We start from the raw sequence: 111821 nt of genomic DNA on the forward strand, positions 1-111821 counted from the left end.
GCAAAGAATTCCAGGCCGAGCTTCAGCCCGCCGACATGATGGCGGACGCGGGTGGCGAGCGCCTTGGCCCGCGCCAGGTCGGGCGTGTCGAGCGCGACGAAGATGCGGTTGCTCATGCCGGCAGCGTCTCCGACGCGACGGGCGGCAGCGTCACCGCGCGCGTCTCGGCCAGCTGGCGCTCGCACGTCATCAGCCGCTGGCGCAGCCGCCAGCGCCGCGCCGCCTGCCAACCCAGCGTCGGCACGAGGCCGAGCAGGAAGGTGACGAGCAGCAGGAACGGCAGGTTGACGTCGGCGATCAACCCGCCCGGCAGGCGGATCGGCACCGCCGTCCAGTTGCCGATGGTGAAGGCGGCGGCGAGAAAGGCGAGCAGGCACCAGAACAGGATCTTGAGGAACTGCATGCGCGTCTCCGGTCGGGAACGCCGAGGCTAGCGCCGACCGCGCGTTTTGGCCAGCGTTCAGCCGATCTCGGCACGAAGCGCCGCGATCAGCGCGGCGACATGGGTCAGCCGCGGCTCCTCCTCGTCGAGGATCGCGTGAAAGGCGGCGCGCTTGATTGCGCGCACGCGGCCGGCACGCAACCGATGGCCCGCGGGCAGCGTCGACACGGTGATGTCGATCAGCCGGTCGGCGCCGTGCAGGCGGCCCCACAGATAGTCGTTCTCGCGATAGGCGCGGCTGAAGAAGGCGCCGAAGCTGTTGAACTGGATGCCCTTCAGCGTCGCCTCCGCGCCGCCGCTGCGGATCGCGGTGGCGTCGTCGGGGGCGATGCGATCGACCTTGATCGCGTCGAACTCGTCCAGCCCCTCGCCTTGGAGCAGCGGCAGCGTCGCCGCGTCGAAGAAGGGAAAGCCGAGATAGGCGAGGAGCAGCGCCCGCCGCGCCGCCGCCGGCAGCGCGGCGAGTGCGGGCGCGATCCGCGCGTCGGCGTCCGCGTCGAGACGGTGGAGGTCGAGCGAGGCGGCGAGCCCGTCGAGCAGTGGGCCCGCATCGTCCCGTGCCGCGCGGGCGGTGGCGCGCAGCGCCTCGTGCGGGCGCGCGCCTTGCACGGCGAGGTAGGCGGCGAGAGCGGCGAAGATCGCCTCGCGCGCGGGGGCCAGCGCGGCGCTGCCGAACGTTGCCTCCTCCTCGCCTAGGCGCCGGGCGAGGAGGCGGAGGCGGCGGATGCGGAAACCCAGGTCGAAGCGGCGGAAGAAGGCGATGTCCTCCGTCGCCCCGGCGCCCGCCGCGATCGCGGCGGTGCGGCGCCGGCGGCGCTCGCCTCCGTCGCCGGCGATCCCCGCCGCCAGCGTGCCGAGCGCCTCCACCACGCCCGCACGCTTGAAATGGACGTAGGCGAGATAGCCGAAACCGGCCTGCGCCGCGGCCGCTGCCTGCGCCTTGGCGCGCCAGTTCGCCAGCCGCGCGGGCGTGGGCCGGTGGAGGAACAGCGTCCGCCCGACGCGCAGCTCCACCTCCGCCTCCACCGCCGGGCGGATCGCGGCGACGATGCCGCGCAGCCGCTCGATCCGGGCGGACCGCTCGGCGATCGCGTCGAGATTGTCGCGGATCGGCTGCTGGCGCGGCAGCTCGCTGATCGCGCCCAGGATGGTCTGGAAGAAACCGGGCGTTTCGCCGCCGCCGCCGAGCCGGAACTTCACGCCGGGAAACGGATCGATGTAGACGAACCGGCGGTCGATCTCGCGCCGCGCGGGCCGGTCGTGCAGCGCCTCGATCGCGGGGCGGAAGGGCGCGTTGGCGAGCACCGATCCGTCGATCAGCGCCGCCTTGTCGGCGCCGCCCGCGGCACTGTGGCGCGGCAGCACCCGGCGGAGGAACCGGCGGCGGGTGGGCCAGTCGTCGCCGCGCGCGGCGAGCACGCGGTCGAGCTCGCCCACGGTGAAGGGCGGAAAGGCGCCGGGAAAGCTGGACGTGGCGCGCGCGGCAAAGGCGAGCTCGGGCAGGGGGGCGAGGGTGTCGACCGCCTCGCCCCGGTCGGAGAAGTCGACGACGATGCGATGCTCGGTCTCCACCACCTCGGCGGGCGAGTGGAGCGACAGCCGCTCGGGATGGCCGGTGAAGTCGGTCACGGTGATGAACAGGTCGAGCGGCTGGCCGGGCGGCAGCAGCCGCGGACCGCGATCGGACGCGGCCATGGCGGCGAGCGCGTCGAGCAGCAGGCGCGAGAAGGTCTCGCCCCCGAACGGCGGCTCGAACCAGCGCGAGCGGACGAAATGGGACAGTTTGGCGCGCACCTCCTCGCGTGTCGCCGCGTCGGCCAGCTCGTCGACGCTGTCGGCGCTGCGCCCCGCCGCCATCCAGGCGAGCGGCATCGCCCACAGTTTGGAGAAGCGGCCATGCGGCGCCGCGGCGGGGTCGATCAGCGCCTCGACGTCGGCAGAGGACAGCCAGAGGTCGGTCAACGGATCGAGCGACTGGCCGGTGGCGATCGCCTGGGCCAGGAAGATGCCGTTGATCCCGCCCGCCGACGCACCCGCGACGATGTCGGCCAGCACGCGCAGCCGCGTGTGACCCGTCTCCTCCAGCTCGGCGAGGAGCGCGTGGTAGACGGTGTCGGTGCCGGTCACCGGCGCGCCGCCGTCGTGGAACGAGCAGCTGGCGCGCGCCAGGCGCCAGATCTCCTTGGTGATGCCGTGCATGTACACCGCCAGGCTGATCCCGCCGTAGCAGACGAGTGCGAGGCGGAGTTCCTTGTCGCGCATCAGCCGGTCGCCAGTCGCGCCCAGATCGGCAGATGGTCCGACGCGCGCCGGGCCGCGGCGCTGGCGTGGACGCCGCAATCGACCACGCGCAAGCCCGCGGACACCATGATCCGGTCGAGCCGCGCGACCGGATGGCGCGCGTGAAAAGAGGGGCCGGTCTCCGCAACCGCGAAGTCGCGGCCGAAATCGCGCAGGCAGCCGAGGGCGCCGTTCCATTCGTTCAGGTCGCCCATCATCACCGTCGGGCACTCGTCGGCCCGCTGCGCGACATGGTGCAGGATCGCGGCGGCCTGTCGCCGGCGCCACAGGCCCGACAGGTCGAGGTGCATGCCGACCACGCACAGGCGCGTGTCCGCCACCGCCAGCTCCGCCGACACCGCGCCGCGCGGCTCCAGCGCGGGCAGGTGGATCGCCTCGCAGGACAGGATCTCGGCTGATTTGCGCACGAGGAGTGCGTTGCCGTGCCAGCCCATCGACGCCGCGCGGCGGGCGACGCCGACCGGTTTCCAATCACTGTGCTCGTCCAGCAGGTGGCGCGGGATGACGCCGGCGCGCGTGCCGAAGCGGCGATCGGCCTCCTGCAGCGCGATCACGTCCGCGTCGATCTCGCGCAGCACTTCGACGATGCGCTCGGGATTGCACTGGCGGTCGGTGCCGATCCCCTTGTGCATGTTGTAGCTGGCGACCTTTATCATCCACCCCGTCTTTATCGTTCAAGGCGTGCAACGCGGCGCCGCCGCGACCGGTTGCAGCGTTCAAGCGTTACGGCTTTTCCGAACCGACCAAGGACCCCGCGCATGACCCGCATCACACCTCCCACCCATGACGACCAGCAGGAGGTGCGCGGCAACGAGGCCGGCACCAAGGGCCATCATTTCGGCAACGAGTATGACAGCCACGAGCACCGGAAGCCGGGCACGGTCGGCGTCGGCACCGACGGATCGGGGCACGGCGACGGCGGCGTCGGCATCGATCCGGCGGGTGCGAACCGCGCCGCGGAAGAGGCGATCCCGCCCGAGAACGGCAAGCGCGGCTGGATCGACCAGCGCACGGGCGCCGTCCACGGCAGCGGCTCGGGCGCGGGCGGTGGCCAGCCAGGCGAGGATTTCGATTCGGAAGCGGGCGGCAGCGAGACCGACGGCGGCGGTGGCCCCGACCGGGGGTGATCGCGCCCCGATGGAACGTGCCGGTTGCAGGAATCGAACCCGCGACCTTCGGTTTACAAAACCGCTGCTCTACCAGCTGAGCTAAACCGGCGCGGGGCCTTCCATGCGTCAGGGCACGCCGAAGGTCCAGCCCTCGGTCGCGGCGATCGCGGGGGTGAGGGCGGCCGGCGCCCACAAAGCGGCGTCGTGCGCGACGGTGCGGAGCCAGGCGGCGGTGAGGATCGCGTCGGTGGCATGGTCGTCGTAGCGGGCGAGCGGCGGATGATCCGGCGAGCCCAGCCTCGCGAGCCCGAGGCGGAGCGCGTCGGTGTCGCGCACCTTGCTGCGGCCCGGCGCGATTCCCGCGGCACGGGCGGCGATGGTCGTGTAGATCTCCACCAGCACCGGGCCGCGCGGCGGCAGCGGATCGAACGGCCAGATCGGCAAGGTGCCGCGCAGGGCGTGGAGAAGGCGCATGCCGGTCAGGCTCGCCTTGCCGACCTGCGACGCGCCGACCAGGTTGAAGCAACTCGCCGCGCCCGGCGTGCGCCGCTCGACGATCCGGAGCCGACCGCCGCCACGCTCGCCGAAACGATCGCCGAGCCGGCTGCCGTGCTGGCGAAAATAGCGGGCGACTTGGGCGTCGCAAAGGAAGCTCGCGATGCCGAGATGCGGATCGTCGGCGCTCATCGCCTCGACCAAGGCCCATAAGCCGACCGCGTCGGGCGGCGTGCGTGACCAGCCGGGAAAATAGCAGCCCGCATCGACGAAGGGCAGCGCGGGCGAGAAGTCGATGCCGATCAGCATCGGCTCGCCCGCCCCGGCCACGTCGCGCAGCCAGGCGAGCGCGTCGGGCCGCGACCAGCGCCGCTCGACCAGGCGGGGCGGGCCCTCCGAACCGGCCACCGCCAGCGCGATCCCTGCGGGCCGCTCCGCCGCCGCTCCCGACCAGTCGAAGCAGGCGAAGCGGGTGAACCTCACTGCGTCGCGGCGACCACGTCGGCGGCGAAGCGGGCGATGTCGAAGCGGGCGGGGCCGGGGTCCTCCCCGCGGCGGACGATCACCAGCCGGCGCGAGGGGATCACCATCACGTACTGGCCACGATTGCCCTGGGCGGCGTAGCTGCCGGCGGGCAGGCCCTGTTTCGGGCCGAACAGCCACAGCGTGGCGCCGTAGCCGGGGCCGCTCTCCGGCTGCGGGCCAGACGGGGCGGTCATGTACGCCATCCAGCCGGCGGGGAGCAGGCGCTTGCCCTCCCACACCCCGTCCTGCAACCAGAACTGGCCGAGCCGGGCGAGGTCGCGCGCGGTGCTCCAGACCTGGCTGGAAAGGATGTAGTTGCCGTGCCAGTCGCGCTCGGCAATCGTGTTGGCCATCCCGAGCGGCAGGAACAGCGAAGCTTTCGGAAAGAACGTATGGCGTTCCTCGCCGAGGGAGCGGCGGACCGCGCGCATGGCCAACAGGATATCGTTATTGGCGTAGCGGAACCGGGCACCCGGCGCCGCTTCCAGGGGCCAACTCATCGCCTGTTCGTCGACCGCGGTTCCGCCGAAATAGATCGCGTCGGTTCGGTTGCCGGCGGTGTCGCTATGTAAGCCCGAGGCCATGCGCAGCAGATGGTCGACGCTGATGCCGCTACGCGGGTCGCTACTGTCGAAGCCGGGCATTCCGTAGATCCCGGCCGTCGAAGTCGTGTTCATGCCGGCAAGGCCGACCAGTGTTCCTGCAATGCTCTTGGCGACCGACCAGGTCCTGTTCGCGACAAATGGGCCGAAACCTTCGCTATACCGTTCGGCAACCACGTGTCCGTCCCGCAGGATGACGACGCCGACCGTCTTCGCGCCCTCTCCATAATCGTCGTCGAACGCATTGGCGACGGTGCTTGCCAGCGCAGGCGACGGGCGTGGGGCGATCCCGGCGTCGCCTAATGGCCACGGCCGCGGATCGGCGGCGGCCGGTCCGGGCTGTGGGGCATGAGGGTGGAACAGCGGTCGGACCCGCGATCCGATCGGCATCGTCGTGCAGCCGGTGCCCGGACGCCAATCGGACTGGCGTGGCGGCAGCTTGTCGTCGAACGCGACGGTGACCGAATGGGTGGTCCGGTCGATCGCGGCGGGCGGCAGCGTCGGCAGGATCGGCGCATAGTCGGGGTAGATGCCGGCGAGCTCGTCCGCCTCGATCTGCGCCGGCGTCCGGCCCGCGTTGAAGACACCCGAACAGATCATCGCCGCCTTGTACCCGGCGGCGATCGCGCGCTGGTAGGTGGTGGGCGGCGTGGAGGCGACCTGCTGCGCCGTGGCGGGCCCCATCGGGAGTGGGACCAGCAGCAGCGCCAGGCTAATCGCGCTTTTCATTCCGCAATCCTTCCCAATAGGCCATCCGCTCGGCGATCCGCTTCTCGAAGCCGCGCTCCGTCGGCTCGTAGAAGCGCTGCGGCCCCAGCTCCTCGGGCCAGTAATCGGCGCCGGAGAACGCCTCCTCCTCGTCATGGTCGTAGCGGTAGCCGGCGCCGTAGCCCATGTCGCGCATCATCCGGGTCGGCGCGCCCAGGATCGACTTGGGCGGGCTCACCGAGCCGCCTTCCTTGGCCGCGCGCCACGCGCCCTTCTGCGCCAGATAGGCCGCGTTCGATTTAGGGGCGGTGGCGAGGTAGAGGCACGCCTGGACGATCGCTAGTTCCCCCTCCGGCGAGCCGAGGAAGTCGTAACAGTCCTTGGCAGCGAGGCACTGGACCAGCGCCTGCGGATCGGCGAGGCCGACATCCTCCACCGCCGCGCGGGTCAGGCGGCGCAGCACGTAGAGCGGCTCCTCGCCCGCCGTGAGCATCCGCGCCAGATAGTAGAGCGCCGCCTGCGGGTCCGACCCGCGGATCGATTTGTGGAGGGCGGAGATCAGGCCGTAATGCCCCTCGCGATCCTTGTCGTACTGCGCGACGCGACGTTGGAGCAGTTGCGACAGGCCGGCGGCGTCGAGCGGCGCCGGCAGCTCGACCGCGAACAGCGTCTCCGCCTGGTTGAGCAGGAAGCGGCCGTCACCGTCGGCGCTGCCGACCAGGGCGGCGCGCGCGTTCGGGTCGAGCGGCAGCGCGCGACCCTCCAGCGCCTCGGCGCGTTCCAGCAGCTGCTCCATCGCGGCGGCGCCCAGCCGGTGGAGGACCAGCACCTGCGCGCGGCTGAGCAGTGCCGCGTTCAGTTCGAACGACGGGTTCTCGGTGGTGGCGCCGACGAGGACTACGGTGCCGTCCTCGACGAAGGGCAGGAAACCGTCCTGCTGCGCGCGGTTGAAGCGGTGGATCTCGTCCACGAACAACAGCGTACGCTTGCCCGCCCGCCCATGGTCCTTCGCCTCGGCGAACACGCGCTTGAGGTCGGCGACGCCGGAGAACACCGCCGAGATGCTGGCGAAGCGCAGCCCTACCGCGTCGGCGAGCAGCCGCGCGATCGTCGTCTTGCCCGTGCCCGGCGGTCCCCACAGGATCGTCGAGGTCAGCCGGCCGGCGGCGACCATCCGGCCGATCGCGCCGTCGGGACCGGTCAGATGCTCCTGGCCGACCACCTCGGCAAGGGCGCGCGGACGCAGCCGGTCGGCGAGCGGCGCGTCGGCGGCGGGTGCCTCGGGCGGGGCGGGGGGTTCGATCCCGGCGAACAGGTCGGCCATGCAAAGGTTGTAGGGAGGTTGCCCGGCGACGTCATGCCCTTCGATGCGGACCGGCCGGTGCATCTCGCCCCATCCCTCCTATCTACGCGCCATCGCGATGGGAGAATGGACGATGGCGGACGACCTGCATGACGGCGGCGGCGATGAGCCCCCGGTGACCGGCTCGGTGTCCGTCGCCCGCGTGCCGACCCGGTCGGCCGGCCGCTATCTCCAGCAGCTCGCCAAGCATTGGAGCCACAAGATGGCGGTATGCTTCACTGCAGAAGAAGGGACGATCGACTTTCCGAACGGCGCGCGGTTGGCGATGCGCGCCGCGGGCGAGACGCTCGATCTGGAGCTGACCGTACCGGCGGACGGCGACGTTGCCCGGATGCGCGAGGTGGTGGCCAGCCACCTCGATCGCTTCGCCTTTCGCGAGGCGCCGCTGACCTTCGACTGGCGGGACGGGATAACCTGAATTCCTTGCCCGTGCAGGGAGAGGAGTTCAGCCCCGCCGCGCCATCAGCCGCAGATAGCTGTCGAGCGCGGCCTGGTTGATCGTGTCCCATCGGTATCCCGCGGCCTTGTCGTGCCCCGCCTGCCCCAATCGCTGCCGCAGCCCCGGCTCCGTCGCGATCCGCGCGATCGCGTCGGCATAGGCGACCGCGTCGCGCGGCGGCACCAGGAAGCCGGTCTCGCCGTCGTCGACCAGGTCGCACGCGCCCGTCGCGCGCGCCGCAACCACCGGCACGCTCGCGGCCATCGCCTCCAGCGTGACGTTGCCGAACGTTTCCGTCACCGACGGATTGAAGAACACGTCCATCGACGCGACCGCACGGCCCAGCGCCTCGCCGCGCTGAAAGCCGGCGAACACCGCGTCGGGCACCTCGCGCGCGAACCAGTCGCGCGCCGGCCCGTCGCCGATCACCAGCAGCCGGTGCGGCGCGCTCCGCTGCCGCAGCGCGCGCGCGACGGCGGCGAACACGTCCAGCCCCTTCTCCTTCACCAGCCGGCCGAGGAAGCCGACCGCCGCCACCTCGTCGGCGATCCCGAGCGAGCGGCGCCACGCAAGGTCGCGGCGCGCCGGGGAGAAACGGTCGTGGTCGACGCCGCGCGACCAGATGTCGATCGGGCTCGTCACTCCCCAGCCGCGCAGGATCGCCGCCATCCCGGGCGCGGGCACCAGCACCTGGTCCGCCCGATTGTAGAAGCGCGTCAGCATCCGCTCGAACGGCCGTTCGAGGATGGAAAGGTGGTAATAGCGCGGATAGGTCTCGAACCGCGTGTGCAGCGACGCCACCGTCGCGATCCCGCGCGCCCGCGCCCAGGACAGCGCGCGGTGGCCGAGCAGTTCGGGCGCCGACACATGGACGAGGTTGGGGGCGAATGCTTCCAGGTCGGCGCGCGTCGCGCCGGGCAGCCCGCGCGCCATGCGATACTCGCTGCGCCCCATCGGCAGCGGAATGGCCGGCACGCCGACCAAGTCCCCGGTCGGCGGAAAGGCGGGCTTGGCCACGGTCGGCGAGTAGACGCGCACCGTCACGCCTTGCTTCAGCAGATGGCCGACGAGCAGGTTCAGCGCCTGGTTGGCGCCGTCGCGTACGTAATTATAGTTGCCGCTGAAGACGGCGACGCGAAGGTCGCTGGGTTGGACGGGCGCGGACATGAACGCGCGGGGATACCGTTGTTGTCACACGATTGCCACCCGCGAGCACAGCTACATTGTGTTCCCCTCCCGTTCCGCTATCTAGGGCGCATGGCGAAACCGCAGAAGCGTTACGTGTGTCAGGCGTGCGGCTCCGTCGCGTCGCGCTGGCAGGGGCAGTGCACCGACTGTTCCGAGTGGAACACGCTGGTCGAGGAAGCGGGCGCCGTCGTCACGCCGTTCGCGGCGAAGCACCATCTCCAGACCGGCGGCCGCTCGATTCAGCTCACCGCGCTCGACGCCGAGGTGTCGTTGCCCGAGCGGATGCCGACTGGCATCGCCGAGTTCGACCGGGCGCTCGGCCGCGGTTTCGTCGAAGGGTCGGCAACGCTGATCGGCGGCGACCCCGGCATCGGCAAATCGACGCTGCTGCTCCAGGCGGCGGCGAAGATGGCGCTCGCCGGCCATTCGGTCGCCTACGTGTCCGGCGAGGAAGCGGCCGATCAGGTGCGGCTGCGCGCGCGGCGGCTGGGGCTCGGCAACGCGCCGGTGCAGCTGGCGGCGGCGAGTTCGACGCGCGACATCCTGACGACGCTGTCGACCGGCGCGCCGCCCGCCTTGCTGGTGATCGATTCGATCCAGACGATGCATTCCGACCTGATCGAGGGTGCGCCCGGCACCGTCAGCCAGGTCCGCGCGTCGAGCCAGGAACTGATCCGCTTCGCCAAGGAACGCGGCACGGCGCTGGTGCTGGTCGGCCACGTCACCAAGGACGGCAGCATCGCCGGCCCGCGCGTGCTGGAGCATATGGTCGACACCGTGCTCGCCTTCGAGGGGGAGCGCAGCCACCAGTACCGCATCCTCCGCTCGGTCAAGAACCGCTTCGGTGGGACGGACGAGATCGGCGTGTTCTCGATGCAGACGGAGGGACTGGCCGAGGTTGCCAATCCTTCCGCCCTGTTCCTGACGCACCGGGAGGAGGGGGTGACGGGTGCCACCGTCTTCCCCGCGCTGGAGGGGACGCGGCCGGTGCTGGTCGAGATCCAGGCCCTGGTCGTCCGCCTCGCCTCGGGCGCGACGCCACGGCGGGCGGTGGTCGGCTGGGATTCCGGCCGGCTGGCGATGATCCTGGCGGTGCTGGAGGCGCGCTGCGGCCTCAGCTTCTCGACCTGCGAGGTCTATCTCAACATCGCCGGCGGCTACCGCGTGCAGGACCCCGCCGCCGACATGGCCGTCGCCGCCGCGCTCGTCTCCGCCCTGTCGGAACGGCCGATCCCGCCCGAATCGGTAGCGTTCGGCGAGGTCGCGCTGTCGGGCGAACTGCGTCCCGTTGCGCACGCGCCGCTGCGGTTGAAGGAGGCGGGCAAGCTCGGCTTCGAGCGAGCGCTGGTGCCGGTGGGCGTGGCGAAGGACGCGGATCGGGCGAAGGGCCACGAGGGCGCGGTGACGGCCACGGGGTTCCGCACGCTGGGGCAGTTCGTTGACCATCTGCTGGGGCGGTGAACCGTCATGCCGGACTCGTCCCGGCATCCATAGCCAAGAGCGTCGACCTGCTTGATCCTGGATGCCGACACAGGCCCGGCATGACGGAGGGGGTTCGCACCCGGTTCCGTATCGCCGCGTCTTGATTTAGGGACGTCGCATGGCGCTGACCTCCCTCGACGTGATCGTCCTCCTCCTGGTCGCGGGTGCGGCGCTGTTCGGCCTCAAGCGCGGCTTCGTCACCGAAGTGTTGTCGCTGTTCGCCTGGGTGGCGATCGTCGCCGCGCTGAAGCTCTTCCACATCAGCCTGTCGCAGAAGCTGATGGGCGTGGTCGGCACCGCGTCCGGCGCGGCGGTGCTCGCCTTCGCAATCCTGGTCGGCGTTACCTATATCGGCGGCAAGCTGGTCGCCAACGCGATCGGCGCGCGCACCCGCACCTCGGTGCTGGGGCCGCTCGACCGGGCGCTGGGCTTGGGGTTCGGCGCGCTCAAGGGGCTGATCCTCGCCAGCCTCGGCTTTCTCCTCGTCACGCTGGTCGTCGACACGGTCGGCGGCGGTCCCGCGCGCCGGCCGCTGTGGATGACGCAGAGCCGCACCTATCCGCTGCTCAACGCGACCAGCGCCGGCATCGCCGACTTCGTCGACCGCCGCCGCCGCGGCCAGCCGGTGTTCGGCGCCCGCTCGACCATGGCGACCGCCGACAACGCGTCGGGTGCCGAATGACCGCACCGCTCTACAATGCCGAGATCCTGCGCCTCGCGACCGAGATCCCGCATCACGCCCGGCTGGAAAATCCGCAAGGCACCGCCGAGCGCCGCTCGCCGATCTGCGGCAGCCGGGTGACGGTGGACGTCAATCTCGGCCCCGATGGCCGCGTGGCGGAGGTCGGCCTGCTGGTCCGCGCCTGCGCGCTCGGCCAGGCGTCGTCGTCGCTGCTCGCCGCCGAGGTGATCGGTCGCACGCCCGCCGAACTCGCCGACGCGCGCGACGCGATGGCGGCCTGGTTGGCGGCGGGGGAGGGGGATGCACCCGCCTGGCCCGGTCTCGCCGTGCTCGCGCCGGCGCTCTCCTACACCGCCCGTCACCCCTCGATGCGCCTCGCCTTCGAGGCCGCGGCCGAGGCCGCCGAGCAGGCGCAGGCCCGCGCCTGATGCACGACGCACCGATCTCGCTGCTGCGCGACGGCGCGATCCTGCTCGGCTCCGGCCTGCTCTTCGTGCTCCTGTTCCGCCGCCTGGGGCTCGGCGCCACCCTCGGCTATCTCGTCGCGGGCGCCGTCGTCGGTCCGCACGTGCTCGGCCTGGTCGGCGACGCCGAATCGAAGATGGGGATCGCCGAACTCGGCATCACGCTCCTCCTGTTCATCGTCGGGCTGGAGCTGAACCCGTCGCGGCTGTGGCGGATGAAGCAGGAGATTTTCGGGCTCGGCCTGCTCCAGGTCGCCCTCTGCGGCCTCGCGATCACCGGCGTGATCCACCTGGCCGGCTTCAGCTGGACGGCGGCGCTGGCGCTCGGCCTGCCGCTGGCGCTGTCGTCCACCGCGCAGGTGCTGCCGATGCTGCAATCCGCCGGCCGGATGCGGACGCGGTTCGGCGAGCGGACGTTCGCCATTCTGCTGTTCCAGGACCTGTCGATCGTCCCGCTCATCACCATCATCGCCGCGATGAGCCGCAATCCCGCCGACGCCGCCGCGCCCCCCGGCTGGCTGCTGGGGCTGGAGACGGTGGCGGCGATCGGCGGCCTGATCCTCGCGGGCCGCTTCCTGCTCCGCCCCTTCTTCCGGCTGATCGGCAATCTCGGCGAGCGCGAGATGTTCGTCTTTGCGGCACTCTTCACCGTCATCGCGGCCGCCGCAGTGATGGAGCTGCTCGGCCTCTCCACCGCGCTCGGCGCGTTCGTCGCGGGCGTGATGCTGGCGGACAGCCCGTACCGGCACGAGCTGGAGGCGGACGTCGACCCCTTCCGCTCGATCCTGCTCGGCCTGTTCTTCCTCGCGGTCGGCATGATGCTCGACCTCCAGGCGATCGCCGACCGGCCGTTGTTCGTCGCCGGCATGGCGCTGGCGCTGATCGCGACCAAGGCGGTCGTCATCTTCGGGATCGGCCTCGCCTTCCGCATGCCCTGGCGCGGCGCCCTCGCGCTCGGCCTGCTGCTCAGCCAGGGGGGCGAGTTCGGCTTCGTGCTGTTCGCCCAAGCCCAGAACGGCCTCCTCATCGCGCCGGAGGCCGCCAGCCTATTCGGCGCCATCGTCACCCTGTCGATGGCGACCACGCCGTTCCTGATGAGCGCCACCAGCCGCTTCCGTCAGCAACCCATCGCCAAGCATCAGGAGCGCGACGGACCCACCACCGACGGCGCCAACGCGATCATCGTCGGCTATGGCCGCTTCGGACAGACGGTGGCGCAGATGCTGATCCTGCAGGACATCCCCGTCACCCTGATCGACACCGATATCGAGATGATCGACATCGCCCAGTCGTTCGGCGCCAAGGTCTATTACGGCGACGGCACCCGGCTCGACCTGCTCCGCCAGGCGGGGGCGGGCGAGGCGGAGCTGATCCTGTTCTGCTGCGACGGCGACCAGCTGGAGCCTGACAATCTGGAGGGCATCCACGCCGCCTTCCCGAACGCCACCATCTTCGTGCGCGCCTACGACCGGCGCACGCTCATCAAGCTCAAGGACGCGCCCGTGCAATATGTCGTCCGCGAGCTGATGGGCTCGGCGGTCGAGATGGGCCGCCGCGCGCTCGACAGCCTGAAGGTGCCGCCGGGCGAGATCGACCGGGCCGAGCGCGAGTACCGCCACAACGATCGCGAGCGGCTCAAGGCGCAGCGCGAGACGGGCGACCTGCGCGCCGCGATCGACCGCATCATCACGCAACCGTCGCGGGAGTAGAGCGATGTTGGGAATCTTGGCGGCGCTGTCGGGCGCCATCGCGGTGGCGGCCGGCGCGTTCGGAGCGCACGGCGCGAGCGGGCAGGCGCAGGAGTGGCTGCGCACCGGCGGCCAGTATCAGCTGATCCACGCCGTCGCTGCCCTCGTCGCGTTGCGGCTGGAGGCACGCGGCCCGGCCTGGCTGTTCGTCGCCAGCGGCGCGATCTTCGCGGGCACGCTCTACCTGATGGCGATCGGTGCCCCGCGCTGGTTCGGCGCGATCACCCCGATCGGCGGCGCGCTGCTGATCGCCGGCTGGCTATGGCTGGCCTGGAGCCTGCGGCCCTAAATCCTCCCCGCAGACGGGAAGGATCGATGTCATCAACTGTATCCGTCACGCCGGGCTTAACCCGGCGTCCATGGCGCCGCGAAGACTGATGCCGATGGTTGCGCGGCAAGATGGATCCCGGCTCTTCGGCCGGGATGACGCAAGTGGGTGACCCGTGCGGCTGATCTCGCGGCTGGCTCGCGTGAATCAAAAAGTCGGGACGTTACCGTTTCTTCCGGCAGGCGTCCGAACAATAGATCACGCTGTCCCAATCGCGCGCCCATTTCTTGCGCCACGTGAACGGCCGTTCGCAGGCGGGGCAGATCTTGGTCGGCAGGTTCTGCTTGGCGACGCCGTTCGGCATCAGCGCGGCTCGCCGTCGAGGAAGCGTTCGACGTCGGCCAGATCGACGCTGCGGTCCAGATAGCTCCGCCCGATCCCGCGCGCGAGCAGGAAGGGCAGGGTGCCCGCCGCCATCTTCTTGTCGTGGCGCATATGCTCGACCAGCGTCGCGCCCGACGCGCGGATGCCCGCCGCGGCGAGCCCGTCGGGAAGCCCGACCGCGCGGAAATGCGTCGCCACCCGCGTCGCGTCGTCCGCCGCGCACAGCCCCCGCGCGGCGGAGAAGCGGAACGCCAGCGCGATCCCCGCCGCCACGGCTTCGCCGTGGATCAGCGATCCGTCGAACCCCGCCTCCGCCTCCAGCGCGTGACCGAAAGTATGGCCCAGGTTGAGCAGCGCGCGCGTGCCGTTGGTCTCGTGCTCGTCCGCCGCCACGATCCGCGCCTTGGCCGCGACCGAATGCGCGATCGCCTGAACCCGCGCACCCGCGTCCCCCGCCAGCAGCGCCGCGCCCTTCGCCTCGCACCAGGCGAAGAAATCCGCGTCGTCGATCAGCCCGTATTTCACCACCTCGGCATAGCCCGCCGCCAGTTCGCGCGGGGGCAGCGTATCGAGCACGTCGGGGTCGATCAGCACCAGCGCCGGCTGGTGGAACGCGCCGACCAGGTTCTTGCCCGCGGCGGTGTTGATCCCGGTCTTGCCGCCGACCGACGAATCGACCTGCGCCAACAAGGTGGTGGGCACCTGCGCGAAGCCGCAGCCGCGCTTCAGCACCGCGCAGGCGAAGCCGACCAGGTCGCCGATCACCCCGCCGCCCAGCGCCACCACATGGTCGCCGCGCTCCACCCCGCGCGCCAGCAGCCAGTCGCAGACCCGTGCCAGCGTCGCCCAGCTCTTGGCGGACTCGCCCGCGGGCAGCAGCAGCGCCTCGCTCGCCAGCCCCGCCGCGCCGAGCGAGGCGCGCAACCGGGTAAGGTGCGGCGCGACGTTCTCGTCCGCGACGATCGCCACCGGCCGTCCGCGCATCAGCGGCGCGAGCCGCTCGCCCGCGCGGTCCAGCAGGCCGCCCCCGATCTCGACCGGGTAGCTGCGCGTCCCCAGCGCCACCGTCACCGTCGTTCCCGGCATCATGTCCGCGCCTCCCGTCGCTCGTTGATCGCGCGCAGGATCGCGGCGACCGTCGCCTCGTGCGGGCCTTTGCGGCTCGACACATGGACGTGCGCCTGCGCGTAGATCGGATCGCGCACCGCGGCGAGTTCGGCGAGCACCACCTTGGGGTCCTTGCCGCGCAGCAGCGGCCGCGTGTCGCGCCGCCGCACCCGCTCGGCCAGCACCGCGGTGTCGGCGTGCAGCCAGACGCTGGTCGCCTGTTCCAGGATCAGCGCGCGGGTCGCCTCGTTGACGAAGGCGCCGCCGCCGGTCGCGATCACCTTGGGGCTGCCGTCCATCAGCCGCGCGATCACCCGCCGCTCGCCGTCGCGGAAATACGGTTCGCCGAACCGGTCGAAGATCTCCGCCACCGTCATCCCCGCCGCCGCCTCGATCTCGTGGTCGGCGTCGACGAAGGGCAGGCGCAGGCGCAGCGCCAGGCGGCGGCCCACCGTCGACTTGCCCACTCCCATCAGCCCGACGAGCACGATCGGCCGGGGCGTGCGCGGCCGTCGTTCGGGGGAGTGGCTTTGCGGCATCGCCGCGCTATACAGCCCGTCGCCGATCGCGCAAAAGCGCGCACGGCACCCGCACACGAAGTTCGCTCGCGTAAGGTTTCCCCTCCATGTCCCGCCTGGTCGTCTCGCTCGTCGTCATCCTGGTCGTGGTGGTGGGGGGGCTGTTCCTGCTCGCCGGTCGCGCCACCGAACGCCCGACGACGCAGGTCGAGAAGCAGGTCTCGCTTGCGAACCTTCAATAGGGCGCTCGCCGCCGCGGGGCTGATCGCGCTCGCCGCGCCCGTGATCGGCGCGCAGGACCGGCCCGAATCGATCCTGCCGCCCGGCTTCGGCGAACCCGCGCCGGCGGCGACGTCCACGCCGCGCGCCACCGCGACACCGCTGCCGGGCGACCCGCCGGGCGCCGTCGTGCAGCCGCTGCCGACCGACACGGCCTCGCCGACGCCGACCCCCACCGCCACCCCGACCCCGATCGATCCGGCGACGCTGGCGCAGTACGAGATGCCGGTCTTCGCCCGCCGCTCGCTCGCCGTGGTGGGGACGGGCGGGGAGATCGAGGCGGACGCGTTCGGCCGCGCCGACGGCCGTTATCTCGAGGCGCTGATGCGTCGTACCGCCGCGCCGCTGCCGTCGCGCTGGCTGTCGATCGCGCTCCGCAGGCTGCTGGTGTCGCGGCTCGACACGCCCCGCGGCCTCCACGGCGCCGATTTCGCCGCCGAGCGGGCATGGCTGCTGCTGCGCATGGGCGAATCGGTCGCGGCGCGCGCGGTGGTGCAGGGCGTCGACAACGCCAACTACACGCCCAAGCTCTACCAGGTCGCGGCCAATGCCTGGCTCGCGACCGGCGACCCGGCGGGCATGTGCCCGGTCGCGGATGCCGCGCGCGCCGCCGTCGGCGGTGCTGCGTGGACGATGGCGCAGCCGATCTGCGCCGCGCTCGCCGGCGATGCGCCCCGCGCCCGCACGCTGTTCGCGGCGGCGCGCCGGTCGCGCGCGGCAACGGGCGTCGACCTGCTCCTGGCGCAGAAGGTGATGGGCGCGGCCGGCGGCCGGCAGGCGGTGACGATCGAGTGGGACGGCGTCGACCGGCTCACCGCCTGGCGCTTCGGCCTCGCCACCGCGACCGGCGTCGCGCTGCCCGACGATTTCTACGCCGCGGCGGCGCCGCAGGCGACCTACTGGCGCGCGCTCGCGCCCGGCGTGCCGCTTGCCAACCGGATCGCCGCGGCCGAGGCGGCGGCGGGGCAGGGGGTGCTCTCCAACCTCGCGCTCGTCGACCTCTACGGCGCGGTGGCGGGCGACGAGGACGCAGCGTCGGGCCCGTCGGCAGCGGCGCAGGACCTGCGCACCGCCTATACGGGCGCGGACGCCGACGGCCGGCTGGCGGCGTTGCGCCAGCTCTGGGGCACCACCCCGGCCTGGCCGCGCCTCGTCCTCACCGCGCGCGCCGCCGCGCGGCAGCCGGTGCGCCAGGTGGCGGACGCCGATCCGCTCGTTGCCTCGATGCTGACCGCGGGCCTCGATCGGTCCGCCGCGCGCTGGGCGGCGAGCGTGCCGGCGGGTGGCGATGCCTGGGCGATGATCGCGCTCGCCGATCCCGCCGCGCGCCGCCTCTCCTACGCCGACGTGCAGGGCTATACCGGCGGCGACGCGCGGCGGCGGCTGTTCTTCGCCGGGCTCGCCGGGCTCGGCCGCCTCGCCCGCGACGACGTGGAGCGCACCGCCGAGGCGCTGGCGGTGCCGATCGGCGCCACCAACAGCTGGACGCGCGCGCTCGACCGCGCGGTGGCGGACGAGCAGCCGGGCACCGTGCTCCTCCTCGCCGCCATCGGGATGCAGACACCCGGCTGGCGCGGCGTGCCGCCGGCCGCGCTCTACCGCATCGTCGCCGGCTTGCGCGCCGTGGGCCTCGACGGCGAGGCGCGGATGATCGCGGCCGAGGCGATCGCGCGCGGGTGACCTCCCTCAATGACGCCGCGCTGATCGACCGTTTCCTGGAGATGATGGCGGCGGAGGCGGGATCGGCGCGCAACACGCTCGCCGCCTACCGCAGCGACCTCGCGCTCGCCTCCGCTTTCCTCGACAGCCGGCTCGCCGATGCCGACGCGGACGCGCTCGCCCGGTTGGCGCACGACTGGCGCGACCTCGCCCGCGCCACGGTGGCGCGCAAATCGGCGGCGCTGCGTCGTTTCTTCGCTTTTCTTGCCGAAGAGGGCCACCGCGCCGACGATCCGGGTGACGCGCTGCCCCGGCCCGGCGCCGCGCGGTCGCTGCCCAAGGCGCTGAGCCACGCCGATGTCGACCGGCTGTTCGCCGCTTTGGCCGAGCGGCTGGAGCGCGTCCCGCCCGCGCCGCTCGACCTGCGCCTCGCCGCGCTGGTGGAGCTGCTCTACGGATCGGGCCTGCGCGCCAGCGAGCTCGTGTCGCTGCCGCGCAACGCGGTCGCGCCCGACCGCCCCTTTCTCATCATCCGCGGCAAGGGCGACAAGGAACGCTTGGTCCCCCTGTCCGACCGCGCCCGCACCGCCGTGGCGGCGTGGCGGCAGCACGTGCCCGTTTCCGCGGCTTGGCTGTTCCCGTCGGGCAAGGCGCATCTGTCGCGCATCCGCCTCTACCAGTTGGTCAAGGCGCTCGCCGCCCAGGCGGGGGTGCCGCCCGATCGCGTGTCTCCCCACGTCCTGCGCCACGCCTTCGCCACCCACCTGCTGGCCGGCGGCGCCGACCTGCGCGCGCTCCAGGCGATGCTCGGCCACGCCGACATCGCCACCACCGAGATCTACACCCAGGTCGAGGTCGGCCGACTGGTCGAACTGGTCACCCGCGACCACCCTCTCGTTGACCTCGATCCCCGTCGGTCCTAACCGCCGCATCATGCCGAGTTTCCTGGATTTCGAGAAGCCGATCGCCGAGCTTCAGGCCCGTATCGACGAGCTGCGCGAGACGGCGGAGGCGGGCGACGTCGACCTCGCCGCCGACATCGGGCGCCTTCAGTCCAAATCGGACAAGCTGCTGCGCGATACCTTCTCCCGATTGACCCCCTGGCAGAAGACGCAGGTCGCCCGCCATCCCGAGCGGCCGCATTTCAAGAACTACGTCGCCGGTCTGTTCGAGGAGTGGCTGCCGCTCGCGGGCGACCGCGCCTTCGCCGACGACCAGGCGATCATCGGCGGCTTCGCGACGTTCCGCGGTCGCAGGGTGCTCGCGATCGGGCACGAGAAGGGCGACGACACCGCCACGCGGTTGCGTCACAATTTCGGCATGGGCAAGCCGGAGGGCTATCGCAAAGCGATCCGCCTGGTCGAGCTTGCCGATCGGTTCGGCCTGCCGGTGGTGACCCTGGTCGACACATCCGGCGCCTTTCCCGGCATCCAGGCGGAGGAGCGCGGCCAGGCGGAGGCGATCGCCCGCTCGACCGAGGCGTGTCTGGCCGCGGGCGTGCCCGTGATCGCGGCGATCGTCGGCGAGGGCGGCTCCGGTGGCGCGGTGGCACTGGCCGCGGGCAACCGCGTGCTGATGTTCGAGCACGCTGTCTACTCCGTCATCAGTCCCGAGGGCTGCGCCTCGATCCTGTGGCGCACCGCCGACAAGGCGGCCGACGCGGCGGAGGCGATGCGCGTCACCGCGCAGGACCTGAAACAGCTCGGCATCATTGACACGATCGTGCCCGAGCCGCTGGGCGGCGCGCACCGCGCGCCCGTGCAGGCGATCCAGTCGCTCGGCGACGCGCTGGAGAAGGCGCTGGGCGACCTTGCCCCTCACTCGTCGCGCGAATTGTGCGCGGAGCGCCGCGCCAAGTTCCTGGCGATGGGGCGGCTCTGATACGAAAAAGGGCGGCGTACCGGGTAGGTACACCGCCCTCGTTCACGCGCTTGCGCGTCGATCAGGTCGTCGAGACCGACGCGGCGGTGTTGAGTTCGTTCGTTGCCTTGTTGAACGTGCCCTTCACGGCGGTGCCCAGGCCCCGCATCGCGACGATCGCGGCGACGGCGACCAGTGCGGCGATCAGGCCGTACTCGATCGCGGTGGCGCCCTTGTTGTTACCGAAAATCTTGCGAATAATCGTCATTCCAGTCTCCATGGTACGAAGCTTCAGTCACCCGGCTGAACCGGGAGGAAGCCGGACCAGCGCAATCGGAATTAAGGGTGTCGGGTTGAGAAATGATTAAGTGGGCGGCGGTGCGATCGTCGCGATCACAGCGCGGTGCGGACGGTCGCGGTGACGCTGTCGAAGATGCCACCGATCGATCCGCCGAGCAGGCGGAACGCGCCGATCGCGCCGACCGCGACCAGCACGGCGATCAGTCCGTACTCGATCGATGTGGCGGCGCGCCGATCGTGCAGCGGGGCGGCGAGAGAGCGGAGGGGATGGAGGCAGCGCATGGCCGGCCATGTACGCGACGAGCGGTTAAGGAATGACTGATTCGGTTACATCGCCGCCGCTGCTGATCGTCGTCGCCGGCGCACTGGTCCGCGACGACGGCCGCGTGCTGCTTCAGCGCCGCGGTGCGGGCAAGGAACATGCCGGCCTGTGGGAGTTTCCCGGCGGCAAGGTCGAACCCGGCGAGACGCCGGAGGCGGCGCTCGCCCGCGAACTGGCCGAGGAGCTCGGCATCGCGCCGTCCGGGCCCGCGCCGGTGCCGCTCTCTTTCGCCAGCGAACCCGCGGGCAGCCGCCATCTCCTGTTGCTCCTCTTCGTCGTCACGCGGTGGCGGGGCGAGCCGCGCGCGCTCGACGCGGCGGAGATCGCCTGGGTGGAGCCGGAGCGGCTCGGCGACCGCTTGATGCCGCCCGCCGATCGCCCGCTCGCCGCGGCGCTCGCGTGTGCTTTGTCGGGCGGGATGATCGAGCGCGCTTGACCCCGCGCGCAAAAGCCCGCATCTGCGCGCCTCCCACGCTCCCGAGGCCCGATGGCGGAGTGGTGACGCAGAGGACTGCAAATCCTTGCACCCGGGTTCGATTCCCGGTCGGGCCTCCACTTCTTTCTGGCGGCGATTGGGTCGGCTGATCCCCCAACAGATCGGACGCGTCGTTGCTTGGCGTCGCGCCGCCTCCGCGCTATCGCTCGAACACGACGAAGTGTATTGCACGGCTAGTACAGTTGTGCGAGGATCGGGGAATGACGATGTTGGATCAGCGGCTGAAGCCGGGCATGGGCGCTGACGCGATGCGCGCGGCGATGGTATCGAGCCAGTTGCGGACCACGGGGGTGGACGACGTTCGCGTCGTGGGCGCCATGGCGACCGTGGCGCGCGAGGATTTCGTGCCGCCGGCGTCGCGCGGCGTCGCCTACCGCGACACCGCGGTGCCGCTCGGTCGCGGACGCTACCTCAACCCGCCGCTCGCCACCGGCCGCCTCGTCACCGAGGCACAGGTGCTGCAACGTGACCGGGTGCTGCTGATCGGCGCGGCGACGGGTTACACCGCGGCAGTGCTGGCGATGCTCGGTGCCTCGGTGGTAGCGGTCGAGGAGGATGCCGGCCTGCTCGCCATCGCGCGCGAGGCGCTGGACGGGGTCGAAGGTATTGAGCTGGTCGAGGCGCCGCTGACCGCGGGCCATCCGGACGGTGCACCCTACGACGTGTTGCTGGTAGACGGCGCGGTGGAGGCATTGCCCGACGCGCTGCTCGCGCAGCTGCGACCCGGCGGGCGCGTCGCCACCGGCCTCGCCGATCGCGGCGTGACGCGGCTCGCCTCGGGCCGGCGGACGGAGGGGGGCAGCGGCCTGTTTGCCTTTGCCGACGCCGAGTGCGTGGTGCTGCCGGGCTTCGCGCGGCCGACCGGGTTCCGGTTCGGCTGATGGCACGCGCGGGGGGGAACCGGGTGGTCAAGGTCGGCCTGCTGCTGGCGGGGGCGGCGCTCGCCGTCCAGTCGGCATCGGCCGAAACGCTGCGCGAGGCACTGGCCAAGGCCTATGCCAGCAACCCGACGCTGACCGGCGCGCGTGCGCAGCTCCGCGCCACCGACGAGGGCGTGCCGATCGCGCGGGCCGCGGGTCGCCCGTCGCTCGACGCCAACGGGCAGGTCATCGACAACGTCGTCCAGGCCAACAATAACTTCCTCAACCCCGAACGCGTCGGCAACGCGCAGGTGCAGCTGTCTTTCCCGCTCTACCAGGGCGGGGCCGTGCGCAACGCGGTGCGCGCCGCCGAGACGCGGGTCGAGGCGGGTCGCGCGCAGCTGCGCGGTGCGGAGGCGAACACCTTCACCAACGTCGTCGCGGCGTACATGAACGTGATTCGGGACGAGGCGATCGTCGGCCTCAACATCCAGAACGTCCGCATCCTCGACACCAACCTCGCCGCTAGTCGCGACCGGTTTCAGGTCGGCGACCTGACCCGCACCGACGTCGCCCAGTCGGAGGCGCGGCTGGCGCTCGCCCGCGCGCAGCTCCAGCAGGCCGAGGCGCAGCTGATCTCCAGCCGCGAGAACTACATCGCGGTGATCGGCACGCCGCCCACCGACCTCCAGCAGCCGCCGATGCTGCCGCGCCTGCCGGAAACCGCGCAGGTCGCCGTCACCGAGGCGCTGGACAGCAATCCGCAGCTGCTCGCCGCACGTACCTCGACGGAGGCGACCCGCTTCGACGTCGGCAGCGCGCGCGCCGGCCGCCTGCCGCGCGTCGCGGCCGTCACGTCGGGCAATTACGTCAATTATCTAGGCTCGCTGCCGCGTTCCAACAACGGCATCCCGATCGACAATGCGCTGACCTCCGCGGCGATCGGCCTGCAGTTCACGGTGCCGCTGTTCCAGGGCGGTCGCCCGGCCGCGCAGGTCCGCCAGGCGGAGGCGCTGCGCGCCCAGGCGCTGGAGAACGCCACCGCCACCGAGCGCGCCGTGATCTCGCAGGCCCGCTCCGCCTTCGCCGTCAACCGCTCGTCGCAGCAGGTGATCGCCTCCGCGGAGGCCGCGGTCGCCGCCAACAAGCTGAGCCTGGAGGGCGTGCGCGCGGAGAACAGCGTCGGCACGCGGACGATCCTCGACATCCTCAACGCCGAGCAGGAGTTGCTCAACAGCCAGGTGACGCTGGTCACCGCGCGGCGCGACGCCTATGTCGCGGGCTTCGCGCTGCTCGCCGCGATGGGCCGGGCGGAGGCGCGCGACCTGGGGCTCGACGGTGGGTCGCTCTACGACCCGACCAGCAACTACAATCGCGTCCGTGGCCGCTTCTTCGACTTCGACGATGATGGCCTGCCCGAGGCGGTGGCGACCTCGACTGCCGGCACCCCGGCGCAGAACGCGGCCGTGCGACCGCCCGTTGATCCCGCGCTCAAGTCGGACGTTGACAGGGGCCCTGCATTAACCACAGGGGCTTCCTCACCGAACCGGCGATAATGCCGGCGGCTGAAAGGGGCAGAGATGGGGGACATGAGCGTCGAGCCATCGATGGAAGAGATCCTGTCGTCGATCAAACGGATCATCGCCGAAGAGGGTGAGAGCCCGGTTCGTGGTCGCCGTGTCGGCCGCGCCGCGCCGCCGCCTCCGCCGATGCTGGACGACGAGGCGGAGGTGCTGGAACTCAGCCATCCGCTCGATGAGCCGATGATGCCCGCGACCCGCGCTCCGTTGCCTGCCGCCGCCGCCGAGCCGGAGCCGTCGCGCCCCGCCGCCGTCGCGGCATCCGCGCCCGTCGCGCCCGAGCCCGCCTCCTCCGTCACCATGGCGGAGCCGACCCCGCCGTCACCGGTTGTGCCGCCGATGCCCGATTCCGAAGCCGCCGATCCGATCCTATCCACCCAGGCCGCGGCCGCCAGCCGCAGCGCGCTCGATTCGCTGTCCCGGCTGATGGTTAAGCCCGAGCCGTCGAGCGACGGCACGCTGGAGGGCATGGTGCGCGAGATGCTGCGCCCGATGCTGCGCGACTGGCTCGACGCCAATCTGCCCGCGATGGTCGAGACGATGGTACAGGCGGAGATCGCACGAATCACCGGCAAGCCGGGTTGATCCACGTGTCGGTCGAGGACCGGGCCTCCGTTTCTGAATGGAGCCTTCCGGCTTTCGCATGGGTTATGCCGGCATGAGCGACCAAGGACCCGTTCTCCAGTCGGAGTTCGAGGCGGGGCATACGCCGCCGCCCCGGATCAGCGACGCGCGCCCGCCACACGGCGCCCCGCACGACATCTTCTTCGCCGCCGTGAAGACGACGCGGATGCCGATGACGGTCACCGACCCGCATCGCCCCGACAACCCGATCATCTTCTGCAACGAAGCCTTCACCTTCATGACGGGCTATACGGAAGACGAGATCGTCGGCAGCAACTGCCGCTTCCTCCAGGGTCCCGAAACGGATCGGGAAGTCATCGGTCAGGTCGCCGCCGCCATTGCCGCGCGCGAGGAAGTCGCGGTGGAGGTGCTCAACTACCGCAAGAACGGCTCGACCTTCTGGAACGCGCTGTTCGTGTCGCCGGTGTTCGACGAGGAGGGCAAGCTCCTCTATTATTTCGGCTCGCAACTCGACATCTCGCGGCGCCGCGAGGCGGAGGAGGCGCTGCACGAGGCGCAGAAGATGGAGGCGGTCGGCAAGCTGACCGGCGGCATCGCCCACGACTTCAACAACCTGCTCCAGGTGATCCTGGGCTATGTCGACATTCTCGAGGCACGTGTCGACGACGGGAACAAGGGTGCGCGCCGCGCGGTGGAGGCGATCGCCACCGCCGCGGCCCGCGGCGCGACGCTGACGCAGCAGCTGCTCGCCTTCGCGCGCAAGCAGGAACTGCGCGACCGGCTGCTCAACTTCAACTCGCTCGTCACCGATTTCCGGCCGATCCTGGACCGCACCGCCGGTGACGTCGTGCTGCGCCGCCAGTTGGAGGAGAATCTCTGGAACTGCCGGATCGATCCGGTCCAGGCGGAGATGGCGCTGCTCAACATCATCGGCAACGCGCGCGACGCACTCGACGGGCAGGGCTGCATCTCGCTCCGCACGCGAAACGTCATCCTGCCCGACGGCGATCCGCAGGCGGCGAGCAAGCTCGATCCGGGCGAGTACGTTGCCGTGACGGTGACCGACGACGGGCCCGGCATGGACGCCGCGGTGATCGACAAGGTGTTCGATCCCTTCTTCACCACCAAGGAGATGGGCAAGGGCACTGGGCTCGGCCTCGCCATGGTGTACGGCTTCATGCGCCAGTCGGGTGGCCTCGCCACCGCGCGCAACGGCGATGACGGCGGCGCGATCTTCACGCTCTATTTCCCCCGCGCGACCGGCGCCGTGGCCGCCAAGCCGACCCCGGCGCTGCCGCGCACCAACGACGGCGGGCGCGAGCGGGTGCTGATGGTCGAGGATCAGGCCGATGTCGGTGAACTCGGTCGGGAAATGCTGCGCGACCTGGGCTATGACGTGGTCCTCGCCAATAGCGGCCGTGCCGCGCTAGACTTGCTCCAGAACGACGCGAGCTTTCGCCTGCTGTTCACCGACATCCTGATGCCGGGGATGAACGGCGTCGCGCTCGCCAACGCGGTGCGCCGTGATTACCCGCACACCGCCGTGCTGCTGACCACCGGCTTCGCCGACGCTGCGATCGACGAGGGCGCGCGCTCCTACGAGCTGATCCGCAAGCCTTATCGCCGCGCCGAGCTCAACGAGAAGATCCGCGCCGTCCTCGACAAGCCCGGCGCGCGCACCTGATTGCGTCGCGGACGGCGGTGTGTTCTACCCGCAGTCCATGAAGAAGCTTCTGCTCGCGAGCGCGCTGCTCGCTTCCGTCTCCGCTCCCGCCGCGGCCAGCCAGCTCACTATCGACGACGTGACGATGCTTCGCCGCGTCGGCGCGCCCACCGCGTCGAAGGATGGCCGATGGCTCGTCTGGGCGCAGCGCGAGACCGACCTCGCCGCGGATCGGGGACGTTACGACCTCTACCGCCTCGACCTGACGAAGCGCGGCGCCCGGCCGGAAGCGCTGCTCGCCGAGGCGGACGTGAACGAGAACGATCCCCAGATCGTGGGCGACACCGTCTATTTCACGTCCGACAAGACCAGTTCGGGCGGGGGCGGCGGTGACGGCGCGGTGTGGGCGGTGCCCGTCACCGGCGGCACCCCGCGCAAGCTCACCGGGTTTCAGGGCGGGTTCAACGGCTTCAAGGTCTCGCCCGACGCCTCCAGGCTGCTGATCTTCGCGGACCGCAAGCCCGGCGCGCCGAGCCTCGCCCCCGCGATGGAGAAGAAGGACGCGAACGCCGGCTCTGGCCGTACCTACGACCAGCTCTTCGTCCGTCACTGGGACAGCTGGGCCGACGGCACCCGCTCGCAGCTCTTCGTCCTGCCGCTGACCCCCGCCGGCGCGCCGGGCGATGGCCGCGCAATCGTCGGCCAGCTCGTCGGCGACACGCCCTCCAAGCCGTTCGGCGGCGCGGAGGAGGTGGCGTGGAGCCCCGATGGCCGCACCGTCTACTTCGCGCTGCGCGAAGCCGGCCGGATCGAGGCGACCTCGACCAACCTCGACATCTTCTCCGCCCCCGCCGACGGCTCCGCCCCGCCCGTGAACCTGACGGCGGACAATGACGCCACCGACAACCTGCCCACCGTCTCGCCCGACGGCCGCAGCCTCGCCTATTTCGCCATGAAGCGCCCCGGCTTCGAGGCCGACCGCCAGGTGCTGATGATCCGCGACCTCGGCACCGGCCGGGCGCGCGCGGTGACCGAGGGCTGGGACCGCTCGGTCGCCTCGATCGCCTGGGCGCCCGACGGCCGCTCGCTCTACGTCACCGCCGACGACGTGCAGGAGACGCCACTGTTCCGCGTCGACGCCGCCACCGGCAAGGTCACGCGGCTGACCGGCGAAGGCCACGTCTCCGCGGTCGCCGTCACACCCAAGGGCGCGGTGGTGGCGATGAACAGTCTCGTCGCGCCCGACGACTTCTACGCCGTGACCCGCCCCAATCGCGTGCAGCGTCTCACCTCCGTCAATGCCGACAAGCTCGCCGGCATCGACATGCCCACCGTGTCGCGCTTCTCCTTCACCGGCGCCAACAACGACACCGTCCACGGCTACGCGGTCCGGCCCGCCGGCTCGTCGGGCAAGGTGCCGATCGCCTTCATGGTCCATGGCGGTCCCCAGGGGTCGAGCAACAACAGCTGGTCCTACCGCTGGAACCCGGCGGTGTTCGCGGGCGCCGGCTACGGACTGGTCGCCGTCGATTTCCACGGCAGCACCGGTTACGGTCAGGCCTTCACCGACTCGATCAGCAACAATTGGGGCGGCTGGCCGCTGGAGGATCTGCAAAAGGGCCTCGCCGCCGCCACTGCCAAGTACGGCTGGCTCGACGCGGACAACGCCTGCGCGCTCGGCGCGTCCTACGGCGGCTATATGATGAACTGGATCGAGGGGAAGTGGCCCGACCGGTTCAAGTGCATCGTCCAGCACGACGGCGTGTTCGACGCGCGCGCCATGGCCTACGAGACCGAGGAACTGTGGTTCGACGAGTGGGAACACGGCGGCAAGACCTACTACGAGGACCCCGCCGCGTTCGAGAAGTGGAACCCGGTCAACTACGTGAGCGCGTGGAAGACGCCGCAACTCGTCATCACCGGCGAGAAGGACTTCCGCATCCCCTACACGCAGGGGCTCGCCGCCTTCACCGCGCTCCAGCGCCGCGGTATTCCGTCGAAGCTGCTCGTCTTCCCCAACGAGAACCATTGGGTGTTGAAGCCGAAGAACTCGCGCCAATGGTACGGTGAGGTTCTCGGCTGGATGGATCGCTGGACGGGGAAGGGTAACTAACCCACCCGTCACCCCGGACTTGATCCGGGGTCCATGGCTCCGCGAGCGCGCGGCTGGATGCTCGGGCGGCACACCTGCCGATCGATGGACCCCGGCTCGGAGGCCGGGGTGACGAGGTGCATGTGGTTGGCTATGCGCTCCCATCATGACCGAGCTCCCGAAAACCTTCGACCCCGCCGAGATCGAGCGCCGCTGGTACGCGCACTGGGAGAGCAACAACCTCTTCCGCCCCGAGCGCCCCGGCGCGGAGCCGTGGACGATCGTCAATCCGCCGCCCAACGTCACCGGCAGCCTCCACATCGGCCACGCGCTCGACAACACGCTCCAGGATATCCTCACCCGCCACGCGCGGTTGAAGGGCAAGGACGCGATGTGGGTCGTCGGCACCGATCACGCCGGCATCGCCACGCAGATGGTGGTCGAGCGCAACCTCGCGAAGGACGGCGTCAAGCGCACCGACCTCGGCCGTGACGCCTTCGTCGACAAGGTGTGGGAGTGGAAGGCGGAATTTGGCGGCCAGATAACCCGCCAGCTCCGCCGCCTCGGCTGCTCGATGGACTGGTCGAACGAGCGGTTCACCATGGACGAGGGGTTCTCCGCCGCCGTCCTCAAGGTGTTTGTCGAGCTGTACCGCCAAGGCCTGCTCTACCGCGACAAGCGCCTCGTCAATTGGGACGCGGGCCTAGGCACCGCCATCTCCGACCTGGAGGTCGAGACGCGGGAGGTGCAAGGCAAGTTCTGGCACCTGTCGTACCCGCTGGCCGACGGTAGCGGCGCCATCGCCGTCGCGACGACGCGGCCGGAGACGATGCTCGCCGACATGGCCGTCGCCGTCCACCCGACGGACGAGCGCTACGCCGCGCTGATCGGCAAGCAGGTGAAGCTCCCGATTACCGGCCGCCTGATCCCGATCGTCGCCGACGAGCACGCCGACCCCGAACTGGGTTCCGGCGCGGTCAAGATCACCCCCGGCCACGACTTCAACGATTTCGAGGTCGGCCGCCGCGCCGGGATCGAGGCGCGCGACATGCTCAACATGCTCGATGCAAAGGCGCGCATCGTCGACTGCGGCGGCGTCCCCGCCGAGTTGATCGGCCTCGACCGGTTCGAAGCGCGCGCGCGCATCGTCGCGCTGCTGGAGGAGGACGGCACGCTGCTGCGCGTCGAGGACCGCACCATCCAGACGCCCTATGGCGACCGCTCCGGCACCGTCATCGAGCCGTGGCTGACCGACCAATGGTACGTCGACGCCAAGACCCTCGCCGCTCCTGCGATCGAGGCGGTGCAGACCGGCGCCATCCGCCTCGTGCCCAAGACGTGGGAGAAGACCTTCTTCAACTGGATGGAGAACATCCAGCCCTGGTGCGTCTCGCGCCAGCTCTGGTGGGGACACCAGATTCCGGCGTGGTTCGCCGACGACGGCCGCGTGTTCGTCGCGGAGACGGAAGCCGAGGCGCAGGGCCAGGCAGGAGAGGGCGTGCCGCTCACCCGTGACCCCGACGTCCTCGACACCTGGTTCTCCTCCGCCCTTTGGCCCTTCGCGACGCTGGGTTGGCCGGGCGATGACGGGAAGGGCCTAGCCGTCACCACCCCGTTCGCCCTGAGCGAAGTCGAAGGGCAGGCCAACACCGCAACGCCCGGGGCGGATGCTTCGACTTCGCTCAGCACGAACGGAGAGGGGGCGGGCACCGCGCCGCGCCCCAAGCTCGCCGGACGCTACCCCAACGATGTCCTCGTCTCCGGCTTCGACATCCTGTTCTTCTGGGATGCCCGCATGATGATGCAGGGCCTTCATTTCCTCCACGACGTGCCGTTCCGGACGCTCTACCTCCACGGCCTCGTCCGCGCCGCCGACGGGTCGAAAATGTCCAAGTCGAAGGGCAACACCGTCGACCCGCTCGGCTTGATCGACCAATACGGTGCCGACGCGCTGCGCTTCTTCATGGCGGCGATGGAGAGCCAGGGCCGCGACATCAAGATGGATGAGCGCCGGGTCGAGGGGTACCGCAACTTCGCCACCAAGCTGTGGAACGCCTGCCGCTTCGCGCAAGCGAACGGCATCGGCGGCTCGACCACGCTGGAGCCGCCCGCCGCCACCCACGCCGTCAACAAGTGGATCGTCGCCGAATGCGTCGAGGCGATCCAGGCGGTCGACCTCGCGCTCGGCGAATACCGCTTCGACGCGGCGGCGAACGCCATCTACCAGTTCACCTGGAGCCGCTTCTGCGACTGGTATCTGGAGCTGATCAAAGGTGCCGTGGACGAGGAAACCAAGGCGGTCGCCGGCTGGGTGCTCGACCAGATCCTCGTCGTCCTTCACCCCTTCATGCCCTTCGTCACCGAGGAACTCTGGCATGGCCTCGCGACACGCGACCACGATCTGATCGTCGGCAAATGGCCGCAGGCCGACGCCCGCGCGCTCGACCCGGAGGCGATCCGCGAGGTCGACTGGTTGATCCGCCTCGTCTCCGAGGTCCGCGCTGCCCGCACCGAACTGAATGTCCCGCCGGGCGCCCGTCTGCCGATCCACGTCCGCGACGCGGGAGCGGGCACGCTCGGCCGCCTCGACCGGCAACGCGCGGTCCTCGCCCGCATGGCGCGCGTCGATCTCGCGGAAGGCGAGGCGAGCGGTGGCGCCGCGCAGGTGGTGGTCGACGAGGCGACCTTCGTCCTCCCCCTCGAAGGGGTCATCGACCTCGCCGCGGAGCGTGCCCGCCTGTCCAAGGCGATCGCCGCGGCGGAAAAGGAGCGCGACGCGCTGAACGGCCGTCTCTCTAACGCCAGCTTCGTCGAGCGCGCTAAGCCCGAGGCGGTGGAGAAGGCCCGGTCCGACTATGCGGACAAGCAGGCCGAGGCCGCCCGCCTTCACGCGGCGTTGGGGCGGTTGGGCTGACCGGGTTGCCCTCCCTTGCAGGGAGGGGAGCGGAAGAAGGCTGTCCTACACGGTCGATCCGTGACATCGTCCTCCGCTGATCCTGTCCGTTCAGATCTGGAAACGATCGATTCGTATCGTTTCGTTCTGAGGGTCAATCGAGTCAAGCAGCAGTCAAGCAACCAGGGGGGATCATCGTGGCAGCGCATGGCAAGCAGGACCTGACCACCGGCCCGATCGGCTCGACCCTGCTCGCCTTCGCGCTCCCCACGCTCGGCTCCAACATCCTCCAGTCGCTCAACGGCTCGATCAACGCCATCTGGGTCGGCCGCTTTCTCGGGGAGACGGCGCTGGCAGCCACGTCGAACGCCAACATCATCATGTTCCTGATGTTCGGCGCGGTGTTCGGCTTCGGCATGGCCGCGACGATCCTGATCGGGCAGAGCTGGGGCCGCGGCGACGTGGACGGCGCCCGCCGCGCCTTCGGCACCGCGCTCGGCCTCGTCTTCCTCATCTCGCTCGTCGTCGCGGCGGCGGGCTGGGCCTTCTCGCACGACATCCTCGTCCTCTTGGCGACACCGGGGGAGGCGCTGCCGCTCGCCGACGACTATCTTCGCGTGATCTTCCTGTCGCTGCCCGCGGCGATGATGCTGGTGCTCGCCATGATGGGGCTGCGCGGCTCGGGCGATTCGCTGACGCCCTTGTGGTTCATGGTCGTGGCGGTGGTGATCGATACCGGACTCAACCCGCTCCTGATCCTGGGGATCGGGCCGTTCCCCCGCATGGGCATCGCCGGCTCGGCGATGGCGACGCTGATCGCCAACGCCGTCGCGGTGATCGGCCTCGCCGCCTACATGAACCGCCGCGACCTGCCGATCCGCCTCAAGCGCGCGGAGATGCGCTACCTGATCCCCGCCCGCGACCTCAGCCGCACGATCGTCGCCAAGGGGCTGCCGATCGGCGCGCAGATGCTCGTCATCTCGGTCTCCGGCCTCGCCATGGTCGGCCTCGTCAACCGCGAGGGCGTGGCGACCGCCGCCGCCTACGGCGTCACGCTGCAGCTCTGGGCCTATGTGCAGATGCCCGCGCTCGCGATCGGCGCGGCGGTGTCGGCGATGGCGGCGCAGAACATCGGTGCGGGGCTGTGGGACCGGGTGGGCCGGATCACCGGCATCGGCATCCTCTACAATCTCGCCATGACCGGCGTGATGGTGGTCGCCGTCCTCTGGTTCGATCGCACCGTGCTCGGCCTGTTCCTGGGAGAGGACAGCGCAGCGATCCCGATCGCCAGCCGCATCGGCCTGATAGCGACGTGGAGCTTCATCTTCTTCGGCGCGACGATGGTCCTGTTCGGCACCGTCCGCGCCAACGGTGCGGTCTGGGGGCCGCTCGTCATCCTGGTCGTCGCGCTTCTGCCCGTCCGCCTCGGTATCGCGGCGCTGCTGCGCCCCGCGCTCGGCATCGACGCCTTGTGGTGGAGCTTCCCGGCCAGCTCGTTCGTCAATCTCGCCGGCGCGGTCCTCTACTATCGCTACGGCCCGTGGCGCCGCGGCCGCATCCTCGCGCAACCGCCCGAGGCGTGCGACGAGCAGGCGCAATCGGTCGCCGAGCCCGCGGGGATGCTCAGGCCGGCGAAGTAGCGGGGGCAGGCGGCGCCATCACCTCGATCACCCCCGCCGCGATCCGGGCGACGATCGGCGTCTTGGCCAGCACCTCGCCGTCGATGGAGATCGGCAATCTGGGTTCGGTGTCGACGCGGATTTCCTTACCCGAGAAGCTGATCGTGTCGTGATGTCGCTGCGGCAGGCCGAAGAAGCTCGCGAACCAGTTCTGCACCAGCTTGCGCTTGTAATGACCGCGCACCGCCTGGACGACGATCTCGCCCGACGACACCGACGCCTCGTCGACCAGCCAGGTGCCGCCGTGATACGGGCCGTTGGAGATGCGCACCTCCACCACCTTCATCTTGCGCTTCGTCGTGCCGTCGTCGACGTGGAGCGTGAAGGGCTTGAAGCGGCCGAACTGATACCCGGCCCAGCTGAGATACCCGATCTTGCCCAGTACCTTCTTCAACCCGTGCGGCACCGTTTCGGCGATCTGCGGGCTGATCCCCATCGCCGCGCAATTGGCGAAATAATCGCCGTCGATCATCCCCAGGTCGATCCGCCGCCTGTGCCCGGCGCGGATCACCTCCACCGCTCCCTCCACGGTCAGCGGGATGCCGAGCGTGCGCGAGAAGCTGTTGGCAGTGCCGAGCGGCAGCACCCCCAGCACCACGTCGTGCCCGACCAGCAGGTCGACCAGTCCGCTCACCGTCCCGTCGCCGCCGCCCAGGATGACGAGGTCGGGCTTGTTCGCCAGCACGTCCTTCACCGCGGCCTCCAGATCGTCCGGATCCTCGATCGCGCGGGCGTCCACCTCGTAGGGCAAACCCTTCATCGCCGCGCAGGCGCGCTTGAACAATTTCTGCCCCTTCCGGGACTTGGCGTTGACGATCATCGCCGCCGACCTGATCTCGCGCACGCCTCTGTCCCTGTGGTTGCGCGTCCGTAACGCTTGCCGAGCGTGGGACGATCCCGCACAGCAACGCGCATGTCGAGCTATCCCGCCGTCCGCCTCCGCCGCACCCGCGCCTCGGCCTGGAGCCGCCGCCTCCACGCAGAGACGGTGCTGACCCCCGCCGACCTGATCTGGCCGCTGTTCATCGCGGAAGGGCAGGAGGTGGAGGAGCCGGTCGCCGCGCTGCCCGGCGTGTCGCGCTGGTCGGTCGACGGCATCGTCGCGCGGGGGCGGGAAGCGCGCGATCTCGGCATTCCCTGCGTCGCGCTTTTCCCCAACACGCCGTCGCATCTGCGCACCGACGACGGGGCCGAAGCGCTCAACCCCGACAACCTCATGTGCCGCGCCATCCGCGCGCTGAAGGATGCGGTGCCGGAGGTCGGCGTCCTCACCGACGTCGCGCTCGATCCCTACACCACCCACGGCCATGACGGGCTGGTCGACGCCGCCGGCTACGTCGTCAACGACGCCACCGCCGACGCGCTCGTCGGCCAAGCGCTCAACCAGGCGCGCGCCGGGTCGGACGTGATCGCCCCCAGCGACATGATGGACGGCCGCATCGGCGCCATCCGCGAGGCGTTGGAGGGCGAGGGTTTCGCCAACACCCAGATCATGAGCTACGCCGCCAAATACGCGTCCGCCTTCTACGGCCCGTTCCGCGACGCGGTCGGCAGCCGCGGGCTGCTGAAGGGCGACAAGAAAACCTACCAGATGGACTCAGCCAACGCGGAAGAGGCACTTCGCGAGGTCGCGCTGGATCTCGCCGAGGGCGCCGACAGCGTCATGGTCAAGCCCGGCCTGCCGTATCTCGACATCGTCGCCCGCGTGAAGCAGCGCTTCGAGGTGCCGGTCTTCGCCTACCAGGTATCGGGCGAGTACGCGATGATCGAGCACGCGGTCGCCGCCGGCGCCGCCGAGCGCGACGCGATCGTTCTGGAGACACTGATGGCGTTCAAGCGCGCCGGCTGCGCGGGCGTCCTCACCTATCACGCGCCCGTCGCCGCACGGCTGCTCGGCGCGTGACGAGGTCCGGCGCCGGCCGCGCCCTGTTCGTCGCGACGATCCTCGCCGGATCGTTCCTGCTGTTCCTCGTCCAGCCCATGGTCGCGCGCCTCGCTCTGCCGCGGCTGGGCGGAGCGCCGGCGGTGTGGAACTCGGCGATGCTGGTCTACCAGGCGCTGCTCCTCGGCGGCTACGCCTACGCGCATGGGCTGGCGCGGTTTCGGCCGCGGGTGCAGGCGGGCATCCACCTGGGCGTTCTGCTGGTCGCCGCCTCGTGGTTGCCGATCGGTATCCTCCAGCTCGCCCCGGGGTCGGGCGCGCCGACCTTGTGGGTGCCCTGGCTGCTCCTCGCCTCGATCGGGCCGTTGTTCTTCGCCATCTCCGCGCAGGCACCGCTGATCCAGCGCTGGTTCGCGCTGGCGAGTCCCGGCCGCGACCCGTACGCGCTCTACGCCGCGTCCAATCTCGGCAGCTTCGCCGGTCTGCTCGCCTATCCGTTGTTGGTCGAACCGGCGATGACGCTGCACGCGCAGAGTCTGTTGTGGAGCGGCGGATACCTCGCGGTCGGCCTGCTCGTCGCCGCCTGCGCGCTGCGTCTGCCGGCCGGCGCGGCGATCCCGCGCGACCATGCGGCCAGCCCGCCGCCCACCGCGGGGAGGATCGTCCACTGGATGCTTCTGGCCCTCGTGCCGTCGGGGCTGATGCTCGCCACCTCGACCTACATCACCACCGACATCGTCGCGATGCCGCTCCTATGGGTGCTGCCGCTCGGCCTCTACCTGCTCAGCTTCTCGATCGCCTTCGCCACCCGACGCGGCGCCGCCGATACGATCACCCGCATCGCGCCGATGACGATCCTGCTGTTCGGCGGCGTGATGATGGGCGGTTATCAGCGGCTCCCCTGGGTCAACCTGCTCGTCGCGCTGCTGCTCCTCTTCATGGCGTCCGTCGCGGTCCATACCGCGTTATACCGCCTGCGGCCCGCGCCGGAGCGGTTGACCGGTTTCTACCTCGCCATGGCGGCGGGCGGCGCGCTCGGCGGCGTGTTCGCCGGGCTGATCGCGCCGCTGGCGTTCGACTGGACGTACGAGTTCCCCATCCTCGTTCTCGCCGCGGGCGCGCTGGTGCCGCAAACCTATCTCACCGCGCGCCTCAGGGCATTGTGGACGGGGCGCTACCGCATCGCGGCGCTGGCCACCGTCGCGGTCGCGCTGGCGCTGCAGTTCGCCTTCCGCTTCCTCGGGCCGGGCGCCGGGGCGGAGCAGGGCGTGCAGGGCAGCGCCTTCCTCGTCGTCGCCGCGGCCGGCATCGCCTCTCTCGGCTATCGTCCCGCCTACGTCGCCGTGCTCGCCGCCACGCTGGTGCTGTTCGGCGGCTACCGATCGGTGCTGCTGACGCTGGAGCCCGGCGCGCGCACGCGCAGCTATTTCGGCGTCTACACGGTCCGCGACGCCCCCGGCCTGCGCGAGCTCGACCACGGCACCACCATTCACGGCATCCAGCTGACCGGCACGCCGGAACGGGAGCGTACGCCGACGACCTATTACGCGGCGGGTTCCGGCGTGGGGCAGGCGATGCGGGCGCTGCCCGACCTGTTCGGTCCGGCCGCGCGCGTCGGCGTGGTCGGCCTGGGGACGGGAACGCTGGCCTGCTACGCCCTGCCGGGCCAGCGCTGGCGCTTCTACGAGATCGATCCCACGGTGATCCGCATCGCGCGCGACACTGGCCGCTTCACCTATTTGTCACGCTGCCTGCCGCACCCTGACATCCGCCTGGGCGACGCGCGGCTCAGCATCGCGCAGGACCCCGCGAACTCGCTCGATCTGCTAGCGCTCGACGCCTTCTCCTCGGATGCGGTGCCGATGCACCTGATGACGCGCGAGGCGTTCGCCGACTACGCCCGCGTGCTCGGCCGCCGCGGCCTGTTGCTGGTGCACATCTCCAACCGCTTCCTCGATCTGGAACCGGTGGTCGCCGCCATCGCCCGACGGGACGGTTGGGCGGCTGCGGCGTTCGAGTATCACCCGTCGCCGCTCGATCCGGGACAGCCGTCGACGTCGCTGTGGATCGCCTTGTCGCGCGATCCCGCGACGCTCGCTCGCCTTACCGCACGGCAGCCGGGCTGGGCAGCGCTGCGCCCGCGCGCCGACATCGTGCCGTGGACCGACGATTACTCGACCATCCTGCCGCTGCTGAAAGGCCTCTGAGCCGTCAGCCGCCCGGCAGGCTGGCCGACAGCTGCCGGATGGTGTCGTCCTGCCGCGTCACCGCTGCGCCGACCTCTTCCCGCAACGCCGCCAATGTGGGGTAGATCGGCTGGAGCGCCGCCGCGCGCGCACTGGCGAGCGCATCGACGTCCGTCGCCAGCGACGATGCCTGCGCGCGCCAATCGTCCAGCGCCGCCAGCGCCGTCTGAGCATCGAGCCAGGCGTCGCTACCCGCGGTGCGGGCCCCTGACCGCGACGCGGCCGCCCGTGCGATGGCCGCGTCGCGGTCGAACCCGGTAACGATCGTGGCGAGCGTGCGCCGCGCCTCGCCGATCCGCGCGTCGAGCGCCGGATCGACCGCGACGGGCGCGGGAGGCGGCACTGCCGGCTCGGCGAAACCCCGCGATTCCGCCGGTCGCTGCGCTAGGGACGGGTAAGGACCGCTCGACGGCACGCAGCCGGGCAGCGCCAGCAGAAGGAGGACGATCGACGGCGAGACGATTTTCTTCATGCGCTTTGCCGTAGAAGCCGCATTTTCTGCACGCAACGCCCTTGCGCCCCCCGCGGAGTCTGCTAACAGCGCGCTTCCAATGCGCGCCCGTAGCTCAGCTGGATAGAGCATCAGACTACGAATCTGAGGGTCGGACGTTCGAATCGTTCCGGGCGCGCCAATTTTCTCGAGTGACTTGAGAAGGTTGAGGACAGCGGGTAGGCGACACAGCGAGTTATGCTCGCTGTGTCCCCCCGAAATCCCCCCAAAACTGCAATTCGCGATTTTAGATCGCTAACGGTTGCTGCCGGAGCTGAGCTGCCGGGGTATGCCATGAGCAGCGCTACCCTGCGCCCGAACGTGTTGTCGCCGTCGCTTGGCGTCTCAGACGTCTCAAGATCGGCTGCTTAGCGGCACCAGGCGCTTCGCCATACCTTTCGTTAGTTCAGCATAGCCGTTCGCCGGCTTCAGATGTATTTTCCGCCTGACTGAACAGTTTGGTCGGTAGCGGCGATCGCAGAAGTCGCTCCTGAATGACGTCGCCATCCAAGTAACTCCGATGCCAACCGCGTTGTTTTAAAGCAGCGCCCGCACACGTTGCGCGCGTTAGTGCCGTCCACCGACGATGCGCCCTTCACATGCATCCCCCATATAGTTTGGCGATCCAAGTTTATCGTCGGAGGTCACCTAGAGGCCCATCCGTCGCGCTCGGCCAGGCGCCGGCGATCGCCAACGTCTGTGAGGACCCGCTTAGCCATTTGACGATGGTGTCGGCCGCCTCGTCGATTGGGCGGCGGGCACGGCCCTTCAACGCGCATTCCCAGACTACCGTAACCCGCCATTCGTCGGCGGCGAGGGCCGCCAGCTGCTCGGCGTCGCGCTCGACATTGCGCGCCAGCTTGGCGGCCCAGAAATCGGCGTTGCTTGCCGGTCGCACGCCGTAGGGGCAGTCGTGCGAGTGCCAGAAGCATCCGTGGACGAAGATCACGGCCCGACTGCCTCGCAGTACAACATCCGGCGTTCCCGGAAGGGAGCGGTCGTGCAGCCGGTAGCGCAGGCCGGCTCGGTGTAGCGCCCGACGCAGAAGCAGCTCGGGACCGGTGTCCGCCGCGCGGATCCGGGACATGTTGTGGCTGCGCTGCGCAGGCGTCAGCCGGTCCGGCCTGGAGGCGCGTCGGCCGGATGCGGACGACGCTCCGCTCATTCCGGCAGCTTCAGGACGCCGGGTCTCGTTTGGTATTCTGCGGCGTGCGCGGCGATCATCGCGAGCAGTTGCTCGCGAATCCTGAACAGCGGGGTGAACGATGCTGCCGGTGAGGTCATCGATATCTGAAAGCGCGCGTTCACCAGCAGCCTGACCGGACCCGCAGCTTCGTCGAGGAGCAGGACAGGGCTTTCGAACTCAGACTTCAGCTTTTGAATGTCCGCTTTGGGGACCAAGTCCACCGGGACGAGGAGGCCGAGGAGGTAGGGCAGCGGACCGGGCTTGCGCTGGGCAGCGTCGCAGACGGCGCCGGTCCGGACGAGCACGGGTGTGCAGCGTGCGCGGTCCGCCCGCTCCACGCGGAACACCTGGCTCATGATCTCCGCGCATCGGAGGCCGAAGCGCTCGCGCATCGGTCCGTCCTCACGCTCGTCGGCGGGAAGCAGCAGCGTCGCGCCCCAGTCGGTCGCCGCGACGGTCTCGCCGGGCGGCATCGCGACATGCAGCATACGGTTCATGCGCCCAACCTGGCCGACGTCCATGTCGGGGAGCGCCCTGTCGCGGGTAATCGCGGCGTCCCACACCCCAGCGAGTTCGGCCGATCCGCGCGCGTTGGCGATTCTGTCGGCGAGGATAGGGGCCAGCGCCCCATTGATCGCGCCCCGGCGGTCCGCCGCCACGTTCGGCCGCCCGGCATAGGCGACCGCGAGGCGCGACATGACGCCGTCAAGCTTCTCCGAGAAGGCGTCGACGTCCCGGTCCTCGGCAGGGACGAGGTCGGTCACCGCCGCCAGCGTCGCGGCCGCCGCGGCGAGCACGTCGTCCTCCCAGGCGACCAGCGCGCGGATTTGCGGAGACGCGTTGACGCGTTCGTGGATGGCGGCGCCGAGATCGGCATCGCCATGGAGGAACGGCTTCTTGTCGAGCGCCAAGACCGCAAGCGGACGCAACCTGGGCTCGAGGCGCTCGCGCAGATATGGGTCTCGGCGTCCACGTGAAGACGCTGATTGAGTTGCGGGCAGATACGACGAGAATGTCGTGCCTTGGCGGCTTCATAAACTTCGCGATGACAACCGTAGCCATCGATGCTTTCTGAACGTTGCTGGCGGCGACTTGTACGAGACCTAACCGGATGCTCTCGGTCAGAAGCTTGCCGCTGGCGTCATCGGGCCCGGCTTGATCCACTGTGTCGCTCCTGTTCAGCGCGCCAGACGAGCTACGATCCCGCGGAAACCTGACTGGATCAGGTGCGTGACCGAGGAATTGGAATCATCGGATCGCCTTGCATCACTGTCACGGCACGGCGCGGGTTCGCTGCGATGCTCAGCGACGGTGCCCACATGCATCATCGTGGCCGGTACCTCCTGCAATCGATAGGTATCAGCTGCTGGACGGCGACCGGCTGGGACGCGGGCCGAGTAGGCTGTTGGCCACGTCGTGCACGCGGTTGCGTGTCGGGGATCGCTCGGCTATCCGGCGGACGTCGGGGAGTGGCGCAGGCTGGTAGCGCACCTGGTTTGGGACCAGGGGGTCGCAGGTTCGAATCCTGTCTCCCCGACCATCACGCGGCTGAGAAAGAAGCGGGGTCAGGGACGGCCTCTGCCACCGCGTGATCTTATGATCGCAGAGCGCCAAGGGCGGGGTGCCATCGGTCTGCCCTGTTCGCCTGACCATCGCTCGGGCTCCACGAGCCGCGCCTGCCCTGATCTCGCCGATTGGCGAAGCATGCCGCGCGGTGGGCCCGGCACCTATTGAAGCAGGGAGCAATAGTGACGGATTTGCGTGCCCCTTGATGGATGGCGGTTTGCCGATGCCCCCACCGATGCCCCCGTGTGGAGGCTCATAGGTGAGGGCGCGGACACCAGCGGTCAGGCCGCAGGTGCCGGCAGGCTGGAGCGGCCCGACGGGGTCCCGCCGTCCTCGCACGCGGTGGTGCCGCGCTCGTCTACTGGACGGGCCGCATAATCCGGCTTGGGGAAAGGCCGCACCGGATGCCTGCACCCCTTAGCGAACCGCTGCTGGAGAAATCGTAAATACCGGAACTGGCGCAGGTGATGGCGCACAGCGCGATCGCGGTTCGCCAGCAGGTGCGCGGCGCGGGGCGACGCCGCGGTGCGCGAGTTCGTCATCAGCGAGTTGTGGTACCAGTCGCCGTCGAGTTCCCAAAAGATGCCGCGGTGCTCGCCGTGGAAGGTGAAGCCTGCGGCCTGGTAAACGGTGCCGAACAGGCCGCACCGCTCATCGGCGAACGACTGCACCCACTTCACCGTCGGCCGGGCACGGCGGATGAAGCGGACCGAGTAGGCGAGGGCCTTGCTCTCGCTGTTCCGCGGCGCGGCATCGTCCAGCCACATGCGGTTCAGCTCGAGGTACTCGTTCATGGCGGTACCGGTCACGACGCTGCCGGCCGACGCCGGGTTCATGGCGTAGCCGTACTGGAGCACGCCGACGAGTTCACCGTGTATCCAGACGCCCAGGTGGAGCGTCGAGGCGGAGTAGACGCGGCGGCTGTAGTGATTGGCGATGATCAGCTCGTTGGCGATGCGCCGGTCGAGCAGGCCGACTGCGAACGCCGCATCGCCGAAGCCGACGGCATCGCCGCCGCCATTTGGGAAGAGGTAGCCGGTGGTTTCGCCAGCGGCGCCGCGCGGGCGCGTGAAGTCTGCTGATAGGGTGGGGAGGATCACGTGGAGAGGCCTTCATGACGAGACGCTCGGCTAGGCGCGTCATGATGGCCGCCGATCGATGCGATCGGCGGAGCCCCGGCCGGGTGGCCGTGGGATGATGGTGGCGACGTCGGTCGCTGATCTGGTGGAGGATCACTGCGCGACCAGCCCGCCGGTCGGACCGGGTGGCTAGCCGCGCAGGATCACGGAGGACTGCGCCCCGCGTATTTCCCCGAAGGGTCTTCTATTTCACAAGCCACCCGGCGAACCGGTGTCCGTGATCTAACCGCGCGCGCGGACCCGCCCTTGCGGCTAGGCTCAGGCAGGTGGCACCACCATGCCACGGCGGCGGCTATCAAGGAAGCAGGGACTCGCCTGCGCGCGACGCCGCTCAATCGCATGCCGCTGGACGGGCCGGAAGCTCACGCCGGCCCTTGCGCGAGCCGAGAACATGAGGAGAACATACGCGCTCCCGAATCGGAGCGCTTACGTGTCAGACCCCCGCCAGATCATCCGCGTCCGCGCAGCCGAGCGCGGCCTCTCGCTATCCGCCCTCTCCATCATGGCCGGTCGCAATGCGGCCTACATGCAGCAGTTCATGGAGCGAGGCTCACCGCGGAAGCTGCCGGAGGACGAGCGCCGGCTAATCGCCATTGCCCTGGACGTCGACGAGACGCTGCTGGGTGCGCGGATGCCGTGGCGGCCGGTCGACGGCGCCACCAGCTTCGGGTGAGGCATGGGTCGCACCTATCTCCACACGCTCGGTAACTGTGACGACAAGGGCGCCATCCTCGCCATCAAATGCGGCAGGTGCGGCCGGGTTGTGTACGTCGCGCCCAACGCGCTGCTGCGACGCGCGGGGAGGGCGCAGGGGCATTTCCTGGCGTCCGCCTACCTGACGGCGGTGGAGCGTGTCCTCGTTTGCCGGGGCGGGCAGGGAACGCCTGGCTGTGGCGCCAAGAGCGCCGGGATTCACGCCGTCTGGGATCACGAGATACCCGGAGTGCCGAAGGGGGTGCCGCCGCTGTTGTGGCTGAACGCTGACGATCGCGAGCGGAAGCGGCTAGTTCGGCAGGCGCGTGGTTGACTGCGGCGGAGGGAGCATCCGCCGCGGTCATGGTTTCCCGCGGGGTAGAGCGGGTACGATACCCGATCTGAGGAGCGCGATACCCGCTACCGCGGGCGGCTCCGGATTAGCAGCTCGGTCACCTTCACGCCACGGCCGCCTGCGGCAGACGAGAACGTCCACGTCGTTGGCATCTCCTGCACGCCAAGTCGTGCGAAGGTTTTGCGGACGCCGCGGCGATCCAGGCTGAGGTAGCGTTCGCTATTTGTGGAAGATCTTGGCCCGCAGTCGCGGCGAGATGCGCACCGCGATCGCGAAAGCGACGGCTAGGATCACTGGCGAAAGCCAACCCGCGATTGCTACCCATACCAGGATGCGCATCGGCGACTCCGTTCACCCGGGACGAGTGCCTACACAGCCATCAGCCTTTGGCATTAACCTATGATGACGCCGACAGCGGTTGAGCAAGTCAGATGCGTCACCGCGGCGGCTAGTTCATCCGCCGCGGTCCGGCTTTTCTACCGATTGGTATTAGCCTCGTACCCGCTCTCGAGGGCTTAGATACCCGCTGTGCGTTCACGTCCGCTTTCGCCCACTTGCCGACCTTCGATGGTTCGTTCAGCTTGCCTGATAGCGGACGCTATAACGGGTAACGGCAAGGGCGAGGCGAAAGATGGCGTTCGAACCATTTGGCTATGCGATAGGTGGTATGATCGGGTGGGCGGACGCAGGCTGCGACCAAAGGAGATGGCGATCGCGTTTTTGATCGTCGTAGTGCTGGCAGTGGTTTGGCAGCTTTCCTGACCGCTACCCCGAAAGCCGCCGGACCGCTATCCACCAGAACCGGACATTGCCAGCGGCAGGAGATCGAACCCGCACCCCGTCGCCGAGGATCGCTGTAGCGATACGTCTACCAATTCCGTCACGCTGGCAGCACGGTTATAGCATGGGAGCGCGACCAATCGGAACGTCCGCTTTCCACCACAACCGCACATTCGCGCGTCGGCTCTGCGGATGTCCGCTTTCGCCCACTAGCGGACGCTCCGCTGCTGCCGTACCATCTCGTCTATAAAGATATTCAGCTAGGCTGGTTGGAGGATTTCAATGTTTTACAAGCTGCCTCCACGAGTGCGGATGTTCATCGAATCGATTGTTTGGACGGGTGCAGCCGTTCTCGCCGTGACCGGTTTAACTGCAATGTTACGGGGGCAGGCAGATAGCCCTGAATGGTGGTTGATCCTGATCTGGCTCGTGGCTGCTGGCGTAGGGGCATCGATCCGCAAAGTGCCTTTTCACATCGCGGCCACAGACCGTTCACGCCTCCATTTAACAAAGAAGGAGATGCAGGTGTAAAACGCCGCATCCGCTAAGCCACCAAAAACGGCTACGCGTCACAGCCCGTGATGCGCTCTGTGTCGGTGGTGCACAGTCGCAACCTTGTTGATGCACAGCCAAGGAGATCAGCGGTGGGAAAGCTGCCGTTCCGGTTACGCCTAATAGCGGACATCGAGCACCATCTTCTCTCCGGCCTATTGCAGATGATCATTTATCCGGTAAGTTGGTCTCTACCCTGACGCTGTCGGAGTGAGAGCGTCGAAAATTCTGGGCGTTTGTCGGACACAACGCCGCCAATAGATGTGCCGTCGCGTAGACTACATGTTCGAACGTATGATGCCCGCTCAACGTCGTCTCTAGAAATTCTGTGATTAGCGTAGGCCAACACGCCCTAGCCCCAGAAGCCCCTTGCAGCTTAGATGGAACAATCGTTCGTAGAGAAGGATTACCGATTAGGCCTAGCTAATTCGAGGAGGTGAGCTTGCGACATGTTTTGATTGGAATGACCTTCCTTATCATCGCTGTGCCAGCTTTGGCCCAGACTGGATCAACGGAGGCTGAGGCACAACGCACTTTGCCAACGGGCGCTTCTGCGGCGGAACAATCCCGCTTATACTGCGGACGACTGTGGGGACCTAGCGGGTGGGTGCCAAAAACCACGTCGTGCAAGCCGCTAGCAGAGTGGCGTGAGATCAACCACTTTTTACAGCAACGCAGACGAGAGACACGTCAGGTTATTCGTAACTGACATAGCGTCATTCATACCTAGCCGGAACCCTATCTTCATACAAATTTGTCGACCGAGCCACTGGCATCTTAGCTTCGAAAGCGGACCGTCCGCAAACACACAGCTCGCGACGTAGCGGCGATTGTTCAAACGCCGATTGCCGCACAGCTACTTCTCCGGTAGCGGTCGATCGGCAGTCGCGATCGGGCCGAGGTAGATGTCCGCTTTCCACCAATTCCGGACATAGCGACCGCGGCGGAGGAACCCTCCGCCGCGGTTCCTCTGCAGAGAGGCGAGTCAATCTCGCCTACCAGCCTTATACCCACTCCGTACCCGCTCAACTTCATCTGGCCGGATGCATGCCGACGTGGAACGGCGCCCGTCGCAGCACCGGTCGCGGCACCAGGCGCGGCGCGGCTGGCCGGCCGTTCTGCGGGTCGGTGGTCTTCAACGCCAAGCCGTTGCCGAGATCCCCGGCGTTGCAGCTGAGATGCCGGTCAATGCAGTTGGCCACCCACATGTCGGCGACCTCGTCATTCCAGGCACCGTCCCAATCGCTGTGCAGCGTCGACCCCGGCCGGCGCACCGGCATTCCGAACATGACGTCGCTTGAATAGGTCCAGGTCTTCGTGCCGGGCGTCCACGATCCCGAGCGGTTGAAGGTGTCGTCGAGCGTGTAGATCGCGCCGAGTTCGAAACGCGGCAGGATCCACGGGTGACTGGCCGGACAGTGGTCGCCGACGTAGTTGCCGGCCTCGTCGCGGTCGCGGAAGTCGGCGACGTGGCTGCGGTGGTTGGCGCTGTCGAGCAGCTTTCCATCCCAGCAGTTCGGGCTCTGGATGTGCGCCTGCACCCGGCTGCCAGGTGCCGTGCCGCAGTGAGGACCGACCGCGACGAGGTCGGGCTCGCCCTTCGAGCTGTTGGCGCCCTCCAAACACTGGTAGTAGAAGTTGCCGGTCGGGACCGTGCCGGTCACCATGTCGGCACCAAAGATGTAGCGCAGGCCGCGGATGATGCCGACGCAGAAGTTGATGCCGGGGCGATCGGAGCGGAGGCACCGCGGGTCGCTGCGTGGCCAGCGCTTGTAGTAGATGGTGACGACGTCGGGACGGACGACCTTGCCGTCGCCGTTGAGCATGTCGGAGATCCAGTAGCCCGACTTGTTGAGCGGGTTGAGGCAGGTGAACTTCGACAGATCGGTGATCGGCGTCGCGCGCAGCGTCTCGTAGGTCGAGTCGAAGCGGATCAGGCTGTTGCCGAAGAACTGGTGATCATGCGGGCTGCCATTCGGCACGGCAGCATAGACGATCGGATCGTCGGCGCCGTTGCGGCCGGCCGTACAGGTGAAGCGGAAGGCTCCGAGGCTGTCGGGCGCCGCGTCGCCGTCGGCGTGAGCTGGGCGGCCTTCCAGCCAGTCTGCCACCACCATGCCGTCGTCAACCTTCGGCGGCAGCACCGCGCCATCGTAGATGTCGTTGGCGGGATCAGGCGCGGCCTGCGCCTGCGCGATGGTAGGCAGGCAGAGGGCCGTGCTGACGACGAAATGGAAGAACAGCTTCATGGTCAACCCCACTGGTTGGCGTTGGCGGGCAAGTACGCGAAGGGCTTCTGCCCACAGTTGAGCAGGACATGGCCTTCAGCCCGGCAGGCAGCCATCAGGCGCGCGTTGAGGATCGGCGTGTCCGATGCCTGACCGGCGACGCCGTTCACCGACAGCGTGATGCGGCTGCCGACAATGGTACCGTTCGCGCCCTTGATCGGCACGGCGAGCACGCCGAGCACTTCGCCGACGTTGAACTGCGGACAGGTGCCGACAGCGCCGCCCTGGTAGCTATCGTAGGCCATATAGCCGCCGGGGCCCTGCACGGCACACAGCAGAGGGTCACGATTGCCGTAAGGGTCGGGTCCGAACTGCTGGATCTTCCCGGCCTGCACGTAGGCATCATCAACAGCGCCGAAGTAGCGCGTGACGTTGTCGCCGGCCGGGAAGATGATCTCGGCGTAGCGGGCCTTGTCGATGGCTCGCGCGGGAGTGCTGACGATCCATACGTCGGCGCCGGTGCCAGGAATGCGGTAGTCTCGGCGATCATCGGACCAGCTGCCGACATACGCGCCGCTCTTCCCGAGCAGCAGCAGCCTCGGCCCGGCGCCGCGCCGATGCAGACTTGATGGCCGCGATGCGGATCGCCTCAGCCTCGGCATGGGTCTCGGCAGAGCGGATTGCCTGGATCAGCGCCGCCTTGTCGGTCTCCTCCTGCCGCAAGCCAGCGATCTCGCTCTCGTGGATCATCGGGGCGCGACCAGCATGGTGGAAGACCGAGAAGGGAGGGAAGGGGCTGGGGCTTTGCCGACCCATCGCGACAAGGTCGCTCAGCTGCGCCTCTCGATCGAGGTCGCGAACGGTCGCCCGGATGAAGGCGAACGTCGGCAGGATCGGCAGCCTGACTTCGATCTCCCGCGTGCCGCTCGGCGTGGCCGCCTTGACCCCGCGACGCAATGTGTGGGCTGGCGACCAAGCGTCGTGACCGGCCTCGCACAACGATGTGATCAGCGGCAGCGTGTTACCGCCACTGGTGCGCAGAATGAACCAGCGTCCGCCCGATGTGTCGTCGCTAATCCTCACGTTTCCTCCCGCGCAGTGCCGGGAGGCGCTGCGTTCACTCTATGTGCCGGAGTGCTTGCATCCGTGGGACTTCCCAAATCGGCACCACATCATCGGTAATCGCCATGTCGAGGACGTTCACCGCCGCCGTGCTTTTTTCAACCTTCGCGTCTGCTGTGAACTCTGGCTAATCGCTCTTGCTCGGAAGCCGCTGCAGATGAGACCGAAAGGAGGACTGCGAACTACCATAGGTCATCTGCGATGCCGATCACACGGCTTCATCCCAGCTCGTCTCGTAGATCTTCAGTTGATCGCCCTTTAGTCGGTCGGTGAGCGTTGCGATCATCGCTTCGGCCCGTGCTGGCTCGACCTCAACGATTTCAGCAGCATCAGCAAGAACACCCTCAAACGCCTCGGTTGACAACCGAGCGGACAGGCGCACTCCCAACGCGCTTGGAAATATGCTGCGGTAGCTTTGGACGACTTCGGCGTGCTCGGGTGCAAGGCTGATGTAGTTCAGAAGAAATTCTGGTCGCATCATGAAGCGGGCGCCATGACGCTTTGCGACGGAGGGCGCCGCCGCCCTCCTGACTTTGCCGTCTTGAGTGAGCCACCACGTCTGGAATCCAAAAGGATTTCCCGGACTCTCCTCGCCGGTGGTTTGGCGGCGGCGATACACGCGAAGGACGTGCAGAGCATCGTTGTAGGCCAGCACGTCACCCTCTGGGCGATCGCGAAATTTGGACTTCAACCCGTGTAGCCGTTGGGTCAACTCCTCCAGCTCGTCTGTGTCGATGCCCTGCAGCATCTGATCGGTCGTCTCGTACGCCATCACGAATTTGCGCGTCAGATAGGCGCCGAGTTCCTTGTCACCTCTATCCGCTCGTATGTCGCCGAAGTTCGCGAATTGGCTGATGTATGCCCGCCACGACCTCGGGATTGCGGCACCTTCCGCGGGCGCTAAGCGCGAATAGAAATAGGCGCGGATCAACAGTCGATCGAAGTATTCGACCAACTCCAGAGGAATGCGAGTCTCCAGAACCTCGTAGTGGTTCTCGAATTCGAGGATTTGGCGTCGAAGATGGGTGGCGACCTCCTCGACGGTCTTTTCCGTCAGGATCAGTTCCGCGCCTGCTGACGTCAAGACGTTGAACATGTTGACCGTCACTTGGTTCTCGGGCGCTAGATGGTGCTCCGAAAGTGCCCGGACGATTAGATCGGTGCCGATGTAGAGCCGGAACGAGGAAGCGACGCTCTTGAAGTACTCCACTACTCGTGGCTCGTTGCGTAGGAGCAGGAGCAGGACGTATGTCCGACTCAGCTTCTGCAGATAGCGGCGTTCCACTTCGGCCCCGAGATAGAATGTTCCGCGTAGCACCGTGGTGCATAAACGTCGCACTAGCGACCGCTGCTCGGGCTGTAGGTCGAGCGCATCTACAACATCAGTCAACAACGCGGCCACGTCAGTGTAGAGCTCGTCGTCTTGAGCACCGTCCGTGGCGTAGAGAGCTACCTGCAGGCCCTGTCGCTCGAAAGTGCGTTCGAGAGTTTCGTGACAGGCTGCGACCACAATCGGCCGGAGCCACTCAGGACCAGAATCGGCGAGCGCTGCCAAGCGGTCCTCAAACACGCAAGAAACCTGAAGCTTCAGCAGATCGTCTTCGGCGTTCTCGGCCGCGACAATGCGCCTTGTTTCGAAAGGCAGGCAGTAGGCCTGCTCTTTACGGTAGGCCCTGATCTGCCTTCCACCCGGCGCGTCTTTCGCGCTCAAGATGGCAAGGCGTCGGTCGATCACTCCTCGGATGAACTGTCTAGCTGTCGGTAAAGCGCGTTCGATGCGGCTGAGGATCTCCGCCTTGTCGAACAGCACACGCTTGTCGGGATCCGTGTCGCTGAGTGACCAAAGAATGAGACTGTCAGCGACAGTTTCCAAAAGATCGCCACGCCCTCGCCGGTGCTCCACCTCTTGACGTAGAAAGACCGCCAGAGCTGGGTCCGAGTAGCCTCCGGTGCGTGAGCCGATTGAGGCTGTCCCCGGCTTATACAGATAATCAACGCTTGGTTCGAGATAGCTCGCGAATGCGGCTTGGATCGTGGGTCCAGCGTTGATGTTTACCGTGATAAAGTTGCCGTCGCGGATCGAAACTCTGCAACCGAGCTCCCGCGTGAGTGATTTTTCTTCACTATCGAGATCAGGGATGACCTCGGACGTGAGATATGTCATTACCTCTGGTTTTCGGCCGTACTCCCGCAGGCGCTTTACTGTTTGCCTTATTTTTGCTCTGAAAGTCTTCTGCTTCGAAACCTGAAGAAAACGGGTCGCTGCCTCATCGGCGAACACCTCGGGATCGATCAGGGCGTCATATCCCTCAGCCCCGCCGTCATGCATCCCCCCAAGAGGGACAAACTCCCGGTCTTGGAGCGCGCCGTAGAACGCTTGGCCAAATCGCTCGAAGTCTCCGGTGCCAACCTTTTCGAGCGCAAGGGGCACGATTCTCATGTCGATCATTTCGGCAATGTAGCAGGGTCGACTTAGGAGCATAGGGGAGTCGAGATGGCGCTCGAGGGTTGATGATTGCGGCGGCCTACCTATCCTCACGGTGGTTCCAGGCGTGCGAGTTGCCTGATGGATGGCAGAGCCCAGTCCGGCGTCGCTGGATCGATCGGGTAGGTCGCTGAGATCATCGGCGCGATGGATTTAACCACGGTCCAGCCACGGCCATGGCAGCCGTTCTCGAGGTCGATGTCGGACAGGTTCGCGGCCGGATCGTTCAGCACGATCGGCTCGGTGGCGTGGCGGTCGTAGGTGAGGTGGCCGGCGATCTGAAGACGTAAGAGATAGCGGGGCACATGCTGCCGGCGCACTGAGGCCCGGCGCGAGATCTCGCCGAGCGTCGGTGATCGGCCATGTTCACGACGATAGACGCGGATCGCCGTCAGCACGCGATCGCACGCGCTTGAGGTGTATGGTACCGGAAACGACGTCTCAGCAGTCACGCAGCGAGCGCGCCCGGCGTGATCGATACCATCGTCGACGGCTTCAGCCGCGCCGCCGCCAGGATCTCGCGCATGCCGTCAGCCGTCAGCGGATCGGCGGCGAGTTCAGCCGCCCGCGCATCCTCGCGCTCGGCCTGCTCGGCGAGCCTGTTGAGCCGCATGGCTCGCGCCCGGCGCTCGTAGAGCATAGGATTGATGAACGTGCGCAGTTCGCCGGCCGACTTCGGGAAGAACCGGCGGCCGGGCGCGTTGCAGTAGGCGCGACACGCCGCCTGCAGGATGTCGAGCGGCACATCGTCGAGGTGTACGCGCAGCAGCTTCAGCGTGGCATCTGCCTCGTCCGCATCCTCGTCCCGGATGATGGTGCCCGAGCGCAGGCCGAGCAGCAGCCGGTGACGTTCGTCAGGCGTGCTGGGCGTCAGTGCGGCGGCATGGGCCATCGCGGCGTCCCGCAGCGCCGGTGCCGAGCCGGCGGGCACCGGCATGCCGTAGCCGTGCGGCAAACTCGCATCGAGAGCGTGGTGGTCAACCCAGGCCGGGATCGCCGCCGCCAGCGTAGCGATCGAGCAGCGGGTCGCGGTACCGACCGCCCGACTGCCGTGATGGGCCGCCTCCGCCCCGTTGATTAGATCCTGTCCCATCTTCCCGTCTCACCCAGTTCCGCCATGTGGCTTGCCAATCGACCATCCGCTTCCCGTTGCCGCGGAAGTGATCCCGGAACTTCGACATGGTTCGCTCGAGCATGCCTGGCCGCCACGCGGCGATGATCGCTGCGAGGTCGCTGCCATCGGGGAAGGGTTCGGGCGTCCAGTCGACGGGAAGCTGCCGCGCTCGTTGCTTCGGCGCTGGCGCTGGCGCAGGCTCGCGCTCCCCGGATGCGTCAGCATCTGGGGATATGGTGGTTACTGGCTGTTTGGGTGCCACCGTGGCACCCCTCGGCGCCTGTGTGGCGGGCGTCAGTGTGTCACCCGTCAGGCTGACGCCCGCCACCGTGTCACCCGCCACAGTGGCGGGTGTGGAAATGACGCGCGGATGCACGGTGTAGACGCAGCCGTGCCGGAGCTGTCGGCGAGAGATGTGGCCAAGCGCGACCAGGCTCTGGATCGAGCGCTGCACGGCGCGCTCCGACAGCTTGGTCTTCGCGGTAAGCCCGGTCGGACCGGTACCGGCGGGAAGCAGGTCGCGTCGTCGCAATCCGCCATGATGGCGAGCACCATGAGCACGCTTTGCTCGGGCGCGGAGACGTCCGTGACGGCCATGGCGGCGCGGCAAAGCTCGAAGCCGGTCAGCATGGCGCCACCGCCTCCACGATATGCACCACCACTGCGCCGCCGGTGGCCGCCGGCAAGCTGGTGCGCCTGGAGGGCATCGGCACGCTGAAGGCGCCCGTCAAGGAAGCGGCTGCCGGCTTCCCGTCCACCTACCGCGTCAAGCGCCGCAAGGTCGAGATCAAGGGCACGGTCGTCTGGAAGGGCGATCCGTACCCCGACCAGCGCGAGAAACCGAAGATCGCCATCTCAGGAGGGCCGCGCCCATGAACGCTGTCGACCACGTCGAACACGCCATCGGCATCGCCTCGTTGATCACGATCGGCATCATCGCCGGCAGCCTGCACCTCGCTGTGTGGGTGATCGTCGACAGCATCGCCCCGCAATGGCGGCGCATCCGCGCCGTCCTGCGCGGGCACCACCTCTCCCTGCCGCCCTCGGTCGCGCCTGCAATCGCGACGGCCTCTCCCCAGCTCCGCGGCGTCGAGGCCGCCGCCGAGCCAGCTATTCAGGTGCGTTGATGGCCCGCAGCAATGAACCGCCGTTCTGGCTCGTCTGGAGCGAGCGTGGCGGCCCGCCGATGAAGCAGCACCGCTCTGCCGCCGACGCGGAGCGCGAAGCCTCGCGCCTTGCAACCGAGAACCCGGGCGTCAGCTTTGTCGTGCTGCAGCCGATCGCTCGCGTGACGAAGCGTGCCGTAGAGGTGGAGCGTTTCGACCTCGACACGGTGCCGTTCTGATGTCGGCCAATCGCGTCCAGTTGGAGGATGTCACGCCGGCGGTAGCGGCGGCCTTCGGTGGCAACGAATGCCTGATTTGGTCCGGCGAACACGCCGCATGGTGGCGCCACAACTGCGAAGGCTACACCGTCGATCGTCGCATGGCTGGCCGATACACAATCGCTACCGCCTACGCGGCGACATGCCATTGCGGACCCGAGAAGGGCATCGCCTTCGTGCAGCTGGAAGCCGGCGACTGGCGGCCGGCGCCATTTCAGGCTCGCGTGCAGCCGTGGATGCTCGCCTGCTTCGGCGAGATGATTGCCGGCGACCGTGAGGAGCGGAACCACCGCTTTCTGGAAGAGGCGCTCGAACTGGTTCAGTCCACCGGCTGCACAGCGAGCGAAGCGCATCAGCTCGTCGACTACGTCTTCGGCCGTCCGGTCGGGGAGCCAGCGCAGGAGGTGGGCGGCACCATGGTGACGCTAGCGGCGCTCTGCCTCGCGCACGATCTCGACATGCACGCCGCCGCCGAGATGGAGCTGGCTCGCATTTGGACGAAGGTCGAGGCGATCCGCGCCAAGCAGGCGGCCAAGCCGAAACATTCGCCGTTGCCAGGATCGACGGCAATCGGCGACGTTGCCGCAGAGCGGGCGAGGCAGATCGGCGTCGAGGGTTGGAGCCTTGAGCATGATGACGAGCACCGCAGGGATCTTGCCCTGCCGCGCGCCGCCGCATGTTACGCGCTCGCCAATCCGCAGAGTGGCGATAGCGGCCCCTTCTGGATCACCCACCTGCGCACGCCAAAGCAGGTGTGGCCGTACCGTTGGGAGTGGAAGCCAAAGGACCGTCGCGCAAACTTGGTGCGTGCTGCCGCGCTCTTAATTGCCGAGATCGAGCGGGTCGATCGAGAGGAGCGCACGGCATGATTGATCCAATCCCGTTGCGCGAGGAGCTGGAGCGCATCCAGCGTGAGCAGGCGGCGCTGATCCGGCGCGGCAACGGCGCCCTCGCGCTCGGCTGGTTCAGCGCCCACGCGCTGAGCAAGACAGGCGGCGGGCCGCGCATCGTAATCAGCGGCGGCATCCTACCCGACCAGCTGCGCCCGATCGCCAGCGCCACCGCAGATGCCGAGAAGGTCTTCCCGTACCTGGACCGAGCCTTCCGAGAGCATCACCGCGGCATCATCGAGCGCGCGATCGAGTTGGCCCAGACCGACTTTGAAGATGAAGCGTCGTGACTGACTGGCACCGCATCGAGCGCGAGGCGTACGCCGAGGAGGCTCGGTACCGCCGCCGTCAGGAACTGCGCGGCATCGTCGCGCTCTGGGCGCCCGCCATCAAGGATCGCCCGCGTGACAGTCGGAAGGGCTGGACGATCTACGACGGCTACGTGCGCAACCGCGACGAGGAATGGACCCTGTGGGGCGCGATCGTATGCACGGTCGCGATCCTCCTCGGTCGCCGTTGGCACGATCAAGCTATCAAGCGCTGGGAGAAGCGGTACGGCAAATCGTGGGCTTGGGCGCCGACGCCGGATCTCGCCTACTTCGACGCGAGGTCGACCGGCAGCGGATACGACATCACGCGGGTGCAAGGCGCGCCGGGGTGCCGCTTCTCCGTCTTCTCCGATGGGGAGTGCTTGATGTGACCGACGCCACCATCATCGTGACCGGCCTGGGCCGGTGCGGCACGTCGCTGATCATGCAGATGCTGGCCGTTGGCGGCCTGCCGATGGTCGGCATCTATCCGGACTTCGAGAGCGAGGCCGCAGAGCACGAGCGCGGCGCCGCTCCCTCGCTCTGGCTCTCGCGCACTGCCGGGCGAGCGGTGAAGGTTCTCGATCCGCACCTGGTGCCGCCGCCGGCTGGCGGCGCCTATCGTGCGATCTGGCTTACGCGAGATCTCGACCAGCAGGCGGCGAGCCAGATCAAGCTGATCGGCGCAGCGCCGAGCCGGTCGATGCGCCGTGGAACGGCCCAGTCGCTCCGCCGTGACGAGCCGCGCGCACGCCATGCGGTTGAGGCAGTCGCCGCGGCCGCCGTCGCGACCGATTGAACAGCTCCTGCCGGGGCAAAGTGAGGGTCGCTCTACGCGACGAGAGAGGAGAGAAGTGAGCGCGATGATGAAGATCGACACGGCAACGTCGACGCCGCTCGATCGGCGCGACGATCGGCTGTTGCGGTTCCCGGAGGTCCATAATCGGACGGGCTTGAGTGAATCGACGATCCGTCGCCGTGAGGCGAGGGGGACGTTCCCGGGGCGGGTGGCCCTCGGCCCGCGCCTCGTCGGCTGGTACGAGAGCGACGTCGTCGCCTGGGTGCGCGATCCCATCGGATATCAGGCAGGCAAGCCCGCGCTGGCATAAAAAAAGCGGCAGTGCTATCAGCACTGCCGCCAGTTGGAGTTTCCAGTTTTGGCCCACTTCGAAGCCGCCGGCCCCACCACGGGCTTGGCGGCTTCTCTATTTTGCCCGTGCCGTGTCCGTGAGCGTGACAGCGGCTAGAGCGACTCTCCTCATGGTCATGTCTCACCTCCTGCGTTCCATCTAAACGCCGTTGGAGTTCAGAACAAGACGTAAAATTAGACGCGTTGACGTTTCATCTTCCGCGTTCTAAATCATGGCCCAGCAGGAGGAAAGCTGATGGTCGATCGTAGTCCCAACTTCCCGTCGATGGCGCTGGGTGAGGCGGTCGACGCTGTGAAACGGGTGTACTCTGCAGAAGGGCGTGCGAAGGCGCCGCGGCTCTCGTTCGTGAAGCCGCTCGGCTACACGACTATGAACGGTCGATCTCTGCGTGTTCTCGGTGCCTTGAAGGCGTACGGCCTCATAGAAGGTCGGGGCGACGAGCTACGGATCTCTGAGGAAGGCTTCATCCTCGCGAACGCGCCACCTGACAGTTCAGAATATCGCGAGGCATTGCTCGCGAGCTTCCGCGCACCATCCGCATTTCAGCTTTTCGATGAAGACGATGCCGCCGCAAGCGCTGAGACCCTGAAATGGAAACTCCAAAAAGTGGGTTTCCAAGCGGACGGTGCGGATCGGTTGGTGCGTGTATATCGCGAGAGTCGCGAGCTTGTGAACGCAACGAAAGGCGCCTACTCGGACGAAGAAGCCGCAGATGAGGAAGCTGAAGTGCCTCCATCACCTGCGGTGGATCACTTCGCGGGGCTTTTTGGACCCAAGCGAGTAGAGCAACCGAAGGCGGTCCCGCAAAGCGGAGGCTCGCCGCAGGAACTTGGTATGGGTCAACACGAGCGAGTGCTGCAGTCGGGCATGCTGTCGAAGACGGCAAGTTTCCGCGTGATCGTCTCAGGGCAGGTGGGCGTCTCCGAAATCGATCGCTTGGTCCGCAAGCTGGAAATGGACAAGGAGATTCTGGCTGACCCTGAGCCTACAGAATTCGACGCCCTTATGACGGACGATCAGGGCGACTGAATGTTCGCCACTACCATCGGGTCAGTCAAGCCCTCGGTGATCATATCCGCCCACGCCTGCCCCAGCTCGCGCCGCTGCTTCGCGTAGCTGGCGCGATTATAAGCATATTCCGACGACGACATGCCCGGCGGCACGTGCGCCAGCATGAGGTCGATCACCATGCGGTCGCCGCCGCGATCGAGGTCGGCCGCGCGCGCGTTCATCAGCGTCGAGAAGGCGGATCGCCAGCCGTGCGGCACGTGGCGGCCCTTGTACTTGCCGGCGAGCAGCCGCTTGTAGAGCGAGGATAGCGCGGCGTCGCTCATCGGCTGGCGCGTCGATGCGTCGGATGGGAACATGAGCGCGTAGCGGCCGGTGAGGACGTGGAGGGTGCGCAGCACCTCTACCGCCTGGGTGGAGAGCGGCACGTCATGGCCGAACGCCGCGTCGCCCTTGTCCTGCACCTCGAGCTTCATGCGGTCGGCCGCGATCCGCCACACGGCGTCCGGCGTGGGTGCCCCCGGATCAGCCCAGTCGATGCCCCCGATCTCGTCCCACGTGCCCGTGCGCAGCACGCCGACGCGGAGCGCGGTGAGGGCAAGCAGGCGCGAGGCGAGCTTCGTCGTAGCGTTCGATGTCGACCGATCGATCGCCTTCTGCATGTCGCGCAGCTCGGTGAGGTCGGTGATCGCCGGCTGCTTCGATCCCACCGGCGTCTTCTTCAGGCTCTTGCCCACCTTCGCCGCCGGGTTCACCTCGACGTGATGCTCGCCGATCGCGCGCTCGAACACGGCCGAGACGTAGCCGCGGACGCGCTTCGCCGTCTCGATCGCCTTGCGCTTCTCGATCTTGCGTAGTTCCACCAGGATCATGGGGCCGTCGATGTCGCGGATCGGCAGCTTGCCGAGAGCCGGGAAGATATCCCGCACGAGCGCGCGGAGGACGAGCTTGGCCTGGCCCTCCGACCACCGCGCCTTCTCGTCCTCGTGCCAAGCGCGCGCCAGCGTCTCGAAGGTCGCGCCGGCGGCTGCGACCGCCGCCGCCTCGCGTCGGCGCTCTTCCAGCAACGGGTCTTTGTTCTCGCGCAGCAGGCGGCGCGCCTCGTCGCGCTGGGTGCGCGCCTCCGCGAGGCTCACCTCGGGGTAGAGGCCGAACGTCAGCCGCTTCTCCTTGCCGGCGAATCGATACTTCATCCGCCACGACTTTGCGCCCTTGGCGGTCACGAACAGGTAGAGGCCGCCGGCGTCGCCGAGCTTGTAATCGCGGTCGCCGGGCTTGGCGTTTTTCACCTCGGCGGCGGTCAGCGCCATGGATGCCCCCACTTTCATAATGGATGCCCCCGCCGATGTCCCCGCGTTGGCTGAAATCTGGTGCCGGATCGTGACGGCTCCTGACGGGAACTATCTCCCGAATGCCCCCCGCCCCACAAGGGGGATTGATGGCTCATGACGGGTGCTGATAGAAAAGCGCGGTGGGCCCGGCAGGACTCGAACCCGCAACCTAGCCGTTATGAGCGGCCAGCTCTAACCATTGAGCTACAGGCCCCTCCGCGCTCGCGCGGCGTAGCGCAGGCCCGCGCAAAGAAAAAGGGCGCGCCGTTGCCGACGCGCCCGATCGCTTGCAAAATACCGGCCGGGACCAGCCCGGCCACGGCATCAATGCATGTTGTCGGCCTTCTCCTCGCCCGCGTCGCGGACGTTCGAGGCGGCGTCTTCGAGGTTGTCCGACGCGTTCTCCATCGCCTCGGCGGCGATGCCGTTCGACGTGTTGTCAGCCATCGCCTCCATGTTGTCGGCCTGCATCTCCAGGTTGTCGGCCAGCATGTCAGCGTTGTTCTCGACCGCGGCAGCTTCCGGCGACTTCGAGCAGGCAGCGACCGACATCAGGCCGGCAGCGGCGGCAACGAGCACAATCTTCTTCATAGGATAACTCCAAATTCAACCGGTTCCCCGCCGCGCTCGGACAGCGGGGAAGGGAATTACATCGAGGTGTTCTCGACGTGGTTCTCGACGGCGTCGGCGTGATCCTCGACGTTCTCCGACGCGTTCATCAGCGCCTCGGCCTCGGCAGCGTTCGACGTGTTGTCGGCCATCGCTTCGAGGTTGTCGGCCTGGACCTCCAGGTTGTCCGACACGTTGTCGGCAGCGGCTTCGGTCGGGGTGCGGTTGCAGGCGGCGACCGAGACGAGGCCGGCGGCGGCGAGAACGAGCGCGATCTTCTTCATGGATTAGCTCCCAAGCATGACAATTCGTCGCGCCCGACGATCCGCCGTCGCGAGCCCCAATGCATACCCCACCAATTCAGGGGGTCAATCCAGGAAATTCATCTTCCGGAAAGGTTCCGGCTCGGCTCGTCGCTTCGCCGCGGATCAGGGGCGGGGTGGCACGGGCCCGATCTCCTCCGGCGCGTCGGCGACGATCGCGAGCATCGTCGTCCAGGCGGCGACGTTCTGGCGCAGTTGCTCGGGATCGATTCGGTCCAGCGTGTCCTCGGGCGTGTGGTGATAGTCGAAATAGCGTAGGCCCGACTGGTTGAGGTCGATCCCTGCCACGCCGGTGCGCACCACCGGCGCGATGTCGGTACCGTCGCCCGCCGTGCCCGTGCCGCGGACGATGCCGAGTGGTGCCAGCGCGACGGCGAGGCGGTCGCCGATCGGCCGGGCGGCCTCGGCGAAGTTGGTCTCGACGCGCCACACGCGGTCGGCGCCGAAGTCGCTCTCGCTGGCGGTGGCATGGCGCTCCCCGGCGTGGGCCTTGGCATAGGCGTCGCCGCCCAGGCCGCCGATCTCCTCGTCGCCGAACCAGACCATCCGGATGGTGCGGCGCGGGCGGCCGGCGTCCATCACCAGCTTGGCCGCGGCGGTGGTGATGCCGAGCCCGGCGCCGTCGTCGATCGCACCGGTGCCGAGTTCCCAGCTGTCGAGATGGCCGCCGATCAGGACGATGCCGGCGTCCTTGTCGGTGCCCGGCACCTCCGCGATCACGTTGCCGGACCGCCGCGCGCCGACGAAGCGCGGCGTGAGGACGAGCTTGAGCGAGACCGGCCGGCCGCGCTTCACCAATCGCTCCAGGTTCTCCGCATCCGCCACCGACAGCGCCGCCGCGGGGATCGGCGCGACGCCCGCATCGAAATTGGTGCCGCCCGCGTGCGGTCCACGGCCGTGATCGGTGCCGATCGAGCGGATGACGATCGCCGCCGCACCCTTCCGGGCCGCCACGTTGGGGCCGACGAAGCGCGCCGCGCCGGCGCTGCCGTAGGAGGAGCCGTCCTGCGTCGGCTGCATGCTGTTCGACACGAAGGCGATCTTGCCGCGAAGGCTGCCCTCGGGTGCGAGCAGCAGGTCGTTGAGCGAGGGGAAATAGACGACCGGCGCGGTGATCCCCGCCGCGGGCGTCGCCCCCGAATTGCCGAGCGCGGTGAGCCGCAGCGGCTGCGCGTAGGCGCCGACGACCTCACCCGTCTCCGCCCCGCGCTCCCAGACGTTCGGCAGCGTGTAGGGCTCGATCCGCACGTTCTTGAAACCCAGCGCCTTCAGTCGTGTCACCGCCCAGTCGCGCGCCGCCGCCTGGCGGGCCGATCCGCCGGTCGGACGCGGGCCGATCTCGGTCGTCAGCGCCTCCACCAGCTCGTACGCCGTGTCATCGGCGAGCGCCTTGTCGCGCAGTCGGGCGACCTTGGGATCGACCGCGACCGGCAGCGGCGTCGGCCGGGGCCGCGAAGCGGTGGTCGGGCCGCCGGGTGGATTGGCGACGGGCGTCTGTGCGAGCGAGGGCGAGGCGAGGGCGGTCGAGACGGCCAGGGCGGCGAGGGTGAGGCGGTGCATGATGGTCCCCTATGCTGTTCCCCAGGTGACTAGGGCGCGCCGCTCGCGTTGCCAATGCGCGGGCGCGTCGCTATCTCGTGCCGGCAGATTCCCGCCTCTCGAACACGGAGCCCGGCACCCAGATGGCCGTCCAGTACACTTACGTCATGAAGGGTCTGACCAAGACCTTCCCGGGCGCCAACAAGCCCGTTCTCAACAACATCCACCTCCAGTTCATTCCCGGCGCCAAGATCGCGATCATCGGGCCGAACGGCGCCGGCAAGTCGACGCTGATGAAGGTGATGGCGGGCATGGACCCCGACTTCACCGGCGAGGCCTGGGCGGCCGAGGGCATCCGCGTCGGCTATCTCGCGCAGGAGCCGCAGCTCGACCCGACCAAGGACGTCATGGGCAACGTCAAGGACGGCGTCCGCCCCGTCGCCGACCTCGTCGACCGCTTCAACGCCATCTCGGCGGAGATGGGCGATCCGCAGGACGATACCGATTTCGACGCGCTGATGGAGGAGATGGGCGACCTCCAGGCCAAGATCGACGCGGTTGACGGCTGGAGCCTCGATTCGCAGCTCGAACAGGCGATGGAAGCGCTGCGCTGCCCGCCGGGCGATGCCGAGGTAACCAATTTGTCGGGCGGCGAGCGCCGCCGCGTCGCGCTGTGCCGGCTGCTGCTGGAGAAGCCCGACATCCTGCTGCTCGACGAGCCGACCAACCACCTCGATGCCGAGAGCGTCGCCTGGCTGGAGAACTTCCTGAAGGAATATGCCGGCAACGTCATCCTCGTCACCCACGACCGCTACTTCCTCGATAACGTCGTCAACTGGGTGCTCGAACTCGATCGCGGCCGTTACTACACCTACGAGTCCAACTACTCCGGCTATCTGGAGAAGAAGGCCAAGCGGCTGGAGCAGGAGGAGCGCGAGGAAGCGGGCAAGCAGCGCGCGATCGCCGACGAGCTCGCCTGGATGCGCCAGACGCCCAAGGCACGCCAGACCAAGTCCAAGGCCCGCATCCGCGCGTTCGACGAGCTGATGGCCAAGCAGGAGAGCCGCGCCGCCGGCAAGGCCGCGATCCTCATCCAGCTGCCCGAGCGTCTCGGCGGCAAGGTGATCGAGGCCAAGGGCCTGACCAAGGCGTACGGCGACAAGTTGCTGTTCGACAATCTCGATTTCATGTTGCCGCCGGGCGGCATCGTCGGCGTGATCGGGCCGAACGGCGCGGGCAAGTCGACGCTGTTCAAGCTCATTACCGGCCAGGAACAGCCCGACAGCGGCACGATCGAGGTCGGCTCCACCGTCAAGCTCGGCTATGTCGACCAGAGCCGCGATCACCTCGATCCCGACAAGAACGTCTGGCAGGAAATCTCCGACGAACTGGAGGTGTTCCGCTTCGGCAAGCAGGAACTCGGCACGCGCGCCTATGTCGGCGCGTTCAACTTCCGCGGCCCCGATCAGCAGAAGAAGGTCGGCCAGCTGTCGGGCGGTGAGCGCAACCGCGTGCACATGGCCAAGATGCTGAAGGAGGGCGGCAACGTCCTCCTCCTCGACGAGCCGACCAACGATCTCGACGTGGAAACGCTGCGCGCGTTGGAGGAGGCGCTGGAGACGTTCGCGGGCTGCGCGGTGGTCATCAGCCACGATCGCTTCTTTCTCGATCGCCTCTGCACGCACATCCTGGCGTTCGAGGGCGACAGCCATGTCGAATGGTTCGAGGGCAATTACGAGAGCTACGAGGAAGACAAGCGCCGCCGCATGGGCGACGCGGCGGACCGCCCGACGCGGCTCGCGTACAAGAAGCTGACGCGGTGACCTCCTTCCGTCATGCCGGGCTAGTCCCGGCATCCAGGGCAACGAGCGTCCACGCTGTTTGACCCTGGACCCCGGCACAGGGCCGGGGTGACGGACGGGCGCTTATCGGAACGGCGGCTCGCTGAACGCGCGCAGCTTGCGGCTGTGGAGCCGGTCACCTTCCAGCCGCAGCTGCTCGCACGCCTCGATCCCGATCCGCATATGCTCGCTGATCGCGCGCTCGTAGAAGCGGTTCGCCTGCCCGGGGAGCTTGAGCTCGCCGTGCAGCGGCTTGTCCGACACGCACAGCAACGTCCCGTACGGAACGCGGAACCGATACCCCTGCGCCGCGATGGTCGCCGACTCCATGTCGATCCCCACTGCGCGCGATAGCGAGAAGCGAAGCGCCGACTGCGTATAGCGCAGCTCCCAATTACGATCGTCGGTCGTCACGATCGTCCCCGTCCGCAGCCGCCGCTTGAGATCCTCGCCCGACTGACCCGATACGATCTCCGCCGCCTTGGCGAGCGCCACCTGCACCTCGGCGATCGCCGGCACCGGAATCTCCGGCGGCAGCACGTCGTCGAGTACATGATCGTCGCGCAGGTACGCGTGCGCCAGCACGTAATCGCCGATCCGCTGCGACGGCCGCAGCCCGCCGCAATGGCCGATCATCAGCCACGCCTCGGGCCGCATCACCGCGAGATGATCGCAGATCGTCTTGGCGTTAGACGGTCCGACGCCGATGTTGACCAACGTGATCCCCGTGCCGTCCGCTGCGATCAGGTGATAAGCGGGCATCTGGTGCCGTCGCCAAGCGCTGTCGGAGATGATCTGGTCGACGTCCTCGGCCCGCTCGATCAGCACGTTGCCCGCTCCCGACAACGCAGTGAAGCGGCTGGCGCGTCCGTCTTCCCTCGGGCCCAGCTGTGACGCTCCCCAGCGGACGAACTCGTCGACGTAGCGGTGGTAATTGGTGAATAGCACGAAGCGCTGCACGTGCTCGGCCGGCGTGCCCATGTAATGGCGCAGCCGGGCGAGGCTGAAGTCGGTGCGCAGGCCGTCGAACAGCGCCAGCGGCCGCGTGCCGTCCGCGGTCATCCACAGGCCGTCGGCGATCTCGTCGCCGATATGCGCCAGCTCGGTCGCCGGGAAGAAGCGTGCCAGTTCGGACGCGGACACGGTGTCGAGGCTCAGCGCGTGGCCGGGATCGAGCACGTAGGGAAAGGGAATCTCCTGCCGCCCCGGCACCGCGGACACCGCGACGTCGTAATCCTCGATCAGCAGCGTCAACTGCTCGATGAGATAATCGGCGAAGGTCGCGGGCTTGGTGACGCTGATCCGATACTCGCCCGGCGACACCAGCCGGCCGAACGAGCGCAGCGGCGCAGGACGACCAGGCTCGCCGGCGAAGGTCAGGCGGATTTCGGGATAGGCGAACGATCCGTCGCGGCGACTGTCGGGGGAGGGGATCGTGCCGTCGGCCAGATAGGCGGTCAGCGCGGCCTGGAGGCGGTCGACGGAGGCGGTATAGAGGCGGTCCAGTTCCGCGACGATGTGGGAAGCGATTGTCATCGCGCATGGTTACGCGCCGCCCATGACGCTGGCAAGACGGGGGCTCCCCGTCGTGCGGGGCTTGTCCCGGCATCCAGGGTCGCGAGCGTCCCGCTGCTTGGTCCCGTCATGCCGGCACGAGGCCGGCATGACGGGTTCACATGGCCGACAGCAGATGTTCCGCCGAGCTGACCTTGAACTCGCCCGGCTCCTCGATGAACAGCTGGCGCACCACACCGTCCTCGACCAGCATCGCGTAGCGGCTGCTGCGCGTGCCCATGCCGAAGCGCGAGCTGTCGACGTCCAGCCCCAGCGCCCGCGCGAACTCGGCGTTGCCGTCCGCCAGCATCGTCACGCCCTCCGCCTCGTTCGCCTTCGCCCAGGCAGCCATCACGAAGGCGTCGTTGACCGACGTGCAGGCGACCTCGTCCACCCCCTTCGCCTTCAGCTCGTCGATCTTGCCGACGAAGCCGGGAAGATGCTTGGCCGAGCAGGTCGGCGTATAGGCACCCGGTACCGCGAAGACCGCGACCGTGCGGCCTGCGAAGAAGTCGTTGCTCGATACCTGATCGGGACCATCGGCGGTTGCCTTGACGAGGGTGGCGGTGGGCAGCTTGTCGCCGACGACAATGGTCATGAACACGGTCCTCACATGATAGATATGGCCGGCATTTCGGGCGCTCGCCTGCCGAATGCAACCGGACATTTGGCGGGTAGCGACGGCAACGGGTGGCGACTATGCTGTGTTGCGTGACGCAAGCGCCTTACCTGACAGGACAATTCCTTCTGGCCATGCCCGGTATGGGCGATCCCCGGTTCGAACGCGCGGTGATCGCGATGTGCGCGCACGACGACAGCGGCGCGATCGGCATCGGCCTGGGCGCGGTGATCGGCGGGCTCGGCTTTCACGAGCTGCTTCGCCAGTTCGAGATCGATCCGGGCGACGTCCCCGACGCCCCCGTTCATTTCGGCGGTCCGGTGGAGATGCGGCGCGGCTTCGTGGTCCACAGTCGCGACTGGGAGGGGCAGGACACGATCGACGTCGCCGGCCGCTGGGCATTGTCGGGCACGATCGACATCCTGCGCGCCATCGCCTCAGGGCAGGGGCCTGCGCACTGGCTCGTCGCGCTCGGCTACGCCGGGTGGGGCGGGGGGCAGCTGGAGGGTGAACTGGCGACACCCGGTTGGTTCACCTCGCCGGCATCGACCGATATCCTGTGGGGCGAGGCGGCGGCCGACCGCTGGACCAGTGCCTATGCCGCCGCCGGCGTCGACCCGCGGCTGCTCGTCAGCGGCGCGGGTCATGCCTGAAGCTTGCCCCGCCTACATATAAAGATATCTTTATATTTGATCGGCGCGGCCGATGCGCCTAGGGCAGCCGCATCCATTCCGCATCAGGAGCATACCTCGTGGCCACGCTCGCCCCCGAGAAGACGAACAGCGCGAAGAACGACTACGTCATCGCCGACATCGGCCTGGCCGAGTTCGGCCGTCGCGAGATCGACATCGCCGAGACCGAGATGCCCGGCCTGATGGCGCTTCGCAGCGAGTTCGGCGCGTCGCAGCCGCTGAAGGGCGCGCGCATCACTGGCTCGCTCCACATGACCATCCAGACCGCGGTGCTGATCGAGACGCTGACCGCGCTCGGCGCCGACGTGCGCTGGGCGACCTGCAACATCTTCTCCACGCAGGACCACGCCGCAGCCGCCATCGCCGCGACCGGCGTGCCCGTGTTCGCGATCAAGGGCGAGAGCCTGGCCGAATATTGGGACTATGTCGGTGACATCTTCTCGTGGGATTCCTCGGTCGAGGGTCAGACCGCTAACATCATCCTCGACGACGGCGGCGACGCGACGATGTTCGCGCTGTGGGGCGCCAAGCTCGAGGCTGGCGTGACGCTGCCCGAGCCCGAGAACGACGAGGAGGTCGAGTTCCAGCGCGCGCTGAAGGCGTTCATCGCCAAGAAGCCGGGCTACCTGACCGAGACGGTCAAGAACCTGAAGGGCGTGTCGGAAGAGACCACCACCGGTGTCCACCGCCTGTACGAGATCGCCAAGAAGGGCGAACTGCCCTTCCCCGCGATCAACGTCAACGATTCGGTCACCAAGTCGAAGTTCGACAACCTCTACGGCTGCAAGGAATCGCTGGTCGACGCGATCCGTCGCGCCACCGACGTGATGCTCGCCGGCAAGGTCGCCTGCGTCGCCGGCTTCGGCGACGTCGGCAAGGGTTCCGCCCAGTCGCTCCGCAACGGCGGTGCGCGCGTGATGGTGACCGAGATCGACCCGATCTGCGCGCTCCAGGCGGCGATGGAGGGTTTCGAGGTCGTGACGATGGAAGAGGCGGTCAAGCGCGCCGACATCTTCTGCACCGCGACCGGCAACGCCGACGTCATCACCGCCGATCACATGAAGGCGATGAAGCCCATGTCGATCGTCTGCAACATCGGCCATTTCGACAGCGAGATCCAGATCGCCGCCCTGTCGAACTACAAGTGGACCGAGGTGAAGCCCGGCACCGATCTGATCGAATTCCCCGACGGCAAGCAGATCCTGGTCCTAGCCAAGGGCCGCCTGGTGAATCTCGGCTGCGCGACCGGCCACCCGTCGTTCGTGATGTCGGCCAGCTTCACCAACCAGACGCTCGCCCAGATCGAGCTGTGGACCAAGTCGGAGAACTACAAGAACGAGGTCTACGTTCTTCCCAAGCACCTCGACGAGAAGGTCGCCGCGCTCCACCTCGAGAAGCTCGGCGTGCAATTGTCGAAGCTGTCGGCCAAGCAGGCGGGCTATATCGGTGTGCCGGTAGAAGGGCCGTTCAAGCCGGATCACTACCGCTACTGACGGTCAGCCACATCAAAGTTGATTGAGGCCGCATCCGCCACCCCGGCGGGCGCGGCCTTTTTCGTGCGTGGGTCGCGAGGCTATGAGCCAACCCAAGGCGTGGGTGAATTCTGTTTTGTCGACGATCCTCTGCCATAAGGGGATGCGGCATGCCGAAAGCATGACCGAGAGGTGTTGCCGGCCGCTAGGGTCCGTACTTCACCAGCGGCGACAGCCCTCCACCGCTCCGCAGTTTCCCCTTGCAGGGAACGAATGAGGTGCCGGTGCCATCGGCAGCGTAGGAGAAAAAGGCCGCGCTCGCCGGAGTGGCGAACGCGGCCTTCGAGGCAGTGGACCGGGGGCCGGAGCCCCCGCCCGGATCAGAAGCCGATGCGGACGCCGGCGTAGAAGCGGCGACCGAGCGGGTCATAGGTGCCCGTGTCGGTATCTTGCCCGGCCGAGTAGCCAAGGTCGGCGAGGTAGGGCGGCTTGTTGTCGAGCAGGTTGAACCCGCCGACGTAGAACTCGAAGTGATCATTCGCGCGGAGGCGGATCTGCGAGTCGAGGTAGAACTGCGGCCGCACGCGGTAGAGCGGGTTGCTCCCCGGACGCGCGCCCGTCAGCTGGTCGTCGAGGCTCGCCTGGCTCAGCCACGTGCCCGTCACCGTCAGCCCGACGTTGTCGATGTCGTAAGCCGAGTTGATCGTGAAGCGATCACGCGACGCACCAATCTCGCCCGCGAAGTAGTCGCGGTCGGCGCCGGGCAGCGGCACGGTGTAGCCCGAGATGAGGTGCGTGTACGATCCTCGCAGGTTGAGGTTACCGGCCAGGCCCAAGTCGGTGAGATTCTGGCGGAACGTCACCACCGTATCAATGCCCTGCGTCTTCACGCCGCCACTGTTGAGCGCCGAGGTGGTCAGCTGGTCGAGCGATCCAGCGCTGTTGGGGCCGAGCGGGCCCGAGCGCCGCACGATCTGGCTACAATAGTCCTGGACGCCTTGCTGGTAGCACTGGTTCAGGATAAACTGCAGCGGCGTCGATACGATCGCATCCTTGATGCGGATGTTGAAGTAATCCACCGTCAGCGTGAAGTTGCGCAGCGCCCGGATCGACTTCGGCGCGATCACGACGCCCGCGGTGAAGCTGTCGCCCTTTTCCTCCTGGAGGTTGGGGTTGCCTGCCTCGAAGCTGGTGACGCCTTGGATGTCGGCCTGGTTCGCCACGAACGCGCCGCCGTTGGCCGCGATGTTCGCCAGCACGCCCGCACCCGCGCGGCACTGAGTGCCGAGCGTCCCCGCCGTCGCCAGTGTCACGCCGATGCATGGATCGCTGACGCTGGGGAAGTTTTGCTGCGGCGCCTGGAACAGCTCGTTGATGTTGGGCGCGCGGACTGAGCGCGCCGCCATGACGCGGAAGCGGACGTCGCGGATCGGGGCCCACTCGCCGCCGTAATTGTAGCTGTAGGTGGTACCGACAGTCGAATAGTTTGAGATGCGCAGCGCGCCGCGGACCGACAGCGAGTGGAAGAACGGCCGGTCTTGGAGCAGCGGCGCGATGACCTCGCCGAAGCCCTCCCACAGGTGGAAGCGGCCCGACGTCGCCGGCAGCGCGTTGTTGCCGTTGAGGCCCTGCTGGGTGAGCAGGTCGAAGTCGTTGCGGCTGGTCTCGCGGCGGTATTCGGTGCCGACGCTGAAGCCGACCGGGTCCGCGCCGAACAGCGAGAACAGGTTGCCCGACACGTTGCCGCCTGCGACCGTCTGCGTGACCTTGGTCGACAGCATCGTCGGCACCGCGAGGTAGCTCTGCGCCGCCGTCAGCGCGCCCGCGCCGTAGATGTTGGCGGGGATGCAGCCCGCCGCGCGTGCCGCCGGGTCGGCGCAGACGATCTGGCCGGTGGCGGGATCGCGGAGCGAGTTCAGCGCCTGGAAGAAGTTGGCGGTGTTGAACTGCCCGTTGCCGCTCTGGTCCTCCTTAGTCTGGCCGTAGATGCCGTAAACCTCGTAGTTGAAGCGATCGTCGAGGAACTTGCCGTTGGCACCGCCCGCGAAGCGGAACGTGTCGCGGCTCGCGCGGCTGGTGCGCGGGCCGAAGTCGGACAAGCGACGATCGAAGTAAATGTCGCGCAGCCTGTCACCGTCGGTGTCGGTTGCGGCGTTAAAGATCGCATCGGGAACGAACGGATTGCGGTAAGTAACGCCGCCTACAACCGACTGGATCGCGATCTGTCCGCTGTTGCGCGGGTTGCTGAAGGTCGAGTCGAGCGGGAAGGGCTCGATAACCGTGCTCACCTTAGTCTTGGCGTAATTGCCCTCGGCGAAGAGGTTGAACGCGGGCGAGACCTCGAAATTGGCGCGGCCCGCGGCGACGTAGCGCTCGACCGGCACCGCAAGATAGCGGAAGTCGGAGCGGTTGAAGCCGTCGGGCCCTGCAACCGAGCCATCGGCGTTGACGCAGCCGCCGGTGCCGTTGGTCGACGCGCAATTGCGCAGGCGACCGTCTTGCCCGTAGGTGAAGGTCTGGTCGCCGGCGTAGTAGCGGCCCTGCGGTGCGAAGCCCGACAGGAATGGCCGTTGCGGCGTGAACAGGTCGGCGTCCTCGCCGGTGACGTTCAGGCCGCGGCTGGTCGAGTCAATCGCGCTTGAGCCGCCCTCGGTCGAGCGGTCGCGCTTCAGCACGGTGCCCTGCTTCGAGTAGCCGCCGAACAGCATGACGTTGCCGCGGCCTTCGGCGAAGTTCTTGCCGACGAGCAGGTTGACCTGGCGGTCGAAGCCGTCGCCGCGCTCAGAAATGCCGGTCTGGCCGTCGAGCTGCACGCCGTCGAAGTCGGTCTTGTAGACGAGGTTGACGACGCCCGCGACCGCGTCCGACCCGTAGACCGCCGACGCACCGCCGGTCAGCACGTCGGTTCGCGCGAGGAACTGCGTCGGGATTACGTTTAGGTCGACCGCATTGCTGCCGGGGACGCCCGAAACGAAGCGACGGCCGTTGACCAGCACCAGCGTGCGGTCCTCGCCCAAGTTGCGCAGGTTGACGGTGGCAACGCCGGCACTCTGCGTCGCGAAGCTCGAATTGGTGCGGCTGATGCCGGGGGTGCCGAAAGCGGGGTTCTGGAGCAGCAGGTCTTGGACGTTGACGACGCCCGACTGCCTGATTTGTTCGGCGCCAATCACCTGAAGCGGCGAGGCGGCCGTAGCCGAAGGGGACTGCACGCGCGAGCCTGTGACCACAATCTCGTCGCCGGTGGCAGCCTCTTGCAAACCCGACTGCTCGGTCGGGTTGCCGGCGGGGATGCGCCCGGTCTGATCCTGGGGGGCGCCGGCAGGCTGCTGCGCGGCTGCGGCAGCAGCATTGTCCTGCGGAGCCGAGGCGGCATCCTGCGCGCTGGCGGGACACGCAAGCGACGCGGCAGCGACCAGGAACGTCGTGCCCAGAAGACTGTTGCGGTAAATTATCGGCATAGCATGATTCCTGCACAAACCACGTGAGATTGCTGCTCACGAAGAAGCGCAGGCATTTATGATAGGATTGCTGCCCTATCGAGCCCCGCCCCGGCCTTTTCCCTGAAAAAACAACGATGTCACTATTCTGCAACAGCTGAGAGCTCAACCAGCGCTTCCAACCTTCGATCTGGATCGCCTACACAGGATCATGGATCGATGGTGTGGCGTTCTCCGATGATGGTACTCCAGACCGACGCAGCTGTGATGCTCGGCATAGTGTTGCTGGTGCTCGTTGCTGGCGCGGCGACGATGCTCTTTGTCGGGGTGCGCGCTCGCGGGGAAGCGGCGGCGGCGCGGCGGCAGCTTGCGCGGTTGCAGGCCACGTTCAGGACCAGCCCGGCTCTCGCCATGTTGGTGCGCGGCGACGGACGGATCGAGATACCCTCCACGCTTGCTGCGTCGCTCGGCCTCGATCAGCCGGCACGGACGCTCGCGGATTTGGCGCAGGGCGAGCACGGCCTCTCCGCCGAAGACGTGGATGGCCTGATCCGCGACGTCGACGTGGCGCAGCGGGCCGGACGGCCGTTCGAGCGGGCGGTGATGCCGCAGGGGACCGAGCGGACATTCGCACTGCGCGGCAGTCGCGCGCCGGCCGATCTGGGCGTCGGTGTCCTCGTCTGGGTCACCGACATTAGTGACGCGCGCGTCGAGATCGAGCGGCTGGGCAGCGAGGCGGCGCGGCTCGCCGAAGCCTACGACGCGCTGTCCGGCCTGATCGAGGCGGCGCCGCTGCCGATGTGGGTGCGTGCCGCCGACCTGAGCCTGGCGATGGTCAACACTGCCTATGTCGACGCGGTGGAGGGACGCGATGCCGACGACGTCGTCGTGCGCGGCGTAGAACTGGTGGAAGGATCGGGCCGCGGCGGTCCGCTCGCCGGGGCGACGGCCGCGCGCGACACGCGCCGCCCGAGCGAGCAGGTGCTGCCGGCCACGATCGACGGCGAGCGGCGGTCGCTGCGCGTCATCGACGTGCCGCTGCCCGGCGGCGGCGTCGCCGGCTTCGCGGTCGACGTCGAGGATCTGGAGCGGGCACGATCCGGCGCCAAGCGCTTCGCGGACGCGCAGCGCGGGATGCTCGACCGGCTGTCGGCGGGCGTGGCGCATTTCGGTCCCGACCGCGGCCTGCTGTTCTGCAACCAGCCGTTCCGGCGGCTGTTCGCGATGCGTAACGAGTGGCTGTCCGACCGCCCCGAGTTCGACCGGGTGCTGGAACGGATGCGCGAGGCGGGGCGCCTGCCCGAGGTGCGCGATTTCCCCGGCTGGAAGGCGGAGCGGCGCGAATGGTTCGTCGCCACTGACTCGGCGACTGAGGAGAATTGGCACCTGCCCGGCGGCACCCATCTCCACGTCGTGGCGCAGCCCCTGCCCGACGGCGGACTGCTGTTGATCTTCGAGGATCGGACCGAGCAGGTGCAGCTGGCCAGCGCGCGCGATACGCTGCTGCGCGTCCGCACCGCCACCTTCGACAATCTGTTCGAGGCGCTGGGCGTCTTCGCCGCCGATGGCCGCCTCCAGCTGTGGAACAACCGCTTCCGCGCGCTGTGGGGCGTCGACGAGCAGTTCCTGTCCTCGCACCCGCGCGTCGACGCCTTTGCCGAGCGGATCGCCGAGCGGTTAGCGACGCCCAGCCGCTCCGCGCTGATCCCCGACCTGGTCCGTTCCGCCACTGCCGAGCGACAGCAGCGCGGCGGCCGCGTTGCCTTCGCGGACGGCCGCCACTTCGAGTTCGCGGGCGTGCCGCTGCCCGATGGCAACGCGCTGTTCACGATGCTCGACATCACCGACAGCCGTCGGGCCGAGCAGGCTCTGCGCGAACGCGCCGACGCGCTGGAGGCAGCGGACAAGGTCAAGACGCAGTTCGTCGCCAATATGAGCTATGAACTGCGCACGCCGCTGACCTCGATCGGCGGCTTCGCGGAAATGCTGCACGGCGGCTACGCGGGTGATCTGCCCGATGGAGCGGTGACCTATGTCGAGGCGATCCTCGACTCGGTGGAGCGGCTCGGCCTGCTCGTCGACGACGTGCTGGACCTGACCAACGGCGGACAGGGCGCGGCGATCGAGCGCGCCGATGTCAATCTGGCGGAGGTACTGCGCGCCGCGGCGGAAGCCGTGCAGCCGGCGATCAAGCGCCGCCGCATCGATTTCGCGGTGGAGGTCGCGCGCTCGGTCGGGCGGGTGCAGGGCGATGCCAAGCGTCTGCGCGAGGTCGCCGAGCATCTGCTGCGCCACGCCACCGGATCGCTGCCGGAAGGTGGCCGCATCCTGCTCCACGCCGACGGTACCGCGACGCGCGCGCGGATCGTGGTGTCGGATGACGGGCCGGGCCTCGACGCCGACAGCCTGACGCGCGCCTTCGACCGCTTCGCCGAGCCGGGATTGCAACCGGGGGGCGAGCGCGCGCTGGGCCTTGGCCTGCCGCTGGCGCGACAGTTCGTGGAGGCGCACGGCGGCACCATCGCCATCGTGTCGGAGCCGGGCGAGGGTACGCTGGTCACCGTCGAGCTGCCGCGGCGATGAGGTCTCGCGTGCGTGCCTCTTTCTTCGTCACCCCGGACTTGTTCCGGGGTCCACCACCCCGCGGGCGCGTCGGCGCTTCCTTCCGGCGGCCAAACTCGTGGACGAGTGGACCCCGGAACAGGTCCGGGGTGACGGGCGAGGTAACCACCCGTTCCACCGGCAGGCGAGGGCGATGATCCTTCCCGACATCGCCGCCACGGAGGCCGTCGGCGCGCGCCTCGCCGGGATCGTGCGGCCAGGAGACGTCATCACCTTGTCCGGGCCGCTCGGCGCGGGCAAGACCAGCGTCGCGCGCGGCCTTCTCGCCGCGCTCGGCCTTGCCGGTGAAGCGCCGAGTCCCAGTTTCGCGATCGTCCAACCCTATGACCTGCCCGAGGTTCGCCTGCCGGTGTGGCACGTCGACCTCTACCGCCTCGACGACCCGGACGAGGTCGACGAGCTGGGGCTGGAGGACGAGCGCGGCGACGGGCTGCTGCTGGTCGAGTGGCCCGAGCGGGCGGGGGAGGGCGCGTGGCCCGAGGCGCTGGCGCTCACCTTGTGGATCGAGCCGGACGGCGCGCGTCGCTTGACAGTCGTCGTCCCCGAAGCTTGGGAAGCGCGATGGCCGACATGACTGCTGCCGCCGGCGCCTCCAGGGACTTCGCCGCCTTTCTCGCCGCGCATGGTTGGGGCGATGCCATCGTCGCGCCGCTCGCCGGCGATGCCTCGTTCCGCCGCTATTTCCGCGTAACCGACGGTGCGCGCACGGCCGTGCTGATGGACGCGCCGCCCCCGCACGAGGATACCCGCCCCTTTGTCGCGATGGCGCGCTGGCTGGACGAGCGGGCTTTCCTGGCGCCCGCGATCCTGGCGCTGGACGAGGCGCAGGGCCTGATCCTCCTGTCAGACCTGGGCGACGTGCGGATGTGCGAAACGGCGGATCAAGGGGCGGACGAACTGGCGCTGTATTGCGAGGCGGTGGACCTGCTGGTCGAGCTTGCCCGGCATCCGGCGGGGCCGCTCGCGCCGTACGACCGCGCGACGATGCAGCGCGAGGCGGCGCTGTTCACCGAATGGTACTGTCCCGCAGTGGGGCTGACCGTCGATATCGAGGGCTACGCCAAGGCGTGGGACGCGGTGCTTGACCACGGCTTGGCGGCCGAGCCGGTGACGGTACTTCGCGATTACCACGCCGAGAATCTGATGCTGGTTGGCACCCCTCGGCGGCTGGGCCTGCTCGACTTCCAGGACGCGCTCGCCGGCCATCCGGCCTACGACCTCGTTTCACTGCTTCAGGACGCGCGCCGCGACGTGGACCCGAGCGTCGAGGACGCGATGCTCGCCCGCTACCGCACGGCGACGGGTACGGGCGACGATTTGCTGCGCGCCTATCACGTGCTCGGCGCGCAGCGGAATGCCAAGATCATCGGCATTTTCGCACGACTGTGGAAGCGTGATGGCAAACCCCGTTACGCCGGCCTGTGCCCGCGCGTGTGGACCTATCTGGAGCGCGACCTGAGCTACCCGGTGCTCGCGCCCGTCGCCCGCTGGTTCGACGACAACGTCCCGCCTGAGCGGCGCGGCGACCCGATGCTGTTGGCCGCATGACCCGCCCCCTGGCGATCCGCCCGGAGCCCGGCGGGCAAGTGCCGCGTACCGCGATGGTAATGGCGGCGGGGCTGGGCAAGCGGATGCGCCCGCTCACCGCCACCCGCCCCAAGCCAATGGTCGAGGTGGCGGGCAAGCCGCTGATCGACCACGTCTTCGCGCGACTCTCTGCGGCAGGGATCGAGCGCGCGGTGGTCAACGTCCACTATCTCGCGGACAGCCTGGTCGCGCATCTCGGCACCCGATTCGACGGGGTCGAGGTGGTCGTGTCGGACGAGCGGGCGCGGTTGATGGAAACCGGTGGCGGCCTCGTCCAGGCGCGTCATCTGCTGGGCGACGAGCCGGTCCTGGTCGTCAACAGCGACAATCTGTGGATCGACGGGCCCGTTGACACGGTGAAGCTGCTCGCCTCGCGCTGGGACGACGCGGCGATGGATGCGCTGCTCCTCGTCGTGCCGCTCGCCCGCGCGCACAACTTCCGGGGCAGTGGCGATTTCCACGTCGGACCGGACGGGCACATCACCAAGCGCCGACGCGAGGGCACGGTGGCGCCCTTCGCCTATACCGGCGTGCAGATCCTCCACCCCCGGCTGATCGCCGACTGGCCGGCGGGGCCGTTCTCGACCAACCTGTTCTGGGACCGCGCGATTGCCGCCGGCCGTGCCTTCGCGCAGGTACATCAGGGCCTGTGGTTCGACGTCGGCACGCCCGCCGCCATTCCGCGCACGGAGGCGATGCTCGCCGATGGCTGAGCCGGGCAGGGGACTGCGGCTCTACACGATTCCCGCGCACCGCGCCTTCGCCGACGCGCTGGTCGCCGGGCTGATGCGCCGCCATGGCGAGGCGAGCGGGGCGAACGCGCTCGCCCGCGGGCTGATCCTGCTGCCCAACAACCGCGCCGCGCGCGCGGTGACGGAGGCGTTCGTTCGCGCGAGCGGCGGCGGGCTGGTCCTACCGCGGCTGGTGCCGATCGGCGACGCCGACCTGGGCGAGGCGGTGGGTGCCGCACTCGACGCGATCGATTCCGACGGCGACGACGCACCGCCGCCGCCCGCCATCTCTACCTACGCACGCCGCATGATCCTCGCCCGACTGGTCGGCGAGGAGCGCGACGCCGCCGGCCAACCGGTCTCCGCGGCGGAGGCGGTGCGGCTGGCGGGCGATCTCGCCCGTACGCTCGACCAGCTGCTGGTCGAGGAGGTGGCGCCGTCGCGGCTCGCCGAACTCGATCTCGGCCCCGAACTGACGGAGCATTGGGCCACCGCGTTGCAGACCTTCTCCGTGGTGCTCGACCGCTGGCCGTCGGAACTCGCCCGCGTCGGCGCGATCGACGGCGTGGAGCGGCGCGCGCGGCTGCTCGGCCGGCTGGAGCGGCGCTGGCGACGGACACCGCCGCCGGGCTTCGTCTGCGCGGCGGGTATTACCGATCCCGCCCCCGCCGTGGCGCGGCTGCTCCGCTGCGTCGCGGAAGGGGAACGGGGACAGGTCGTGTTCGCGGGGCTCGATCTCGGCATGCCGGACGAGGAGTGGGACGCGCTCGGCCCGCATCGCCCCGATCCGGACACGGGGGTGCGGCGAGCGTCGATCGAGACGCACCCGCAATACCATCTGAAGCTGCTGCTCGACCGGATGAGCGCGGCGCGCGGCGAGGTCTCGGCGTGGCGCGCGGGCGGCGCGATGGTCGGCTGGGGCGCCGATTCGGACAGCGCCCGCGGCCGCGCCGTCGCCAACGCGCTCGCCCCCGCCGATTTCACCGGCAAGTGGACAACGCTGGACGCCGCGGATCGCCGCCTCGCCGGCGTCGCCGCGGTCGAGCTCGCCACTCCGGCGGAAGAGGCGCAGGCGATCGCGCTCGCCCTGCGGGAAGCGCTGGAGGAGCCGGGCCGCACCGCCGCGCTGGTCACACCGGATCGCGCGCTCGCCCGCCGCGTGGTCGCGCACTGCCGGCGGTGGAACGTCGACGTGGTCGACACCGCCGGCCAGCCACTGGCGCTGCTGCCGCCGGGCACGCTGCTGCTCGCGCTGGCGGAGGCCGCGGCGCAGCGGTTCGCGCCGCTCGCGCTGTTAACGCTGCTCAAGCACCCGCTGGTCCGTGCCGACGGGCGGCTCGCCTGGCTGGACGGCGTTCGCGCGCTTGACCGGCGCCTGCGCGGCCCCCGTCCGCCCGCCGGGCTCGACGGCATCGCCCTGGCGCTGGGCGATCGCATGCCCGACTTCTGGGCGGAGGTGCGGCGGCTGCTCGATCCCGTTGCCCGCACCTTTGCGGACGGGGCGCAGTCGTTGTCGGGCTTCGTCGCCTGCCTGCGAGAGGCGGCGGTGGGCCTGTGCGGCGACGCGCTCTGGGCGGGACCCAACGGCCGCGCCGCCGCCGAGTTCGTCGCCGAGCTGGAGGCCAACGCCGCGGCCGGTCCGGCACTGGTCGACCCCGCCGAAGTCGCGCCGATCCTGCGCACCTTGCTCGACGAAGTCGCCGTCCGCCTGCCCGCTGGCCAGGGCCATCCGCGCCTCGCCATCTACGGGCTCAGCGAAGCGCGGCTCCAGTCGGCGGACCTGATGGTGCTCGGCGGCCTCAACGAGGGCGTCTGGCCCAACCGGCCCGCGCCCGACCCGTGGCTCGCCCCGCGCATCCGCGCCGCGCTCGGCCTGCAAGGGCTGGAGCGGCGCATCGGCGTCGCCGCGCACGATTTCGCGCAAGGTCTCGGCGCCCCGCGCGCGCTGGTCACCCGCGCGCGGCGCGATGCCTCCGCGCCCGCGCTCGCCTCGCGCTTCTGGCTCCGGCTTCAGGCGATGGCGGGCGACCGCTTCGAGCGCGACGCGCGCCTGGAGCACTGGGCCCGCGCGCTCGACGCCTCGGCCGATTTCGCCCCCGCCGATCGTCCGGCGCCGCTCCCCGCCGCCGGCCTGCGCCCCCGCGCCATCTCCGTCACGGAGGTCGACCGGCTGAAGGCCGACCCCTACGCCTTCTACGCGCGCCGCGTGCTCGGCCTGTCGCCGCTCGATCCCGTCGACGCCGACCCCACCGCCGCCTGGCGCGGTACCGCCGTCCACCACATTCTGGAGGCGTGGTGGAAGGAGGACGCCTGCGATCCGCACGCGCTCGCCCCGCGCGCCGCGCGGATGTTGGCGGAGGCGGAGGTCCACCCGCTGCTGCGTGCGCTGTGGCAGCCGCGCCTGCGGGAGGCGATCGACTGGATCGTCGCCACCGTCGCCGCGCAAGGGGCCACCGGCCGCCGCGTCCTCGCCGCCGAGGGCAAGGGCGCGATCGACATCGCTGGCGTCACCCTGTCGGGCCGCTACGACCGCATCGACCGGCTGGCCGACGGCGCCCTGGGCGTCATCGATTACAAGACCGGCAAGCCGCCGTCCCCCGCCGCGGTGCGCGAAGGGTTCAGCCTCCAGCTCGGCCTGCTCGGCCTGATCGCCGAGCGCGGCGGCTTCGCGGAGGTCGAGGGCACGGCCGGCGCCTTCGAATATTGGTCGCTCGCCAAGGGAGCCAAGGGCGCATTCGGCTTCGTTCAGAGCCCGGTCGACCCGGCGGGCAAGGCCGACAAGATCATCACCGCCGACTTCACGACCGTCGCCGCGCGCAACTTCATCGCCGCGGCCAACGACTGGCTGACCGGCGAAGCGCCCTTCACCGCCAAGCTCAAGCCCGAATTCGCCCCCTATGCCGAGTACGACCAGCTGATGCGCCGCGACGAATGGTATGGTCGGGAGGACGGGCGTGATGGGTGAGTGGCGCCGCCTGCCGCCGCTGAAGGGGGAGCAGCGCGCCGCGTCCGACCCGCAGGCGCATGTCTGGCTCTCCGCGTCGGCGGGGACCGGCAAGACGCAGGTGCTGTCGGCGCGGGTGTTCCGCCTGCTGCTGGCGGGCGTCGATCCGTCGGCGATTCTGTGCCTCACCTTCACCAAGGCGGGTGCCGCCGAGATGGCGCACCGCGTCAACCAGCGCCTCGCCGCGTGGGTCCGGCTGCCGGAGACCGAGCTGTTCCAGGATCTGGTCGCGCTCGGCGAGCCGGGCGGCGAGGCGCAGATCGCCCGCGCCCGCACGCTGTTCGCCCGCGTCCTCGACGCGCCGGGCGGCGGCCTGCGCATCCAGACCATCCACGGTTTCTGCCAGGGCCTGCTCGCTGCCTTCCCAGTCGAGGCGGGGCTCACCCCCGGCTTCCGCCCGCTGGAGGCGCGCGAGGAGGCGGTGCTGGCGCGCGAGGCGCTAGCGCAGATGCTCGGCCAGGCCGAGCGTGAGGGCCGCCGCGCCCCCGTGGAGGCGATCGGCGCCCTTTCGCTGCGGCTCGGCGAGGGCGGCGCGGAGGCGTTCCTCCAGGCATGTGCCCGCTCGCTGCCGGGGTTGGAGGCGCTCCCCGCCGGCATCCCGCCTTACGTGCGCCGTGCGCTCGACCTGCCGCAGGGCGATATTGCCGACGCGCTCGCGGAAGGATGCGCCGCGATCGACCGCGACGCGCTCGCCCGCATTGCCGCCGCCAATGCCGCATGGGGCACCAAGAGCGGCCTTGCCCGCGCCGACGCGGTCGCCGCCTGGCTGGTTCTGTCGCCCGAGCGCCAGGCCGCGGGGCTCGCCGACCTCCATCACGTCTGGGCCAAGGCGGATGGCGACCCGCGCTCCTTCGCCAAGGGTCAGGCGCCGCAGGACCTGGACTATGCGGAGACCGCGACCGTGCTGCACGGCGCCTGCGCGGCGCTCCTCTCCATGGCGACGCGCGCCACCTATGCCGACCTGCTCGCCGACGCGCTGACCGTGGGGCGCGAATATGCCCGCGCCTATGACCTTGCCAAGCGCCGGGTCGGCGGCGTCGACTTCGACGACCTGATCCGCACCGCCGTGCGCCTGCTGGAAACGCCCGGCATCGGCGAGTGGGTGCGCTTCAAGCTCGATCAAGTGACCGAACACGTGCTGATCGACGAGGCGCAGGACACCAACCTCGACCAGTGGCGCATCGTCGGCGCGCTGGCGGACGAGTTCTTCGTCGGCCGCGGCATCTACGCGCCGCGCACCCGCACGCTGTTCACCGTTGGCGACTGGAAACAGGCGATCTTCGGCTTCCAGGGAACCAGCCCGCTCAACTTCGCCTGGGCCGAGCGCCATTTCGGCGGCCGCGCGGCGGAGGCGATCGGCGGCGACGACTGGCCCGAGCACGACCGCGGCCTGCCGTTCGAGCGGCTGTCGCTGACTCATTCCTTCCGCTCGGTCGCTCCTATCCTCCGCTTCGTCGACGCGGCGGTCGCCCAGGTGCCCGAGCCCGGCCTGGGCGCGATCGGCCAGGTCGAGGAACACGCCAGCGAGGTGCCCGGATCGGGCGGCGTCACGCTCTGGCCCCCCGTCGTTGCCGGGGCCGCCGAGGACGCGGACGGCGAGGAGGGCTGGATCGACGATTCGGTGCGCGAGCTCGCCGCGCGCATTGCCCGCCAGGTGAAGCGCTGGCTGGACGAGCCGCTGATGCTGGGAGCCAAGGGGCGGCGCCTGCGTCCCGAGGATGTGATGATCCTGGTCAAGCGGCGCGGCGACCTCGCGAGCCTGCTCGTCGCGCGCCTCTACGCCGAAGGGGTACCCGTCGCCGGCGTCGACCGCCTCCGCCTCAACGCGCCGCTCGCCGTGCAGGACCTGCTCGCCGCCGTCCGCTTCGCGCTCCAGCCCGACGACGACCTGTCGCTCGCCAGCCTCCTCGTCTCGCCGCTGATCGGCTGGACGCAGGACGAGCTGATGCACGCGGCCCCACGCGAACACGGCAGCCTGTGGCGCCACCTGACGCATACGCAATCGGACGAGCGGCTGGCGCCGCTCCGCCGCATCCTCGCCCGCGCCGACTTCGCCACGCCGTACCAGCTGCTCGAGGAGATGCTGTCGGACGAGCTGGACGGCCGCCGCAAGCTGATCCGCCGCCTGGGGGCGGAGGCGCGCGACCCGATCGAGGAACTGCTGTCCGCCGCGCTCGCCTTCGAATCGACCACCACGCCATCGCTGCAACGCTTTCTCGACTGGTTCGATCGCGGTGACGTGGAGATCGTCCGCGACCCTTCCGCGCCCCTCGACGCGGTGCGGGTGATGACCGCCCACGGTGCCAAGGGCTTGCAGGCGCCGCTCGTCATCCTCGCCGACGCGTGTGTCGACCCGACCCGCTCGCCCCGCTCGGTGCTGCGCTGGTCGCCGGAGGAGGGGGCGCCGCCGATCCCCGTCTTCGCGCCCCGTGCCGCCGAGCGCGGCGGCCCGCTCGATGCCGTCCGGGACGAGGCCGATCGGCGCGAGCTGGAGGAGCATTGGCGCCTGTTCTACGTCGCCGCGACCCGTGCCGAGGAGCGGCTGGTGATCGCCGGCGCGCTCGGCCCGGGCGCCAGGGGCCAGGTGCCCGCCGCCAGCTGGTACGCCGCCGCTGCCCGCGCGCTCACCGATCTGGGCGTCGCGGAGGGAGAGGGCGTCCGATCCTTCACGAGCGGCGATCCGGTGTCGCCCGCGCGGACATCGGCGGCCACCGCGATCGCAGACCCCGATCCGATCCCCGCATGGGCCCGCCGACGGGCGCCGCAGGAGTCGCGTCCGCCGCGCCCGCTCGCCCCTTCCGCGCTCGGCGACGATACGGTCGCCGATCCGCCGCCAACGCCCGCGATGCGGGCCGCGGCCGAGCGCGGGCGTCTGCTCCACGCGCTGTTCGAGCGGCTGCCCCCGATCGCTGTCGCCGATCGCACCGCCGCCGCCGATCGCTGGCTGCGCGACACCGGCGGCGTCGCCGATCCCGCCACCCGTGCCGAGATGATCGCGCAGGTCGCCCGCATCCTCGACGATCCCGCGCTCGTCGAGCTGTTCGGCCCGAACAGCCTCGCCGAGGCGCCGATCGCCGCCACGATCGCCGACGGCCGCGTCATCGCCGGCACCGTCGACCGGCTGCTGGTGGGCGAGGATGTCGTGCGGCTGCTCGACTTCAAGACCGGCCGTCGCGTGCCGGACGAGCCGCCGCCCTATCATCTGGCGCAGATGGCCGGCTACGTCGCCGCGCTGGAGGCGATCTTTCCCGGTCGGCGGGTCGAGGCGGCGCTGCTCTACACTGCAGGCCCGCGGCTGGTACCGCTCGCCGCCGCTGACCTCGCCCCTCACAAGCCGCGCTTCGCGGGGACGGAGCAAAGCTCTTCACCGAAGCATTGAGCGGAACGACGCGGGACCCTAGATCGGCCGCAATCAAGGAGAATTCACATGGCGACCAAGACCATCACCGACGCGAGCTTTCAGGCCGACGTGCTCCAGGCGGACAAGCCCGTCTTGGTCGACTTCTGGGCCGAATGGTGCGGCCCGTGCAAGATGATCGGCCCGTCGCTCGAGGAGATCTCTGACGAGCTGGGCGAGCAGGTGACGATCGCCAAGCTCAACATCGACGAGAACCCCGATGCGCCCGGCCAGTACGGCGTGCGCGGCATCCCGACCATGATCCTGTTCAAGGGCGGTGCCCCCGCCGCGACCAAGGTCGGCGCCGAGCCCAAGGGCCGGATCAAGGCCTGGCTCGAAGGCGAGCTCTGATCCGGTCGTATTCGTCGGCGGTGAATGCTGCCGTCCTCCTGCGGACGCGTGACGTTCCGCAGGAGCGCGGTGGGCCGAAGCGATTTCTGCCGATCGCCGACGTGTATCTGCTTCTCTCCGTCATGCCGGGCTTGTCCCGGCATCCAGAGTTACCGGTCGAGCCGCTGCTTTGCTCTGGATGCCGGGACGAGCCCGGCATGACGGTTCAAGGATTGGACGTCGTTACCTTTTACGACCGGTAATCGGCGTTGATCGAGATGTAGCCGTGCGTCAGATCGCAGGTCCACACCGTCGCGCGGCCATCACCTAGCCCGAGGTTGACGCCGATCTCTACCTCCTGACCCCTCAGGTGCGCGGCCACCGGCACCTCGTTATAACCTTCAATCGCCAGTCCGCCTTCCGCCACCGGCGTCGCGCCGAAGCGGATCGCCAGCCGGTCGCGCTCGGCCGGCTCGCCCGCCTTGCCGACCGCCATGACCACGCGGCCCCAGTTCGCGTCCTCGCCCGCGATCGCCGTCTTGACCAGCGGCGAATTGGCGATGCTCATCGCGATTCGGTGCGCCGACCGGTCGCTCTCCGCACCCTCCACCGACACCTCGATCAGCTTGGTCGCCCCCTCGCCGTCGCGCACGACGAGGTGCGCGAGTTGCCGACACAGATCGGCCAGCGCCGCGCGGAACGCGTCGGCGCCGATGCCGTCGTCGTCGGCGAGCACCCGGTTTCCGGCCGCGCCGGTTGCGAAGGCGAGCACCGTGTCGCTGGTCGACGTATCCCCGTCCACCGTGATGCAGGAGAAGCTCGGTGCGTTCGCCGCGGTCAGCGCGCGCTGGAGGAAATCCGCCTCCACCGCCGCGTCGGTGAATATGAAGCCGAGCATCGTCGCCATGTCGGGCGCGATCATGCCCGATCCCTTGATGATGCCGACCAGCGTCACCGTCCGCCCGTCGACCACCGCGGTGACGGAGGCGCCCTTGGGATAGGTGTCGGTCGTCCCGATCGTCTCCGCCGCCGCCTGCCACCCGCAGGGCCCGGCCGCGAATGCCGCGTCGAGCCCCGCTTCGGCCCGGTCGATCGGCAGCGGCACGCCGATCACGCCCGTGGAGGCGACGAACACGTCGGACGGCTTGCACCCGACCTCGCCCGCGACGCGCGCGGCGATCGCCTCCACCGCCGCCCGTCCGCGTCCGCCGGTGAAGGCGTTGGAGTTGCCGGCGTTCACCACCAGCGCGCGTGCCTGGCCGAGAGTCAGCGCGGCGCGGCACCATTCCACCTCGGGCGAAGGGCAGCGGCTCTGCGTCAGCACCCCCGCCACCGTCGTTCCTTCGGCCAAGGTCGCGAAGGTCAGGTCGCAGCGGTCCCATGCCTTGTACCGCGCCCGCGCGACGCGCAGCTCCACGCCGGCAACCGGCGGCATGTCGGGGAAGGGCAGGGCGAGGGGAGAGATGGTCATGCCGCTCCGTTATCGCGAGGGCGCACGATACGCCAGCGCGGCCGCCCCGCACGGACATGGTGGACGCGCCGCGCCCGGCTGCCTATGTCAACGCCCGCGATGAACCTGCTGCTGCTCCTCTCGGCGCTCCTGTCCGCGCTCACCGGCGTCGGCGCGAGCGCGCGCGCGCCGGAGCGGGCGCAGGCGGTGGCGGAGGCGAGCATCGGCCGGGCGGCCCAGGCGATCGCGCCGGCGCACGCGATCAGCAGGCCCGCGAACGTCGTCCCCGCGCTGGTCGCGGCGGCCCAGCCGATCGTCCTCCTGACGACGCCTGCCCCCCGCGCGCTGCCGCGCTGGATCGACCGCCGGCGCGAATAGCGGCCGCGCCGCTTCGTTCCCACGCTGTTCCTCGCGGCACCGCAACCGGCGGCGGCCGCGCCTCTCGATATCAGGAATCCCTCATGTTCGGTGGCTTTGCCAAGTCGATCTTCGGGTCGTCCAACGACCGCTACGTCAAGTCGCTCAATCCCACGATCGCGAAGATCGCGTCGTTCGAGCCCACGCTCCAGGCGATGTCGGACGCGGAGCTGGCGGCGCAGACGCCCAAGTTCCGCGAACGGCTGGCGAGCGGCACCAAGCTCGACGACCTGCTGCCCGAGGCGTTCGCCACGGTGCGCGAGGCGGCGCGCCGCGTGCTCGGCCAACGCCACTATGACGTGCAGATGGTCGGCGGCATCGTCCTCCACCGCGGCGAGATCGCCGAGATGCGCACGGGCGAGGGCAAGACGCTGGTCGCGACGCTCGCCACCTATCTCAACGCGCTGCCCGGCAAGGGCGTCCACGTCGTTACCGTCAACGATTATCTCGCCAGCCGCGATGCGTCGTGGATGAGCCAGGTCTACGGCTTCCTCGGCCTCACCACCGGCGTCATCATCCCCAACCTGACCGACGAGCAGCGCCGCGACGCGTACCATTCGGACATCACCTACGGCACGAACAACGAGTTCGGCTTCGACTATCTGCGCGACAACATGAAGTATGAGCGGAGCGGGATGGTCCAGCGGCCGTTCAATTTCGCGATCGTCGACGAGGTGGATTCGATCCTGATCGACGAGGCACGCACGCCGCTCATCATCTCCGGCCCGACCGACGACAAGTCGGAACTCTACATGCAGGTCCACGCCGTCGTCCGCCAGTTCGCGGCGGAAGATTACGAGATGGACGAGAAGCAGAAGACTATCATCCTAACCGAGGACGGCACCGAGAAAGCGGAGCGGATGCTGGAGGCGGCGGGCCTCTTGGAAGGCGAGAACCTCTACGATTTCGAGAACACGCAGGTGGTCCACCACCTCAACCAGGCGCTGCGCGCCAACATGATGTTCAAGGCGGATACCGACTATATCGTCAAGGACGGCAAGGTCGTCATCATCGACGAATTCACCGGCCGCATGATGGACGGCCGCCGCTGGTCCGACGGCCTGCACCAGGCGGTGGAGGCGAAGGAAGGCGTGCAGATCGAGCCCGAGAACCAGACCATGGCCTCGATCACCTTCCAGAACTATTTCCGCATGTATCCGAAGATCGGCGGCATGACCGGCACCGCGGCAACCGAGGCGGCCGAGTTCTACGACATCTACAAGATCAACGTCGTCTCCATCCCCACCAACGTTCCCGTTCAGCGCGTCGACGAGGAGGACGAGTTCTACAAGGACACCGCCGACAAGTTTCGCGCGATCGCCAAGAAGATCCGCGAGCATGCCGAGAAGGGGCAGCCGGTGCTGGTCGGCACCGTGTCGATCGAGAAGTCCGAGCTGCTGTCCGAGTTCCTGGTCCAGGAGGGCGTCGACCACAAGGTGCTGAACGCCCGCTTCCACGAGATGGAGGCGCACATCGTCGCGCAGGCTGGCCGCAAGTCGGCGGTCACCATCGCCACCAACATGGCCGGTCGCGGCACCGACATTCAGCTAGGCGGCAATCTCGAATTCCGCATGTCGGACGAGCATCCCGACCTCGTCGCCGGTACCCCCGAATACGACGCGCGGGCCGCCGAGATCACGCGCGAGATCGCCGCGGAGAAGGCGGCGGTGCTCGCCGCCGGCGGCCTGTTCGTGCTCGGCACCGAGCGGCACGAGAGTCGCCGCATCGACAACCAGCTGCGCGGTCGCTCGGGCCGTCAGGGCGACCCCGGCCTATCGCGCTTCTACCTGTCGCTCGACGACGATCTGCTGCGCATCTTCGGACCCGACACGCTGTTCGCCAAGATGATGCGCAACAACATGGAGGACGGGGAGGCGATCGGCAGCAAGTGGCTGACCAAGGCGATCGAGACCGCGCAGAAGAAGGTCGAGGCGCGCAACTACGACATCCGCAAGCAGGTCGTCGAGTATGACGACGTGATGAACGACCAGCGCAAGGTTATCTACGAGCAGCGCAGCGACATCATGGACGCCGAGACCGTCGGCGAGATGGTGGAGGACATGCGCGCCGAGACGGTCAACATCGTCGTCGGCGAGGCGTGCCCGCCCAATTCCTATCCGGAACAATGGGACGTGCAGGGCATGAAGACCCGCGCGGCCGAGGTGCTCAACCTCGACCTGCCGGTCGAGGACTGGATGGCGGAAGAGGCGATCGACCCGGAGATCGTGCAGGAGCGCGTTCAGGCCGCCGCCGACGCCGCGATCGCCGACAAGGCTGCCTCGCTGGAGCCGGAGACGTGGACCCAGGTCGAGAAGTCGATCCTGCTCCAGCACCTCGATCATCACTGGAAGGAACATCTGTCGACGCTCGACGCGCTGCGGCAGGTCGTGCATCTGCGCGCCTACGCGCAGAAGACACCGATTAACGAGTATAAGCAGGAGGCGTTCGCGCTGTTCCAGCGCATGCTCGACAACATTCGCGAGGACGTGACGCGCACTATCGCGCACGCCAACTTCCAGTTCGAGGCGCCGACCGCGCTGCCCGAACTGCCCGACTTCATCACCACCCATTTCGACCCGTTCACGGGCGAGGACAATTCGGCCGACATCGACGCGGGCACCCGCGGCTTCGTCACCACGCAGCTGCCGCCGATGCAGATCGTCCGGCCCGAATCGCAGGATATCGGCCAGGACCCCGCCGAGTGGGAGGGCCGCGTTAACCGCAACGCCCCGTGCCCATGCGGATCGGGTCGCAAGTACAAGCACTGCCACGGCGCCGTCGGTCCGGCCTGACCGTCACTCCCCTTCCGCGCAGGTAGGGGAAGCGGCGCACGCACCTGCCTCCTCGACCTGATGGCAACGGAAAAGGGCCGGACCGCGTGACGCGATCCGGCCCTTTTCACCATCGATCGTAGTCCCGCGACGGGACGATGAGCCCCGACTAGCGCCGACGCGGGTCGGGGAGCTGCACCGACGGCCCAACCGTGTCGACTACGCGCCGCGCATCGAAGGCGCGGATGTTGTCGCGCGGAATCGGCCCGCGACGCATCACGATCTCGGCCGACGCCTCGAATCGATCGACGGTGCGGACGTCGAAATTGTTGAAGCCGCCGCCCCAACCGCCCCACGGGCCCCAGCCGCCGCCGAAGGCGCCGCCGTAGTAACGCCAGGAGGGGCCCCAGAAGCCGCCGAAGCCGCCATAGCCCCAGCCGGGACCGAAACCGCCACCGAAGCCCGGCGTCGAATAGGTGCGCGTCTGACGATCGGTGTCGCGATCGGCCATGACGAAGTAATCATAGCCGTTCTGGAGCGTCAGCTCGGCGGCGCGGAAGAACAGGTAGCGTTCCACCGTGTCGCGCGACGTCACGCTGTTGCCGGAGAAGTTGACCAGGAAACGATCGGGCTCGATCCGACGATCGCTGTAGCCGGTACGGTTGAAGCCCTGCCCGGTCGCGGGGCGGTAACGGGTCTCGGTCGCGCAGCCCGCGACCATCAGGGTGGTAGTGGCGAGTGCCGCCACGATGGCCTTGCGGCCGAACGACAAATGCATTTTCGGTCTCCGTTCGCGGCAGATGCGGCGAAACGCCCCGCATTAGCCATCGATAGCGGAACGAGCGATGAACGGGATGGGTCCACCGCCTTGACTTCGCCCCATTCGCGCTGATTGCGATCAGTCGCCGATCGCGTGCAGCACGATCTCGCGCCGGTGGGGGCGGCGGCGATGCTCGAACAGGTAGATGCCCTGCCACGTGCCGAGTGCGAGCTGCCCGCCGATGATCGGCACCGATAGTTGCGTCGCCGTCAAGGCGGCGCGCAGATGCGCGGGCATGTCGTCCGGCCCTTCCTCGTCATGCTCGTACTCGGCCGATTCGGGGGCGATCCGCGCGAAATACCGCTCCAGATCGGCTCGCGCGGCGGGTGCAGCGTTTTCCTGGATCAGCAGCGACGCGGACGTGTGTCGGCAGAACAGCGTCAGTAGCCCCGTGTCCAGGCCCACCTCGTTGAGCGCGGCGGTGACGCGATCGGTGATCTCCACCAGTCCCTGGCGCCGAGTGTCGATGGACAGGATGTGCTGGAATTGCCGCATGGGCGGACAATGCCTGAGCCTTTGCGGAGGCTCCGTCGCGATCCGCCTTTTCCCAACCGCGCTCCGGCAGGCTGGGGGTGGCTCCCTGAGTAGGATTCGAACCTACGGCCGCTCGATTAACAGTCGAGAGCTCTACCGCTGAGCTATCAGGGATCGTTGCCGTGCGCGGGTCTATAAACGGCGATTGCGGCGATGCAACCCCCTCGTTCGCGGGAGCCGAAATCAGCCGATGAACTGTTCCATACTGATCCGGTCATCCAGCGCGTGCTCCGGATCGAACAGCAGCGTCAGCTCGCGCGCGCGGTCCATGCACACGTCGACGCGCGCCACGTCGCGCACCTCGCGCTGATCGGCGACGGCCGACACGGGCCGCTTGGCGGGGTCGAGGACGGTGAAAGAAATACGCGCCTTGTCGGGCAGGATGGCGCCGCGCCAGCGCCGCGGGCGGAACGGGCTGATCGGCGTCAGCGCCACCATGTTGCTGCCGAGCGGCAGGATCGGCCCCTGCGCCGACAGGTTGTACGCGGTCGACCCCGCCGGCGTCGCCACCAGGATGCCGTCGCAGGCCAGTTCCGGCATTACCACACGGTCGTTGACCGTCACTTCCAGCTTCGCCGTCTGCCGCGTCTCGCGCAGCAGCGACACCTCGTTGATCGCGGGCAGCGCGTGGACGCGACCGTCGACGCCGGTGGCGGTCATCGCCAGCGGCGTGACCTTGAACGCCTTGGCCCGGTCGAGCCGCGCCTCCAGCCCCTCGGTCCGCCACTCGTTCATCAGGAAGCCGACCGTGCCCAGGTTCATCCCGAACACGGGCACCGGCGGCCGGCGTTCCAGCATGCGGTGGAGCGTCTGGAGCATGTGACCGTCGCCGCCCAGCGCGATCACCACGTCGGCCTGGTCGACCGGCACCCAGTCGGCCGCGTCCGCCAGCGTCCTGGCCGCCGCCTGCGCGGGCGCGGTGGGGGAAACGGCGAGCGCGAGCCGCCGGTGGCCGCTCATCCGCCCGTCACGCTCATGTGCCGCGCCACCGCCGGCGCCTCGCCCGCGCCGATGCGGAAATCGTGGCGCGCCGGCTTCAGTCCCAGCCCGCGGTCGATCGCCGCGTCGAGCCCGGCCACGCCGCCGTCGCGCAGCGCGCCCTTCAGATCGACCTGATCGTCATGGCCAAGGCACAGGTACAGCTTGCCCTCCGTCGTCAGCCGCACGCGGTTGCACCCGTCGCAGAAATTGGCGGTCAGTGGCGAGATGAGGCCGAGTCGCGTGTCGGTCCCCTCCACCCGCCAGTAGCGCGCCGGGCCGCCGGTGCGGTGCGCGTCGCGGACCAGCGGAAAGCGCGCTTTTAGGTCGTCCATCACCGCGGTCAGCGGCAGGAAGCGGTCGGTCCGATCCTCGTCGATCGTTCCCAGCGGCATGGTCTCGATCAAGGACAGGTCGAGCCCCTCTTCGACGCACCAGCGCAGCATCGCGGAAAGCTCGTCCTCGTTGAGACCTTTCAGCGCCACCGCGTTGATCTTGACCCGCAACCCCGCGTCGCGCGCCGTCCGGATGCCGCCGATCACCTGCGCCACGTCGCCGTGCCGGGTGATGAACCGGAACCGATCGGGGTCGAGGCTGTCCATGCTGACGTTGACGCGCCGCACGCCGGCATCGACCAGCCGGCCGGCATGCTGCGCCAGCCGCGTGCCGTTGGTGGTCAGTGTCAGCTCGTCCAATCCGCGATCCAGGGAATAACCGAGCCGATCGATCAGCTCGCCCACGTCGCGCCGCACCAGCGGCTCGCCGCCCGACAGCCGGATCTTGGTCACCCCGCGCGCGACGAACCGCTCCGCGATGATCGCGATCTCCTCCAGGCTGAGGAGCGCCGACCGCGGCAGGAACGTCATCTGCTCCGCCATGCAGTAACGGCAGCGCAGGTCGCAGCGATCGGTCACCGAGATGCGCAGGTAGCGGATCGTGCGACCGTGCGGGTCGACCAGGGGAGAGGCGCAGCTCATCGCGTCGGGAGCTAAGGTGGCGGGCGACGGGGCACAAGCCCGCGATTGAGGGGCGGGGATGGGACGGCTAGGGTCTGCGATCATGAAGCAGCAACAATCGAGCGGGCCGATCGATGCGCGCGGCCGCATCGATGCCGCGCTGGCGGAGGTCGCGGCCTATCAGGGGCAAAGGCAGGGGCAGGGGCGGGGCGGCCTGCTCGTGCTGGCGGACACGCTGGCCGATGCCGAGCGGCTGGTCGACGCCGGTGCGACGCACTTCCTGATCGCGCCGCGCGGCGCCGGGGAGGTCGTGCTCGCCCTGCGCGCCGCCGGAGCGCTGACGGAGCGTCGCTCGCCCGAGGCGCGGGCGGAGGGGAGAGGGGAGGCGGCGGCGCTGCACCGCTGGCTCGCCGGGCGGCTCCAGGCGCACCAGCCCTGCGCGGCAGTCGCGATTGCCCTGTCGCGGCTCGACCTCGTCAACGCCGCGCACGGGCGAGCGCGCGCCGACGCGGCGATCGCCACCGCGGGCGAGCGGATCGCCGCCGCCGCGGGCGAGCGTGCCATCGTGGTCCGCACCGGCGACCGGTTCCTGCTCGGCGTGGAGGACGGCGACCTGCGCCTGCTCGCCGCCGCCCTGTCGCGCGCGCTGGAGGTGGAGGGCACGCGCGTGATGCTGGGCAGCCGCATCGGCGTGGCGGAGGCGATGCCCGGCGACGATGCCGACGCGCTGATCCGCCGCGCCACCGACGCGCTGGACGACGCGCGCGCGCCCGGCGCTGCCGCGGTGCAGGTCGCGGAGGCCGATGGCGTCGCCTCGCCCGACCGGCTCGCCATCGATCTCCACCACGCGGTCGCTGCGGGGGAGATCGACGTGCTGTTCCAGCCGCAGGTGGAGATCGCCACCGGTCGCATCGTCGGCGTCGAGGCGCTGGCCCGCTGGACGCATGGCCGGCTCGGCCCGCTCGGCGCCGACGCGCTGTTCGCCGCTGCCGACCGCGCCGATCTGGGGCTGGCGCTGTCCGATCACATCCAGGAGCTGACGTTGGCGCGCGCCGCCGCCTGGCCCCGTTCGCTGGGCGCGCTGCGCCTGTCGCTCAACCTGACCGCAGCCGACGTCGCTCGCGCAGGCTTCGCGCGCACGTTCCTCGACCGCGTCGACGCCAGCGGCTTCCCGCGCGGCCGGCTGACGGTGGAGGTGACCGAGAGCGGCATGATCCACGAGCTGGACCACGCCGCCGCGCTTCTCGCCGAACTGCGCGGGGCAGGGTGCCGCGTCGCGATCGACGATTTCGGCACCGGCTATTCCAGCCTCGCCTATCTGAAGGCGCTGCCGCTCGATTACCTCAAGCTCGACAAGGCGCTGGTCGTCGACATCGCCGGCGCGCCGCGTGACCGGGTGGTGGTGCGCGGTGTGATCGACATCGCCCGCGCGCTCGGCATTGCGGTGATCGCCGAGGGGGTGGAGACGCCGGCGCAACTCGCGCTGCTGACGGCGGAGGGGTGTGGCTGGTACCAGGGCTTCCTGCGCGCGGGGCCGCTGGGCGAGGACGCGTTGGTGACCATGGTGGAGGGACGATGATCGGCTTGATTCTGGCCGCGCAGGTCGCGGCGGCACCTGCCTCGCTGCTGGCCGCGCCGATGGCGGCGAGCGCGGCGGGGTGGAATGCGGGCGACCTGACCGCGTTCATGGCGGTCTACGCCGACGATGCGCTGTTCGTGACGGCCAAGGGTGTGGTGCGCGGAAAGGCGGCGATCGCAGCCCGTTATGCGCCGAGCTTCGCCAAGAGTGGCAACACGCGCGGACGCCTGTCCTTCGAGCCGCTGGTGGAGCGCACGATCGATGCGACCCACCGCCTGCTCGTCGCCCGCTGGACGCTGACCGGCGCCAAGGTGGAAAGCGGCATGACCACGCTGCTGTTCGAGCGCCGCGGCGGCGCGTGGAAGATCATCGCCGACCACAGCAGCTGACACACTCTGCGGAGGGGGAGCATTTCCCACTCGTCACCCCGGACTTGATCCGGGGTCCATGGTCCCGCGAGAGCCGCCGCCGATAAGTGCGCGGAGACATGGACCCCGGGTCAAGCCCGGGGTGACGTACGGTTAGGGCGTTCTCACCCCATCGCCTTGGCCAACCCCTTGGACAGCTGCAACGCCCCGTGCAGGCGGGCCTTCGCGTCCGGCCACGCGCGCTGGAGCACCAGCTTCGCGTCCGGCCGCAGCTTCGCCACACCGCCCAACCGGTCGACATAGGCTAGCAACCCCTCGACGTTCGGGGGCTTGTCGCCGTGAAAGCTGACCAGCACGCCCTTGGCCCCCACGTCCATCTTGGCGATGCACGCGCGCTTGGCGTTCAGCTTGATCTCAATCACCCGGATCAGATTCTCCGTCGCGTCCGGCAGCGGCCCGAACCGGTCGATCATCTCCGCCGCGAACGCCGCCACCTCGCCCGCGTCGTCGACGTCGTTGAGGCGGCGATACAGCCCCATGCGCAGGTCGAGGTCGGGGACGTATTCCTCCGGGATCAGGATCGGCGCGTCGACGGTGATCTGGGGCGAGAAGTCGCGCGGCCGCGAGGCGAGCCCACCCGCCTTGGCGTCCATGATCGCCTCTTCCAGCATCGACTGGTAGAGTTCGTAGCCGACCTCCTTGATATGCCCCGACTGCTCGTCGCCGAGCAGATTGCCCGCGCCGCGGATGTCGAGGTCGTGGCTGGCCAGCTGGAACCCCGCGCCCAGCGTATCGAGGTCGCTCAGCACCTTCAGTCGCTTGTCGGCGGCCTCCGTCATCTGCCGCTCGGGCGGCGTCACCATATAGGCGTAGGCCCGCGTCTTCGACCGCCCGACGCGCCCGCGCAACTGGTAGAGCTGCGCCAGGCCGAAGCGGTCCGCGCGGTTGACGATCATCGTGTTGGCCGACGGGATGTCGATCCCGCTCTCGATGATCGTGGTCGACACCAGCACCTCGAAGCGCTTCTCGTAGAAGGCGGACATCCGCTCCTCGACCTCGCTCGCCGACATCTGCCCGTGCGCGATGACGTAGCGGATCTCCGGCACCTCCTTCGCCAGGAACTCCTCGATATCCGTCAGGTCGGCGACCCGGGGCGTGACCAGGAAGCTCTGTCCGCCGCGATAATGCTCCCGCAGCAGCGCCTCGCGCAGCACCACCGGGTCCCACGGCATCACGTAGGTCCGCACCGCCAGCCGGTCGACCGGCGGCGTCTGGATCACCGAAAGTTCGCGCAGGCCCGACATCGCCATCTGGAGCGTGCGCGGGATCGGCGTCGCGGTCAGCGTCAGCATGTGCACGTCGGCCTTCAGCGCCTTCAGCCGCTCCTTGTGCGTCACGCCGAACCGCTGCTCCTCATCGACGATGACGAGGCCGAGCCGCTTGAAGCTGACGTTCTTCGCCAGCAGCGCGTGCGTGCCGATCACCACGTCCAGATCGCCCGACGCCGCACCTTCCTTCACCATCTTGATCTCGGCGGTGCCGACCAGCCGGCTCATCCGTCCGACCTTGATCGGGAAGCCCTCGAACCGCTGGCAGAAATTGTTGTAATGTTGGCGCGCGAGCAGCGTCGTCGGGCAGACCACCGCCACCTGCATCCCGCCCATCGCCGCGACGAACGCGGCGCGCAACGCCACCTCCGTCTTGCCGAAGCCGACATCGCCGACGATCAGCCGGTCCATCGGCCTGCCCGCGGAAAGATCGCCTAGCACATCGTCGATCGCGCGATCCTGATCGTCGGTCGGCTCGTAGGGGAAGCGGTCGACGAAACTCGGATAGCCGCTCGAGTCGGGCTCGGCGACCTCGCCCGGCCGCAACGCGCGCTCGGCGGCGGTGGCGATCAGCTCACCCGCGATCTCGCGGATGCGCTCCTTCATCTTCGACTTGCGCCGCTGCCACGCCTCGCCGCCCAGCCGGTCGAGCGACGCCCCATCCTCGCCCGAGCCGTAACGGGTCAGCACCTCCAGATTCTCGACCGGCACGTACAGTTTGTCGCCGCCCGCGTAGGACAAGGCGACGCAATCGTGCGGGCTCTTGCCGACCGGGATCGAGGTCAGCCCCTCGTACCGGCCGATGCCGTGATCGGCGTGGACGACGAGGTCGCCCGGCGACAGCGTCGCCAGTTCCGCCAGGAACGCGTCCGCCGACTTCTTCCGCTTGTTGCGCCGGATCAGCCGATCGCCCAGCATGTCCTGCTCGGTCAGCACCGCGATCCCCGGCGCGGTGAAGCCGTGGTCGAGCGGCAGCACCACCATCGCCACGCCGAAGCTCCTGGTCGTGTCGGCGTGCCCCCGCGCCTCCTGCCACGTGTCGACGGGCTTGCCGCCCTTCAGCCCGTGATCCTTCAGCAGGCTCGCAAGCCGATCGCGCGATCCGCCCGAGTAGCTGGCGAGTACGGGTTTGCGCCCGTCCTTTCGCAGCTTCTCCAGATGATCGACCACCGCCTCGTACACGTTGGCCTGGTTCGCCCGCTCGGGCGCGAAGTCGCGGGGGCCGTCGACGCCGAAATCGACGACGCGGGCGGACTCGGGCTCGTGGAAGGCGGTGGTGACGTGCGCCGTCGTCTCGCCCAGCCGAGTCGCCCATTCCTCCGCGTCGAGGTAGAGCGCCTTCGCCGGCAGCGGCCGATAGCTGCCCGGCTGCTGCCCCTCGGCCCGCATCCGGTTCTCGTAATAGTCGGCGATCGCCTCGAATCGTCCCTCGGCGGCCGCCGCTACCCCCGCGTCGCGAACGACCAATGCGTCGCCCAGATGATCGAACAGCGTCGCCAGCTTGTCCTCGAACAGCGGCAGCCAATGCTCCATCCCTGCCAGCCGCCGCCCGTCCGACACCGCCTGGTAGAGCGGGTCGCCCGTCGCGGTCGCGCCGAACTTTTCCCGGTATCGCGTCCGGAACCGCTTGATCGACTCCGCGTCGAGCAGCGCCTCCGACGCCGGCAGCAGCGTGAAGCCGTCGACGCGCCCAATAGTGCGCTGGTCGGCCGGATCGAAGGACCGCACGCTCTCGATCTCGTCGCCGAAGAAGTCGAGCCGCAGCGCGTGCTCCTCGCCCGATGGATACAGGTCGACGATGCCGCCCCGCACCGCATATTCGCCGTGATCGTGCACCGTCTCGGTCCGGACATAGCCGTTCGCCTGGAGCAAGGTGGCGAGATCATCACGCCCGATCCGTTCGCCCGGCGCGAGGCTGGCGACGAGCTGGCGAATGCGGAACGGCGTCAGCACGCGCTGCGTCGCCGCGTTGGCGGTGGCGAGCACCAGCTGCGGCCCCTTCGCCTTGGCCTGCAACCGGTGCAGCGCCGCCACCCGCTCCGCCATGACGCGCAAGGTGGGGGAGGCGCGGTCGTACGGCAGACAGTCCCAGGCCGGGAAGGTCACCACCTCCAGCTCGGGCGCGAAGAACGGCGCGGTGGCGGCGATCGCGCGCATCGCCGCGTCGTCAGCGGCGACGAATACGACGCGGCCCGCCGCCCGCGCCAGATCGGCGAGCAGCGAGGGCTGGAACCCGGTCGGCACGCCAGCCAGCGTCAGCGATGCCTTGGCGGAAAGGATGGTCTTCAGGTCGGGCATGATTTCTCTTCTGATCCTCCCCTGCAAGGGGAGGGGGACCAGCGAAGCTGGTGGAGGGGTGTCGACGCTTGCGAGGGGGGCGACACCCCTCCGTCAGCCCTGCGGGCTGCCACCTCCCCTTACAGGGGAGGATCGTCTCATCATTCCGGCAGGGGCACGTAGGTGATCGCGCGCATCGCCTGCATCATCTCGCCGTTCCACTCCGGCGGGCAGGGGATCGATCCGATCGCCCAGCCCATGATGTCGACGTCCTGCTCCTCCAGCAGCGCCTCGAACCAGTCGAGTTCCCCCGCCGACCAGCGCTCGTGATGCGCGTCGAAGAAGCCGCCGATCATCAGATCGGCCTCGCGCGTGCCGCGATGCCAGGCGCGGAAGCGCAGGCGCTTGATGCGAATATCGTGGTCCATGGCAAACACGTCATGCCAGCAAAGGCCGGCATCTCCTGCGGCAGGGGGCCGCCAGTCCGACGAGGCGCCAGCTTTCGCTGGCATGACGGAAGGCGGCTGTTTAGTTCGGCTCATGTAGCCATGCGCCCCGACATCCTCAATCCGCTGTTCGCCGAGGTCACGTCGCTGAAGGGCGTCGGCCCGGCGCTCGCCCGCCCGCTCGACCGGCTCGACCTCAGGCGCGTGGTCGACGTCGCCTTCCACCTGCCGACCGGGTTCATCGATCGCATTCCGCGGACCGAGCTGATGCAGGCCGACGTCGGCAAGGTCATCGCCATCACGCTCACCCCGCGCGACTATCGCACCAGTGCTGGCCGCGGCCCCACCCGTGTCCAGGCGAGCGACGCGCACGGCAATCACGTCAGCCTCACCTATTTCGGTGGCAACAGCGGCTGGGTGAAGAAGCTCCTGCCTCTGGGCGAGCCGCGCCGCGTGTCAGGCCGCCTCGACCAATACGGCCCGGACCTCCAGATCGTTCACCCGGACCTGTCCGAGCCGGACGAGGAGTTTCGTGGCCGCGAGGCGATCTACCCGCTGTCGGAAGGCCTCACCTCCCGCCGACTCGCGGCGCTCGCCGCGCAGGCCGTCGCCCGCGCGCCGGACCTGCCCGAGTGGATCGAGCCCGGTCTGAAGGCCAAGCGCGAATGGCCCGACTGGCACGACGCGCTCGCCCGTATCCATGCCGACCCCGCCGATGCGAAGGCGCGCGAGCGGCTTGCTTATGACGAGGTGTTCGCCAACCAGCTGGCGATGACGCTGGTCCGCGCCGATACGCGCAAACGCAAGGGCAGGGCGCTCCACGGCACCGGCCGCCTCCGCGACCTTCTCAATCTTCCCTACAGCCTCACCGGCGCGCAGGCGCGTACTGTGGCGGAGATCGAGGGTGACCTGGCGCAGGACGCGCCGATGCTCCGCCTGCTCCAGGGCGATGTCGGCTCGGGCAAGACGCTGGTCGCCGCGATGGCGCTGCTCGTCGCGGTCGAGGCCGGCGCGCAAGGCGCCATGCTCGCGCCCACCGAAATTCTCGCCCGCCAGCATCACGACACGCTGCGCCGCCAGCTCGCCGGTCTGCCGGTCGAGGTCGCCGTCCTGACCGGCCGCGACAAGGGTCGTGCGCGCGAGGCGACGCTGATGGCGCTCGCCGACGGATCGATCGACATTCTCGTCGGCACCCACGCCATCTTCCAGGAGGCGGTCGGCTACAAGGATTTGGGGTTGGTCGTCGTCGACGAGCAGCACCGCTTCGGCGTCGCGCAGCGCATGCTCCTCCAGGAGAAGGGCCGCAGCCCGCACCTGCTGGCGATGACCGCCACGCCGATCCCCCGCACGCTGACCCTCGCCCAATATGGCGAGATGGACGTCAGCCGCCTCGACGAGATGCCTCCCGGCCGCCAGCCGATCGAGACGCGCGTCGTGTCGGAGGATCGGCTCGACGAGGTGGTGAACGCGCTCGGCCGCCATCTCGAAACCGGCGGCCAGGCCTATTGGGTCTGCCCTCTGGTCGAGGAGAGCGAGAAGAGCGACATGGCCGCCGCCGAGGCACGTGCCGAGGCGCTCCGCCAGCGCTTCGGCGAGCAGGTCGGCCTCGTCCACGGCCGCATGAAGCCGCCCGAGAAGGACGCGCAGATGGAGGCGTTCGCCGGCGGTCGCACGCGCGTGCTGGTCGCGACCACGGTGATCGAGGTCGGCGTCGACGTGCCCAACGCGACGCTGATCGTGATCGAGCACGCCGACCGCTTCGGCCTCGCCCAGCTCCACCAGTTGCGCGGTCGCGTCGGGCGGGGCGGCGGCCAGTCGCGCTGCCTGCTGCTGCGCGGCGCCGCGCTCAGCGAGACCGCGCGCGCGCGCCTGGCGCTGATGCGCGAATCAAACGACGGCTTCCGCCTCGCCGAGGAGGATCTGCGCCTGCGCGGCGCCGGCGAGATGCTCGGCACCCGCCAGTCGGGCGAGGCCGGCTTCCGGCTCGCCACGCCGGAGATGCTGGCCGACCTGTTGCAATGCGCGCACGATGACGCGCGCCTGCTGATCGACCGTGACGGCGGCCTGTCGGGCACGCGCGGCCAGGCCGCTCGCGCCGCGCTCTACCTGTTCGAGCGTGACGCCGGCGTGGCGCTGCTCCGCTCCGGTTGACGCGAGGGCGGCGGCCGTCCACCGCCCCGGCCATGCCCCTGCTCGCCATCATCGCCGTCCTCGCCGCGGGGCTCGGCGTCGCGCTCCAGCCGCCGACCAACGCGGCGCTCGCCCGCGCTGGCGGGTCGGTGGTGCTCGCCTCGCTGATCTCCTTCGCGATCGGCACCGCGCTCCTGCTCGTCGCCTGGCTCGCCGCCGGCCGTCCCGGTGGCGGGGGCTTGCGCGATGCACCGGCCTGGGCCTGGGTGGGAGGCTTCTACGGCGCCTGCTTCGTCGCCGCGCTCGCCTACGCCACGCCGCGCCTCGGCCTCGCCTCCACGCTGACCCTCGCCATCGCCAGCCAGCTCGTCGCCGCGCTGCTCTTGGATCGCTGGGGTGCACTCGGTCTCGCCCCGACATCGATCGGCACCGGCCGCCTCCTCGGCGTAGCCCTCGTCATCGCGGGTGCCGTGCTGGTCCGGCGCGGCTAGCCGCCGGGCAGCAGGCCGCGACCAGCCTGGCGTTCGTCATGACGTGACGGGAACTTCTACTTCAGTCCTCGTCGCAAATCCTCAATTCCTGGTTATCGCCGCGAGCAACGCGTCGTAGCGATCCGGTGATAGCGGATGCACGAACCGGCAGCCGATCCGCCCGCCCAACGACCAGCGTACCTCCACCGCGACCCGCCCGAGGGTCGGCAGCTCCACCAGCAGCGTCTGCTCCGCCGCCAGTCCGGCATCGCAGCGCGCCATCAGTCCGCCTTGCGAGAGATTGACCACCGTCACGACGCAGGCAAGCCCGTCCTCGCAGGTCGCGCGCGTCCGCAACAACACCTCGACCCGCTGTTCGCCACGTTCGTCCGATAACGTGGGTGCCAATCCGTTCATCGATACTCCCGTCGCCGCCCGCCAAGATGACGACCGTTCCGTCAGACCGAAGTAAACGGGCAAGGTTCGGAAATCATGCCCGATTTGTCACCTCTGCGGCGCGATCAGCAACCCATGTTGTTTCTTGCCCGCCGATACGCGCACCGGGTCGCTGCCGACCGCGACGACCTGCGTCTCGCCCGACACCTTCTCGCCGTCCACCCGCGCGCCGCCGCCCGCGATCAGCCGCCGTGCCTCTCCCTTGGACGCGGCGAAGCCCAGCCCGACCAGCGCGTCGACGATGCCGATCTCGCCCGCTACCGCCAGCCGCGGCAGCGCGTCGCCCGCGGCGCCTTCCTCGAAGGTGCGCCGCGCCGTCTCCGCGGCCTCGTCCGCCGCCGCACGCCCGCGGCACATCGCCGTCGCCTCGGTGGCGAGCAGCTTCTTCGCCTCGTTGATCTCCGCGCCCGGCAGCGCCTCCAGCCGCCTGATCTCGTCCAGCGGCAAGTCGGTGAACAGGCGCAGGAAGCGTCCCACGTCGCGGTCGTCGGTGTTGCGCCAGAACTGCCAGTAATCGAAATGCGGCAGCTGGTCCTCGTGCAGCCACACCGCGCCGGACACCGTCTTGCCCATCTTGGCGCCGTCGGCAGTGGTGAGCAGCGGAGTCGTCACCCCGAACACCTCGGTCCCGCTCATCCGCCGCGCCAGCTCGACGCCGTTGACGATGTTGCCCCACTGGTCCGACCCGCCCATCTGCAACCGGCAGCCGGCGCGCCGCGACAATTCCATGAAATCGTACGCCTGGAGGATCATGTAGTTAAATTCGAGGAAGCTCAGCGATTGCTCGCGATCGAGCCTGAGCTTGACCGAATCGAAGCTCAGCATCCGGTTGACGGAGAAATGCTGCCCGACGTCGCGGAGGAACGGGATGTATTCCAGCCTGTCGAGCCACTCGGCATTGTCCAGCATCACCGCGTCGGTCGGCCCGTCGCCGAAGGTCAGGAAGCGCTCGAAGATGCGCTTGATCGACGCGACGTTGGCCGCGATCCCGTCGTGATCGAGCAGCTTGCGCGCCTCGTCCTTGAAGCTGGGATCGCCGATCTTGCCGGTGCCGCCGCCCATCAGCACGATCGGCTTGTGCCCGGTCTGCTGGAGCCGCCGCAGCAGCATGATCTGCACCAGGCTGCCGACGTGCAGCGACGGCGCGGTCGGGTCGAAGCCGATATAGCCCGGCACAATCCCGCCAGCGGCCAGCGCGTCGAGCGCGGCGGCGTCGGTCATCTGGTGGATGTAGCCGCGCTGCGACAAGATGGTGAGGAGATCGGACCGGTAGGACATGGCGGTCGGTTAGCAAGCGGCGCGCCGGGCGTCACCTGCTGCGCCGCAATGCTCCCGCCACCGCCCGCGCTCAACTGCGCGAAAGCTGACCCTGCGGATCGACCGGCGTGCGGCCCCGGCGCAGCTCGAAATGCACCTCCGGCCGGTCGGCGAAGCCGGTGTCGCCCGACAGCGCGATCGTCTGACCGCGCTTCACCGACTGGCCGCGGCTGACCAGCAGCTTGGACGCGTGGCCGTACACGCTGGTCCAGCCGCCGCCATGTTTGATGATGACGAGCCCGCCCAGCGCCGCGATTCCATCTCCTGCATAGGCGACCACGCCGTCGGCGGTCGCCACGACGGGCGTGGAGACGGGTACCGCGATCTTGATCCCGTCGTTGCGCTCGCCACTGGCGCCGCGGCCGAAACGTTTCACGACTTGGCCGTCGACCGGCCAGACGAAGCCGCCTCCTGCCAGCCGCACCGGCGGCGCCACCGCGGCGCTCGGCGGCAATGTGCGCGTCGGCCGTTTGGTCGGCCGCGCCGGCGCCTGGTTCGCCGCGAGCGCCGGCTCGCCGCCGGTCAAAATGTCGTCCACGTCCAGCCGGAACGCCGCCGCCCGTTCCGCCGCGCGGCTGGCGGCGGCGGCGGCCGGGCCAGGGATGGCGATCCGCTGGCCGGCGCGCAGCACGTACGGCTCGGCCAGCTGGTTGGCCGACACGATCCGCGACCATTCGACGCCGTAGGCACGCGCGATCGCGATCCCGCTCTCGCCGCTTCGCACCAAGTGATAGCGTCCACCCGGCACCGCCAGCCGCTGCCCGGCGCGGATGGTGAAGGGCGGCTGCAAGTCGTTCGCCCGCGCGATCGCCTCCAGCCCCACGCCGGCGCGATCGGCAATACGGCGCAGCGTATCACCCGGTGCCACCACGACGCTGCCGTCCGCTACCTCCCGCGCGTCCGCGGCCACCGGCCGCGCTTCCCAGGCCGGGCGCGCCGGCGCCGACGTGGCTAGGTCGACGCGCCCGACCGGACGATCGGGTGACTCGCTGTCTGCCACCTGTTCGTCGGCGCCCTCGTCCGCCCCCGGCAGGTCGCGCGGCTGCTCGGTGACCGGGGGAGGGGCCGCGGTCGCATAGCGGGCGTCGCCGCCGTCGACCCGGGGAATGCATCCGCCGAGCGCCACCGCCATCATTGCCGCCGCCGCCCGTCGCATCCGCCTCGCTCCTTACGCGTATGCCCGTTCGAGTGTCGCCAGCGAGGCCGCGTGCGTCAGGTCGAGCTGCAGCGGCGTCACCGAGACGAAGCCGTCGCTGCTCGCGTCCAGGTCGCTGCCGTCGCTCGGCCGTTCGCCCAGCCGCCCGAGCGCCACCCAGTAATAGGGAAAGCCGCGCGGATCGTCGCGCCGCTCCATCCGCACCCGCCCGTAATCGCGCAGGCCCTGGCGCACGACGCGGATGCCCTCCACCGCCTCCGGCGCACAGGGCGGGAAATTGACGTTGACCACCGTCCGCGGCGCCCATGGCGCGTCGATCAGCGGGCGCAGCACCCGCTCGCCCCAGGCTTCCGCGGTCGCGAACGACACCCGCTCGCCGGGCGCCGCCTTGGGATAACGCTGGCTGAGCGCAATCGAGCGGATGCCTGCCAGCGCCCCCTCCATCGCCGCCGAGACGGTGCCCGAATAATGCACGTCCTCGCCCAGATTGGCACCGCGGTTGACGCCCGACAGGATCAGGTCGGGCGGAGCGTCCTTCATGATCTCGGCGAGCGCCATCATCACCGCGTCGGTCGGCGTCCCCGTCACCGCCCAGCGGCGGTCGTCGAAGCGTTTCAGGCGGATCGGCCGGGTCAGCGTCAGCGAGCGGCCGGTGCCGGACTGTTCCTCCATCGGCGCGACGATCGTGACGTCGTCCGACAGCGTCCGTGCCAGCCGCTCCAGCACGGCGAGCCCCTTGGCGTTCACCCCGTCGTCGTTGGTCAGCAGGATGCGCATCAGCGTGCCGGCTCCAGCAATTCCAGCCCGCCCGCGTACGGTCGCAGCGCCGCCGGCACGACGACGGAGCCGTCCGCCTGCTGATAATTCTCGATCACCGCCACCAGCGTGCGGCCGACCGCGAGTCCCGATCCATTCAGCGTATGCACGAACCGCGTCTGCTTCTCGCCCTCCGCCCGGTAGCGCGCGTTCATCCGTCGCGCCTGGAAGTCGGTGCAGTTCGAAACGCTGGAAATCTCGCGGTAACGACCCTGTCCGGGCAGCCACACCTCCAGGTCGAAGGTCTTGGCCGCCGAGAAGCCCATGTCGCCCGTGCACAGCAGCATGCGGCGGTACGGCAGGTCCAGCGCCTCCAGTACTCCCTCGGCGCAAGCCGTCATCCGCTCATGTTCCGCTTCGGACGCGCCCGGCGTGGTGATCGCCACCATCTCCACCTTGTCGAACTGGTGCTGGCGGATCAGCCCGCGCGTGTCGCGCCCGGCCGCCCCCGCCTCCGAGCGGAAACAGGGCGTGAGGGCGGCGAAGCGCAGCGGTAACTCCGCCTCGTTCATGATCCGCTCGCGCACGATATTGGTCAGCGACATCTCCGCGGTGGAGATCAGCCAGCGGTCGTCGGTGGTGCGGAACAGGTCCTCGGCGAATTTGGGCAGCTGGCCGGTGCCGAACGCCACCTCGTCGCGCACCATCAGCGGCGGCGCGATCTCCTCGAAGCCGTGCTCGTCGACCAGGCGCGACAGCATGAACTGGCCGATCGCGCGGTTGAGCCGCGCCATCTGCCCGCGCAGCAGCGTGAAGCGCGCCCCCGCCAGCAGCACGCCGGTATCGAAATCCATGCCCAACGCGGGCCCGATCGCGTCGTGCTCGCGCGCCTCGAACGGGAAGGCGCGCGGGCTACCCCACTCGGCCGCGCGCACATTGTCGTCCTCGCCCAGGCCCTCCGGCACATCGGCGGCAGCGAGGTTGGGGATGGCGGCGAGCTTCTCGTCCAGGATCGTCGCGGTCGCCCGCTCTTCACCCTCCAGCTCCGGCAGACGTTCCTTCAGCGCCGCGACCTCGGCCATCAACGCCTGCGCGCGATCCTCATCCCTCGCCGCCTTGGCCTGGCCGATCTGCTTGGACAGCTCGTTGCGCCGGGTCTGCGCCTCCTGCGCGGCCGCGATCGTGCCACGTCGCCGTTCGTCCAGCGCGACCAGCGCCTCGGCCTGAGGCGGCAGTCCGCGCCTCGCCAGCGCGGCGTCGAAGGCGGCGGGATCGTCGCGGATCAGGCGGATGTCGTGCATGGCGCAGGCTATGGCGGGACGGCGCGACCTCGGCAACCCGCCGCGCCGCACGGGCGTTCACCTCCCGACACGCAACCAGAGGAGTCTCCATGCAGCTGTCCCACAACACCGTCGTCCTCGTCGCCGACGGCCGCAAGATGCTGTTCCTGCGCAACGACGGCGACGGCGAATACCCGAACCTGAAGGTCGAGCATGCCGAGGAGCAGGACAATCCGGCCACCAACGACCAGGTCACCGACCGCGCCGGTCGCGCCTCGTCGCCGCAGGGCGCGTCGCAGAGCTCGGTCGGCGGCGCCGACGCGCATCAGCACGAGGAGGATCGATTCGCCGCCGAGGCCGCCGAACTTCTCAAAAAGCGCGCCTTGTCGAACGATTACCAGAAGCTGATCGTCGTCGCCCCGCCGCGAACGCTCGGCGAGTTGCGCAAGCATTACCACAAGGAAGTCAGCGACCGGCTGATCGGCGAACTCGACAAGGATCTCACCGGCCATCCGATCTCCGACATCGAGAAGGCGCTCGCCGCCGCCTAGTTGTCGCGGATCGCGTGTTCCCGGACGGTGCCGCCAAATGGGGCGTCTGCACGATCTGTATGATCGTACAGGCGCCCGATCCATATCGATGTCGCCAACACGTGATATTCGCGCAACAATTGGTGAGGAACCCGATCAATCCCGCGTAATGTGTTGCTTGTTCGGCCAATTCTTCACGCCTATAGGCGCCGAACCAATCTGGGGGAGATCGGTGGACGCGACAACATGGTCGCGACGCCGATCGTAGGGAGAGTGGCATGGCGACGGTGCTTAATCGCGTTGACGGTACAGGCCTTGGTCACGTGGCGGCGAACGACGCGGACGACGGATATCGCCCGACCGCGGACGAGCCGTTCATGAGCCTCCGGCAGCAAGCTTATTTCCGCAACAAGCTGCTGCGCTGGAAGGAGGCGCTGCTGCTCGATTCGCAGGGCACGTTGTCTCACCTCCAAGTCGACTCGATGCGCGAGGCCGACCTGAACGACCGCGCGTCGAGCGAGACGGACTGGTCGATCGAACTGCGCACCCGCGATCGCCAGCGCAAGCTGATCGGCAAGATCGACGCCGCCATCCGCCGCATCGAGGAAGGCGAGTACGGGTATTGCGAAGTGACCGGTGAGCCAATCGGGCTCGGGCGGCTCGAAGCTCGGCCGATCGCGACCATGACGGTGGAAGCGCAGGAGCGGCACGAGCGCAACGAGAAGATCTCGCGCGACGACTGATCGGCGCGCGTGCGGCAACGCCCCGCCCCCTCATTGGAAGGCGGCGGGGCGGCCGGCGTCACTGGCTGGCGATCTCTTCCTTCAGCCGCAGCTTCTGCTTCTTGAGGTCGGCCATCAGGACGGAATCGGGGAGCGGCCGATGCGCTTCGTCGGCGAGCCGGCGATCAAGCGTGGCGTGCTTCTGCTCGAGGGCCGTCTGGTGCGTGGACTGCATGGGCAGGTTCTCCTTCGGCTTGGGGGACGGTGAGTAGAACACGAAAAAGGCGAGAATGTCTCGACCTCGATTCGCCGGCTGCGACCGCCCGTGCCGTTTCCTCCGCCGCCCGTTGCCGCCGCCGCATCCGCCGCTACCAGGAGCCCGGGGAGACCGTCGTGGACGAATCGCAATTAAGGGCCAGGCTGGACATGCTGCGCGAGGAGCATCGCGACCTGGACACCGCCATCGCCGCGCTCGGCGAGGCGGGCACGCGCGACCAGTTGCAACTCGCGCGACTGAAGAAGCGCAAGCTGCGTCTCCGCGACGAGATCGCGCAGGCCGAGGACGTGCTAATTCCGGACATCATCGCCTGACGTAATACTGGCGTGGCTCGCTGGTCCGTGCGAATCGGGCGGCATGATGGGGCAAGGGCGCGAATCGACGATGTACGGCCGGGTGGTTGACGCCTTGTACGTGGATGCCATGCTGCTCGCCGACGAAGCGCGCAGCTATTTCGAGGAACAGGGGCGGGCGGAGCGCGAGGCATTGTCGCCCAACGATCGCGTCGCGTTCAGCTGTGAATCGCTGCACGTGACGACCCGCCTGATGCACGTCGTCGCCTGGCTGCTGACCCGTCGCGCGGTGGATGCCGGCGAGCTGTCCGCAACGGGCGCGCTCGATCCCGCGCGCCGGTTGGCCAGCGCGCCGCGCCCGCTCGCGTCGTTAATCGCGGCATTGCCGGCGCGGGCCGCGGCACTGGTCACCGCCAGCGCCGACCTGCACCGCCGCGCGGCCGTGCTGGACGAGGCATTTGCCGCCGACCGACCGCCGTCGAGCCCCGCCCGGTCGATGCAGCAGCGGCTCGTCGCGCTACTTTAAACTTGGTTTCGATCAACGTGGTCATCCCCGCGGCGCAGGCCGGGGCCCAGCTGGGATGGCGGTCGTGATCTGCTGCCATCGTCCCCCATCGAAGCTTAGGCCTTCGCTGGGATAGCTCAAACCGCAGCTACACCCAGACGCGCCCGGGCGGCGCGATACTCCGCTTCCAGCCTGTCGACGAAGGCTCCCGCCGGGCGCACCGCGTCGATCGCACCGATGCCCTGGCCCGATCCCCAGATGTCGCGCCATGCCTTGGCCTTGGAGCCGTTGCCGCCGCCGAAATCCATCGTCTTGAAGTCGCCCTCGGGCAGCGCGTCGGGGTCGAGGCCCGCCGCGACGATCGAGCCGCGCAGGTAATTGCCATGCACGCCGGTGAACAGGTTGGAATAGACGATGTCGCTCGCCCGACCCTCGACCACGCCCTGCTTGTACGCCGCCTCGGCGTTCGCCTCCTCGGTGGCGATGAAGGGCGATCCGATATAGGCGAAGTCCGCGCCCAACGCCTGCGCGGCCAGGATTGCGCCGCCGGTCGCGATCGAGCCCGACAGCGCCAGCGGTCCGTCGAACCATTGGCGGATTTCGGCCGTCAGCGCGAACGGCGACAACCGGCCGGCATGGCCGCCCGCGCCCGCCGCCACCGCGATCAGCCCGTCCGCGCCTTTCTCGACGGCCTTGCGCGCGAAGCGGTCGTCGATGACGTCGTGCAGCGTGATGCCGCCCCAGCCGTGCACCGCCTGGTTCAGGTCCTCGCGCGCGCCGAGCGAGGTGATGACGATCGGCACCTGCCACTTGGCACAGGTCGCGAGGTCCGCCTCCAGCCGGTCGTTGGAGCGGTGGACGATCTGGTTGACCGCGAACGGCGCCGCCGGGCGATCGGGATGCGCCCGGTTATGCGCCGCCAGTTCTTCGGTGATACGGTGGAGCCACTCGTCGAGCAGCGCCGCCGGCCGCGCGTTGAGCGCGGGGAAAGAGCCGACGATCCCCGCCTTGCACTGCGCGATGACCAGCTCGGGTCCGGAGATCAGGAACAGCGGCGACCCGATCACGGGAAGACGCAGGCGATCGAAGATGGCGGGAAGCGACATGGTCGTGAACGGTAACGCGGCCCCCGCTCTTGTCCAGCGCGGTTGCGCGAGCGTCACGATCCCGGCAGGAATGGTGCAACATCCCATCGGAGTTCGCCCATGAAGCTCGCGTCCGTCGCCGCCCTGTCCATCGCGGCATCGTCCCCCGCGCTCGCCGCCGGGCAGTTGCCGACCGGCGTGGTGCCCGTGCTGTACGACATCAGCGTGCGGCCGGACGCCGCGGCGCTGACCTTCACCGGCGAGGAGACGATCACCGTCGACGTGAAGACGCCGACGCGCACGCTGGTGCTGAACGCTGCCGACCTGCGGATCACGCGCGCGACGTTCGACGGCAAGCCCGTCCGCACCCGGCTCGATCCCGCCGCGCAGACGCTCACCGTCACGCTGCCACGCACCGCGGCGGTCGGCCGGCACCTGCTCGCCTTCGCCTGGGCCGGCAAGATCAGCCAGTCCGCCGCCGGCCTGTTCGCGATCGATTATACCGGCCGGGACGGCAAGCAGCAGCGCATGCTGGCGACGCAGTTCGAAGCGCCCGACGCGCGTCGCTTCGCACCGATGTGGGACGAACCCGCGTTCAAGGCGCGTTTCCGCCTGTCGACCACCGCGCCGGCGGGGCAGAAAGCCTATTCCAACATGCCGGCGACCTCCGTCACCGCGGGGCCGGGCGGCACCCAGCTCTACCGGTTCGGCGAGACGCCGGTGATGTCCAGCTACCTCTTGTTCCTGGGGCAGGGCGAGGTCGAGCGGAAGACGCTGCGCGTCGGCGACGTCGAGCTCGGCATCATCAGCCGTCCCGGCGTGGTCGACCAGGGCGATTACGCACTCGGCGCGGTCAAGCGGCTGCTGCCCTATTACGATGATTATTTCGGCCAGCCCTATCCGCTGCCCAAGATGGACATGATCGCCGGGCCGGGCAGCAGCCAGTTCTTCGGCGCGATGGAGAATTGGGGCGCGATCTTCTATTTCGAGCCCGAGCTGCTGTTCGATCCTGCCCGCACTACGGCCAGTGCCAAGCAGCGCATCCACGTGGTCGTCGCGCACGAGATGGCGCACCAATGGTTCGGCGATCTCGTCACCATGCGCTGGTGGGACGATCTGTGGCTGAACGAGGGCTTCGCCTCGTGGATGGAGAGCAAGGCGGGGGCCGACCTCAACCCCGAGTGGGAGGTCCGCGCCAGCCAGGTCGCCGGTGGCCGCGAGAGCGCGATGGCACTCGATGCGACGAGCGGTACGCACCCCATCATCCGGCCGGTCGCCACCGTCGACCAGATCGGCGAGGCGTTCGACGGCATCACCTATTCCAAGGGCGAGGCGGTGATCGGCATGCTGGAGGCGACGCTGGGCGAGGCGAAGTTCCGCGACGGCATCCGCCGCTACATGGCCAAGTATAAATACGGCAACACCGTCACCGATCAGCTCTGGGCCGAACTGTCGGCCGCGTCGGGGCAGGACGTGCGCACGATCGCGCGCGACTTCACGCTGCAGGGCGGCGTGCCGCTCGTCGCGCTGTCAGGCGCGACCTGCACGGGCGGTATGACCACTGCGAGGCTGACGCAGGGCCGCTTCGGCTTGGATGCCGCGTCGAAGGCGCCGCAGACCTGGCACGTGCCGCTCAGCCTGGCGACGTTGGGCGGCGGCACGACGCAGACGGTGGTCACCGGCGCGGCCGGTACGGCGGTGACGGTGAAGGGCTGCGGCACGCTGGTGCTCAACCGCGGCAAGGCCAGCTACACGCGCGTCATGTACGACGAGCCCGGCCACGCCGCGATCGTCCGCGACTATCCGCGCCTCTCGCTGGAGGACCGTGTCGGCACGTTGGGCGACGATTACGCGCTGGCGGCGGGCGGCTACCAGAACCTGTCGCGCTATTTCGCGGTGCAGGCGCGTGTCGACGCGAAGGCGAGCCCGCTCGAATGGTCCACGGTGGCGGACAAGCTCGCCTCGCTGAACGCACTCTACGCCGGCACGCCGCTCGAGGAGCCGCTGCGTGCGCGCACCGTGGCGATCCTGGCGCCGGTGCTGGAGCGGATCGGCATGACCGCGCCGGCGAACGAGTCGGCGCTGACGAGCAACCTGCGCGAGGATCTGGTCGGCCTGCTCGGCACCAGCGGTGACGCCGCGCTCGCCGCGCGCGCGCGCGATTACGTGGCGCGGCTGCGGACCGACCCCACGGCGATCCCGCCCGCGATCCGCGCGCCGGTCCTTGCCACCTACGCGGTCAACGCGACGCCGGCCGACTGGGACCAGCTGCTCGCCCTGACCCGTGCCGAGCCATCGCCGGTCGCCCGCAGCCGCTTCGTGTCGCTGCTCGGCGTGGCACGCGACGAGGCGGTGGCGCAGCGCGCGCTGGCGCTGCTCGCCGGCGACACGCTGACCGCGCCGCAGAAGGCGTCGCTGCTACGATCGATCGCCAACGCGCATCCGGAACTGGCGTTCGACTGGGCGGTCAAGAACCGCGCGCTGGTGGACTCCTTCATCGAGGAGAGCTCGCGCCCCGGCTTCATCGTCGGCTTGGCACGCGGGTCGAACGATCCCGCGATCGAGGGCAGGGTCCGCGCGTTCGCCGCCGCGTCACCGGCGAGCGCGTCCAAGGCGTCGGTCGACCGCACGCTCGCCGGGATCGGCGTTCGCCGCGCCGCGGCCGAGCGGCTGCGCGCGGCAACGGGAACGTGGCTGGGGGTGCGTCCCTGATCCTTGTTCCCCGGCGGAGGCGAAACCTCTGCAAAGGTCGACTCTCTCCGTTATCCCGGGCTCGTTCCGGGGTCCACCGTGCCGCCAACTCAGCGAGTTGATATGCGGCTCACGGTGGATGCCGGAACAGGTCCGGCGTGACGGAGATCACGGTTGCGGCGGCGGGGAACGTCACCCCTCCGGCGTCTCAACCACCACGTCGCGCTCGGTCTGCAAGCCGTGCCGCAGCAGCATGGGGATGTTGGCGAAGGCGAACAACAGCGTCAGCGGGATCGCGCCCCACAGCTTGAACCCCACCCAGAAATCCCAGCTGGTGCTTCGCCACACCGCCTCGTTCAGACAGCCCATGGCCACGAAGAACATCGTCCAGTTCCGCGTGAGCTTGCGCCAGCCGAGCGCCGATAGCCCGGGATAGGCCGCGCCCAGCAGCCCCTCCAGCAGCGGCCGGCCGGTGACGAAGCCGAAGGCAAGCACCGCCGCGAAGGTCGCGTAGACGATCGTCGGCTTCATCTGGATGAAGCGCGGATCGTGGAACCAGATGGTCAACCCGCCGAACACCACCACCAGCCCGCCCGAGATCCACAGCATAGGCGAGATGCTGCCGAGCTTCGCCTTCGACACCAGCATCGCCACCACCGTCGCGATGATGAAGGCCGCGGTGGCGCAGATCACCCGCGCGATAACGAGCGCGCCCACCCGGTCCATGTCCGACAGAAACCCCGTCGTCGCCGCGACCAGCCGCATCATCGGCTCGGCCGGCGCCAGGAAGTTGACCAGGAAAAAGGCGAGCAGCGGCGCGTAATCCACCGCCATGCGCAGCCCGGGGGAGGAACGGTCCTGGGTCATGCGACGGTTCCTTCGTCACGCCGGGCTCGTCCCGGCGTCCAGGACCAAGCAGCGTTGGCGTTCGTGGCTCTGGATACCGGGACGAGCCCGGCACGACGCGGTGCCTGCATCACTTCACCCTCTCGACGCCCGCGATGATCCGGCTGACCTCGCTCGCGTCGAACGGCCGCAGGTCCGTCATCCCCTCGCCGATGCCGATGGCGTGGATCGGCAACCCGTATTTCTCTGCCGCCGCCACCAGCACGCCGCCGCGCGCGGTGCCATCCAGCTTGGTCATGACGAGCCCGGTGACGCCCGCCACGTCCTTGAACACCTCGATCTGGTTGAGCGCGTTCTGGCCGGTGGTGGCGTCGAGCACCAGCACCACGTCGTGTGGGCTCGCCGGATTGAGCCGCCCCAGCACGCGCCGGATCTTGCTCAGCTCGTCCATCAGCTCGCGCTTGTTCTGGAGGCGCCCGGCCGTGTCGACGATCAGCACGTCGATCCCCGTCTCGGTTGCTTGGCGCACCGCCTCGAACACGATGCCGGCCGGATCGCCGCCCTCCTTGCCCGTGACGATCGGCACGCCGACCCGCTCGGCCCAGGTCCGCAGCTGCCCGATGGCGGCAGCGCGGAACGTGTCACCCGCGGCCAGCATCACCCCGTAATCCTGTTCCATCAGCAGGTGGGCGAGCTTGGCGATGGTGGTCGTCTTGCCCGATCCGTTGACGCCGATCACCAGGATCACCTGCGGCCGGGGAAAGGCGGTGACCTCCAGCGGCGTCGCCACCTTGGCCAGCGTCTTCTCCACCTCCTCCGCCACGACGAGGCGGATGCCCAGCTCCTCCATGTCGCGCCCGAATGTGCCCTCGGCCAGCCGCCCGCGCACGTGCGCCGCCGTCGCCGGCCCCAGGTCGGACGCGATCAGCGCCTCCTCGATTTCCTCCAGCGTCTCGTCGGTCAGCCGCGCGCCGCCAAGGCCGGCGAGGTTGCCGACCAGCCGGTCCGAGGTGCGCCGAAAGCCGCCGAGCAATTTCTCGTGCCAAGTGGGGGAAGTGCTCATGCGTGGGTTCCGGTGAGATAGGTGTCGGCGGCGCCGGTGATGCGAACGTGGACCAGGCTGCCGGGCGGGGCAGGGGCGTCCAGCCGCACCTCGGCGAAATTGCCGGCGCGGCCACGGTCGCCCGACCGCTCGATCAATACCTGCTGGTGCGACCCGACGAGCCCGTCGAGCCAGCCGCGCCGCCGGCTCGCCGCGGCCGCGCGCAACCGCGCCGCCCGCGCGCGGCGGATCTCGGGCGCGACCTGCGGCATCCGCGCGGCGGGCGTGCCGATCCGCGGCGAGTAGGGGAAGATATGGGCGTGAACGATGTCGCAATCGTTGAGCAGCGCCAGCGTGTCCGCCGCCATCGCCTCGTCCTCGGTGGGGAAGCCGGCGATCAGGTCCGCCCCGATCGCCAGCTCCGGTCGCCCCGCCTTCAGCCGCTCGACCAGCGCCACCGATTGCGCGCGCGAATGGCGCCGCTTCATCCGCTTCAGCACCATGTCGCTGCCCGCCTGGAGCGACAGATGGAGGTGTGGCGCCAGACGTGGCTCACCGACGATCAGGTCCGCCAGCCGGTCGTTGATCTCGACCGAATCGAGCGACGACAGCCGCAGTCGCGCCAGATCCGGCACGTGGCGCAGGATACGCTCCACCAGCATCCCCAGCGTCGGCGCGCCCGGCAGGTCGGGACCGTAGCTCGTCAGGTCGATGCCGGTCAGCACCACCTCGCGGTGACCGTCGTCGACCAAGGCCCCGATCCGGTCGATCACCGCGCCCGCCGGCACCGATCGGCTGGGCCCGCGCCCTTGCGGGATGATGCAGAAGGTGCAGGCGTGATCGCACCCGTTCTGCACCTCCACCAGCGCGCGGGCGTGCCCGGCGGAACGCGGCGTGGGCAGGGCGGCGGCACCCCAGCTCGCCGGTGCCAGCTTTGCGTCATTAGATACGACGCGCGCCACCTCCGGCATCGCCTCGAACCCTCTTGGGTCGATCGTCGCCGCGCAGCCGGTGACGACGATCGCGGCGGTAGGACGGTCGCGATGTGCCCGGCGGATGGCGGCGCGTGTCTGCTTCACCGCCTCCGCGGTCACCGCGCAGCTATTCACCACGACGGTATTCGCGCCCGCGACCCATTGTCGGATCGTGTCGCTCTCGGCATGGTTGAGGCGGCAGCCGAGGCTGACGACCTCGCCCGCGGGAGATTGGGACATGACGCGCGATCTAGGGGCGAAGCGCCCCCAAGTCCATGAAGCGGCACGGCAGGTGCTCGACTTCTGGTTCGCCCTGACCACCGACCAGCATTTCGCCGTCGACGTGGCGCTCGATCGCACCATCGCCGATCGCTTCGGTGCGCTTCACGCCGAGGTGACGGCGACGCGAGCGGCGGAATGGGCCGACGATCCGGAGACGCTGCTGGCGGCGATCATCGTCCTCGATCAATTCTCCCGCAACACGTTCCGCGGATCAGCGGAGGCGTTTGCGCAGGACGCCCTCGCGACCGAACTGACGCTGCACGCGATCGAACAGGGCTGGGACACGGCGATGCCGCCCGAACACCGCGTCTTCCTCTACCTGCCGCTGATGCACGCCGAGGACATGGCGTTGCAGAAGCTCAGCGTCGCCAAGTACGAAGCCCTCGGCATCGAAAACAACCTCGATTTCGCCCGCAAGCATCGCGACGTGATCGCCCGCTTCGGCCGCTATCCCGCCCGCAACGCCGCCCTGGGTCGCGTGACGACGTCGGAGGAGCAGGCGTTCCTGGACGAAGGCGGCGGCTGGTAGCTTCTCCAGCCAGCCCCACCGTCATGCCGGGCTCGTCCCGGCATCTAGGGCCAAGCAGCGTCTTGTTTCGTTACCCTGGATGCCGGGACGAACCCGGCAAGACGGCGGACACTGGTCGCCAACTTGCCAAAACCCCCACACTCGCGTAAGCACCCCGCCAGTTCGATCGTCGAACGCGAGAAACAAGCACGACCGTCCCCGCACGGCGTGCCCGCTGGCCGGTGAGTTTTCACCCGCCGGCGCTTTTGCGTTTGGCGGCAATGAGGTGGTGAAGCGATGTTCGAGAGCCTGAGCGATCGTCTTGGCGGCGTCTTCGACCGTCTGCGCGGCCGTGGCGCGCTGACGGAGGCGGATGTGCGCGCGGCGATGCGCGAGGTACGCGTCGCGCTGCTCGAAGCCGACGTGGCGCTGCCCGTCGCGCGCGAGTTCGTCGACAAGGCGACCGAGGCGGCGATCGGCCAGAACGTCCTGCGCTCGGTCACGCCGGGCCAGCAGGTCGTCAAGATCGTCCACGACGCGCTGGTCGCGATGCTCGGCGCCGACGCCAGCGAGTTGCTGCTCGACGTCACGCCGCCCGCGGTGGTGATGATGGTCGGCCTGCAGGGCTCGGGCAAGACGACCACCACTGCCAAGATCGCCAAGCGCCTCGCCACCAAGGAGCGCAAGAAGGTCCTGATGGCGTCGCTCGACGTCAATCGCCCCAACGCGCAGGAGCAGTTGGCGACGTTGGGTACACAGGTCGACGTGTCGACGCTGCCGATCGTCGCTGGCCAGCAGCCGGTCGACATCGCCCGGC

Annotated in this window: 104 protein-coding genes, 6 tRNA genes and 1 pseudogene (2 of these 111 only partly in view); 59 read left to right on the forward strand and 52 right to left on the reverse strand. The window is 69.1% G+C overall.

Features of this window, described 5'->3' with window-relative positions; all coding sequences use genetic code 11:
• The 4 genes in view from pyrF to BM145_RS06235 are tightly spaced (at most 57 nt apart) and all read right to left on the reverse strand, a layout consistent with a single transcriptional unit that may run on beyond the window.
• On the reverse strand, positions 1–116 hold the start of the coding sequence (pyrF, locus tag BM145_RS06220) for an orotidine-5'-phosphate decarboxylase (protein ID WP_093332578.1). Its footprint begins 559 nt before the window's first position; the window shows 116 of its 675 coding nt (coding positions 1–116); it begins with the start codon at positions 114–116; the stop codon falls past the left edge of the window.
• Positions 113–403, reverse strand: a complete 291-nt coding sequence (locus BM145_RS06225) for a hypothetical protein (protein ID WP_093332580.1) — start codon at positions 401–403, stop codon at positions 113–115. Before BM145_RS06225 ends, pyrF begins: the two co-directional genes overlap by 4 nt.
• Positions 404–460: 57 nt before the next feature.
• Positions 461–2704: a patatin-like protein gene (locus BM145_RS06230; RefSeq protein WP_093332581.1), complete on the reverse strand. Its 2244-nt coding sequence runs from the start codon at positions 2702–2704 to the stop codon at positions 461–463.
• Positions 2704–3399, reverse strand: a complete 696-nt coding sequence (locus BM145_RS06235; protein ID WP_093332584.1) for an endonuclease/exonuclease/phosphatase family protein — start codon at positions 3397–3399, stop codon at positions 2704–2706. Before BM145_RS06235 ends, BM145_RS06230 begins: the two co-directional genes overlap by 1 nt.
• A 102-nt stretch (positions 3400–3501) precedes the next feature.
• On the opposite strand from BM145_RS06235, the gene BM145_RS06240 reads away from it, so the two are divergent.
• Positions 3502–3870 (forward strand): hypothetical protein, encoded by a 369-nt coding sequence (locus tag BM145_RS06240; protein WP_093332586.1) that lies wholly within the window; start codon positions 3502–3504, stop codon positions 3868–3870.
• Between the two features lie 18 nt (positions 3871–3888).
• Here BM145_RS06240 and BM145_RS06245 read toward each other — a convergent pair.
• From BM145_RS06245 to BM145_RS06260, 4 genes are all read right to left on the reverse strand, one after another.
• Positions 3889–3961, reverse strand: a tRNA-Thr gene (locus BM145_RS06245).
• A 17-nt stretch (positions 3962–3978) separates the two neighbouring features.
• On the reverse strand, positions 3979–4830 hold the full coding sequence (locus BM145_RS06250; RefSeq protein WP_093332588.1) for a hypothetical protein: 852 nt from the start codon (positions 4828–4830) through the stop codon (positions 3979–3981).
• Entirely contained in the window at positions 4827–6203 is a 1377-nt protein-coding gene (locus BM145_RS06255; RefSeq protein WP_093332590.1) for a serine hydrolase domain-containing protein, read from the reverse strand. Before BM145_RS06255 ends, BM145_RS06250 begins: the two co-directional genes overlap by 4 nt.
• On the reverse strand, positions 6187–7506 hold the full coding sequence (locus tag BM145_RS06260) for a replication-associated recombination protein A (protein ID WP_093332591.1): 1320 nt from the start codon (positions 7504–7506) through the stop codon (positions 6187–6189). Before BM145_RS06260 ends, BM145_RS06255 begins: the two co-directional genes overlap by 17 nt.
• 112 nt (positions 7507–7618) lie before the next feature.
• On the opposite strand from BM145_RS06260, the gene BM145_RS06265 reads away from it, so the two are divergent.
• Positions 7619–7963, forward strand: coding sequence for a DUF2218 domain-containing protein (locus BM145_RS06265; protein WP_177200103.1), 345 nt, complete (start codon positions 7619–7621; stop codon positions 7961–7963).
• A gap of 27 nt (positions 7964–7990) precedes the next feature.
• Here the strand turns inward: BM145_RS06265 and BM145_RS06270 are convergent, their stop codons facing one another.
• Entirely contained in the window at positions 7991–9151 is a 1161-nt protein-coding gene (locus tag BM145_RS06270) for a glycosyltransferase family 4 protein (RefSeq protein WP_093332593.1), read from the reverse strand.
• A 90-nt stretch (positions 9152–9241) separates the two neighbouring features.
• On the opposite strand from BM145_RS06270, the gene radA reads away from it, so the two are divergent.
• The 5 genes from radA to BM145_RS06295 all read left to right on the forward strand — a co-directional run bounded on the left by radA (position 9242) and on the right by BM145_RS06295 (position 13837).
• Positions 9242–10633 carry a DNA repair protein RadA gene (radA, locus tag BM145_RS06275; RefSeq protein WP_093332595.1) on the forward strand — a complete coding sequence of 464 codons (1392 nt, stop codon included), beginning with the start codon at positions 9242–9244 and terminating at the stop codon, positions 10631–10633.
• A 139-nt stretch (positions 10634–10772) separates the two neighbouring features.
• Complete coding sequence (locus BM145_RS06280; protein WP_093332597.1) at positions 10773–11336, forward strand: CvpA family protein; 564 nt, start codon at positions 10773–10775, stop codon at positions 11334–11336.
• The gene (locus BM145_RS06285; RefSeq protein ID WP_093332599.1) at positions 11333–11764 is read left to right on the forward strand and encodes an iron-sulfur cluster assembly scaffold protein; all 432 of its coding nucleotides are present in this window, start codon (positions 11333–11335) and stop codon (positions 11762–11764) included. Before BM145_RS06280 ends, BM145_RS06285 begins: the two co-directional genes overlap by 4 nt.
• The gene (locus BM145_RS06290; RefSeq protein ID WP_093332601.1) at positions 11764–13509 is read left to right on the forward strand and encodes a monovalent cation:proton antiporter-2 (CPA2) family protein; all 1746 of its coding nucleotides are present in this window, start codon (positions 11764–11766) and stop codon (positions 13507–13509) included. Before BM145_RS06285 ends, BM145_RS06290 begins: the two co-directional genes overlap by 1 nt.
• 4 nt (positions 13510–13513) lie before the next feature.
• Entirely contained in the window at positions 13514–13837 is a 324-nt protein-coding gene (locus BM145_RS06295) for a DUF423 domain-containing protein (RefSeq protein WP_093332603.1), read from the forward strand.
• A gap of 202 nt (positions 13838–14039) precedes the next feature.
• Here the strand turns inward: BM145_RS06295 and BM145_RS06300 are convergent, their stop codons facing one another.
• Genes BM145_RS06300 through BM145_RS06310 form a run of 3 tightly spaced genes read right to left on the reverse strand, consistent with a single transcriptional unit; the run spans position 14040 to position 15846 of the window.
• Positions 14040–14180 carry a DUF2256 domain-containing protein gene (locus BM145_RS06300; protein ID WP_081874135.1) on the reverse strand — a complete coding sequence of 47 codons (141 nt, stop codon included), beginning with the start codon at positions 14178–14180 and terminating at the stop codon, positions 14040–14042.
• A complete protein-coding gene (gene aroB / locus BM145_RS06305) occupies positions 14180–15289 on the reverse strand; it encodes a 3-dehydroquinate synthase (protein ID WP_245739128.1) in 1110 nt (369 codons plus the stop codon). The genes BM145_RS06300 and aroB overlap by 1 nt, the downstream gene beginning before the upstream one ends.
• Positions 15286–15846: a shikimate kinase gene (locus tag BM145_RS06310; protein WP_093332605.1), complete on the reverse strand. Its 561-nt coding sequence runs from the start codon at positions 15844–15846 to the stop codon at positions 15286–15288. The genes aroB and BM145_RS06310 overlap by 4 nt, the downstream gene beginning before the upstream one ends.
• 86 nt (positions 15847–15932) lie before the next feature.
• Between BM145_RS06310 and BM145_RS16515 the strand changes: the two genes are divergently transcribed.
• Genes BM145_RS16515 through BM145_RS06325 form a run of 4 tightly spaced genes read left to right on the forward strand, consistent with a single transcriptional unit; the run spans position 15933 to position 19644 of the window.
• Complete coding sequence (locus BM145_RS16515; protein ID WP_281244350.1) at positions 15933–16067, forward strand: hypothetical protein; 135 nt, start codon at positions 15933–15935, stop codon at positions 16065–16067.
• Positions 16051–17784, forward strand: coding sequence for a hypothetical protein (locus BM145_RS06315; protein ID WP_245739129.1), 1734 nt, complete (start codon positions 16051–16053; stop codon positions 17782–17784). Before BM145_RS16515 ends, BM145_RS06315 begins: the two co-directional genes overlap by 17 nt.
• A 41-nt stretch (positions 17785–17825) precedes the next feature.
• Entirely contained in the window at positions 17826–18686 is an 861-nt protein-coding gene (locus BM145_RS06320) for a tyrosine-type recombinase/integrase (protein WP_093332850.1), read from the forward strand.
• Positions 18687–18696: 10 nt separating this feature from the next.
• Positions 18697–19644 (forward strand): acetyl-CoA carboxylase carboxyltransferase subunit alpha, encoded by a 948-nt coding sequence (locus BM145_RS06325; RefSeq protein WP_093332607.1) that lies wholly within the window; start codon positions 18697–18699, stop codon positions 19642–19644.
• A 61-nt stretch (positions 19645–19705) separates the two neighbouring features.
• On the opposite strand, the gene BM145_RS06330 is transcribed toward BM145_RS06325, so the two are convergent.
• Positions 19706–19891, reverse strand: a complete 186-nt coding sequence (locus BM145_RS06330; protein WP_093332609.1) for a Flp family type IVb pilin — start codon at positions 19889–19891, stop codon at positions 19706–19708.
• 125 nt (positions 19892–20016) lie between these two features.
• The gene (locus tag BM145_RS06335) at positions 20017–20205 is read right to left on the reverse strand and encodes a Flp family type IVb pilin (RefSeq protein WP_093332611.1); all 189 of its coding nucleotides are present in this window, start codon (positions 20203–20205) and stop codon (positions 20017–20019) included.
• Positions 20206–20237: 32 nt separating this feature from the next.
• On the opposite strand from BM145_RS06335, the gene BM145_RS06340 reads away from it, so the two are divergent.
• The 9 genes from BM145_RS06340 (at position 20238) to BM145_RS06380 (ending at position 32054) form a co-directional block, all read left to right on the forward strand.
• Positions 20238–20681, forward strand: coding sequence for a (deoxy)nucleoside triphosphate pyrophosphohydrolase (locus tag BM145_RS06340; protein WP_093332614.1), 444 nt, complete (start codon positions 20238–20240; stop codon positions 20679–20681).
• 45 nt (positions 20682–20726) lie between these two features.
• Positions 20727–20800, forward strand: a tRNA-Cys gene (locus BM145_RS06345).
• A 147-nt stretch (positions 20801–20947) separates the two neighbouring features.
• Positions 20948–21622, forward strand: a complete 675-nt coding sequence (locus tag BM145_RS06350) for a protein-L-isoaspartate O-methyltransferase family protein (RefSeq protein WP_177200115.1) — start codon at positions 20948–20950, stop codon at positions 21620–21622.
• Positions 21622–23157, forward strand: coding sequence for a TolC family outer membrane protein (locus tag BM145_RS06355; RefSeq protein WP_093332617.1), 1536 nt, complete (start codon positions 21622–21624; stop codon positions 23155–23157). Before BM145_RS06350 ends, BM145_RS06355 begins: the two co-directional genes overlap by 1 nt.
• A 24-nt stretch (positions 23158–23181) precedes the next feature.
• Positions 23182–23766 (forward strand): DUF2497 domain-containing protein, encoded by a 585-nt coding sequence (locus BM145_RS06360; RefSeq protein WP_177200104.1) that lies wholly within the window; start codon positions 23182–23184, stop codon positions 23764–23766.
• Between the two features lie 73 nt (positions 23767–23839).
• A complete protein-coding gene (locus BM145_RS06365) occupies positions 23840–25450 on the forward strand; it encodes a histidine kinase famiy protein (RefSeq protein WP_093332853.1) in 1611 nt (536 codons plus the stop codon).
• 37 nt (positions 25451–25487) lie between these two features.
• Positions 25488–27542, forward strand: a complete 2055-nt coding sequence (locus tag BM145_RS06370) for a S9 family peptidase (RefSeq protein WP_093332854.1) — start codon at positions 25488–25490, stop codon at positions 27540–27542.
• A 145-nt stretch (positions 27543–27687) separates the two neighbouring features.
• Positions 27688–30435 (forward strand): valine--tRNA ligase, encoded by a 2748-nt coding sequence (locus BM145_RS06375; RefSeq protein ID WP_093332618.1) that lies wholly within the window; start codon positions 27688–27690, stop codon positions 30433–30435.
• 170 nt (positions 30436–30605) lie between these two features.
• The gene (locus tag BM145_RS06380; protein WP_425441086.1) at positions 30606–32054 is read left to right on the forward strand and encodes an MATE family efflux transporter; all 1449 of its coding nucleotides are present in this window, start codon (positions 30606–30608) and stop codon (positions 32052–32054) included.
• Here the strand turns inward: BM145_RS06380 and BM145_RS06385 are convergent.
• Complete coding sequence (locus BM145_RS06385; protein WP_177200116.1) at positions 32038–32913, reverse strand: diacylglycerol/lipid kinase family protein; 876 nt, start codon at positions 32911–32913, stop codon at positions 32038–32040. The two genes, BM145_RS06380 and BM145_RS06385, sit on opposite strands and share 17 nt — an antisense overlap.
• Positions 32914–33006: 93 nt before the next feature.
• Here BM145_RS06385 and hemB point away from each other — a divergent pair, with 93 nt between their 5' ends.
• Both hemB and BM145_RS06395 read left to right on the forward strand, forming a co-directional pair.
• Positions 33007–33996 carry a porphobilinogen synthase gene (hemB, locus tag BM145_RS06390; RefSeq protein ID WP_093332621.1) on the forward strand — a complete coding sequence of 330 codons (990 nt, stop codon included), beginning with the start codon at positions 33007–33009 and terminating at the stop codon, positions 33994–33996.
• Positions 33993–36182: a class I SAM-dependent methyltransferase gene (locus BM145_RS06395; RefSeq protein ID WP_093332622.1), complete on the forward strand. Its 2190-nt coding sequence runs from the start codon at positions 33993–33995 to the stop codon at positions 36180–36182. The genes hemB and BM145_RS06395 overlap by 4 nt, the downstream gene beginning before the upstream one ends.
• A gap of 4 nt (positions 36183–36186) precedes the next feature.
• Here the strand turns inward: BM145_RS06395 and BM145_RS06400 are convergent, their stop codons facing one another.
• Positions 36187–36693, reverse strand: a complete 507-nt coding sequence (locus BM145_RS06400) for a hypothetical protein (protein ID WP_093332624.1) — start codon at positions 36691–36693, stop codon at positions 36187–36189.
• Positions 36694–36776: 83 nt separating this feature from the next.
• Here BM145_RS06400 and BM145_RS06405 point away from each other — a divergent pair.
• Positions 36777–36853: transfer RNA gene (locus BM145_RS06405), tRNA-Arg, on the forward strand.
• A gap of 489 nt (positions 36854–37342) precedes the next feature.
• Here BM145_RS06405 and BM145_RS06410 read toward each other — a convergent pair.
• Positions 37343–37876 carry a very short patch repair endonuclease gene (locus tag BM145_RS06410; protein WP_093332625.1) on the reverse strand — a complete coding sequence of 178 codons (534 nt, stop codon included), beginning with the start codon at positions 37874–37876 and terminating at the stop codon, positions 37343–37345.
• Positions 37873–38808 carry a hypothetical protein gene (locus BM145_RS15980; RefSeq protein ID WP_093332627.1) on the reverse strand — a complete coding sequence of 312 codons (936 nt, stop codon included), beginning with the start codon at positions 38806–38808 and terminating at the stop codon, positions 37873–37875. The genes BM145_RS06410 and BM145_RS15980 overlap by 4 nt, the downstream gene beginning before the upstream one ends.
• Positions 38809–39360: 552 nt before the next feature.
• Between BM145_RS15980 and BM145_RS06420 the strand changes: the two genes are divergently transcribed.
• Positions 39361–39437: transfer RNA gene (locus tag BM145_RS06420), tRNA-Pro, on the forward strand.
• A 307-nt stretch (positions 39438–39744) separates the two neighbouring features.
• Here BM145_RS06420 and BM145_RS06425 read toward each other — a convergent pair.
• Entirely contained in the window at positions 39745–40563 is an 819-nt protein-coding gene (locus BM145_RS06425) for a Mom family adenine methylcarbamoylation protein (RefSeq protein WP_177200105.1), read from the reverse strand.
• 469 nt (positions 40564–41032) lie between these two features.
• Between BM145_RS06425 and BM145_RS06430 the strand changes: the two genes are divergently transcribed.
• Together BM145_RS06430 and BM145_RS06435 are read left to right on the forward strand one after the other, a co-directional pair.
• On the forward strand, positions 41033–41275 hold the full coding sequence (locus BM145_RS06430; RefSeq protein ID WP_143090114.1) for a hypothetical protein: 243 nt from the start codon (positions 41033–41035) through the stop codon (positions 41273–41275).
• Between the two features lie 3 nt (positions 41276–41278).
• Entirely contained in the window at positions 41279–41629 is a 351-nt protein-coding gene (locus BM145_RS06435; RefSeq protein WP_093332630.1) for a hypothetical protein, read from the forward strand.
• 830 nt (positions 41630–42459) lie between these two features.
• Here BM145_RS06435 and BM145_RS15985 read toward each other — a convergent pair.
• Positions 42460–42540 (reverse strand): annotated as a pseudogene (locus BM145_RS15985).
• 172 nt (positions 42541–42712) lie between these two features.
• Here BM145_RS15985 and BM145_RS15615 point away from each other — a divergent pair.
• Positions 42713–42961 carry a hypothetical protein gene (locus tag BM145_RS15615; protein WP_143090115.1) on the forward strand — a complete coding sequence of 83 codons (249 nt, stop codon included), beginning with the start codon at positions 42713–42715 and terminating at the stop codon, positions 42959–42961.
• A 1052-nt stretch (positions 42962–44013) separates the two neighbouring features.
• Here BM145_RS15615 and BM145_RS06440 read toward each other — a convergent pair.
• From BM145_RS06440 to BM145_RS06465, 6 genes are all read right to left on the reverse strand, one after another.
• Positions 44014–45231: a DUF1996 domain-containing protein gene (locus BM145_RS06440; protein ID WP_093332631.1), complete on the reverse strand. Its 1218-nt coding sequence runs from the start codon at positions 45229–45231 to the stop codon at positions 44014–44016.
• A gap of 2 nt (positions 45232–45233) precedes the next feature.
• Positions 45234–45872, reverse strand: coding sequence for a hypothetical protein (locus tag BM145_RS15990; RefSeq protein WP_177200106.1), 639 nt, complete (start codon positions 45870–45872; stop codon positions 45234–45236).
• A complete protein-coding gene (locus tag BM145_RS06450) occupies positions 45757–46293 on the reverse strand; it encodes a hypothetical protein (RefSeq protein WP_143090116.1) in 537 nt (178 codons plus the stop codon). The genes BM145_RS15990 and BM145_RS06450 overlap by 116 nt, the downstream gene beginning before the upstream one ends.
• Before the next feature lie 247 nt (positions 46294–46540).
• Positions 46541–48781 carry a hypothetical protein gene (locus BM145_RS06455; protein ID WP_093332636.1) on the reverse strand — a complete coding sequence of 747 codons (2241 nt, stop codon included), beginning with the start codon at positions 48779–48781 and terminating at the stop codon, positions 46541–46543.
• A gap of 86 nt (positions 48782–48867) precedes the next feature.
• Entirely contained in the window at positions 48868–49215 is a 348-nt protein-coding gene (locus BM145_RS06460) for a LexA family transcriptional regulator (RefSeq protein WP_093332638.1), read from the reverse strand.
• 50 nt (positions 49216–49265) lie between these two features.
• On the reverse strand, positions 49266–49910 hold the full coding sequence (locus BM145_RS06465) for a hypothetical protein (RefSeq protein WP_093332640.1): 645 nt from the start codon (positions 49908–49910) through the stop codon (positions 49266–49268).
• A gap of 585 nt (positions 49911–50495) precedes the next feature.
• Here BM145_RS06465 and BM145_RS06470 point away from each other — a divergent pair.
• The 9 genes from BM145_RS06470 to BM145_RS15620 all read left to right on the forward strand — a co-directional run bounded on the left by BM145_RS06470 (position 50496) and on the right by BM145_RS15620 (position 54693).
• Positions 50496–50807, forward strand: coding sequence for a hypothetical protein (locus BM145_RS06470; RefSeq protein WP_093332641.1), 312 nt, complete (start codon positions 50496–50498; stop codon positions 50805–50807).
• Positions 50804–51058, forward strand: a complete 255-nt coding sequence (locus BM145_RS06475) for a hypothetical protein (protein ID WP_093332643.1) — start codon at positions 50804–50806, stop codon at positions 51056–51058. The genes BM145_RS06470 and BM145_RS06475 overlap by 4 nt, the downstream gene beginning before the upstream one ends.
• Positions 51058–51276, forward strand: coding sequence for a hypothetical protein (locus BM145_RS06480; RefSeq protein ID WP_093332644.1), 219 nt, complete (start codon positions 51058–51060; stop codon positions 51274–51276). The genes BM145_RS06475 and BM145_RS06480 overlap by 1 nt, the downstream gene beginning before the upstream one ends.
• Complete coding sequence (locus tag BM145_RS16220) at positions 51276–52184, forward strand: hypothetical protein (protein WP_218149630.1); 909 nt, start codon at positions 51276–51278, stop codon at positions 52182–52184. The genes BM145_RS06480 and BM145_RS16220 overlap by 1 nt, the downstream gene beginning before the upstream one ends.
• A 14-nt stretch (positions 52185–52198) precedes the next feature.
• Positions 52199–52495, forward strand: coding sequence for a hypothetical protein (locus tag BM145_RS06490; protein WP_093332646.1), 297 nt, complete (start codon positions 52199–52201; stop codon positions 52493–52495).
• On the forward strand, positions 52492–52905 hold the full coding sequence (locus BM145_RS06495) for a hypothetical protein (RefSeq protein WP_093332647.1): 414 nt from the start codon (positions 52492–52494) through the stop codon (positions 52903–52905). Before BM145_RS06490 ends, BM145_RS06495 begins: the two co-directional genes overlap by 4 nt.
• Positions 52902–53312 (forward strand): hypothetical protein, encoded by a 411-nt coding sequence (locus BM145_RS06500; protein ID WP_093332648.1) that lies wholly within the window; start codon positions 52902–52904, stop codon positions 53310–53312. Before BM145_RS06495 ends, BM145_RS06500 begins: the two co-directional genes overlap by 4 nt.
• Positions 53313–53376: 64 nt before the next feature.
• Positions 53377–53622, forward strand: coding sequence for a helix-turn-helix transcriptional regulator (locus BM145_RS06505; protein ID WP_093332650.1), 246 nt, complete (start codon positions 53377–53379; stop codon positions 53620–53622).
• Between the two features lie 276 nt (positions 53623–53898).
• Positions 53899–54693, forward strand: a complete 795-nt coding sequence (locus BM145_RS15620) for a hypothetical protein (RefSeq protein WP_143090117.1) — start codon at positions 53899–53901, stop codon at positions 54691–54693.
• Here the strand turns inward: BM145_RS15620 and BM145_RS06510 are convergent.
• The 5 genes from BM145_RS06510 to BM145_RS06530 all read right to left on the reverse strand — a co-directional run bounded on the left by BM145_RS06510 (position 54681) and on the right by BM145_RS06530 (position 58495).
• Positions 54681–55982 carry a tyrosine-type recombinase/integrase gene (locus BM145_RS06510; RefSeq protein WP_093332651.1) on the reverse strand — a complete coding sequence of 434 codons (1302 nt, stop codon included), beginning with the start codon at positions 55980–55982 and terminating at the stop codon, positions 54681–54683. The genes BM145_RS15620 and BM145_RS06510 overlap by 13 nt on opposite strands.
• A 162-nt stretch (positions 55983–56144) precedes the next feature.
• A tRNA-Ile gene (locus tag BM145_RS06515) sits at positions 56145–56217 on the reverse strand.
• Between the two features lie 110 nt (positions 56218–56327).
• Entirely contained in the window at positions 56328–56594 is a 267-nt protein-coding gene (locus BM145_RS06520; protein ID WP_093332653.1) for a hypothetical protein, read from the reverse strand.
• 56 nt (positions 56595–56650) lie between these two features.
• Positions 56651–56896, reverse strand: coding sequence for a hypothetical protein (locus tag BM145_RS06525; protein WP_093332654.1), 246 nt, complete (start codon positions 56894–56896; stop codon positions 56651–56653).
• A gap of 144 nt (positions 56897–57040) precedes the next feature.
• Positions 57041–58495 (reverse strand): M28 family peptidase, encoded by a 1455-nt coding sequence (locus BM145_RS06530; protein WP_093332656.1) that lies wholly within the window; start codon positions 58493–58495, stop codon positions 57041–57043.
• 122 nt (positions 58496–58617) lie between these two features.
• Here BM145_RS06530 and ettA point away from each other — a divergent pair, with 122 nt between their 5' ends.
• Positions 58618–60297 (forward strand): energy-dependent translational throttle protein EttA, encoded by a 1680-nt coding sequence (gene ettA, locus BM145_RS06535; protein ID WP_093332657.1) that lies wholly within the window; start codon positions 58618–58620, stop codon positions 60295–60297.
• A 102-nt stretch (positions 60298–60399) separates the two neighbouring features.
• On the opposite strand, the gene BM145_RS06540 is transcribed toward ettA, so the two are convergent.
• Both BM145_RS06540 and BM145_RS06545 read right to left on the reverse strand, forming a co-directional pair.
• Positions 60400–61851, reverse strand: a complete 1452-nt coding sequence (locus tag BM145_RS06540) for an AMP nucleosidase (RefSeq protein WP_093332659.1) — start codon at positions 61849–61851, stop codon at positions 60400–60402.
• A 136-nt stretch (positions 61852–61987) separates the two neighbouring features.
• Positions 61988–62467 (reverse strand): peroxiredoxin, encoded by a 480-nt coding sequence (locus BM145_RS06545; RefSeq protein WP_093332661.1) that lies wholly within the window; start codon positions 62465–62467, stop codon positions 61988–61990.
• Positions 62468–62580: 113 nt separating this feature from the next.
• Between BM145_RS06545 and BM145_RS06550 the strand changes: the two genes are divergently transcribed.
• Complete coding sequence (locus tag BM145_RS06550; protein ID WP_425441083.1) at positions 62581–63141, forward strand: YqgE/AlgH family protein; 561 nt, start codon at positions 62581–62583, stop codon at positions 63139–63141.
• A 98-nt stretch (positions 63142–63239) separates the two neighbouring features.
• A complete protein-coding gene (gene ahcY, locus BM145_RS06555) occupies positions 63240–64673 on the forward strand; it encodes an adenosylhomocysteinase (protein WP_093332664.1) in 1434 nt (477 codons plus the stop codon).
• A gap of 359 nt (positions 64674–65032) precedes the next feature.
• On the opposite strand, the gene BM145_RS06560 is transcribed toward ahcY, so the two are convergent.
• Positions 65033–68110, reverse strand: coding sequence for a TonB-dependent receptor plug domain-containing protein (locus BM145_RS06560; protein WP_093332665.1), 3078 nt, complete (start codon positions 68108–68110; stop codon positions 65033–65035).
• A 216-nt stretch (positions 68111–68326) separates the two neighbouring features.
• On the opposite strand from BM145_RS06560, the gene BM145_RS06565 reads away from it, so the two are divergent.
• The 7 genes from BM145_RS06565 (at position 68327) to trxA (ending at position 79781) form a co-directional block, all read left to right on the forward strand.
• Positions 68327–70672 carry a sensor histidine kinase gene (locus tag BM145_RS06565; protein WP_093332667.1) on the forward strand — a complete coding sequence of 782 codons (2346 nt, stop codon included), beginning with the start codon at positions 68327–68329 and terminating at the stop codon, positions 70670–70672.
• Between the two features lie 172 nt (positions 70673–70844).
• A complete protein-coding gene (tsaE, locus tag BM145_RS06570) occupies positions 70845–71285 on the forward strand; it encodes a tRNA (adenosine(37)-N6)-threonylcarbamoyltransferase complex ATPase subunit type 1 TsaE (RefSeq protein ID WP_093332668.1) in 441 nt (146 codons plus the stop codon).
• On the forward strand, positions 71273–72259 hold the full coding sequence (locus BM145_RS06575) for an aminoglycoside phosphotransferase family protein (protein ID WP_245739137.1): 987 nt from the start codon (positions 71273–71275) through the stop codon (positions 72257–72259). The genes tsaE and BM145_RS06575 overlap by 13 nt, the downstream gene beginning before the upstream one ends.
• On the forward strand, positions 72256–73011 hold the full coding sequence (locus BM145_RS06580) for a nucleotidyltransferase family protein (protein WP_093332671.1): 756 nt from the start codon (positions 72256–72258) through the stop codon (positions 73009–73011). Before BM145_RS06575 ends, BM145_RS06580 begins: the two co-directional genes overlap by 4 nt.
• On the forward strand, positions 73004–75994 hold the full coding sequence (addB, locus tag BM145_RS06585) for a double-strand break repair protein AddB (protein WP_093332673.1): 2991 nt from the start codon (positions 73004–73006) through the stop codon (positions 75992–75994). Before BM145_RS06580 ends, addB begins: the two co-directional genes overlap by 8 nt.
• Positions 75987–79412: a double-strand break repair helicase AddA gene (addA, locus tag BM145_RS06590; RefSeq protein WP_093332674.1), complete on the forward strand. Its 3426-nt coding sequence runs from the start codon at positions 75987–75989 to the stop codon at positions 79410–79412. The genes addB and addA overlap by 8 nt, the downstream gene beginning before the upstream one ends.
• Positions 79413–79460: 48 nt before the next feature.
• A complete protein-coding gene (gene trxA, locus BM145_RS06595; protein WP_093332676.1) occupies positions 79461–79781 on the forward strand; it encodes a thioredoxin TrxA in 321 nt (106 codons plus the stop codon).
• A gap of 229 nt (positions 79782–80010) precedes the next feature.
• On the opposite strand, the gene argJ is transcribed toward trxA, so the two are convergent.
• The gene (argJ, locus tag BM145_RS06600) at positions 80011–81231 is read right to left on the reverse strand and encodes a bifunctional glutamate N-acetyltransferase/amino-acid acetyltransferase ArgJ (RefSeq protein WP_093332677.1); all 1221 of its coding nucleotides are present in this window, start codon (positions 81229–81231) and stop codon (positions 80011–80013) included.
• Between the two features lie 99 nt (positions 81232–81330).
• Between argJ and BM145_RS06605 the strand changes: the two genes are divergently transcribed.
• Together BM145_RS06605 and secA are read left to right on the forward strand one after the other, a co-directional pair.
• Positions 81331–81588: a hypothetical protein gene (locus BM145_RS06605; RefSeq protein ID WP_093332679.1), complete on the forward strand. Its 258-nt coding sequence runs from the start codon at positions 81331–81333 to the stop codon at positions 81586–81588.
• An 83-nt stretch (positions 81589–81671) separates the two neighbouring features.
• Positions 81672–84419 carry a preprotein translocase subunit SecA gene (gene secA / locus BM145_RS06610; protein ID WP_093332680.1) on the forward strand — a complete coding sequence of 916 codons (2748 nt, stop codon included), beginning with the start codon at positions 81672–81674 and terminating at the stop codon, positions 84417–84419.
• Between the two features lie 148 nt (positions 84420–84567).
• On the opposite strand, the gene BM145_RS06615 is transcribed toward secA, so the two are convergent.
• From BM145_RS06615 to moaA, 5 genes are all read right to left on the reverse strand, one after another.
• Entirely contained in the window at positions 84568–85176 is a 609-nt protein-coding gene (locus BM145_RS06615) for a CC0125/CC1285 family lipoprotein (protein WP_093332682.1), read from the reverse strand.
• Between the two features lie 120 nt (positions 85177–85296).
• Complete coding sequence (locus BM145_RS06620) at positions 85297–85713, reverse strand: secondary thiamine-phosphate synthase enzyme YjbQ (protein WP_093332684.1); 417 nt, start codon at positions 85711–85713, stop codon at positions 85297–85299.
• A 78-nt stretch (positions 85714–85791) separates the two neighbouring features.
• A tRNA-Asn gene (locus tag BM145_RS06625) sits at positions 85792–85866 on the reverse strand.
• 69 nt (positions 85867–85935) lie between these two features.
• Positions 85936–86712 carry an NAD kinase gene (locus BM145_RS06630; protein WP_093332685.1) on the reverse strand — a complete coding sequence of 259 codons (777 nt, stop codon included), beginning with the start codon at positions 86710–86712 and terminating at the stop codon, positions 85936–85938.
• Entirely contained in the window at positions 86709–87707 is a 999-nt protein-coding gene (gene moaA, locus BM145_RS06635; RefSeq protein ID WP_093332687.1) for a GTP 3',8-cyclase MoaA, read from the reverse strand. The genes BM145_RS06630 and moaA overlap by 4 nt, the downstream gene beginning before the upstream one ends.
• An 82-nt stretch (positions 87708–87789) precedes the next feature.
• On the opposite strand from moaA, the gene BM145_RS06640 reads away from it, so the two are divergent.
• Positions 87790–89265, forward strand: coding sequence for an EAL domain-containing protein (locus BM145_RS06640; protein ID WP_245739139.1), 1476 nt, complete (start codon positions 87790–87792; stop codon positions 89263–89265).
• Positions 89262–89654: a YybH family protein gene (locus BM145_RS06645; RefSeq protein WP_093332690.1), complete on the forward strand. Its 393-nt coding sequence runs from the start codon at positions 89262–89264 to the stop codon at positions 89652–89654. Before BM145_RS06640 ends, BM145_RS06645 begins: the two co-directional genes overlap by 4 nt.
• Before the next feature lie 143 nt (positions 89655–89797).
• Here the strand turns inward: BM145_RS06645 and mfd are convergent, their stop codons facing one another.
• Both mfd and BM145_RS06655 read right to left on the reverse strand, forming a co-directional pair.
• On the reverse strand, positions 89798–93259 hold the full coding sequence (mfd, locus tag BM145_RS06650) for a transcription-repair coupling factor (RefSeq protein ID WP_093332691.1): 3462 nt from the start codon (positions 93257–93259) through the stop codon (positions 89798–89800).
• A 140-nt stretch (positions 93260–93399) separates the two neighbouring features.
• Entirely contained in the window at positions 93400–93666 is a 267-nt protein-coding gene (locus tag BM145_RS06655; protein WP_093332693.1) for an FAD assembly factor SdhE, read from the reverse strand.
• Positions 93667–93786: 120 nt separating this feature from the next.
• On the opposite strand from BM145_RS06655, the gene recG reads away from it, so the two are divergent.
• Both recG and BM145_RS06665 read left to right on the forward strand, forming a co-directional pair.
• Positions 93787–95835, forward strand: a complete 2049-nt coding sequence (gene recG / locus BM145_RS06660) for an ATP-dependent DNA helicase RecG (protein WP_093332694.1) — start codon at positions 93787–93789, stop codon at positions 95833–95835.
• Between the two features lie 32 nt (positions 95836–95867).
• A complete protein-coding gene (locus BM145_RS06665) occupies positions 95868–96305 on the forward strand; it encodes a DMT family transporter (protein WP_093332696.1) in 438 nt (145 codons plus the stop codon).
• An 81-nt stretch (positions 96306–96386) separates the two neighbouring features.
• Here the strand turns inward: BM145_RS06665 and BM145_RS06670 are convergent, their stop codons facing one another.
• The 5 genes from BM145_RS06670 to serS all read right to left on the reverse strand — a co-directional run bounded on the left by BM145_RS06670 (position 96387) and on the right by serS (position 101270).
• On the reverse strand, positions 96387–96701 hold the full coding sequence (locus BM145_RS06670; protein WP_093332697.1) for a PilZ domain-containing protein: 315 nt from the start codon (positions 96699–96701) through the stop codon (positions 96387–96389).
• 87 nt (positions 96702–96788) lie between these two features.
• Entirely contained in the window at positions 96789–98018 is a 1230-nt protein-coding gene (gene tyrS, locus BM145_RS06675) for a tyrosine--tRNA ligase (protein ID WP_093332699.1), read from the reverse strand.
• Positions 98019–98088: 70 nt separating this feature from the next.
• A complete protein-coding gene (locus tag BM145_RS06680; RefSeq protein ID WP_093332700.1) occupies positions 98089–99213 on the reverse strand; it encodes a M23 family metallopeptidase in 1125 nt (374 codons plus the stop codon).
• A gap of 12 nt (positions 99214–99225) precedes the next feature.
• Positions 99226–99990, reverse strand: a complete 765-nt coding sequence (gene surE / locus BM145_RS06685) for a 5'/3'-nucleotidase SurE (RefSeq protein ID WP_093332702.1) — start codon at positions 99988–99990, stop codon at positions 99226–99228.
• Positions 99990–101270, reverse strand: a complete 1281-nt coding sequence (gene serS, locus BM145_RS06690) for a serine--tRNA ligase (RefSeq protein ID WP_093332703.1) — start codon at positions 101268–101270, stop codon at positions 99990–99992. Before serS ends, surE begins: the two co-directional genes overlap by 1 nt.
• Positions 101271–101359: 89 nt before the next feature.
• Here serS and BM145_RS06695 point away from each other — a divergent pair, with 89 nt between their 5' ends.
• Both BM145_RS06695 and dksA read left to right on the forward strand, forming a co-directional pair.
• The gene (locus BM145_RS06695; RefSeq protein ID WP_093332705.1) at positions 101360–101800 is read left to right on the forward strand and encodes a host attachment family protein; all 441 of its coding nucleotides are present in this window, start codon (positions 101360–101362) and stop codon (positions 101798–101800) included.
• 257 nt (positions 101801–102057) lie between these two features.
• Positions 102058–102522, forward strand: coding sequence for an RNA polymerase-binding protein DksA (gene dksA, locus BM145_RS06700; RefSeq protein ID WP_093332706.1), 465 nt, complete (start codon positions 102058–102060; stop codon positions 102520–102522).
• 58 nt (positions 102523–102580) lie between these two features.
• Here the strand turns inward: dksA and BM145_RS06705 are convergent, their stop codons facing one another.
• Positions 102581–102736 (reverse strand): YdcH family protein, encoded by a 156-nt coding sequence (locus BM145_RS06705; protein WP_093332708.1) that lies wholly within the window; start codon positions 102734–102736, stop codon positions 102581–102583.
• A 191-nt stretch (positions 102737–102927) separates the two neighbouring features.
• Between BM145_RS06705 and BM145_RS06710 the strand changes: the two genes are divergently transcribed.
• Both BM145_RS06710 and BM145_RS06715 read left to right on the forward strand, forming a co-directional pair.
• Complete coding sequence (locus BM145_RS06710; RefSeq protein ID WP_093332709.1) at positions 102928–103092, forward strand: YdcH family protein; 165 nt, start codon at positions 102928–102930, stop codon at positions 103090–103092.
• A 43-nt stretch (positions 103093–103135) separates the two neighbouring features.
• Positions 103136–103597: a DUF1465 family protein gene (locus BM145_RS06715; protein ID WP_245739141.1), complete on the forward strand. Its 462-nt coding sequence runs from the start codon at positions 103136–103138 to the stop codon at positions 103595–103597.
• Between the two features lie 116 nt (positions 103598–103713).
• Here BM145_RS06715 and BM145_RS06720 read toward each other — a convergent pair whose 3' ends face one another.
• Positions 103714–104682, reverse strand: a complete 969-nt coding sequence (locus BM145_RS06720; protein ID WP_093332712.1) for an NAD(P)H-dependent flavin oxidoreductase — start codon at positions 104680–104682, stop codon at positions 103714–103716.
• 99 nt (positions 104683–104781) lie between these two features.
• Between BM145_RS06720 and BM145_RS06725 the strand changes: the two genes are divergently transcribed.
• Positions 104782–107373 (forward strand): M1 family metallopeptidase, encoded by a 2592-nt coding sequence (locus BM145_RS06725; RefSeq protein WP_093332714.1) that lies wholly within the window; start codon positions 104782–104784, stop codon positions 107371–107373.
• Between the two features lie 171 nt (positions 107374–107544).
• Here BM145_RS06725 and BM145_RS06730 read toward each other — a convergent pair whose 3' ends face one another.
• The 3 genes from BM145_RS06730 to BM145_RS06740 form a co-directional block, all read right to left on the reverse strand.
• Complete coding sequence (locus BM145_RS06730) at positions 107545–108219, reverse strand: inner membrane-spanning protein YciB (protein WP_245739142.1); 675 nt, start codon at positions 108217–108219, stop codon at positions 107545–107547.
• 109 nt (positions 108220–108328) lie between these two features.
• Complete coding sequence (ftsY, locus tag BM145_RS06735; RefSeq protein ID WP_093332717.1) at positions 108329–109261, reverse strand: signal recognition particle-docking protein FtsY; 933 nt, start codon at positions 109259–109261, stop codon at positions 108329–108331.
• Entirely contained in the window at positions 109258–110454 is a 1197-nt protein-coding gene (locus BM145_RS06740) for a MiaB/RimO family radical SAM methylthiotransferase (RefSeq protein ID WP_093332718.1), read from the reverse strand. The genes ftsY and BM145_RS06740 overlap by 4 nt, the downstream gene beginning before the upstream one ends.
• Between BM145_RS06740 and BM145_RS06745 the strand changes: the two genes are divergently transcribed.
• Together BM145_RS06745 and ffh are read left to right on the forward strand one after the other, a co-directional pair.
• Positions 110453–111025, forward strand: coding sequence for a DUF924 family protein (locus tag BM145_RS06745; protein WP_093332720.1), 573 nt, complete (start codon positions 110453–110455; stop codon positions 111023–111025). The two genes, BM145_RS06740 and BM145_RS06745, sit on opposite strands and share 2 nt — an antisense overlap.
• Before the next feature lie 276 nt (positions 111026–111301).
• Positions 111302–111821 carry the beginning of a signal recognition particle protein gene (ffh, locus tag BM145_RS06750; protein WP_093332721.1) on the forward strand. It continues 962 nt past the right edge of the window, so the window shows 520 of its 1482 coding nt (coding positions 1–520); it begins with the start codon at positions 111302–111304; its stop codon lies beyond the right edge, outside the window.

Source organism: Sphingomonas rubra, assembly GCF_900115745.1.
Lineage (GTDB): Bacteria > Pseudomonadota > Alphaproteobacteria > Sphingomonadales > Sphingomonadaceae > Sphingomonas > Sphingomonas rubra.

What these genes read in the sequence shown, in the direction of transcription:
- BM145_RS06280 (WP_093332597.1), top strand. Translation starts at nt 10,773, where the DNA reads ATGGCGCTGACCTCCCTCGACGTGATCGTCCTCCTCCTGGTCGCGGGT.
- BM145_RS06730 (WP_245739142.1), bottom strand. Translation starts at nt 108,219, where the DNA reads ATGACCCAGGACCGTTCCTCCCCCGGGCTGCGCATGGCGGTGGATTAC.
- BM145_RS06605 (WP_093332679.1), top strand. Translation starts at nt 81,331, where the DNA reads ATGAACCTGCTGCTGCTCCTCTCGGCGCTCCTGTCCGCGCTCACCGGC.
- ftsY (WP_093332717.1), bottom strand. Translation starts at nt 109,261, where the DNA reads ATGAGCACTTCCCCCACTTGGCACGAGAAATTGCTCGGCGGCTTTCGG.
- BM145_RS06455 (WP_093332636.1), bottom strand. Translation starts at nt 48,781, where the DNA reads ATGATCGACATGAGAATCGTGCCCCTTGCGCTCGAAAAGGTTGGCACC.
- BM145_RS06565 (WP_093332667.1), top strand. Translation starts at nt 68,327, where the DNA reads ATGATGGTACTCCAGACCGACGCAGCTGTGATGCTCGGCATAGTGTTG.
- BM145_RS15990 (WP_177200106.1), bottom strand. Translation starts at nt 45,872, where the DNA reads ATGCCGAGGCTGAGGCGATCCGCATCGCGGCCATCAAGTCTGCATCGG.
- BM145_RS06285 (WP_093332599.1), top strand. Translation starts at nt 11,333, where the DNA reads ATGACCGCACCGCTCTACAATGCCGAGATCCTGCGCCTCGCGACCGAG.
- BM145_RS06705 (WP_093332708.1), bottom strand. Translation starts at nt 102,736, where the DNA reads ATGCAGTCCACGCACCAGACGGCCCTCGAGCAGAAGCACGCCACGCTT.
- hemB (WP_093332621.1), top strand. Translation starts at nt 33,007, where the DNA reads ATGTCGAGCTATCCCGCCGTCCGCCTCCGCCGCACCCGCGCCTCGGCC.
- BM145_RS06655 (WP_093332693.1), bottom strand. Translation starts at nt 93,666, where the DNA reads ATGGACCACGATATTCGCATCAAGCGCCTGCGCTTCCGCGCCTGGCAT.
- addA (WP_093332674.1), top strand. Translation starts at nt 75,987, where the DNA reads ATGGGTGAGTGGCGCCGCCTGCCGCCGCTGAAGGGGGAGCAGCGCGCC.
- BM145_RS06410 (WP_093332625.1), bottom strand. Translation starts at nt 37,876, where the DNA reads ATGAGCGGAGCGTCGTCCGCATCCGGCCGACGCGCCTCCAGGCCGGAC.
- radA (WP_093332595.1), top strand. Translation starts at nt 9,242, where the DNA reads ATGGCGAAACCGCAGAAGCGTTACGTGTGTCAGGCGTGCGGCTCCGTC.
- BM145_RS06580 (WP_093332671.1), top strand. Translation starts at nt 72,256, where the DNA reads ATGACCCGCCCCCTGGCGATCCGCCCGGAGCCCGGCGGGCAAGTGCCG.
- recG (WP_093332694.1), top strand. Translation starts at nt 93,787, where the DNA reads ATGCGCCCCGACATCCTCAATCCGCTGTTCGCCGAGGTCACGTCGCTG.
- BM145_RS06435 (WP_093332630.1), top strand. Translation starts at nt 41,279, where the DNA reads ATGGGTCGCACCTATCTCCACACGCTCGGTAACTGTGACGACAAGGGC.
- BM145_RS06310 (WP_093332605.1), bottom strand. Translation starts at nt 15,846, where the DNA reads ATGCCGCAAAGCCACTCCCCCGAACGACGGCCGCGCACGCCCCGGCCG.
- BM145_RS06725 (WP_093332714.1), top strand. Translation starts at nt 104,782, where the DNA reads ATGAAGCTCGCGTCCGTCGCCGCCCTGTCCATCGCGGCATCGTCCCCC.
- BM145_RS06330 (WP_093332609.1), bottom strand. Translation starts at nt 19,891, where the DNA reads ATGACGATTATTCGCAAGATTTTCGGTAACAACAAGGGCGCCACCGCG.
- BM145_RS06375 (WP_093332618.1), top strand. Translation starts at nt 27,688, where the DNA reads ATGACCGAGCTCCCGAAAACCTTCGACCCCGCCGAGATCGAGCGCCGC.
- BM145_RS06260 (WP_093332591.1), bottom strand. Translation starts at nt 7,506, where the DNA reads ATGGCCGACCTGTTCGCCGGGATCGAACCCCCCGCCCCGCCCGAGGCA.
- BM145_RS06270 (WP_093332593.1), bottom strand. Translation starts at nt 9,151, where the DNA reads ATGTCCGCGCCCGTCCAACCCAGCGACCTTCGCGTCGCCGTCTTCAGC.
- BM145_RS06575 (WP_245739137.1), top strand. Translation starts at nt 71,273, where the DNA reads ATGGCCGACATGACTGCTGCCGCCGGCGCCTCCAGGGACTTCGCCGCC.
- BM145_RS06440 (WP_093332631.1), bottom strand. Translation starts at nt 45,231, where the DNA reads ATGAAGCTGTTCTTCCATTTCGTCGTCAGCACGGCCCTCTGCCTGCCT.
- BM145_RS06505 (WP_093332650.1), top strand. Translation starts at nt 53,377, where the DNA reads ATGATGAAGATCGACACGGCAACGTCGACGCCGCTCGATCGGCGCGAC.
- tsaE (WP_093332668.1), top strand. Translation starts at nt 70,845, where the DNA reads ATGATCCTTCCCGACATCGCCGCCACGGAGGCCGTCGGCGCGCGCCTC.
- BM145_RS06520 (WP_093332653.1), bottom strand. Translation starts at nt 56,594, where the DNA reads ATGAAGAAGATTGTGCTCGTTGCCGCCGCTGCCGGCCTGATGTCGGTC.
- BM145_RS06400 (WP_093332624.1), bottom strand. Translation starts at nt 36,693, where the DNA reads ATGAAGAAAATCGTCTCGCCGTCGATCGTCCTCCTTCTGCTGGCGCTG.
- dksA (WP_093332706.1), top strand. Translation starts at nt 102,058, where the DNA reads ATGGCGACGGTGCTTAATCGCGTTGACGGTACAGGCCTTGGTCACGTG.
- BM145_RS06365 (WP_093332853.1), top strand. Translation starts at nt 23,840, where the DNA reads ATGAGCGACCAAGGACCCGTTCTCCAGTCGGAGTTCGAGGCGGGGCAT.
- BM145_RS06335 (WP_093332611.1), bottom strand. Translation starts at nt 20,205, where the DNA reads ATGCGCTGCCTCCATCCCCTCCGCTCTCTCGCCGCCCCGCTGCACGAT.
- BM145_RS06665 (WP_093332696.1), top strand. Translation starts at nt 95,868, where the DNA reads ATGCCCCTGCTCGCCATCATCGCCGTCCTCGCCGCGGGGCTCGGCGTC.
- BM145_RS06715 (WP_245739141.1), top strand. Translation starts at nt 103,136, where the DNA reads ATGATGGGGCAAGGGCGCGAATCGACGATGTACGGCCGGGTGGTTGAC.
- BM145_RS15620 (WP_143090117.1), top strand. Translation starts at nt 53,899, where the DNA reads ATGGTCGATCGTAGTCCCAACTTCCCGTCGATGGCGCTGGGTGAGGCG.
- BM145_RS06295 (WP_093332603.1), top strand. Translation starts at nt 13,514, where the DNA reads ATGTTGGGAATCTTGGCGGCGCTGTCGGGCGCCATCGCGGTGGCGGCC.
- BM145_RS06620 (WP_093332684.1), bottom strand. Translation starts at nt 85,713, where the DNA reads ATGCGGCAATTCCAGCACATCCTGTCCATCGACACTCGGCGCCAGGGA.
- serS (WP_093332703.1), bottom strand. Translation starts at nt 101,270, where the DNA reads ATGCACGACATCCGCCTGATCCGCGACGATCCCGCCGCCTTCGACGCC.
- BM145_RS06475 (WP_093332643.1), top strand. Translation starts at nt 50,804, where the DNA reads ATGAACGCTGTCGACCACGTCGAACACGCCATCGGCATCGCCTCGTTG.
- BM145_RS06265 (WP_177200103.1), top strand. Translation starts at nt 7,619, where the DNA reads ATGGCGGACGACCTGCATGACGGCGGCGGCGATGAGCCCCCGGTGACC.
- BM145_RS06350 (WP_177200115.1), top strand. Translation starts at nt 20,948, where the DNA reads ATGTTGGATCAGCGGCTGAAGCCGGGCATGGGCGCTGACGCGATGCGC.
- BM145_RS06540 (WP_093332659.1), bottom strand. Translation starts at nt 61,851, where the DNA reads ATGACAATCGCTTCCCACATCGTCGCGGAACTGGACCGCCTCTATACC.
- BM145_RS06670 (WP_093332697.1), bottom strand. Translation starts at nt 96,701, where the DNA reads ATGAACGGATTGGCACCCACGTTATCGGACGAACGTGGCGAACAGCGG.
- BM145_RS06225 (WP_093332580.1), bottom strand. Translation starts at nt 403, where the DNA reads ATGCAGTTCCTCAAGATCCTGTTCTGGTGCCTGCTCGCCTTTCTCGCC.
- BM145_RS06745 (WP_093332720.1), top strand. Translation starts at nt 110,453, where the DNA reads ATGACGCGCGATCTAGGGGCGAAGCGCCCCCAAGTCCATGAAGCGGCA.
- BM145_RS06545 (WP_093332661.1), bottom strand. Translation starts at nt 62,467, where the DNA reads ATGACCATTGTCGTCGGCGACAAGCTGCCCACCGCCACCCTCGTCAAG.
- BM145_RS06230 (WP_093332581.1), bottom strand. Translation starts at nt 2,704, where the DNA reads ATGCGCGACAAGGAACTCCGCCTCGCACTCGTCTGCTACGGCGGGATC.
- BM145_RS06560 (WP_093332665.1), bottom strand. Translation starts at nt 68,110, where the DNA reads ATGCCGATAATTTACCGCAACAGTCTTCTGGGCACGACGTTCCTGGTC.
- BM145_RS06235 (WP_093332584.1), bottom strand. Translation starts at nt 3,399, where the DNA reads ATGATAAAGGTCGCCAGCTACAACATGCACAAGGGGATCGGCACCGAC.
- BM145_RS06530 (WP_093332656.1), bottom strand. Translation starts at nt 58,495, where the DNA reads ATGCACCGCCTCACCCTCGCCGCCCTGGCCGTCTCGACCGCCCTCGCC.
- BM145_RS06465 (WP_093332640.1), bottom strand. Translation starts at nt 49,910, where the DNA reads ATGGGACAGGATCTAATCAACGGGGCGGAGGCGGCCCATCACGGCAGT.
- BM145_RS16220 (WP_218149630.1), top strand. Translation starts at nt 51,276, where the DNA reads ATGTCGGCCAATCGCGTCCAGTTGGAGGATGTCACGCCGGCGGTAGCG.
- BM145_RS06720 (WP_093332712.1), bottom strand. Translation starts at nt 104,682, where the DNA reads ATGTCGCTTCCCGCCATCTTCGATCGCCTGCGTCTTCCCGTGATCGGG.
- BM145_RS06695 (WP_093332705.1), top strand. Translation starts at nt 101,360, where the DNA reads ATGCAGCTGTCCCACAACACCGTCGTCCTCGTCGCCGACGGCCGCAAG.
- moaA (WP_093332687.1), bottom strand. Translation starts at nt 87,707, where the DNA reads ATGAGCTGCGCCTCTCCCCTGGTCGACCCGCACGGTCGCACGATCCGC.
- BM145_RS06370 (WP_093332854.1), top strand. Translation starts at nt 25,488, where the DNA reads ATGAAGAAGCTTCTGCTCGCGAGCGCGCTGCTCGCTTCCGTCTCCGCT.
- BM145_RS15615 (WP_143090115.1), top strand. Translation starts at nt 42,713, where the DNA reads ATGTTTTACAAGCTGCCTCCACGAGTGCGGATGTTCATCGAATCGATT.
- BM145_RS06645 (WP_093332690.1), top strand. Translation starts at nt 89,262, where the DNA reads ATGATCGGCTTGATTCTGGCCGCGCAGGTCGCGGCGGCACCTGCCTCG.
- BM145_RS06355 (WP_093332617.1), top strand. Translation starts at nt 21,622, where the DNA reads ATGGCACGCGCGGGGGGGAACCGGGTGGTCAAGGTCGGCCTGCTGCTG.
- BM145_RS06320 (WP_093332850.1), top strand. Translation starts at nt 17,826, where the DNA reads ATGATGGCGGCGGAGGCGGGATCGGCGCGCAACACGCTCGCCGCCTAC.
- BM145_RS06710 (WP_093332709.1), top strand. Translation starts at nt 102,928, where the DNA reads ATGCTGCGCGAGGAGCATCGCGACCTGGACACCGCCATCGCCGCGCTC.
- BM145_RS06300 (WP_081874135.1), bottom strand. Translation starts at nt 14,180, where the DNA reads ATGCCGAACGGCGTCGCCAAGCAGAACCTGCCGACCAAGATCTGCCCC.
- BM145_RS16515 (WP_281244350.1), top strand. Translation starts at nt 15,933, where the DNA reads ATGTCCCGCCTGGTCGTCTCGCTCGTCGTCATCCTGGTCGTGGTGGTG.
- mfd (WP_093332691.1), bottom strand. Translation starts at nt 93,259, where the DNA reads ATGCCCGACCTGAAGACCATCCTTTCCGCCAAGGCATCGCTGACGCTG.
- trxA (WP_093332676.1), top strand. Translation starts at nt 79,461, where the DNA reads ATGGCGACCAAGACCATCACCGACGCGAGCTTTCAGGCCGACGTGCTC.
- BM145_RS06480 (WP_093332644.1), top strand. Translation starts at nt 51,058, where the DNA reads ATGGCCCGCAGCAATGAACCGCCGTTCTGGCTCGTCTGGAGCGAGCGT.
- BM145_RS06325 (WP_093332607.1), top strand. Translation starts at nt 18,697, where the DNA reads ATGCCGAGTTTCCTGGATTTCGAGAAGCCGATCGCCGAGCTTCAGGCC.
- BM145_RS06640 (WP_245739139.1), top strand. Translation starts at nt 87,790, where the DNA reads ATGAAGCAGCAACAATCGAGCGGGCCGATCGATGCGCGCGGCCGCATC.
- BM145_RS06385 (WP_177200116.1), bottom strand. Translation starts at nt 32,913, where the DNA reads ATGATCGTCAACGCCAAGTCCCGGAAGGGGCAGAAATTGTTCAAGCGC.
- ettA (WP_093332657.1), top strand. Translation starts at nt 58,618, where the DNA reads ATGGCCGTCCAGTACACTTACGTCATGAAGGGTCTGACCAAGACCTTC.
- secA (WP_093332680.1), top strand. Translation starts at nt 81,672, where the DNA reads ATGTTCGGTGGCTTTGCCAAGTCGATCTTCGGGTCGTCCAACGACCGC.
- BM145_RS06525 (WP_093332654.1), bottom strand. Translation starts at nt 56,896, where the DNA reads ATGAAGAAGATCGCGCTCGTTCTCGCCGCCGCCGGCCTCGTCTCGGTC.
- surE (WP_093332702.1), bottom strand. Translation starts at nt 99,990, where the DNA reads ATGCGCATCCTGCTGACCAACGACGACGGGGTGAACGCCAAGGGGCTC.
- BM145_RS06360 (WP_177200104.1), top strand. Translation starts at nt 23,182, where the DNA reads ATGGGGGACATGAGCGTCGAGCCATCGATGGAAGAGATCCTGTCGTCG.
- BM145_RS06630 (WP_093332685.1), bottom strand. Translation starts at nt 86,712, where the DNA reads ATGAGCGGCCACCGGCGGCTCGCGCTCGCCGTTTCCCCCACCGCGCCC.
- BM145_RS06680 (WP_093332700.1), bottom strand. Translation starts at nt 99,213, where the DNA reads ATGCGACGGGCGGCGGCGGCAATGATGGCGGTGGCGCTCGGCGGATGC.
- tyrS (WP_093332699.1), bottom strand. Translation starts at nt 98,018, where the DNA reads ATGTCCTACCGGTCCGATCTCCTCACCATCTTGTCGCAGCGCGGCTAC.
- BM145_RS06290 (WP_093332601.1), top strand. Translation starts at nt 11,764, where the DNA reads ATGCACGACGCACCGATCTCGCTGCTGCGCGACGGCGCGATCCTGCTC.
- BM145_RS06240 (WP_093332586.1), top strand. Translation starts at nt 3,502, where the DNA reads ATGACCCGCATCACACCTCCCACCCATGACGACCAGCAGGAGGTGCGC.
- BM145_RS06510 (WP_093332651.1), bottom strand. Translation starts at nt 55,982, where the DNA reads ATGGCGCTGACCGCCGCCGAGGTGAAAAACGCCAAGCCCGGCGACCGC.
- BM145_RS06615 (WP_093332682.1), bottom strand. Translation starts at nt 85,176, where the DNA reads ATGCATTTGTCGTTCGGCCGCAAGGCCATCGTGGCGGCACTCGCCACT.
- addB (WP_093332673.1), top strand. Translation starts at nt 73,004, where the DNA reads ATGGCTGAGCCGGGCAGGGGACTGCGGCTCTACACGATTCCCGCGCAC.
- BM145_RS06255 (WP_093332590.1), bottom strand. Translation starts at nt 6,203, where the DNA reads ATGAAAAGCGCGATTAGCCTGGCGCTGCTGCTGGTCCCACTCCCGATG.
- aroB (WP_245739128.1), bottom strand. Translation starts at nt 15,289, where the DNA reads ATGATGCCGGGAACGACGGTGACGGTGGCGCTGGGGACGCGCAGCTAC.
- argJ (WP_093332677.1), bottom strand. Translation starts at nt 81,231, where the DNA reads ATGACCATCTCTCCCCTCGCCCTGCCCTTCCCCGACATGCCGCCGGTT.
- BM145_RS06340 (WP_093332614.1), top strand. Translation starts at nt 20,238, where the DNA reads ATGACTGATTCGGTTACATCGCCGCCGCTGCTGATCGTCGTCGCCGGC.
- BM145_RS06740 (WP_093332718.1), bottom strand. Translation starts at nt 110,454, where the DNA reads ATGTCCCAATCTCCCGCGGGCGAGGTCGTCAGCCTCGGCTGCCGCCTC.